The following is a 114,235-nucleotide window of genomic DNA, read 5'->3' on the forward strand; positions in this document are numbered from 1 at the left end:
CAGCGCGCCCGCCTAACAACTTCCCTAAGATGCCCCCAGTCTATCCTGAGCGTCTCAACCGTCTTTCCAGTCCGTCAGGCCGTCTCTCCGACCCGTCAGCACCGCCTCAGCAGCGCCGGTGAAGGGGTATTTACGGATTAGGTCAGGGACCTGCAACCCCCATTTTAAAAAAACTTCGCATTTCCCCGCAGAAACTTGCCCACCTTAATAAAATCAATAATTTAACTTAACAATTCGCGGAAAAACCCTGCTTACAGGTCACTGAAATTGGGGGCAGTGTTGGTCTATGGGCGGAATCGTACCCAATGCTTGGTATGCGCCGAGGGTATGAGCCAAAGAAAACGCCGCCCGAGTCTCTTCGGACGGCGCAACAATTACGTTAGTCGCGTGTTTACGACAGATCGAACCGATCCGCGTTCATTACCTTGTTCCAGGCCGAGACAAAGTCGCAGACGAATTTGCCACCGGCATCGGCTTGACCATAGACCTCGGCCAGCGCCCGCAGTTGCGAGTTCGACCCGAAGACCAGATCAACACGCGTACCGGTCCACTTGACCGCCCCACTGGCACGGTCGCGGCCTTCATAGACGCCGTTGCCCGCAGGCTTCCACTCGGTACCCATGTCCAGAAGGTTGGTAAAGAAATCGGTGCTGAGCGTGCCGACGTTGTCAGTGAACACACCATGTGTTGTGTCGCCGAACGTCGCACCCATGACCCGAAGCCCGCCAACCAGCGCGGTCATTTCCGGGGCTGACAGAGCCAGCAGCTGCGCCCGGTCGATCAACAGCTCTTCGGGCGATACGCTGTACTCGGACTTTTGATAGTTCCGGAAGCCGTCTGCAATTGGCTCCATCACCGAGAACGACTCGACATCCGTCTGATCCTGCGTCGCATCGGTGCGGCCCGGGGCGAACGGTACCTGAACCTCATGACCCGCCGCTTTGGCGGCCTGTTCAATACCAGCTGCGCCGGCCAGAACGATCACATCGGCCAAAGAGACCTTTTTATTGCCCGACTGCGCATCGTTAAACGCTTTCTGAACGCCTTCCAACGCATCCAGCGCCTTAGACAGTTTCATCGGTTCGTTCACGTCCCAGTCTTTCTGAGGCGCAAGACGGATACGGGCGCCATTGGCTCCGCCGCGCTTGTCCGACCCGCGGAATGTCGAGGCCGAAGCCCAGGCGGTCGACACCAGTTCAGAGACCGACAGGCCGGTTGCCAGGATCTTGCCCTTCAGGTCAGTCGCATCCGCGTCGTCGATCAGGTCGTGATCCACGGCCGGTACATTGTCCTGCCACAGCAATTCTTCGGTCGGGGCCTCATCACCGATATAGTTCGAACGCGGGCCCATATCGCGGTGGGTCAGCTTGAACCAGGCACGGGCAAAGGCGTCCGCAAACTCTTCCGGGTTCTCGTGGAACCGTTTCGAGATCGGGCCATAGATCGGGTCCATGCGCATCGCCATGTCCGCCGTGGTCATCATGGTCTTGACCTTTTTCGACGGATCATGCGCCGCGGGGGCCATATCTTCTTCTTTCACGCCGACCGGTTCCCAGATCCAGGCGCCCGAGGGGCTTTTGGTCAGGTTCCAGTCATAGCCGAACAGCAGGTCGAAATAGCCATTGTCCCATTTGATCGGGTTCGCGGTCCACGCCCCTTCGATCCCGCTGGTGGTAGTGTCGTCGCCCTTGCCCGAACCGAATTTGTTTATCCAGCCAAGGCCCATTTCCTCGATCGGCGCAGCCTCGGGTTCCGGACCAACCAGATCGGGATCACCTGCGCCGTGTGCCTTGCCAAAGGTGTGACCACCCGCGACCAATGCGACTGTCTCTTCGTCATTCATTGCCATCCGACCAAACGTGTCGCGGATGTCACGACCAGAGGCCAACGCATCAGGCTGCCCGTCGGGGCCCTCGGGGTTCACATAGATCAGGCCCATCTGCACGGCGGCCAGCGGGTTTTCCAGATCACGCTCGCCTGAATAGCGGCTGTGAGGATTGTCTGTCGGAGCGAGCCATTCCGTTTCCGTACCCCAATAGATGTCTTCTTCGGGTGCCCAGATGTCTTCGCGGCCACCGGCAAAGCCAAAGGTCTTGCCACCCATGGATTCGATGGAGCAGTTACCGGCCAAAATAATCAGATCTGCCCAGGAAATCTGATTGCCGTATTTCTGTTTGATTGGCCACAGCAGGCGGCGCGCCTTGTCCAGGTTGCCGTTATCCGGCCAGCTGTTCAGCGGCGCAAAGCGTTGGTTACCGGTCGACGCGCCACCACGGCCATCTGCGGTCCGGTAGGTCCCAGCGCTGTGCCAAGCCATCCGGATGAACAGCCCACCGTAATGACCGTAATCCGCCGGCCACCAATCCTGAGAATCCGTCATCAGCGCGTACAGGTCTTCCTTCAGCGCTTTCATGTCCAGCTTCTTGAACTCTTCCGCGTAATTGAAATCGCCTCCAAGCGGGTTCGACGCGGGTGCATGCTGGTGCAGGATCGACAGGTTCAGTTGGTTAGGCCACCAATCCCGGTTTGACCGGGTTCCGGCGCCATGCATCACCGGGCATCCGCCCGTTTTGGGGTTGTCACTTCCATCCATATCGATCTCCATTCCTGGCTAATTTCCGGCAGGTTTGCACGGTTCAAACTTGGTCGATCAAGAACTCATGCAGATGACACCTTTACCCGCCCTTAAAGCGCGCCCAAGGGCACGCGTTTTTCGCTCGGGGGGAACGGCGACTCTTTCGTCTTGTCATCACCAGAAGTAGCAAATTCATATCATGCATAAAAGTTTTGTTTAATGATGAATGTGATAGGAAATGGTTATAATAATTTCATAATCCACTACGTTCCGATCAGTTCGTCGACAGCACCACGACATAACCTTGGGTCACTCCCTAATCGCGCCAATTGTTTTTTTCGATCGCTCCGCCACAGTCAGTCCCCAGGAAGGTTACGGGCATACCCATGCCTGATCCGGCACAAAGGGAGCCAGAATGGAATTCGACTACGTCATCGTTGGCGGCGGGTCCGCGGGTTCGGTCTTGGCAAATCGCCTCAGCGCCGACCCAAACACCCGCGTTTGCCTACTTGAGGCTGGCGGTCGTGGCGACAGTATTCTGGTCCGTATGCCCTCGGCCGTGGTTGCAGCGCTGCCCGGGCGGCCAAAGATCAACAATTGGGCGTTCGAGACCGTGCCGCAGCCAGGCCTGAACGGACGCCGGGGATATCAGCCGCGCGGAAAGGCACTGGGTGGATCCAGTGCGATCAATGCGATGCTTTATATACGCGGGCAGCGGCAGGACTATGATGGCTGGTCCGACCTGGGTTGCGTCGGTTGGGATTGGGACAGCGTGCTGCCCTATTTCAAACGGTCCGAGAATAATGAGGACGGAGCCGATGATCTGCATGGCGACAGCGGCCCCGTTCAGGTTTCACACCAAAAAGAGCCGCGTCCGATCACCCATGATTTCATCCGCGCAGCTGAACAAATGCAGCACCGCCGCACATATGATTTTAACCGAGGCGACAATGAAGGGGTCGGCCTGTACCAAGTGACCCAGTTTCACGACCCGGCCCGAAATGGAGAGCGCTGCTCAGCAGCCGCAGCCTATGTCTTTCCGGTGATGGATCGCCCGAACCTGAAAGTTATTACCCATGCGGTGGCAAAAGAGCTGACATTCGACGGCAAACGCGCAACCGGCGTGACTTACAGGAAAAAGGGCAAAGGGCCCGACATCACGGTCACGGCCAGACGCGAAGTGCTGATCTGCGCCGGTGCGCTCAAATCTCCGCAATTGCTGCAACTGTCAGGAATTGGGGATGCCAAGGACCTTACCCGACACGGCATCACGGTGCGCCATAACTTGCCCGGCGTTGGTCAGAACCTGCAGGATCACCTGGATTTCATCCTGTCCTACAAAACAAAAGACACTGATAATTTCGGGATCGGGGCGGCCGCATCGGTGAACCTGCTGCGGCACCTGCTTCGTTGGCGCAAGACCGGCGTTTCAATGGCGGCCACACCGTTTGCCGAAGGGGCGGCCTTTCTTAAAACATCGCCTGATCTTGTCCGGCCTGACATTCAGCTGCATTTCACCATTGCTCTGGTCGACGATCACGCCCGCAAACTGCATTACGGTCACGGCTTTACCTGTCATGTTTGCAAACTGCGCCCCGAAAGCCGGGGCGCTGTAGGACTGCACAGCGCCGACCCATTCGCCACCCCCGCCATTGACCCGGCGTTCCTGTCTGACGACCGCGATCTGGAAACGCTGATCAAGGGCGCACGGATGACGCGTGACATCATTCAGGCCCCGGCGCTGGAGAAGTACCGGCATAAGGAAATGTTCGGAACCGAAACCGCGCAAACCGATGCCGATTGGGAACGCCACATCCGCGATCGCGCCGACACGATCTATCACCCGGTCGGGACCTGCAAAATGGGTGTGGATGACATGGCCGTGGTCGACCCGAAATTGCGCGTACATGGGATTGATGCGCTGCGCGTGGTTGACGCCTCGGTCATGCCAACGCTGGTGTCCGGAAACACCAATGCGCCCACCATCATGATTGCCGAAAAGGCCGCTGAACTGATCAAGGCCGCTGGCTGAGCGTCAGGTGTCTTTCATCAGGGCCTCAAGCCCGGTGCGGTAATCAGGATAAAGCAGACGTACGCCCAGTTCGTCCTTGATCCGATCATTCCTGACCCGCTTGTTTTCGTTATAGAAACTGCGGGCCATTGGGGTCAGATCAGCCTCGTCGAACGGCACCTCCGGCGGTAAGGGCAGGCCCTGCAACTCAGCGGCATAGGCGATCACGTCCTGCGGTGGCACCGGCTCATCATCGCAGACGTTGTATATGGTGCCGGGGTTGGGCGCGGCCATCGAAGCGGCCAGAACCTGTGCAATATCCGCAACGTGAATGCGCGAAAACACCTGACCGGGCTTGATAATACGCCGCATCCCCGCGCGTTTGAGCTTGGAAAACGGACCGCGACCGGGACCATAGATGCCCGCCAGCCGGAAAATATGTGTGGGCAGCTCAGGGATGCTCATCCACTGCTGTTCGGCCTTCACCCGCCATCTGCCACGCTCAGCCGTGGGCGCAGGCGGGGTGGTTTCATCCACCCATGCGCCTTGATGATCGCCATAGACTGCGGTCGTCGACAGGTATCCCACCCATTCAAACTGCGCAGCCCGCGCGGCAATCTGATCTTGCAGGGCAGCCAGCACCGGATCGCCATTCGCCTTCGGCGCGGTTGAGATCAGCAGATGCGTCACCCCATCCAGATTCGGCACCTGCCCCGGCCAGATCAGCGGGTCAGCACCAGACGCACGAATTGTAGGGGATTGGGCCGGGTCGCGTGTGGTGCCGCAGATACGCCAACCTTGTGGTTCAAGTAGCTGGGACAAGGCTTGCGCCGAATATCCATGGCCGAACGAAAAAAGAGTTCCTGTCATGGCGCCTTAGATGATCCGCAATCCCGGCGGATGCAAGCAATTGCGCCGGAATACTTGATTCGAATCCCTCAATGCGCCTTTCTTTTGAGTATGAGTGACAAAACGCCCAATCTGCACGCTGCCTATGCCCTGGACTCACCGGAAGAACACAAACGGCTCTATGCCGAGTGGGCCGGGGACTATGACGATTCCTTTGCAGCACTTGAAGACTATCAACTGCACATCCACACGGCCCGTGCCTTTGTGAGCGCGGGTGGGCAAGGCCCGGTTCTGGATGTGGGCGCAGGCACAGGATTGTGCGGTGCGGTTCTGGCCGGTCTGGGCGTCGGGCCAATTGACGCCACCGACATCAGCGCTGAAATGCTGGATCAAGCCATGCGCAAGGATATCTACCGCGACGCGATTGAGGCCGATCTGAACCAGGGTATCCCGGTCCCGCGCGACAGTTATGCGGGCATCGTATCTTCGGGCACTTTCACCCACGGCCATCTAGGCCCCGAGGCCCTGCCCGCCCTACTGCGCATTGCCCGCCCCGGTGCGCAATTCGCCCTGTCGATCAATGCAAAGCACTATGAGAAAATGGGTTTTGCCGAAACCTTGCACAAACTGGCGCAGGGCCAGATTCGAAACCTGACCCTGCCCGAGGTGCGCATCTATGGGGACCTCGCCGCAGGCCCCAACAAGGATGACACCGCGCTGATCGCCTTATTCGAGCAGAGCTGACCTTTCAGGTATACATCTGCTTTTTGAAAGCGCGCGTCCGCGTCGTCGCCTCGGCCGAGCCGTCGTGATAGGTGCCAAACCACTTGTCGAACGGGATCTCGGAGGTGCCGTAGTTGCACTCGAAATACCGGTGATGCAGTTGGTGGAAGAAGTCTCCCGCGCGGGCGGCATCGGTTTCTCGGGCACGCAGCTTTTCAAACCCGGAATGCGACAGGACAGGGCTGACCTGTTGGAAATAGGCGTGGAACAGCAGGTGCAGTGGGTGCGAGGGTACGATCAAGTGGATGAAGTATGTGGTGAAGTACAGGATGTTTTCGAACCAATGGTTTGAAATCCCCGACCACGGCCCCGTATTGACGTTGCGATGATGCACAGCATGCACGTGCTTATACAGCTTGGGGTGATGTTCTAAACGATGCACCCAGTAAAAATGCAAGCCCGACCACATCGGGATAAAAGCCAACCAAACCACGCACCAGACCGGCGCGCTGGCCCAGGTTACGGTGGGCACATAGCCGTTCGCCATGGCCCAGTAGATGATCCACTGATACACTGTCGCGACTGTCATCGCGCTGCCCAGCGTCCACCAGATATTGTCCCAAACCTGGTTGCGAAAGGTGAACGTGCCGTTGCTGCGGGTCAGGTCGCGGCGATCAAACTTCTTGTACATGCCCTGCCCTTTGCGCATGTACAGCCACCAGTGCAGACCACCCGCAATTAGGATCTGAGGTACCATGTTCAGCAGCCAAATGCGGAACATCCAGCCGGGTGCAAGGGTTTTCATAGTCTCTAAATCTGGGAAAAAGAGCACGTAGGCTGTCACCGCCAGCACCAAGCACAGCGTCAGCGACGTGAGCTGCAACCAGGCACCGCTATACCATTTCAACACGGCAGCGGGGCGTGGGGGCCAGTTGAAAAGCGGGTTCAATCCCACTGGCCCCTCGGGGTGGTAATTCCAACGGGCGGCTTCGGGGTCCTGAGTGGAATCAGTCATAGCATTACCCTTTATGTGGCGTAATCTGAGCCATCGGCATCCAGCAGAGCCTTGATCTCACGCAGATGCGCATCGGCCTGATCGGGATACTCGTCCAGTTCCTGTGCCGTCTTTTCGGCAATCTCATCCGACAACACGCGCAATGGCTGGCCGGTTTGCAGCGCACGGATATACGTTTCGGCCGCGCGTTCGAAATAATACAGCCGGTTGAACGCATCCGCCGGATCGCTTCCAATCACCAACACGCCATGGTTGCCCATGATCATGACCTTCTTCTTCGGATCCGACAGCATTGACGCGCAGCGCTCACCTTCACTTTCAAAGGCCAGACCACCAAATTCGTTGTCCACCACATAGCGATTGTAGAAGGTGGCCGTATTCTGATCGATCGGCGGCAGGCGACTATCGGCCAATGAAGCCAGAACGGTGGCAAAGATCGAATGCACATGCATCACACAACGCGCATGCGGGCAATGGCGGTGGATCGAGCCATGCAATCCCCACGCGGTTGGGTCAGGCGCACCGGGTTGGGACATGACGTCCGGGTCATTGGCATCCAGCAGCAACAGATTCGAGGCCGTGATACGGGCAAAATGCATCTGATTGGCGTTCATCAGAAACTGCGTGCCATCTTCATTCACTGCCAGACTGAAATGATTGGCAACGCCTTCGTGCATATTCAGACGTTCAGTCCAGCGGAAAGTGGCGGCAAGATCTACGCGGTCCTCCCAGTGGTCGATATTGGGGCGCAGGTTTGTGACGGTCATTGCGGGCTCCGATAGGGTGGCTAGGGCTGCTGAAAAGCCTGCCTGCGCTTTAAAAAATTGACCAACGAAAAAAACAGACCTAATTCATAAGTTGAGCTAATGGCAGGGTTATGCGAATGCAGAAACAGCTTCCTCCGCTGGGGTGGTTACGCACGTTCGAAGCCGCTGCGCGCCATCTATCTTTTACCGGTGCCGCGCGCGACCTGAACATGACCCAAAGCGCGGTCAGCCAGCAGATCAAATCGCTGGAGGGATATCTGGGCCAGCCCCTGTTCCTGCGCCGCCCGCGCGCGCTGGAACTGACCGAGGCCGGCATCACCTATCTGCCGGTTGTGCGCGAGGCGTTTCGAACGCTGGTCCGCGGCACGCAAGCCGTCACAGGCGCGCAGCAAAACGCCGTTCAGGTGCAAAGCAACATCACGTTTGCCGTCAATTGGCTGGCCCCGCGCCTGCCGCAATTCCGCGAGGCCCATCCCGAAGTCCAGCTGAACATCTTTACCGAATTATGGGAGCCGCGGGAGATGGCCGAAGGGGCCGCCGTAGAAATCCGATATTCTCTGCGCCCATCCGATACGGTTCGAACGGAATTGCTGCGGACCGATCATTATTACCCGGTCTGTGCGCCGGGCTATCAAGTGACGCTGGAAACGCTGCAGGATCAACCGTTGTTCGATTGTTCGAATCTATTGTCAAACTGGGCAAATTGGGCAGAAGAACAGGCTCTAATTTGGGGAAATCCGCCCATCACATACTCGACAACCTATTTGGTCAGCCTGTCCGTCGCGATGGCAGGCGGGGGGCTTTGCCTGACCCATGACACTATTGCACGGGGCTTGATCGAACAGGGGCGGCTGGTGGCCCCCTTTGCCCATCGCGCGCCAATGCCCGAAGCCTATTACCTGTTATTGTCACCCCAAGCCGAAGAAACCCCGGGGGCGCTGGCCTTTGCAGATTGGTTGCGCCGCGAGATGGAGGCAGACGCGCAGTTTTGATAAGGGGTACTCCCGCCCATCGTCACTGCCGCTGCGCGGCACTTCCTCTGGTTGGGCCTGGCAGCGCTGACGCGCTGCGTGACGGTTTCATTACAGCTGTACGGTGGGGGTTGAACCTTTCTCTGCATTCAGGAAAGTTGAGCCATGGAATACACACCTTTCCCAAGCTGGCCCGATGTCGCCCCTAAATTGATTGCCGTTGCCGCGGGACGGGAGGCTGCGGACATGATCATTCGCGGTGGCATTTGGGTGAATGTACACAGCCGCGAGACCCTGCCCGATCACGACATTGCCGTTGCCGCCGGACGCATCGCGTATGTTGGGCCCGACGCGTCCCATTGCGTTGGCCCCGACACGCAGATCATCGAAGCGCATGGCCGCTATATGCTGCCGGGTCTGTGCGACGCCCATATGCACATCGAATCGGGGATGTTGACCCCGGCTGAGTTTGCCAGAGCGGTAATTCCGCACGGCACCACCTCGATGTTCACGGACCCGCATGAAATCGCGAATGTGCTAGGGCTGGACGGCGTGCGCATGATGCATGACGAAGCGCTGATGCAGCCGGTGAACATCTTCACGCAGATGCCGTCATGTGCGCCGTCGGCACCGGGGCTTGAGACCACAGGTTATGAGATTACGGCCGAGGATGTAGTCGAGGCCATGAATTGGCCGGGCATCATCGGGCTTGGCGAGATGATGAATTTCCCCGGTGTTATTCACGGCGATCCAAAGATGCTCGCTGAAATCGCGGCGACTCAGCGAGCCGGGAAAACAGTCGGTGGGCATTACGCTTCGCCTGATTTAGGGTCTAATTTTGCGGCATATGTGGCCGGCGGTCCAGCCGATGATCACGAAGGCACCTGTGAGGCCGACGCTATCGCCCGCGTACGGCAGGGCATGCGGTCGATGATGCGGTTGGGGTCAGCCTGGTTCGATGTGGAAAGCCAGATCACAGCGGTCACCGAAAAGGGGTTGGATCCGCGCAATTTCATCCTGTGTACAGACGATTGCCATTCCGGCACCCTTGTCAAGGACGGACACATGAATCGGGTTGTACGCCATGCAATCGCCTGCGGCTGCGATCCACTGGTGGCCCTCCAGATGGCAACGATCAACACGGCCACTCATTTCGGGTTGGAGCGTGAGATCGGTTCGATCACTCCGGGGCGGCGAGCGGATGTTATTCTTAGCTCGGACCTGAGGGAGCTGCCCATCGAGATGGTCATCGCCCGCGGTCAGATTGCCGCCGAAGAAGGCGCAATAGCAGTGGATTGCCCGCACCTGAATTGGCCGAGTACCGCGCGCAACACCGTGCATTTGGGACACGCACTGACCGGTGCGGATTTCGAAATCAAAGCCCCCGCAGGCGCCAACCGTGTGCAGGCCAATGTGATCGGCGTTGTGGAAAACCAGGCCCCCACCAAGGCGCTGAAATGCGAGCTGCCGATCATCGGCGGGTTAGTCGAAGGTGAAGGCGAGGTCTGCCAGATCGCGCTGGTCGAGCGCCACCGCGCGACCGGAGGGGTGACGAACGCCTTTGTCTCGGGCTTTGGCTACCAGGGCAAAATGGCGATGGCGTCGACCGTAGCGCATGACAGTCACCATATGATCGTTGTCGGCACCGACCGCGACCAGATGGCATTGGCTGCGAACCGTCTTGCCGAGGTGGGCGGCGGTATCACCATTTTCCGCGATGGCGAGGAACTTTCGTTGGTGGAACTGCCCATTGCAGGCCTAATGTCGGACAGTCCGGCAACCGAAGTGGCGGCAAAGGCGGAACAGATGGTTGCGGCGATGCAGGCCTGCGGCTGCCAGTTGAACAACGCATATATGCAGCACTCGCTGCTGGCCCTCGTCGTAATCCCTGAGCTACGGATTTCAGATCTTGGGCTGGTGGACGTGCGGACCTTTGAAAAGATCGACCTTTTGGAACCCCTTGCATGACAATAATCAGAACACCCGACGTTCCTACACCCGAGAAGTTCACCGACCCCGCAGCGGCAGTTGCCCGTCTGGAACAGATTTACGATCAGGCGACCCAATTCCTCTGCGACAGCTTTGCCAAAGCAATAGAAGGGGAGGCACCAACCGAACGATTTAGAGCCTATTACCCGGAAATTCGCATCAAAACGGCAACCTATGCTCAGGTCGACAGCCGGCTTAGCTTTGGTCACGTCTCTGAACCCGGCACTCATGCAACAACGGTGACGCGACCAGATTTGTTCCGCTCCTACCTGACGCAGCAGATCGCGCTTTTGATCCGGAACCACGGCCAACCGGTGTCCATCGGTGCGTCGGACACGCCGATCCCGGTACATTTCGCCGTAGCCAACAATTCCGATCTGGTGGTCCCGCATCAGGGGGCGGCCGGGTTTACGCTGCGCGATGTGTTCGACGTGCCGGATCTGACAACAACCAATGATGACATCGTCAACGGCGTTCATGATCACGAAGGGGATCACGGCCCGCTGGCCTTGTTCACGGCACAACGGGTGGATTATTCGCTGGCACGGCTGGCCCATTACACGGCCACTGATCCAAGCCATTTTCAGAACCACGTGTTGTTCACCAACTACCAGTTCTATGTGTCCGAATTCGAAAACTACGCCCGGTCACAACTGGCCGATCCGGACAGCGGCTATACCAGCTTTGTTTCCACCGGAAATGTCGAGATCACCTCGCCAGACGGCACATTGGACCAACCCCTGAAACTGCCGCAAATGCCGACCTATCACCTCAAACGTGCGGATGGGTCCGGGATTACTCTGGTCAATATCGGGGTGGGGCCGTCGAACGCCAAAACAGCCACCGACCATATTGCCGTCCTGCGCCCGCATGCCTGGTTGATGGTTGGCCATTGCGCCGGATTGCGGAACACACAGGCGTTGGGGGATTTCGTGCTAGCCCATGCCTATCTGCGCGAAGACAAAGTGCTGGACGATGACCTGCCCGTATGGGTGCCGATCCCGCCCCTGGCCGAGGTACAGGTCGCTTTGGAGCGCGCTGTTGCCGAAGTCACCGAACTGGAAGGGTACGAGCTCAAGCGGATCATGCGGACCGGCACCGTCGCCTCGGTCGACAACCGCAACTGGGAACTGCGCGACCAATCCGGCCCAGTCCAGCGTCTCAGCCAATCCCGCGCGATTGCACTGGATATGGAAAGCGCCACCATCGCCGCCAATGGTTATCGGTTCCGGGTTCCCTACGGCACATTGTTGTGCGTGTCAGACAAACCGCTGCATGGTGAATTAAAGCTTCCCGGCATGGCGTCAGCGTTCTATACCACTCAGGTCAGCCGCCATTTGGCGATCGGAATCCGCGCGATGGAACACCTGCGCGGCATGCCGTTAGAGCGTCTGCACAGCCGGAAATTGCGTTCATTTGACGAAACAGCCTTTCTCTGAAGCAAAAAAGCAACGAAATCCCCCTATTTTTAGGGTTTTCGGCGCTACTATTCGTTGTGTTCACCCACAATATCCCGTTACAGTTACGCGGTGAGGCCCTATTTATCGGGCACGTTAAGGAGACCAAGAAATGGCAAAGCCTATGACAAAGACTCAGCTGGTTGCTGCTCTCGCTGAGGAAATGGGAACCGACAAGAAAGCTGCGAACGCAGCGCTTGAGGCCGTGACCGGCCTGATCACCCGCGAAGTGTCGGCTGGTGGTGCGGTAACCCTGCCCGGTGTTGGCAAAATCTACTGCCGCGAGCGCCCCGAGCGCATGGTGCGCAACCCCGCCACCGGCGAGCAGTTCAAAAAAGAGGCCGACAAGGTGGTCAAGATGACCATCGCGAAGGCTCTGAAGGACAGCGTGAACGGCTGATCCCAGCCTTTACGGACAAGCGATTGAGGGCCGCCGATTGGGGGCCCTTTTTCTTTGCTATCAATGCAGGCTTAGCAACACCTCAAGATCACGACGGCTGAGCCGGGTCATCAAAGCCTTGTCGTCAGCGGATAGCTTTGCACCTTTGCGGATGTAAGCCTCAAGAAAAGCGGCGATTTCAGTGGTGGACCGATAATACAGGTCCGGCGAAGATTGGCTGAGTTCATCCACAAGCCGAAACAGAAGTTTCTTCTGTTTTTCCGAGTCCAGATCTTTACGTTTCTCTTCCAGCATGAGGTTTCCTATCACACTTACAAGAGAAGTAGGGCGCCAAAGATTTTCAACAACTCTTATGCGTTGTTTCATTCCAACTTCTGGTCGATATCCAGACTCTGGGGCAATTCAATTACGGAAATGAAATTAAGAATCCGGTGCGTATCCCGGATTGTAAATCGAATACACTCTGACATAGGTGAACTTGTTGTTGGGGCTTACGTCATAAAACGCACACATCATAAGACGGAATTTTGTACCTGCCTTGTAAGGAACGCCATTCCACTCAAGGTCTTCCCGGCACAGAAAGTCGATTGGCGCTTCTGACGCTACAGTTGTCTCGTTCGCAAGGTAGTGCGTGTGCAAAAGAATAACTTCCTGCATCTTGTCGCCAACCCCGCCCCAGAATTCCAAGACCTCGGCTCGACCGACATTTTTTCTAGCTTGTGGTACGTATTCGAAGGTGGCGTCCTGTTCGTAGTACTTGTCGAAAAAGTCCGGAAGAGACATCCCACCCACAAAAGTTGAATTAAAGTCACTGATGTACTCTTTGTATCTGGCTTCGCTAAACATGTTCCAACCTCGATGCAAAAAATCTGTTTGAGAATGTTACCACGCAGCCCTCGACAGCGCGTTGGTCAACCTTAGAGCAGCACAGCGCCAATTGTGAAGCTTCCCTGCACCAAGGCAAATTTGCCCGCATATCAGCCTGATTTAGACTTCTTAAAGCTGTTTCCTCGCGAACGAAGAAAAGCCTATCCCGCAGGGTTATCGCAAAAAAACGGGCGCTCAAAGCGCCCGTTTTTGTCTCGATTTAAGGTTGATCAGTGAACCGTCTCAACCTTGTGGAAATCCAGATCGCGGTCCTCGGGCATCGAGTCGATGCTCAGTACCTCTTGGCGTTTGGTGATCAGGATATAGACCACGCAGGCCAGATAGAGGCCAACAACCACCGCACCGATCCACTGGATCTGCAGCCACTGGCTCTGAAACAGCAGGGTCAGGACGAACAGCAGCACGACGTTGCCTGCCACATAGATCGCCTTGCCGAAGCGTTCGACCGTCATGTTCAGGTTGTCGGTATAGAGCCTAATCAGCGAGTCCAGCGAGTTGATCACGAACGTCACGCCTACGATCACCATTGCGATGTTGGTGATGCCTGCGGTGCTGATGCCGTTCAGGTGATAGTAGTAGAGAACGGTGAACCAGATCGCCAACGGGATCGACGGGAAGATCAGCAGTGCTGCCAGCAATTGCCAGGTCTTCAAGCCACCCACAAAGCGCGAAGTGAACTGACCAATCATGATCGACCACGCAAACCACCAGAACAGGTAAAAAGCGTGATAGTCGGTCAGCGGCAGGACGAACTTGTGCAGGTTGGCGAAATAGGCCCCGATATTGCTGCTGGTTTCCGCGAACCCAGTAAAGCCCATGCCAGCTGCAACCCACATGCCAAGGATCAGCGCCAGGAACAGAAAGGTCGAGCCCACCGAAAGGATACGCACGTATTTCAGGTCGGTCGACGAATAAGCCGCCGCAAGAATGACCACGAACACGATGACATAGAAGGTGGTGACCACGGATTCGCCGTCTCCGACCTCGGGCAGGTAGCCGGGCAGGTAGATCAGGAACAGGCTAGCGGTAAAGGCGCAGGTGCCGATGATGACCACGTTGTTGATCAGCTTGACCAGCGGGATCTCAAAGAACTTGACCCGCGGTTCGATCACGCAGAAGTAGAACGCGGTCAGGAAATAGAAGGCCCAGATCAGAAAGCCCCAGAACCCGAACTCGATCGCCAGCGGATTGGCAAAGGCATAGGCCGGGTCATCGGCATAGCCACCGAACTCGGTCAGAGGGAACATGATCAGGCCGACATCCAGACCGGATGTGAACAGGATCGCGATGAAGGTGAACAGATGGACAGGCGTCACGCCGACGCAGCGTAGGTTCCACCATTTTACAACGAAGAAAGCGACCAGGCCCAAAGCCAATAGGACGCCAAAAGACAGAATGTATTCCAGAAGCACTGACAAACCTCCCATAATCAGTCAGATTTTTTGCATTTATCTTTAATTGGCCAGTCAATCAATAAAAACGTCGCAGTTTTCACGCTTGCCCCAAAGGTGTGGTTTTTTGGCAAGGGGCGCTTGCGACCTGATGGAAATTCGGAAACAGTCCCACCGTTCTGATAGGGGAATGCTTAATGGATTTGCGCGCCATCGCCATGGGGCTGGTTTTTGCCTTTATCTGGTCCTCGGCTTTCACCTCAGCCCGGATCATCGTTGCTGATGCGTCGCCTCTGTTCTCGCTGGCACTGCGGTTTTTGATATCGGGTTTGATAGGTGTGGCTATCGCACGAACCATGGGGCAAAGCTGGCACCTGACCCGATCCCAGTGGCGCGCTACGATTTTGTTCGGTATTTGCCAGAATGCCCTTTATTTGGGTCTGAATTTCTATGCGATGCAGACAGTCGAAGCCTCGGTAGCGGCTATTATCGCGTCCACCATGCCGCTGCTGGTGGCGTTGGCCGGATCCTTATTTCTGGGTGAAAAGCTGCGCCCGGTTGCGGTGCTGGGTCTGATCGCCGGGTTTGCCGGCGTCGCCCTGATCATGAGCACCCGTATCGGCGGTGGTCTGGACCTGTTTGGCGTGGCTTTGTGTTGTATCGGGGCCCTGGCGCTGACCTTCGCCACACTGACCATCCGCGGTGCCACGTCGGGCGGTAATTTCATGATGGTGGTCGGGTTGCAGATGCTTGTGGGGTCTACCGTTCTGTTTGTTGCCGCACCCATGTTCGAGACGATCTTCATCCACCCGACCGTGCCCCTGGCGCTGGCTTTCACCTATACCACCTTGTTCCCTGGCCTGCTGGCCACGCTGATCTGGGTGTTGCTGCTAGACCGGATCGGAGCCACCCGTGCGGCGACCTTCCATTTCCTCAACCCGGTCTTCGGCGTCACCATCGCCGCTATTCTATTGGGTGAAAAGCTAGGCCCGCTAGATGCTGTCGGGGTTGGGATCACGACACTGGGCATTTTAGCAGTGCAGCTGTCCCGCCAACCTGCTCAGGGCAATAAAGCCTCGACCTGACGCAGCAGCTTTGGTGAGTCCGGTTTCACATTTGCACCATATGTAACGACGACTTCCCCATCGGGATCGAGCAATATCTTGTTGAAATTCCAACTGGGCTCAAACCCGGTTTGCGCCTTTACTTCCTTGTAGAATGGATGGGCATCGGCACCCTTGACCGGCGTAATATCCGTCATCGGCAATGTTAGTCCATAATTCAACTCGCAGAATTGCCGGACTTCTTCAGCAGACCCTAACTCCTGATTGAACGAGTCTGACGGCACGGCCAAAACCACAAGTCCGCGGTTAGAATAATACTCATGCACCTTTTGCAGAGCTTCATATTGTCCGGTAAATCCGCAGTGTGACGCAGTGTTGACGACAAGAACCGGTTGTCCCCTCCAATCTGCGATCGAAAAAGTGCCACCATCGATTGACTCGAATTCTCCGCCCAACGGCGCGGCCTGAACGGCGCGACCAAGCATTATCAAAGCCGTTAGTAGAAGCATTCTGATCATTGCATAGCCTCCGTTTGCTCTTTTTACGTATGGAAACCGATTGCAGATCACCTGCACGACTGCGCGAGGACACTGAAATAGGGCTTTGAATTCTGCATCCCTGCCCCCAGATTATGCCACAAGTTTAATGACCGGAGGACCCATGACCCAATTCACCAAATCCCCCGAGGCTATCGCCGCCCTGTCACCCGAAGAATTCCACGTCACCCAACGCAGCGGAACCGAACGCCCGGGAACCGGCAAATACCTGAGCAACAAGGAACCGGGTATCTACGTGGACATCGTCTCGGGCGAGCCGTTGTTCGCCTCGACCCACAAATACGAATCCGGTTGCGGTTGGCCCAGTTTCACCAAACCCATCATCCATGAGCATGTGGAGGAGTTTCACGACGCCACCCATGGTATGATCCGCACCGAAGTCCGCTCGAAACACGGCGACAGCCATCTGGGGCATGTGTTCCCGGACGGCCCGCGTGAACATGGCGGGCTGCGCTATTGCATCAACTCTGCCGCCTTGCGTTTCATTCATCGCGATGAGATGGAGGCCGAAGGTTATGGCGAATACCTGATCCATGTGGAGGACATCAAATGACCGAACAACGCGCCGTTCTCGCCGGGGGCTGTTTCTGGGGCATGCAGGACCTGATCCGCAAAATGCCGGGCGTGTCGCGCACGCGTGTTGGCTATACTGGCGGTGACGTACCCAATGCCACCTATCGCAATCACGGCACCCATGCCGAAGGGATCGAGATCTTTTTCGATCCAGCCAAGATCACCTATCGCGAATTGCTGGAGTTTTTCTTTCAGATCCACGACCCGACCACGATGAACCGTCAGGGCAATGACCGCGGTATGAGCTATCGATCGGCCATCTATTATCTAGATGACGACCAGAAACAGGTGGCGCTGGACACGATTGCGGATGTAAATGCCAGCGGTCTGTGGCCCGGCAAGGTGGTGACCGAGATCGAGCCCGTCGGCGATTTCTGGGACGCCGAGCCCGAACATCAGGATTACCTGGAGCGTATACCGAACGGTTACACTTGCCACTTCCCACGCTCCGGATGGGTTCTGCCCAAACGCGACGCGGCTGAATAATGGTGATAGCCCCCTGTGGGGCTATTCCGACGCAACGCGGGGTCGGCCACTGGCCTCAACGGTAATCAGTGCCTCGACGAACACCTCTTGCGCTTCGATACGGGCTGTGCGGATGTCTCGATCAACCACGACCCGGATATCCGCAGCCCCGGCTTGGCGCACGGCGCCTTCCGCCTCACCCCGTAACACCGATTCAAGCAAGTCCAATGCTTTGCCGGATTCCGTGAAGTCCTGCGGCCCATCTTCAAGATGTACCCTGAACCGCCCCTCGGACGGGGATGTCACTGTGCCGGATCGGCGCAGGGTCAGTCGTCCGACCACAGCACCGATGGCATTGGCCACCCCCGCGTGTTCAGGCAGGATCATGCGGGCGTGCAGCCGTTCCCCAACCGCTGGGTAATAACTGGGAGCCGAGGCCCCAAGGCCCACCACATCCACATTCAACGCTGTATCCAGCGCCAAAAGTCCACGATGGCGCGCCAGCCCTTTTTGCGTCAGAACGTGTCGGGCAAGATCGGCAGACGGCACGCCAAAGTCATCGGCCTCTTCAGCAAAAGCACTCTCTAACAAGGTCAATGCGGTCTGTTTGGTCAGCTGATCCACAATCATCTGCGCCAGCTTTTCCGGTGATCCGGCCAACATATCGCCGGTTCCCACACGCTTGCGCGCGACAATCTCCAACGCCTTACGTGCCGCATCCGCATCCCACGCGTCCAACCGACCCAGCACATGGCTGGCATCAGACGGCGTCACGCCCGAGACCTGAACGATCCCGCGATCGACCAGGCGCGTCAGAGCACCGTTTTCCATCCGGGTGCGCAACAGATCGCTGAGCGGCATGACCTTGTTGCCCAACCGCTCCATCAGCGCCTCTTCCCGCACGCCCAGGCCTTCGGCGTGGATGCCGGGAACCTGGCGGGCAAACCGGGTGTCATGTTCGCCCACCGTTGTGGACCGCAGCTGTGACTCTAAGGCCGCGTGGACAACATCCGGTGCCTCGGACGCAATCAGGGAAACCGGCAAAACCCGCCGCGGCCCCAAAAATACACCACCGTCCAACCCTTCGGTCACCACATGCACCTGACTGTCACCGCCCAAACCATGGGTACGCATCGCCACCGCCTCGACCATCGTACGAAACCCGCCGACCTGCGCGCCCGCCGGGTCTATCGCAGGCTTGCTGTCGCGGATCAGGGCTACATCCGTGGTCGTTCCACCGATATCCGACACCAGCGCATTCTCGGCCCCGGTCAGCCAACTGGCCCCGACGATCGAGGCCGCTGGCCCACTGAGGATGGTCTCAATCGGTCGTTCCCGTGCCTGTTCGGCGCACATCAACGCTCCATCCCCGCGCACAACCATCATTGGCGCGGTTATGCCCAATTCCAGCAATCGATCCTGTGCGCGCCCGATCAACCGATCGATCATCCCGATTAAGCGGGCGTTCAACACCGCCGTCACCGCCCGTTTCGGGCCGTTCAATTTTGCTGACAGATGATGCGAACATGTCACCGGCGCGCCGGTCCTGTCGGTGATGATCCGTGCGGCTTCCAACTCATGCGCGGGGTTGCGGGTAGCGAATTGCGAGGCCACTGCAAAGCCCGATATCCCCTTATGAGAGTCTAAAAATGCTTCCAATGCGGTCACATCCATTGGCATGGCCTCGCCTCCGGCATGGGTATGACCCCCGGAAATTACCAGCGCCGGATCACCCTTCAGCGCATCCCGCAATCCGTGCTTGTCCAGATCGCCATCCTTGAACCCGATATAGATTAACGCAACACGTCCACCCTGCCCCTCAACCAACGCATTCGTGGCCAGTGTGGTCGACAAGGACGCCATGGAAATCTGTCCCGGTGCCACCTGCGCCGCATCCAAAACTGCTTGAATCGCCCTACCCACACCAATCGCCAGATCGGCCCGCGTGGTCAGGGACTTGGCCGAGGCGATGACCTCACGCTCATCCCGGATCAGCACCGCATCGGTGTAAGTTCCACCCGTATCTACCCCCAAAGCCAGCGCCATCGGGTTCTCCTTCCTGTTCGCTGCTGATGGGTGTAGCGGTTTGGACCGACACGTCCAGCCTGTTTGCGGCACTTACGCCAGTTGTTCGACCGCCCAGCGCGCGGCATCTGCCACCGTTGGGTCCGGGTCTTCCATCAATCCTTGCGCCACCGGTTGCAACGAAGGTATTCCCGAATTGCCGATGGCATACAGAACATTACGCACGAACCGCTCGCGCCCGATCCGTTTGATGGGCGAACCGGAAAACTTCGCCCGAAACGCGGCATCGTCCAATACCGCCAGCTCCGCCAGGGGCGGCGCTTTCAGATCATCCCGGGCAGCGTACCGGACATCACTCGCCGCGACGGCGAATTTGTTCCACGGACAGGCTGCCAGACAATCGTCGCAGCCGTAAATCCGATTGCCCAGCTTGCCACGCAGACCTTCCTCAATCGGGCCTTTATGTTCGATTGTCAGATATGAAATGCAGCGCCGCGCATCCAACTGATACGGGGCCGGAAACGCGTCCGTCGGACATGAATCCAAACAAGCCCGGCATTTTCCGCAATGATCGGTTTCGGCCACATCGACCGGCAAATCCAAAGTTGTAAAAACAGAGCCTATAAAGGCCCAATTCCCCCAATCCCGGCTGACGAGGTTGGTATGTTTTCCCTGCCAACCCAGCCCTGCGGCATGGCCTAACGCCTTCTCAGGAACAGGCGCGGTATCAACAAAAACCTTAACTTCTCCGCCGCCTTCGGTAACCAGCCAGCGCGCCAGCCGCTTCAGCCGTTTTTTGACCAGATTATGATAATCCTTGTTCTGTGCATAAACGGAAATCGCTGCCCTGTCCGGATGATCCAGTATTTCCGTTGGATCATGCTCGGGCGCATAGCTTTCGGCCAGCATGATCACCGACCGCGCCTCGGGCCACAGGGCCGCCGGATCACCCCGCCAATGGGTGCGCTCGGCCATCCAGCCCATCTGCCCATGAAATCCGGCCTGCAAGAACGCTTCTAACCGAGGAGGAACTTGCGGCACATCCCACGGCCTGCAAATGCGGCAGGACACAAAACCTTCGCTCAAGGCCTGCGCCACCAGTTTGTCTTTCAAAGATGATCCGCTCTTCATCTGGCCAAAAATACCTTCGGGGGTGAATTGGCCCAAAGGGCCAAGAGGGGGCAGACGGCCCCCAGCACCACCCTATCAGAAATCCAAATCAGCGTAATGCGCAGGGGGGCGGAATCCAGGCACCTGATCCGCAAGGATCGACCGAAACGCGGGACGCGACTTTATCTTGGCATACCAGTCTTTCACCGCTTGCGATCTATTCCAGTCCACATCCGAGATATAATCCAGCGCCGACAGATGCGCAGCAGCAGCAAAATCGGCCAATGTCATCTGATCCCCCGCCAGCCAACGGCGGTGATCCAGCAGCCAGGCCATGTAGTCCAGATGATATTTGATCGCCCGCGCGCCTTCCTTGACGTTCTTGCTGTCCGGATAGCCCTCACCGGTGACTTTCTTGTTCACGCGTTCATACAGCAGTTTCGAGGTCACCTCGTGATGGAACTTATCATCGAACCACCCCACCAAACGCCGAACTTCGTACCGGCCTTCGGGTGTTTTCGGCATCAACGCAGGCTCCGGGCGCGTTTCCTCAATATATTCGCAAATCGCCGCGCTTTCCGCCATCACCTGCCCGTCCAGTCGCAACACCGGCACCTTTCCGGCAGGATTGCGGCGCAGGAAATCCGGGTCTTTCTCCCAGTACTTCTCCTCGACCAGCTCAACCTCGATCTTCTTTTCCGCCAAAGACAGACGAACCTTGCGGCAATAAGGGGACAGGGGAACGTGAAACAAACGCGCCATGAGCTTCCAATCGAACCAGTGTATACCCCCCAGCTTTAGCCTTGAGGGATGTTGAGTTTCAATCCTCGAAACAATCCGCGCGACCATCTGCGCGGATGGTGGCCGCCCCGTCCAGGATCGACGCGGCCCGTCTGCGCGTCCGCACTGACGGATCAGTGACTGAGCGATTGCGGGGTGAGGGCAAAATTGCCGCGATCCGGGCCGCCTGAACCGGGTTCAGCCGGGCAGCGGATACGTTGAAATTGCTTTGGGCCGCGGCTTCGACCCCGAACACGCCCTGTCCGGTTTCAGCCACGTTTAAATAGACCTCAAGAATACGCTGTTTGCTCCAGAATATTTCGACAACCGGCGTGATCGAAGTTTCCAGCGCCTTGCGCACCCAGCTGCGGCCCTGCCACAGGAATACGTTCTTCACCACCTGCTGGGTAATGGTCGACGCCCCGCGTGATCCGCCATCTTCCAGCGCATCGCGAATGGCCTCGACGTCAAAGCCCCAGTGTTGGCAGAAATTCGCATCCTCAGCCGCAACAACCGCACGGGCCATGACGGGCGAAATCTCTTCTATCGGCACCCAGTCACGCTCGACCTTGCCCAGCCTGCGCCATTCCGACCAGATCGTGTGGGTCACCGGCGGGTTCACCACCGAATACAAAGCGACCAATGCAACGACGAACACAACGGCCGCCAACAAGCCACGACTGACCCATCGGCGAAGCCGTTGCATCAGTGGGGTTTTGGCTTTGGATGCCTTTTTTTTCTTACCGCTTTTTTTGCGGACTGCTGCTTTTGCCATGTCACAGCTATACGACGTTGGGCGCGCGTTTGAAACGGGTGTTGTCGGTATAAGGGTTTAAGAAAACCCGCGCAGCCAATTGGCGCGCGGGTTTGAGTCTGGTCTGTTGTAACCTGTTATTCGGCCGGAACAGCCGTTGCTTCGTTGGTCAGAGGGTGGCTGAGCTTGTTCAGCATCTCTTTTGGGCAAACCTGCAAGAAGCTGGTCTTTTCAACATCCCAATGCTGCAGAATGTCGGCGGCCTTGCGGCTAAAGGTTTCAGCCTGATGGGTTTCGATCAGCGATTTCAGCTGATCTTCCCAATGGTCGACGGTCACCGGGCAGGTCACCAGCGTTTCCATGTTCATCAGCGCCTGCGCCTTGCCTTCCGGGTCGTACAGATAGGCCATACCGCCGGTCATGCCCGCTCCAAAGTTGGCACCAATATCACCTAGGATCACCGCGATTCCGCCGGTCATGTATTCACACCCGTTCGATCCGCAGCCCTCGATGACAACGGTTGCACCCGAGTTCCGGACCGCGAAACGCTCACCCGCGCGACCTGCGGCAAACAGGTGGCCATCGGTGGCGCCGTACAGGACAGTGTTGCCGATGATGGTGTTGTCATCCGCCTTCAGCGGGCTGACCTGTGGTGGGCGCACGACGATGGTGCCGCCCGACAAACCCTTGCCGACATAGTCATTGGCGTCACCCGACACTTCCAGCTTCAGACCGGGTGCTGCAAAGGCCCCCAGCGACTGACCGGCCGAGCCCTGCAGTTTGACGTGCAAGTGGTCGGACTGGAACGTGTTCCGCATGCCAAAGTTCTGCACGATATGGCTTGAGACGCGGGTGCCCACAGTCCGGTGCGTGTTCTGCACCGCATAGGACAGCTGCATTTTCTCACCGTCTTTCAGGAACCGCGCTGCATCCCGCACGATTTCAGCGTCCAACGTATCCGGCACCGCGTTACGGTCCTTGTCGCGGTTGTAGACGATATCATGCGCGCCATCGACGGTGATCAGCAGCGGGTTGAGGTCGAGATCGTCCAGATGCGCCGATCCCCGACTGACCTGCGCCAACAGGTCGGCCCGGCCGATGATCTCATCAATCGAACGCGCGCCGAGGCTGGCCAGCAGCTCGCGCACTTCCTGCGCGTAGAAGGTGATCAGGTTCACCACCTTGTCTGCGTTGCCGGTGAATTTGGCGCGCAGGTCCTCATCCTGCGTACAGACACCGACGGGGCAGGTGTTCGACTGGCACTGACGCACCATGATACAGCCCATCGCGATCAGGGCGGCGGTGCCGATACCGTATTCCTCGGCCCCCATCATCGCGGCCATGACGATATCGCGACCGGTCCGCAGACCACCATCGGTCCGCAGGGTGACGCGGTCGCGCAGGTTGTTCATCGCCAGAACTTGATGCGCTTCGGTCAAGCCCATTTCCCACGGCAGACCGGCATATTTGATCGACGTCGCGGGCGATGCACCCGTACCACCGTTGTGGCCCGAAATCAGAATCACATCCGCCTTGGCCTTGGCCACACCGGCAGCAATTGTGCCAACGCCCGAAGACGCCACCAGTTTCACCGTCACCTTGCAGCGCGGGTTGATCTGTTTCAGATCATAGATCAGCTGCGCCAGATCCTCGATCGAGTAAATATCGTGGTGCGGCGGCGGTGAGATCAGCGTCACGCCCTTGGTCGAATGGCGCAGACGCGCGATCAAGTCGGTGACCTTCATGCCCGGTAGCTGACCACCCTCACCCGGTTTAGCACCCTGGGCGACCTTGATCTCCAGCTCTTCACACTGGTTCAGGTATTCGGCGGTCACACCGAACCGGCCCGAAGCCACCTGTTTGATTTTGGCCGAAGGATTGTCGCCATTGGGTTCCGGCACGAAATGCGCCGGATCTTCACCACCCTCGCCCGAGTCGGATTTCGCACCGATCCGGTTCATCGCCACGTTCAGCGTCTTATGCGCCTCGGGGCTGAGTGCGCCCAGCGACATGCCCGGCGTGACAAAGCGTTTGCGGATCGAGGTGATCGATTCCACCTCTTCGATCGGCACCGGTTTGCCCATGGGTTTGAAATCCATCAAGTCGCGCAGATGGATCGGCGGGTTCGACTGCATCTTGGTCGAATATTGCTTCCACAGCTCATAAGACGCGCGGTTACAGGCCATTTGCATCATATGCATCGAGGTCGCTTCCCACGCGTGGGTCTCACCCGACTTGCGTGCTTTGTAGAAACCGCCGATGGGCAGCACATCCAAACCGCTGTCCCAGCCCTTGGCGTGAATTTCTTCGGCTTTGACGCGGATGCCGTGGATCCCGATGCCCGAGATACGGCTGATCATGCCCGGGAAATATTCGGCCACCATGGCACGGCTCAGACCCACGGCCTCAAAGTTCAGACCACCGCGGTACGAGGAGACAACCGAGATGCCCATCTTGGCCATGATTTTGAGAAGACCCTGATCGATCGCCTCGCGATAGCGGGCCACATTTTCGGTCAGCGTGCCATCCAGCAGGCCACGTTCGATCCGGTCGGCCAGCGAGTCTTCGGCCAGGTAGGCGTTCACAACTGTCGCGCCACAGCCAATCAACACGGCAAAATAGTGCGGGTCGATACATTCCGCCGACCGCACGTTGAGCGAGCTGAAGGTCCGCAGACCCTGACGTGTCAGATGGCTGTGTACCGCGCTTGTGGCCAGGATCATCGGCATCGCCACTTTGTCCGGCCCGGAATACTGATCGGTCAGCACCAGATGCCCGGCACCAGAACGCACGGCCTCTTCCGCTTCGGCTCTAATACGGGTCAATGCGCGGTCCAGCGCACCCTCACCGGGTTCAAAGCTGCAATCGATCTCAGCCAGTGGTGCGTTGAAGTTTTCGGCCAGAATTTCCCACTGGGCGTTGCCGACAAAGGGGCTCTCCAGAACGATGATCTCGGTCTGGCTACTGTCCTCGTCCAGTACGTTCTTGAGGTTCCCGAACCGCGTCTTCAACGACATCACGCGGTATTCGCGCAAGCTGTCGATGGGCGGGTTGGTCACCTGGCTGAAATTCTGCCGGAAGAAATGGCTAAGCGGGCGGTACTGCTTTGACAGCACGGCTGAAGGCGTGTCATCCCCCATCGAGGCCAAGGCCTCTTTGCCGTCCTCGGCCATGGGCGCAAGGATCTGCTCAAGTTCTTCAACCGAATATCCAGCCGCGATCTGACGCTTTCGTAGTTCCTCCCCCCTAAACAAGGGTTGTTCGGTTACACCGCCCAGCGTTGCGTCCAGATCGTTGATTTTACCGACCCAATCGCCAAAAGGCAGGGCGCGCGCCAGCTTGTCCTTGATCTGCTTGTCACGGAACAGCTTGCCCTTCTTCATGTCCACGGCCAGCATCTGCCCCGGACCCAGCGCGCCTTTTTCGGTCACAGTGGCCTCGTCAATCGGCACCATGCCAGCCTCAGAGCCGGCAATCACCAGACCATCGCCTGTCACCACATAGCGCATCGGACGCAACCCGTTCCGGTCCAGACCGGCACAGACCCAGCGGCCATCAGTCATCGCCAGCGCGGCGGGGCCGTCCCACGGCTCCATCACCGAGTTGCAGTAGGAATACATGTCACGCCAGGCCTGCGGCAGTTCCACCGCCTGCTTGGACCAGCTTTCTGGCACCAGCATAGTTTTTGCCATCGGGGCCGAACGGCCAGCACGCACCAAAACCTCGAAAACCGAGTCTAATGCGGCCGAATCCGACGATCCACCTGCGATGATCGGCTTAATGTCTTCGGCATAGTCGCCAAAGGTGCTACTGGCCATGCGGATCTCATGGCTTTTCATCCAGTTGACGTTGCCCTTCAGGGTATTGATTTCACCATTATGGGCCAGCATCCGGAACGGTTGCGCCAACCACCATTGCGGGAAGGTGTTGGTCGAATAGCGCTGGTGATAGATCGCAAAGGCGGATTCAAACCGCTCATCCATCAGGTCGGGGTAGAAAACCGCGACCTGCTCAGCCAGCATCATGCCTTTATAGATGATCGAGCGGCAGCTCAGCGACGCCAGATACAGGTCCGAAATCCCGGAAGCGGCGGCAGCTTTTTCAATACGGCGACGGATGACGTACAGCTCACGCTCGAACGTCTCTTCATCTACACCTTTCGAGTTCGAGATCAGGATCTGTTCGATCTCGGGACGGGTCGCGTTCGCCTTTTCGCCTAAACAGGTCACATCAACCGGCACGTGACGCCAACCATAGATGTAGTAGCCCATACGCAGAACTTCGGTTTCAACGATGGTTCGGCACTGTTCCTGCGCGCCGAAATCGGTACGAGGTAGAAACACCTGACCAACAGCGATCAGCTGGTCCAGATTGGGTTCGTGCCCTGTGCGGCGGACCTGGTCATAGAAAAAGCGAACCGGGATCTGCACGTGAATACCGGCACCATCACCGGTCTTACCATCAGCATCCACGGCGCCGCGGTGCCAGATCGCCTTCAGCGCATCAATACCGGCGTCGACAACCTTGCGCGATGCTTTGCCGTCAACGGATACAACTAGACCCACGCCACAGGAAGAATGCTCTTCTTCTTCTGAATAGAGACCGTTTTTCGCCATCCATTCACGTTTGGCTTCTTCGGCCCGTACCCAATCGGCATCATATTTGGTCATTGGCTGTCTCCTTCTTCCGAGGGGGCAAACATCGCCTCGACCTCGGCTTTGGTCATTTGCTTGCGCTCACCTGCGAACGCATACCCTTCGGGCTTTTTGTCGATAAAAAGTTCCAGTTGCAGTCCGTGGCCCGTATCTTCGAACAGGCCCGCTGCCATTTCTGTGTGTCCGTGCATGTCGCCGGGCGCGGTGACCCGGTACCACAGGGCCGAGCCGCATTCGGCGCAAAAGGCGCGTTCGGCCCAATCGGACGAAGCGAAGGTCTTAACCGGTCCCAAGGCGGCATACCCTTCTTCAGCTTGAAAACTCACCAGCATTGAACTGGTCCAGCGGCGGCACTGGTCGCAATGACAGGCACCCAGCGCATCCTTCGCTGGGGTGGCGGTGACGGTGACCGCACCGCACATGCATTGGCCTTGCAGTTCAGGCATTCCTGACCCTCCTGTCGCTGGGCTGGGTGTTACTCGGCTGCGACGGCAGCCTTGCTGTTGAACCTGTCGATAATCGCATCGGCACAGTCGCGCCCGTCACGGATCGCCCAGACCACAAGCGAAGCACCGCGCACGATGTCACCAATTGCATAAACACCATCCATCTCGGTCTCGCCGGTCTGGAACGCGGCCTTTACGGTGCCCCAACGGGTCACGGGCAGGTCGGGCTGGCCAAACAGCTTGGGCAGGTCTTCGGGCTCAAAGCCCAGCGCCTTGATGACCAGATCGGCCTCTTCGACGTAGTCCGCGCCTTCGATTACCTCGGGGGCCTGACGGCCAGTTGCATCTGGCTGACCCAGACGCATCTTTTGCACCATCACGCCAGATACCTTGTCGTCGCCAGTGAAACCCTTGGGGGCGCTAAGCCATTCAAAGATCACGCCTTCTTCCTCGGCATTCTGCGTTTCACGCTGCGATCCCGGCATGTTCGCCCGGTCGCGGCGGTACAGGCATTTGACCGATGTCGCACCTTGACGGACCGAGGTACGTACGCAGTCCATCGCGGTATCGCCGCCACCAATCACGACAACCTTTTTGCCGTCAGCATTCAGTCGGCCATTGTCAAAATCTTCGACCGCGTCACCAAAGCTTTTGCGGTTCGAAGCGGTCAGGAAATCAATGGCAATTTCGATACCGCTCAAGCCGCTGCCCGGCATGGACAGATCACGGGACTTGTAGACCCCGGTTGCGATGATCACGGCATCATGCTTGGCGCGAATGTCGTCGAATTTGACGGCGTCCACGTCGCAGTTCAGCTCGAACTTGACCCCGCCTTCAGCCAGCAAATCGTTGCGACGCTGAACAATTTCCTTTTCCAGCTTGAAGCCTGGAATACCGTACATCAACAGGCCACCGGCACGGTCGTGACGATCATACACAGTAACTTGAATGCCAGCCCGACGCAGCATGTCAGCAGCCGCCAGGCCGCCGGGCCCACCACCGATGATACCGACACTTTCGCTGCGTTCGGCACCGGGGGCGGCAGGTTTGACCCAGCCTTTATCCCAGGCTGTATCGGTGATGTACTTTTCGATCGTGCCGATGGTGACCGTGCCGTGACCGGATTGTTCGATTACACAGTTGCCTTCGCACAGACGATCCTGCGGGCAAATGCGGCCGCAGATTTCCGGGAAGGTATTGGTGGCCTGGCTGGTCTGATACGCCTCTTCCAGACGGCCCGTGGCGGTCAGGCGCAGCCAATCAGGAATGTTGTTGTGCAGCGGGCAATGCGACTGACAATAGGGAACACCGCATTGGCTGCAGCGACTGGCCTGTTCTTCCGCCTTGGCAGCAGCGTATTCAGCATAGATTTCGTCAAAGTCTTCTTTGCGGTCATCGGCGGCACGCTTTTCAGGCATGACGCGGTCGATCTGCACAAATTTCAGCATCGGTTGCTTGGCCACGGGTCAGACTCCATGAATTGGCTTGGTCGCGCCTGTTTAAGAGATACCTTACCGGATTAAAAGTCAATTGTGCTGACCTAAATTGAAAAAATACTTGGCGTCAGGAAAAGTAATTGGAAAATGTCATCATTTTTAGTTCCGTTTCGGACCTTTTTACATGCTTTCCTTTTCGGCACCGCACTTATACCCATTTCCCCAAACAATACGCGGCGGCAGCACGGCAGGTTAGATGAGTCTTTTTCAGTTGATTCTCGTGGCGATTATTCAGGGGATAACCGAGTTTTTGCCGATCTCTTCCTCGGGTCACCTGATCCTGTTGCCCAGCCTGACCGGAATGGAAGATCAGGGCCTGGCCATCGACGTCGCCGTGCATGTCGGCACGTTGGGCGCGGTTATCCTGTATTTCTGGTCCGATGTGAAACAGACCGTTGCCGGCCTGCCACGCGCCCTGACCGGGCAGATCGACACCCCGCAAGCAAGGCTGGCGATGAGCCTAATCATCGCAACGATTCCCACGGTTATCGTCGGTGCCATTTTGTTCACAACCGGGCTCAGCCAATCCCTCCGCTCGATGGCGGTGATTGGCTGGACCATGCTGGGCTTCGGATTGTTACTGTATTGGATGGACCAAAAGGGCCCCCAATCCAAGAACACCAACGATTGGGGCCCGCGCGATGCGGTCATCATGGGTTTGTGGCAGGTTCTGGCGTTGATCCCCGGCACCTCGCGGTCCGGCATCACCATCACCGGCGCGCGGCAGCTGGGCTATAGCCGCGAAGACGGCGCGCGGATCGCGATGCTGATGTCGATCCCGACGATTCTGGCGTCAGGCGTATTGCTGTCGACACAAGTAATCCGTGAGGCGGATGCCCAACTGGCCAAGGACGGCGCCATAGCCGCCTTTTTTGCCTTTATCTCGGCCTTGCTGGCCCTGTCCTTGATGATGCGCCTGCTGCGCAGCGTCAGCTTTACGCCTTATGTGATCTATCGTGTGATTCTCGGAGCAATCCTGCTGGTGATTGCCTATAGCTGATCAGGTACGCAGGTTGTCTGCCGATTTCTGGATCTCATCATACTGGCCCGAGGGACGGAACTTCCACAGGTAGTCCGGCAAGATGGATTCCAAAGTGGCCGGTTCGATCCCCAAATCGCCAAAGCCTTTGGCATCGTCCGACACCACATTGTCCCGGCGCAGGTTCGTCAACTGATCGCGCGTCAGGATGTGGTTGGGAAACAGCTGAAAGCTGACAAATTTCACGATATCCAGCACGCCCGCCATGATCCGGGCGGCCCAGAACGGCACACCAACAATCACCCGGCGACGGTGAATCACCCCCAGCATCTGCTGCATCAACGCACGGAAGGATTTCACCTCGGGGCCGCCCAGCTCATAAGGGCCGCGCTCGGCCTGCCCCAGAACGCCCTGCACGGCGGCCTTGGCGACATCATCCACATAGACCGGCTGGAACTTGGTTTCTGCCCCGACCAAGGGCAGAAACGGCCCCATCCGGGTCATCCCGGCAAAGCGGTTAAAGAACTGGTCCTCGGTCCCGAAGATGATCGACGGGCGTAAGATCACCGCGTTCGGCATATGCGCCAGCACACCGGCCTCGCCCTGTGCTTTGGTGCGGGAATACTCGCTTTTGGCCGTGGCATCCGCGCCGATGGCTGAGATATGCACCATCCGCGCAACACCCTGTTCGGCAGCGATACGCGCGATCCGCTCAGCCCCTTCGGCCTGCACCGCGTCAAATTCGTTTTTACCCAGCTCGTTCAGCACACCCACGCAATTCACCACCGCATCGGCCCCGTGCATCACGGCCGCAACCGAGGCATCATCGCGGATGTTGCACAAAATGGGTTCAACCTGACCAACCACGCCATAGGGTTTGACGAACATCGCCTCGTTCGGTCGCCGCACTGCGACCCGCACACGCCACCCTTCATTTGCCATACGCCGGGCGATATACCGACCGACAAATCCCGATCCGCCATAAATCGTGACCAGTTTGGACATGCGAGGGCTCCTGCTGATGGGTCTTGACCCGATCTACCGCCCAAAGCCCCGGCAAACAAGGCGCAATAACGCCGCGCGTCCGCGAAAACCCCGGCAATTTCCCAAGTGTTTCGGAGGTGAGTCAAAAAACTTGTCAAAATCTTCCCGAATCTGGTTGACGCCCCCCGTCAGTAGGCTTAAACGCCGCTCCACGACACCTGCCCAGGTGGCGGAATTGGTAGACGCGCTAGCTTCAGGTGCTAGTGTCCGTATGGACGTGGAGGTTCGAGTCCTCTCCTGGGCACCATATTCCCTACAGATTATTTGGCTTGTCTCTGATGCGTATCAAATACGTGTTCGGGTGACGTATTCCCCCAATTTTTAACTATTGGACGTCTCTCCCTTCGGGCTATGCTTTGCCAGATTTCCGCGAAGACAGACTGGCTAAATGGTCCCGTTCAGGCCTTAGCGAGACCCGCATCTTTCGTGACGCCACGTCACGAAAACTGGCCTGGTGAGTGAGTATCTTTACGTAAAGGTAAGCTTTCCAATCATTTTTTGACTGGCCGGTTAATAAATGACGCAAAAACCCGGATTCTTCCCCCTTACGGTGGCAAACGACCTGCCTAAATGCGCCCTGTCGCTGCGGATCATCACTCACGGATTAATGATCCTCGAGCTCTCGACCATAGGGTTCGGGTCGGGTCCGCAGCGGCAAATTTTTAGGCTTTGAATTTGAAGGACCGCAACAATGAAGAAAAATTCGTTTCTCAGTCGCTTCAAGTTAGTGAAAGCGCACCGGATGGACGTGTCAGAAGATGACCTGCCTTCGGATTATGGGCGCAGGCTGCCCCTGGTGAAGAAATCTGAACTCAAGGTCCTTTTTCGTACCGTTCTGGAAGAAAAGCGGGCGGACCTGCCATCGCGACGCCGGTGATGGCGTACCACCCCGGATAGTTCAGGCCCGTCCGTTTGAACCGGTCAGTCTTACCCTGTCAGACCCGGGATTTTTCGAACTTTTCCCAAGCAGATTGAAACGCATTGAAATCAAACCCCGGCTGCGCGGCAGCGTCGAGCACGATGCGCTCGGTGGACAGCAATTTCTGAATCGCGTCCTCTAGCTGGTCGACAACATCTTCCGGTATCACCAGCGCGCCGTGCCGGTCGGCATGGATCAGATCACCGGGATTGACCGAAAGACCAAAGATCGAGACCGGCGTATCGACCTCACGCACGTGGACGAAACCGTGGCTGGGCCCGACCGATCCGGCAACCACCGGGAACCCCTGTGGCAGATCGCCAAGGTCGCGCATGACGCCGTTCGTCAGCGCGCCTGACATGCCAAACCCCTTGTGTACGGTTGTGTTGATCTCACCCCAATAGGCTCCGATACAGTTAGGGAAATCGACATCCTCGATCACCGCGACCGAGGGTGCGGGACCTTCGGCCATGTATTTGTAATAGGCCATCCGGCGTTCCCTGATGACCTCGGGCGCCTCGGACGGCGGCTGCACAGCGGCGATCTTAGCCGTACGGGCATACCCCACGATAGAAGGTTCCAACGGGGCCGAACACAGCATGGTGCCGCGCGTGAAGCCGTTAAATCCGCGCTTGCCCTGCGCCACCTCGATGGCGTTGCAGACGGTGGGGGTGTCAACCTTGCGCAACAGGGTCAGAAGGGACGGTGTCATGGGGCCTCCAGCCAGCGGATAAGGGCCGCTGTTGTTTCATTGGGTTGTTCCAGAGTGGGCAGGTGCCCGGCCTCTTCGATAATGCGCAGCGTGCTATTGGGTATCAGATCGTGCATCAGCCGGTGTCGCTCGACCGGGCACAGGCCATCCTCGCGCCCGCACATCACCAGTGAAGGGCCGGGATAGGCGGCCAGTATTTCGGTCTGGTCCGGGCGATCCATCAAAGCGCGGGATTGGCGCAGGAATACGTCCGGACCCAGATCAACGGCCATCGCCATGCACAGGTCCAGAATGGCCCCTTGATGCGGGCCATCAGCCAGATAGTTGGGCTTCATCTCGTCCCGCATTACCTGCCGCAACTGACCCGCCTGAACGGCCTTCATCTGCGGCCCACGCCGGGCTTTGACCTCGGGCTTTTCGGCCAGCGGATTGGTGTCCAACAGCGCCAACCGTTCAACGCGAATCGGGGCTTGCCGCACCACCTCCATCGCAACGATGCCGCCCATCGACAGCCCCGCCAATGCAAAAACCGGCGGCGCGTTCGATAAGATATCAGCCGCCATCGCCTGAACACTGTCTTGCTTCGCCAACGGGAAAGTCATTAGGGGGCGCGACCCGGACAACGTGGCAATCTGTGGCTGAAACAACCGCGCATCACACATCATACCGGGCAAAAGAACCAGCGGTGTCATGCCGAGGCCAGTTTTGCACCCTCGGACAACGCCGTCAGCTTGGCATAGGCAATATCGGGATCAACGGCCCCAAAACCTGCGAAGGTGCCAAACCCACAATCGCTGCCCGCGATCACCCGATCGGCGCCGACGATATCGGTAAACCGCGTGATCCGCTGCGCCACCAGTTCGGGGTGTTCGACGAAATTGGTGGTGGTGTCGACCACACCGGGAACCAGAACCTTGTCGTCCGGAATCTCGGAATTACGGTCGCGGAACACGGTCCATTCATGGGCGTGGCGCGGGTTCGAGGTTTCGAACAACACATAGCAGGACTTGGTCGCCATCAGAGTGCTGAACACCTTATCCATGGCGATATCACAGCAATGTGGCCCTTCGTAATTGCCCCAGCAGATATGCACCCGCACCCGGTCCTGCGGTACATTCTGCAGCGCGTGGTTCAGGGCCTCGACATGCATGTCAGCGATTTTGACGAACTCTTCATCGCTCAAGTCGGTGAACAGCATGTGACGTGACAGGGCCAGATCAGGGCAATCCAGCTGCAAATCCAACCCGGCGGCCACGATGGTTTCGTATTCGTCCTTCATCGCATCGGCCAGCGCGGCCAGATAAGTCTCACGCGTGGGGTAGAAATCGTTCTGCAGAAACAGCGAGATGACGCCTGGTGAGGCGGCATTCATAAAGCCCTGCCTGGCCCCGTGCTGCGCCATCGCAGCCTTGAGGTTGGCGATGTCCTTCTCAAGCTCGCCCTGCCCTTTCGACCGCACCTCGCCTGTACATTGAGGCCGCGCATATTGCGGCGTGCCACCATCATCAGCCAGCCGTTGCAAAAAACCGGGAAACATCTTCAGATCGGCAGGCGCATTGCGCGGACTGTCACCCGAGAACCCAGTGTAGCGGTCTTTGACATAGGTGGCGTAAGAAATCTTTGAGGTCTCGCCATCGCTGACGATATCCACACCGGCTTCGACCTGTTTGCGTACGGTTTCGGATACGGCCGCAGCCATGCTCGCGTCGAATGCGTCCTGATCGAACGGCTCTTCGCGTTCGCGCGCGAAGATGAAATCCACCACTTCCTGAGAGCGTGGCAGCGACCCGACATGCGTTGTCTTTACGGTCATGGAACCTCCGTTAATTCTTGCGTGCCATCAGCACGGTGTGGCTTTGGGTCTCCGGGTCCTTGGCCAGAAATCCGGTCATGATCATCCCGTTTTCTTCAAGGCAGGTGGCGTATCCGGCGGGTGAGAGCGAGGCGTGATATACGAGCTCTCCGCCAACGGTTCCCTGCTCCTCACCTGCGCTGGGGCCAACGGTCAGCATCAGCATACCGCCCTTGCGCAGATGGCGAGCCATCCGGGCGATGCAGTCTTTCTGCTCGACCGCAGTCAGGTGGAAAAAGCTGTTCCAGGCGACGATGCCATCAAAGCTCTGGTCCAGTTCGAATTCCCGCATATCGGCCTGCCGCCAGTCGCCATCGGGCCAACGGCTGCGGGCGATCTCAAGCATGGCCTCGGAAAAATCGACACCTGTGACGGTGAACCCTTCGGCCTTGAACCAGCGGGCGATGGGCTCACCGGTACCGCAGCCCAGATCAAGGACGTGATCGCCAGGCTTCAGACTGGCAGTGAAGCGCGCCAGCCAGCGCGCTTCGAACAGGGCGCGCGAGCGTTGCTCGTCATAGGCCCTGGCCTGCCGTTCATAAACGGCATGGGTATCGTTTGGATCGACGGTCATTCGGTCCATGTTGCCCCGGCGGGGTCATCGGTCGCGGTGATGCGGTACAGGCCTGCCTGCCCGGTCATGGACGGCGCGACAGTGTAAGCCTCACCCGGCATCACCAGCGCGGTATCGCCGTTGGACAATGTGACCTCATACCCATCTACGGTGATACGCCAGTGGCCGCTGGCGGGCATCAGAACCACAGGCTTTTCCGCTTTGACAGGATCGTTCACAGCCGAGCCGCGGGTCAGGAAATCAACCTCGAACCCCGGCTTGTCCTTGATAAGACCGGCCTCACCAATCACCAGCGCAGGTTTATCGGCGGCCAGTGCAATCAGGTCCCAATAGCGGGCGACGTATTTGCCGATCACCGCGTCGACCGGCACCTCGGGATAGGCTTTCAACTCCTCCTCGGTCAGCAAGGGCATCGGGCGGACATTGTGGGGCAGCTCCTGACCTTTTTTACTGTCATAAAGCACACCGTTGTCGCCCAACATCAAACCATGTGCCTGCGCGTCCTCGATTACCTGCGGGGCCCACGTGACACCACCACCGGCATCATCACCACCGAGGATCGACATGATCATGCCGTAGTCCTGACCGACATTCTCGAACCCGCGGAAGATACCGGTGGGGATGTTAAAGATATCTCCCTCTTCGGCAATGAACTCTCCGGCGGTGCCATAACGGCCCCAGAAGAACCGCCAGCGGCCTTTGGCCACAAAAAACACCTCGGCCGTGGTGTGGCTGTGCAATGAGTTTCGGCATTTCGGCGGCTGACCCGCCGCGCCAATGTTAAATCCGATCTTGTCAGTGATGTGGACGTGCTGATCGGGCGATTCCGACACGCCGCCACCGACGATCGTAAAATTCTCTTTCTGATCGCTACCCGGTGTGTGGGCATCGATAAAGGCGGTTTTGCAGGGTTGCAGCTCGCCATAACGGACGATGCGTTGTTGAATGGTGCTCATGACCGTGTCTCCTTGGATTTGGGGGAAAGATGGGATCAATTCCCGCCCCCCGGAGGCCGATTGTTCAGACGCCGCGCGCGCAGCGACGCACGATGCGTATGGTACCGCCGCGCCGCCTGGCTGGCGTTTAGGGATGAGACCATCGCGGTCACCTAACCTTCTCCACCCTGCAGCAAGATCTGTTTCCAGATCGAGGTCTCATCGAACAATGTATATTCCCGCCGCAGCTGTGGCTGACCGCCGATCAGCGCGCCGAATTCAGCATGGCTGATGCCCAGAACATAGACCTGTGCGCCGGTTGGGGCACCAAACGCACCCCAGCCATCATGCTTGCCCCAAAGACTCCAGCGTAGCGCAGCACGGGGCGGCATGTTCGGATCATCGCGACCAATCTGGTGTTCAACCTTGAATTCCGCATTGGGGAAGCTGGCGCGCAGACCCATCCAGAACCGATCCACCGCATCCCAGCCGTGGCCGGTGACACCGCCGACATATTCGGACTGCACGGCGCGGTCATATTCAGCCTCGACCACACCCATATCGGCATTCATGATCTTGGTTAGAATATAGGCATAGCGCTGACCCCACTCGTTGTCATTGCCACTACCTTTATAAGGGCCGGGCTGATCGATTTCTGGCGTCAGGGGTTTGACGCAATTCTCTGCTCCGCCCTCACGCGCGATCAGGTCGGCGGCGTATTCCTTGGGATCCCAGCCCATCTGCCGGACGATGGCGCCCTGATCGCGGATCAACCACTCATCGTCGATCTGATTATCTTTAGCGTGACAGTCGGCCAGAATCCGATAGCGCAGCTTTGTGCCGGTTGGCTTGCCATACACGCCTTCGGCCAGATGCGTTGCGGTCGAGATGATCCGGTGCGAGCTTAGCATCCCCTCTTCCGGCGTGCCGGACCAGATCACATCCTCACCCAGCAGTTGCCGATCCGGAAATTCGGCCAGTGTTGCCATGGTCGCACCGATGACATTCTGATTGCCTAGAACTACAGATCCTGGAGAGCGCACGACGATATCCTTACTGTAATAGTCGTGCAGCGTGGCAATACCCCGGTCTTCCCAAATTTCCTTGGTGATACCGATGATATAGTCGGGAAAATCCCGGAACTTCGGATCGAAGCCTTTCATATGTCTGTCCTTTGTGGGGTCCACCCTTTTGGCAACCGGGCCGAGGTCCGCACGATCAGCGGCCCGTCTATGGCCACCTTGCGCGGCTCGGCTGCGTCCGGGGTGTCGATATGTTCAAAAAGGGCGGCGACGGTTTCGGCGACCATCATGTTGGCCCGTTGCCGGATCGTAGTCAGATTATAGGCGGGCCACCCGGCGGGCGGCACGTCGTCATAGCCCACGACCGAGACATCCTCGGGCACCCGCAGGCCAAGTTCAAAGCGGATCACATCCATCACCGCCAGCGCCATATGGTCGTTGGCGACAAAGACGGCATCGGGGCGTTGATCCGGTGCAACGTCAAACATCCGCCGCGCAGCTGCGCGGGCGTTTTCGGTATGGAATTCGCCCACATCATGGGCATAGACCTCTTGACCGGCCTCTGCCAACGCGGCGCGAAACCCGGCCTCGCGATCCCGCTGGGTCGAAGCCCCTTGCCAGCCGGCGATATAGGCGATCCGTTTGTGGACCCCAGCGATCAAAAACTCGGCCACTTTGCGGCCGCCGGCATAGTTGTCCGAGGTGACCGTGGTTATGCCTTCGATATCCTGGCTTCGGTTGAACAGCACAACCGGCACCCCAGCCTGCTGACACCTCATGGCGATATCCGACGACATCGGAACCGAAGCCAAAATGACCCCATCCACCTGATAGTCGAGGATTTCATCCATCACATCGTCAATATTCCCGGCCGAGCGCGAGGCCATGAAGATCAACACATGATAGCCCTGCTCTTGCAAGGCGTTCGAGAGTTTCTCAAGCGCCTCCGGATAGAAGTAGTTGTCCAGATACCCTACAACCAACCCGATGATGCGGCTTTTGCCGGATACCATCGCACGGGCCAGAACATTGGGGCGGTAACCAAGCTCGGCGGCGGCTTTGCGCACTTTCTCTTCGGTCTTTTTGCTGACCGAGGCACCGGGCGTGAACACCCGGCTGACTGCGGACTGACTGACGCCCGCCAACTGCGCAACCTGAAGGGATGTGACTTTTTCTGCCATCAGTCCGCTGTCCACCCCCCGTCAATCAACATCGAGGTTCCGGTCACCAGCGCCGAGGCGTCCGAGGCCAGGTAGGTGACCGCGCCCATGATATCCTCGACCTCGCCCACACGGTCCAGCTTGATCTTTTCCATGATCCAGGCGGCCCGTTCGGGGTTGTCGAAAGTGGCTTGCGTCAGCGGCGTGCGGATGAAGGTCGGGCAAACAGTATTGATACGGATGCGCTGCTTGCCCCATTCGATCGCCATGGCTTTGACCATACCCTCAAGCCCATGCTTAGTCGCACAGTACAGCGCCCGGTCGACGCCGCCGACGTGGCCCATCTGGCTTGAGATATGGATGATCGAGCCCGGCTTGCCCGCCCCCATCAGTGCTTTGGCCGCATAGGCCGAAAGGAAATAGGCCGACCGCAGATTTACATCCGTGACCGCATCGAAATCCTCGGGTGTTGTGTCAATGGCCGCGCTGTGGCGCGCAGTGCCGGCGGAATTCACCACGATGTCAAAGACACGTCCTTCGAACACCTGCCGAAGGGCATTCAAATCGCCCTGATCCACAACCGCAGCCTCAGCCGACCAACCCTGCGCCTGCAAGGCTGCAACGGTTTCAGCCAGCCGGTCCGCCCCACGGGCTGCGCAGACCACATGCGCCCCGGCCTCGGCCAAGGCCACGGCACAACCCTGCCCGATCCCCGAGGACGCGCCGGTCACAAGCGCGGTTTTGCCGTTCAACGAAAACGAAGGGGTACGGGGCAGGTTAGTCATCAGCTCAATCCATCTGGCGTTTCAATGCGGCCCAGATTGCGGGCCTTGTTGAATTCTCGCAAACGGGCAAAGACGTCAACGCCAAGCTGGCGGTAAGCATCCAGAAGATCGACCAGCACCCAGTTTTCACGGATACGCCCGTTCTCGAGCCGCCAGAAATCCAGACTGCGCATGGTGATTTTCTTGCCCGAGGGCGCAATCCCCATCCAACCGTCATGGGTCACCGTCTGGATCATGTTTGGCCAACCGGTCACAGCTGCATACTCGCCATCACCGAAGAAATGATAGGTGATGTCATCCACATATTGCCCACGATCCGGCATGCCGTTCAGGAACGGAATCTGGTGCCAATTGCGAAAACCCGCATAACCGCGCCCAGTACCAATGCCCGAAGGCCCGTACCAGTTCATGCGTGGATGCCAGAACCGCTCCATCTCCATCACTTCGGGGCCACCTTGTGACGGGTGTTTTTTCAAGTGTTCCAGCATGTCGATAATGTGTTGGCACGTCGCCTTGCTCTTGGCCGCATCGTAAGGTCCGGGCACGAACCCGTCCTGAGTGGCTGGTCCGGGCACATGCCATTCACGGCCAAGGCTGGGGGCCATCGGCCAGGCGTTGGCCTGCATCATCACCTCAGGGATGTCCCAGAGCGCCTGAACCTCGACGACCTTGCCATCCACGAACCGATAGAATTCGTGGAACCGCATGGTGACCTGATGGCCGGTCGGCGGGATATCCAGCCATGGCCCGGTAAAGGTGCCGGTGTAATACCCCCCGCACCCGACCCAGTCCGCGCCGTCTTCGTCCGGCCCTGCCATGACGATATAGTCGCGACGCTCCAGATCGGGCCATGCGTCCAGCAGGCCCTTATAGGCGCAGTCGTAATATGCATCGCTGCCGATACTGTCACCAAAGGGATGGCATAGGTGGAACACTGCGTCCGATGTCGTGACCTCAGCCAGCGCCTTGCGGACGCCGGCATAGGAAAAATCGTACATCGCGGCCCTGAGCGGAGCGATCAGGGCCTTGTGCTGTGTGTGCTTGTCGCTCATTCAGCAGCATCCCGATACGGGGCGGGCTCGCCGTAAGGCACGTTGATGCCGCCATAGCGGCGTACCCGCACGTTGCACTGCTCGGCGTGGCCCACAAACCCCTCAAGCATGCACAGGCGTGAGCCATATTCGCCGATCAGCGTTGCCGCCTCGTCAGTCAGAACCTTTTGATAGCTATGCGTTTTCAGATACTTACCCACCCAAAGACCACCGGTATAGCGCCCGGCTTTCTTCGTCGGCAAAGTATGGTTCGTGCCGATCACCTTATCTCCGTTCGAGACATTGGTGCGCGGACCAAGGAACAGCGCGCCATAGCAGGTCATGTTCTCAAGGAACCAATCATCCCGGTCCGTCATCACCTGTACATGCTCGGACGCAATGTCATCGGCGACCTGCAGCATCTCATCATAGGTGTCGCAAACGATCACTTCGCCATATTCGTCCCACGATACTTTCGCGGTGCCTGCTGTGGGTAGGATACCCAGCAGACGGTCGACCTCGGCCATCGTGTCCTCGGCCAGTTTGCGAGAATTGGTCAGCAACACGCAGGGACTGTTATAGCCGTGTTCGGCCTGACCCAGCAGGTCGGTCGCGCAGAGTTCCGCATCGGCGGCTGTCTCATCGGCGATGACCATGGTCTCGGTCGGGCCTGCGAACAGGTCGATGCCGACACGGCCGAACAGTTGCCGCTTGGCTTCGGCCACAAAGGCGTTGCCCGGGCCGACCAGCATATGCACAGGATCAATCGTTTCAGTGCCCAGTGCCATCGCACCAATGGCCTGAATACCACCCATGACGTATATCTCATGCGCGCCGCCCAGATGCATCGCCGCAATCACCGCTGCGTTGGGCTTGCCATTGAACGGAGGGGTACAGGCGATAATCCGCGGCACGCCCGCCACCGAGGCCGTTGCCACCGACATATGGGCCGAGGCGACCATCGGGAATTTGCCACCGGGCACATAGCATCCCACCGACTGCACAGGGATGTTCTTGTGGCCCAGAATAACGCCGGGCAGGGTTTCGACCTCGATATCCACCATGGAATCGCGCTGCGCCTGCGCAAAGTTGCGCACCTGTTCTTGCGCGAATTTGATGTCGGCCAGCTCACGGTCGGTCAGTTGTCCGATGAGGTCATCAATGTCCTGCTGAGACAGGCGGAAATAAGGCGGCGAATAGTTGTCGAACTTTTCGCTCAGCTCCCGCACGGCGGCATCGCCGCGGGTTTCGATGTCTTTCAGGGTCGCTTCGACCACGGCGCGGGTTTTGGCGTCATCTTCGGCCCGGTCAGCGTCAGATTTACCGCGTTTGAGATACTCGATTGTCATGTTTCCAATCCTCAGTTTTCGGGTCGGGGAGCTACTTTTTCACCCCGGTCAAAAGCTTCCCAGCCTTCTCCCTGGAACAGATCGACACCCAGCTGCGCCGCGACATGCGCGAAATCGACATTCACCCAGTTGTCGACGATCTTGCCATCGACCACTTTCCAGAAATCCATGTAACGGATTTCGACCCGTTTGCCGGTTGGGGCGATGCCCAGGAACTCACCGGAATGGGTGGCTTCCTGACGGCCAAACGCTGCGGCCCATTCGCCCATGTACAGGCGGGCCTCATCAATGCAGGTCTTGTCCGAGAACGCGGCCTGAAACGGGCGCTGCCAATTGTCCTGAAACTCTTGCAGGCCAGTCTTGGTGCCGCAGCCCTGATTGCCCATCCAGCGAAAGCCTTGAGAAAAGAATTCGCCAATGTCATCAATGCGGTGGTCGTTCAGGCCATCGACCATGGTTTCGATCACGCGGCGCGTGTCTTCGGTTTTGTTCAGGTCCGTGTCGCGGGTCAGAACCGCTTGTTCGGGGCGGGAACCTTTCATCTTTCTATCCTTTCAGGTTGCCGAGGGAGGGATTGGGTCAAGAAACCCCAACGCTTAGAAAATCCCTGGGCATCCTGTTCAGCGCCGGGTGGCGCGACAGCGCGTTATGGCGTGCGTTCTTGCTCATCAGCCTTTCACCGCCCCGGCGGTCAGACCGCTGACGATCTGGCGCTGGAAGATCAGAACAAGAAAAATCAGCGGTGCGGTGATCGATACGGCGGCTGCCACGGCGACCACCTGATCGGTTGTCGTGGTCTCACGGTTGAACATGCCGACAATGGCCGGAACCATGGTCTGGTTCTGCGCATCCAGCAGCAGCGACGTGACGAGGATGTCGTTATACGCCAGCAGGAAGCTAAACAGCCCAGTGGTGATCACGCCCGGCCACATCACCGGCATGATCACGCGGCGGAACGCCTGGAAGTGGTTGCAGCCATCGACGCGCGCGGCCTCATCCAGTTCGGCCGGGATGTTCTGAAAGAACGACCGCAGCATCCAAATGGTGAAAGGCTGGTTAATCGCCACCAGCACGGCAATCACTGCAAAAGGCTTACCATAAAGCGTGGGCGCGTTTTCCCCTAAGATCGGCGCCAACCATTCGGATGAGCTGATGAAGACCGGCAAGTAGCTGGCCACCAGCGCCGAGGGCGGCAAGGCGCGAAAGATCAGCGCAACGATCAGCAGCCAGAACGCCAGAGTCGAACCCGACCGCGCCAGCCCGTAGCCCGCCAGTGTCCCAACCGACAGCGACAGAACAACAACCCCCGTGGTTACGATCAGCGAGTTCTTGAAGTTGTTCGAAAATCCCCGGTCGATCCAAACGGTTTTATAGTGTTCGGTCGTCAGCCCCAATATGTCGCGACCCAGAGGGCCAAAGAGCGGGTTCAGCACGCTCAAAATCGCGGGCAGGATCACGAAGAACACGACCAGAAAGGCCACGACGGCGGCCAAAATGCCAATCACCCAGCCAAACCACTCCTGACCTTCTTTGGAATAGGCTTTGATCATCGCGGGCATCTTCTTGGTCACCAGAGCAATCGTGCCCCAGATCACGGCAATCCCGAGGATGATATCCAGCAGTGAAAGACCGTTGCCATTGGCCAGCGTCGTTGGCCCGAAGATCACGTTGAGGGCGTTGCCGTCAAAGGCATCGACCGGAGATTTGAAGCTCATCACCGTGATCCAGAAGATCGGGAAGATAGCGACGATGCACCAGAAGGCCAGGAAGATGTTCGAGGTCAGCCGCAGGCTGAGCGGTTGGCGAAGCGCGCGCGAGGACATATCAGTGACCTCCTTTATGGTCGCGCCATGTCCGGCGCAGCGGGAAGATAAGCAGGATGGCGATACCGATCATGGTCAGCATAGCGCTGGCCGAAGCCCGGCTGATCGAACGGTTGCCCGCCTGATCAGGCACCAGGAAGTCATAGGTCAGCCACTGCAATGAGATGACATAGCCCTGGCTGGCGAAACCCACGATCTCTTCGAACACGCGATAGCTGTCCATCAGGTGAATCATCGCCACAAAGATGATCAGCGGCATCAGATGCGGGATGACGATGTATTTCATCCGCTGCCAACGGGTTGCGCCGTCAATCACAGCGCTCTCCAGGCTGTCCTGATTGACGGTTTGCAGACCGGCATAGAATATGATGGCGGCAAAGGGGGCGACGTGCCAGACGCGGTAGAGCATCATCAGCACCTCAATCGTCCACGCCTGTGCAAACAGTGCGATATCGCGGTTCAGCCACCATTCCAGCATCGCCGTCAGGATGCCGTCACCCCGGAACAGCCAGTTGACCGACAGCACACCAATCACCGGGGTGATAATGAAAGGCAGCAATGAGACAAAGATGACCGGTCCCCGAATCCACTGTGCGGCGTTGTTGATCATCACCGCAATCCCCAAGCCACAGACAACAACCAGAGGCAGGGTAATCAGGGTAAAGGTCAGGGTGAACCGCAGCGCTTTCCAGAAGTTGATGGTGGACAACACGTTCCAGTTGCCGTCACTGATTGCGCGCCAGGCCCGTTCGGGTTCCAGCACGTTGCGATAGCTTTCCCAACCGACAAACTGGGTTTGGGTGATAATCTTGCCTTCTTCATCCAACTGTGGTTGCGAGACCGTCTCGGTCACGCAGGTCTGCGTCAGAAACCCGGGGGTGCAGGTTTCGATTTCGACTGACTCATAAATCGGTTGGGTGACGTAAAAGCTCTGCTTGAACACGCTGATCAGCGGGAACGCAATGAAGAGAAGCATCATAAAGACAGAGGGGCCAACAAAGGCGGCAAATGTCCGGAAATTCATGGCTCTGCCTTTCTCATGGTTCTCAAGGGAGACAAGGGATGGGAGGACCTAGGCCCTCCCGCCAGAAGGATTAGTTATTAACCAAACCGGCCTCTTTGGCAGCGGTCAGATACTCGGCTTCGATGTCAGCCAGAGTGGTCTGGGCATCTTTGGCGCCGGTCAAATAGTCGGCCAGACCGTTGCCAAGCGCGCTATGCAGAACGCCCATCGGGGCAGACGCAGGGTACGCCTTTGCACCATTTTCCGCCGAAGCAGCGGCACCAGCCGCCAGATCACCCGGCGTGTAAGCCGGGCTCAGCCACACAGCAACATCGTTGTTGGCGCTTACCATGTCTCCGTCAATGCCTTCCATGACGACGCGGAAAGCAGCGTCCGCTTCTTCGTCGCTCATGTTCGCGGCCAGAACCACACCGTCCCACCAAATCGTGGTCGACGGCGCAGCAGCACCCATCGGCGCCGATGCCATGGTTACTTTTCCAACAACCTGGCTTTCGGCTTCGTCATTCATGGCAGCAGCACGGCTGGCCCACAGGTTTGCCATAGCGATCTTGCCCTGCTGGAACTGCTGCTGAACATAGGTGGAGTCCGAGACCAGATATTCCGGATCCATGAACTCGGTCATCGCCTTCATGGTCTCAAGAGCTTTGACACCCGTCTCGTTGTTGATCGAAGGCTGGTTGCCTTCGCCAAAGAACTCACCACCTTCGCCCATGTACATGTTGACGAATTCCTGAGCGAGGTTCCAACCGGTTTTGAAGGTGCCGCCAATCGGGTAGTCCATGACGCCCGCTTCCTTGATCTCGGCAGCAGCAGCCAGAACGTCGTCATAGGTCTTGGGTTCTTCGATGCCCAGATCAGCCAGAACGTCACTGCGGTACATCAGGTGTTGCGCGTTCACCATCATGGCAATCGCCATGATCTTGCCGTCCACCTTGATCAGCTGGTTGGGCAGAAGGTCCTGACCATATTTCTCAACCAGATCATCCAATGGACGTAACGAGCCCGCGTTCAGCAGCGGGATCATGGTTTCGTTGGCAACGCCGCCGATCTGATACAGCGAAGGGTTGGCAGCGAATGCTTCGGGTTGTTTCTCGCGAAATTCCTGGTCCAGCGAAGCACTGAAGTTGCCGCATTCGGCCATTGCTTCGGTGGCGGCCTTCCAGGCTTCGAACCCGGCCGAAAGTGATTTCAGCGGCACGTCATTTTCAAACGAACAGGCGGCCCATGCGCCACTTGCAGCGATGGACATGGCACCTGCCATGAGGATCGTCTTGAGTTTCATGCGTTTCTCCCTGTCAGGATCGGTCCGTCGTCGACGTCCGGACCGGTGTTAAGCCCGTATGGGCTGTTCGTGGGGTTGTTCCCCGATCCGCGCACCGCTTCCAGCTTCGAAGAGGTGACAGATTTCTTTGGGCACCGAGAACGAGACTTGCTCGCCAATCTCGGCCCGGAAGGCTTTGTCAGCCTTGACCGATACCAGCGCACCGCCGACCCGGACCGAGATCATGGTCGCGTCGCCCAGCAGCTCCAGCGTGTAGATCGGCGCGGTGATTTCACCCTGCCCCTCGGCAAGGCCGGCATCCTCAGCGCGAAAGCCCAATGTCATCGGACCGTCCGGTGCGTCGACCGGGATCGCCACGTGTTCGGTGCGGAACACTCCGCCCGAAACTTCGCCATCCATCAGATTCATCGCCGGTGAGCCGATAAAGCTAGCCACAAATGTATTGGCGGGCCGATCATAGATATCAGTCGGGCTGCCCACTTGCTGCACCACGCCTTGTTTCATCACAACAACTCGGTCGGCCAGCGTCATCGCCTCGATCTGGTCATGGGTCACGTAGATGGTGGTCACCGCCAACTCGTGGCTGAGGTTTTTGATCTGCGCCCGCGTCGAAACCCGCAGCTTGGCATCCAGGTTCGACAGCGGCTCGTCCATCAGGAACACGTTCGGTTCGCGCACGATGGCGCGGGCCAGTGCCACGCGCTGCCGCTGACCGCCCGACAATTCAGCCGGTTTACGGTGCAGGAAGTCGTCCAGTTCTACCATTGCGCTGGCGCGGCGCACCTTGTCGTCATGGGTCGACGGATCAATGCCGCGCACTTTCAAGGGAAAGCGGATGTTTTCATAGACGTTCATGTTGGGATAAAGCGCATAGCTCTGGAACACCATCGCCACATCGCGGTCCTTGGGTTCCAGATCGTTGACCACCTTGCCATCGACCAGAATTTCGCCCTCGGTCACATCCTCAAGACCCGCGATCATGCGCATCGTGGTGGTCTTGCCACAGCCCGACGGGCCCAGCAGAACCAGAAATTCGCGATCTGCGATGGTCAGGTCGAAATTGTGGACCCCTACAAAAGACCCCCAGCGCTTGCCGACGTTGCGCAATTGAATTTCCGCCATGGTGCCCCCTGAAAGGATTCGTTTGCATACGTTTGCAAAACAGTAATTCGCATATATCAAATCAGGCAAGACTTTTTTGCATACGTATGCAAAAATACGCGAAACTACCGAGTCGAATTCGCGGAATAGACCCCGCAACTTACTGATAAAGAACGGAAAGCGCCGTGAGTTTTCAAACCGAAAAAAAGCTGATCCTGTCGTTCCATGACGCGCTTAGCGGCGCCGATGGGGATGAGTTGACCACCGTCATGAAGCAATATTGCGCACCGAATCTGGTGTGGCACGGGTTTCACCCGTTCGACGAAATCGCAGGCCCTGACGCGGTGGCGCGCAGGTTCTGGCAGCCGCTGAAACACAGTCTGACCCACCTGCAGCGCCGACAGGATATCTTTTTTGCGGGCCACAATTCTCTTACCGAAGGGGGCGTCTGGGTAGTGTCGATGGGGCATCTGATGGGTCTGTTCGACGCGCCCTGGCTGGGCATCCGCCCCACCGGCAAGATGGCCCTGCTGCGGTATTGCGAATTTCACAAAGTTGCGGATGGCAAGATTACTGAAACGGCAATGTATTTCGACATTCCGCACCTGATGGTCCAGGCCGGTCAGAACCCCTTTCCGCCACAAACCGCCGCGCATCTGGTGCAGCCCGGACCGATGACCCATGACGGCATTTTAGCCGAGGATCAGTCCGCCGACGAAGGTCACAAGACGCTTGAGGTCATCAACGCCATGATCTCGGACCTTGGGCAGTGGGACAGCGGCTTGTCCCTGACGGATGAGCTGGCGCAAACCTGGCATGACGACATGATCTGGTGGGGGCCCGAAGGGATCGGTGCCACCTACACAATCGCACGTTACGCGCAGCAGCATTCCGGCCCGTTTCGCGCGGCCTTCACCGAACGCTCAAAGACTCAACATATCTGCCGCATGGCCGAGGGGCATTACGGCGGCTTTTTCGGCTGGCCCAATTTCACCGCCGTGCCCACGGGCGGTTTCATGGGGATGCCCGCCACCCGAAAGGCGGGGGAGTTTCGGGTGATCGACATCTATCGCCGTGCGGATGACAAGCTGGCCGAAAACTGGATCTTCATCGATCTTTTGCATTTCTGGAAACAGCAGGGCGTCGATATTCTGGCCCGCACAACCAGGATTGAAACACCATGAGGATTGATGCGCATCACCATCTGTGGGACCTGACCGCGGTGCACTATCCGTGGTTGATGGAAACGGGCGCGGTGCGGTTTTTTGGTGACCCCACCCCAATTCAACGCAATTACCTGCTGCCCGAGTTCCGCAATGATGCCAAAGGGTTTTCCGCCTCGGTCCATATCCAGGTGGGCGCGGCCGATCCCTGGGCCGAGGCGCATTGGATTCAGTCTGTTGCAGATCAAAATCCCGATTGGCCACTGGTTCAGGTTGCTTTTTGTGATCTGACCGCACCGGACGTGACCGCGCAGCTAGATCGTTTGCAAACCCTGGCCTCTGTGCGTGGGGTGCGTCAGATCATCGGCCGCGCACCGGGCGAGGATCAACTGTCCGGCACAAACGACCTGCTGGACAATCCAAGGTTTCTGGACGGGTTGAAACAGCTGGGCGACCGTGGCCTGTCATTTGACCTGCAATTGCTGCCTGAATTGATGGTGCAGACCGCCACCGTTCTGGCGCAGGCCCCTGCGACGCGGGTGGCGCTGTGCCATGCAGGGTCACCCCATGACCGGTCGGAACAAGGGTTGCAACGGTGGGCGCAAGCGCTGCATCACCTCTCGGCGCTGCCGCAGGTGACATGCAAACTGTCCGGTCTTGGCATGTTCGATCACAACTGGAGCGCCGACAGCGTGCGACCCATCGTGGACACATGCCTGACCCAATTCCGGCCCGATCGGTGCATGTTCGGGTCGAATTTCCCGGTCGACAGCCTGTCTTCCACCTATGCGGTTTTGGTTGAAAGGCACGGCGCGCTGGTTCCCGAACAAGACCACGATCTTGTCTTCGGAGACAGCGCGCGCCAGTTCTATCGCATATGATCCACGCGGTGCCTCGGCTCAGGATACCGACTGTTCCGACACGATCTCACCAAAGCGGGTGAAGAACTTACCCGACAGCTTTTTGGCCGTGCCCGCAATCAGGCGGCTACCAAGCTGAGCGATCTTGCCGCCAATATCGACCTTGGCTGTATAGGCCAACACGGTTTCATCCCCATCCTCGGTTAGAGTTACCTCAGCCCCGCCTTTGGCGAATCCCGCCGCCCCGCCCTTGCCTTCGCCGGTTAGGGAAAACCCACCTGGCGCGTTGGAATTGTCCAATGTAACTTCGCCTGCGAACTTCGCCTTTACCGGGCCAATCTTCAGGACCACTTTCGCCTCAAGTTCGTCGGGTGATGTCTGGGTCAGTTCTTCGCAACCCGGAATGCATTCGCGCAGGATTTCAGGGTTGTTCAAAGCCCGATGCACAACATCGCGTGGCGCCGTGATACGGATTTCGTCACTAAGTTCCATTCATGTTTCCTTTGTTCAACAGCATCTCGGAAATACCAAAAGTGCGGTCTCCGTCGCCTCTTTCGAGGTTTGTTTGGGACGCGCAGGCCACAAGGCCCGCAGCCAGTTAAGCACGTTTTTCATCATCAGACGTATCCCTTGTTTTTTCGGTGTTTCGCCACAACACGATCTCAGCCAGGATCGACACGGCAATCTCGTGCGGGTCGATCGCGTGAATATCCAACCCCGCTGGAGATTTGAGCCGCGCGGCGCGGGCCGGGTCCACTCCCTGAGAAACGAGTTTCGCCGTCAGCGTTTCGGCCTTTCGGCGGCTGGCCACCATGGAAACTCGGGCTGCATCGGTCTGCAACGCAGCCTTGAGCGCATCGGCATCGCCGCGACCTTGAGAGGCGACGACAACAAAATCCTGCACCTCTATCCCCAATTGCTCAATTGTATCTGCTGTGAATCGCTGAAACTCACCATCGATCTCAGCGCTTTCACTTATGCAAACACGGAACCCGGACAATGCACCATGGGCGGCCAGGGCCGTTGCAATCAGCGACTCGCCAAAAATCACCAGCCGCGGGGCGTGCTTATACGGCTCAACCAAAAGGTCGACCGTGCCACCCGATGGGCAACCGCTCTTGTATGTCTGCATACCGTCAGGATCGACCATGTTCACCACCTTGTCCGAGGGTTTGACACGAATCATCTGCGGTGACCCGCTGGCCACCGCCTGTTGCGCCGAAGCCCGCACAGCGCGCTGCACGCAGGCCCCGCCGAGATGCCCCAAGATGCGCCCGTCCTTGGTGATCGCTGCCTTTCCCCCAGCCTTGGCCGAGGTCGCGTCCGCCGTTCGTAGAACTGTCGCCACACAAAACGCGTCACCGGTCCGGCGTAGCTGCTCAATGGTGTCGAATATGTCGAAATTAGCCAACTTAGACTCCATTCATAACTTACGAAACTGCGGCTCCAACGCTGCCAATGCGTCGAGTGTATTGGCAGGCAAGTGGGCATCCAGATAGGGTGTGGCTGCCTGCATAGCGGCGGCAATAGGCTGATAGTCACGCCAGCCTTTCAGAGGGTTCAACCAGACGATCCGCCGTGCTTTGCGCCGAATACGCGCCAGTACATCGCTCAGCGCCTGCGGGTCGGAACTGCAATAGCCATCCGAGAGGATCAGCACAATTGTTCTACCATTCAGCGCGCGCGCGCCATATCCAGTGAGAAACCGCTCCAGACTGCCCGAGATATCGGTGCCGCCACCGAACCCCTCTGCCATCAGCGACAGTCGCCCCGCTGCACGCAACGTGTCGTGATCACGCAACGCATCCGTGACCCGCATCAGACGGGTGTGGAACAGATAGGCATCCGCTTGTGCATCGCCGCCAATCAAGCCTTTGAGAAACGAAAGAAAAACACGAGAATATATGGTCATCGAGCCACTTACATCGCACAGGGCCACGATCCGCATTGGGCGCGGTGGACGAGTGCGACGGTAAAGGTCTATCGGTTCACCTCCACGCGCAAGACTGGCGCGTTGGATTCGCCGCATGTCCAGCGCCGGGCCTCGTAAGGCTTGTTTACGGCGGCGCGAACGGCGGTCACGAATGGCGTTTGCAAGGGTTCTTGCAGCCTTTTCCGCCTGTTTTAGAGTCTCATCGTCCATAACCTCGCGCAAATCACGGCGCGACAGGTTGGCCGTACGGGTCGCAATCAGCTTCCCGTCTCTCCCCACGGCCTCCCCGTCGCCCGGATCAGGCACGGTGGCCTGATCCTTACCAGTATCTGAGTCTTGCGCCTCTTGCTGTTCACCCTGCCAAATCATCGGTTTCGCGGTTTGCACCCGGACATGCGCAGTGTGCGCCGTGCCCGTCCTCTGTTTGCCCGCGTTGAACCAAAAGGCGTCGAACAATTCATCAAACCTCCGCCATTGGTCAGCGTCGCCTGCCAGCAAGACACAGAGCGCCTGCCGAACCTGAGCGCTGTCCGTGGCCTCAACTGCAGTCAGAGCTGCCAGAGCATCTGCAGTTTCCGAAGGCCCAACCTGCAGGCCGTTCATCCGAAGATGCGCAATAAAGCCCGACATACGATCTGCAACGCCTGTGGCGCGAGTGGGAAAGCGCGTTACAGCCATCACGCCACCTTCCCGATCAAACGGTCCATCACCTCGGGCGGAGCGGCATCGTAGTCTGCCGCCGTTTTCAGCAGGCAGACCAGTGTTGCCTGCACTTCCTCACGTGATTTCGACAGATCATTGACGCCCAGCCCGGACAAGGCGGCCGCCCAATCCAACATCTCGGCAATGCCCGGCGTTTTTTCCAGGTCTTCCCTCCGCAATGCCTGCACGACGCCGATGATCTGTCGGGCCAGGGCCGCTTCGACCTCGGGCATCCGTGCCCGCAAGATCGCCATTTCCGTTGCTTGTGACGGGTAGTCGAGAAAACTGTACAGACACCTCCGGCGCAATGCATCTGACAAGTCCCGAGTCCCGTTGGCGGTTAAGATCACGATAGGTCGAACCCGCGCCTCAATAGTTCCAAGTTCGGGTATTGTGATCTGAAAGTCAGAGAGGATTTCCAACAGGTACGCCTCGAATTCCTCATCCGCCCGATCAATCTCGTCAATTAGCAAAACCGGAGGGACTTCTTCCGAAATAGCCTCTAACAAAGGCCGTTTCAGCAAATAATCATCCGTGAAAAGCTGCGATTCACTGGTGCCACCCTGCGATTCACTGGCACGGATAGCCAGCAACTGACGCTGATAGTTCCATTCGTAGATAGCATGGCTTGCATCTAGCCCCTCATAGCATTGCAGTCGGATCAGCCGTGTATCGCGCCACGCCGCCATCGCCTTAGCCACTTCGGTCTTGCCTACACCCGCTGGCCCTTCCAGCAGCAAGGGCCGACCCAATTGCTGCGCCAGATGCAGTGCCATCGCCAATCTATCATCGGCAACATAGCCTTGCGCGGCTAACCCTGTCTGCACATCACTCAAAGACAAAACCGGTATCCAATCTTCATATGGCCGTTAAACCTCGGGGGAGGTTCGGAGGGGGCTGACCCCCTCCGTTCGGTCAGACCGGCAAAGCCGGTTCGAAACCGTTTACCCGTGCATCCCCAGCCCATTTGCGATCTTCCAGATCCGCCAGTGATCATGCGGCATGTGGCTCTGAACAAGGCCAAATGGGCGGAAAGCGTCATGCACGGCGTTCGAAAACGCAGGCACGCCGCCAACATTCGGGCTTTCACCTACCCCCTTGGCGCCAATCGGGTGGTGCGGTGACGGGGTGACTGTGTGATCGGTGGTGTAGTTGGGCGTCTCCCATGCGGTCGGCAGGAAGAAGTCCATAAGCGTGCCAGTTTTCACGTTGCCCATCTCATCATAAGCAATTTCCTGGCCCATCGCGATGGCCAGTGCCTCGGTCACGCCACCGTGGACTTGCCCCTCGATAATCATAGGGTTGATCCGCGTGCCGCAATCATCCAGCGCATAGAACTGTCGAACTTCCCATTCACCAGTATCCACATCAATCTCCATGACACAGATATAGGCCCCAAACGGATAAGTCATATTCGGCGGATCATAGTAGCTGACCGCTTCAAGACCCGGCTCTAACCCCGGAATCGCCTGGTTATAGGCGGCATAGGCGATCTCTTTCATCGTCTTGAACCGCTCCGGCGCGCCCTTAACCGCAAAACGATCCACATCCCATTCGACATCGTTGTCGTGGACCTCGAGGAGATAGGCCGCAATCATCTGTGCTTTGGCGCGGATTTTGCGGGCTGCCATCGCCGTTGCAGCACCGGCCACTGGCGTCGACCGAGATCCGTATGTACCAAGCCCATAAGGCGCGGTATCGGTGTCGCCTTCTTCCAAAGTGATGTCATCGGCAGGCAGGCCAATTTCGCTGGCGATGATCTGGGCAAAGGTCGTGGCGTGGCCCTGACCCTGACTGATCGTCCCCAGCCGTGCGATAGCGGATCCGGTCGGGTGGATGCGGATCTCACAGCTGTCGAACATGCCCAATCCAAGAATATCGCAATTCTTCACGGGTCCTGCGCCGACGATTTCGGTAAAATGCGTCAGGCCGATCCCCAGCAGTTTGCGGGTTTTGCCAGCTTTGAAATCCTCAACCCGCTGGGCCTGTTCCGCCCGCAGACCTTCATAGTCGACAGCCTTCAACGCCTTGTCCCAGGCAGTGTGATAATCGCCCGAGTCATACTCCCATCCCAGCGCGGACTGGTATGGGAACTGATCGGCCTTGATGAAGTTGATCCGGCGCAGCTCCGCCGCGTCCATATTCAGCTTAATCGCCAGAACTTCGATCATCCGTTCGATGAAGTAAGCCGCTTCCGTCACCCTGAACGAGCAGCGATAGGCCACGCCGCCCGGAGCCTTGTTGGTATAGACCCCGTCCACAGCCAGATAGGCGGTCGGAATGTCGTAAGACCCGGTGCAGATGTTCATGAACCCGGCCGGGAACTTGGTCGGGTCGGCGCAGGCATCAAAGCCACCATGATCAGCAGTGGTATGACACCACAAGCCGGTGATCTTGCCGTCTTTAGTGGCAGCTATCTTGCCTTGCATCCAATAGTCGCGGGCAAACGCGGTGGACATCAGGTTTTCCATCCGGTTTTCGACCCATTTCACAGGCTGGCCGGTGACGATCGAGGCCACAACCGAACAGACATAGCCCGCATAGGCACCCACCTTATTGCCAAAGCCACCGCCGATATCGGGGCTGATCACCCGGATATTGTGCTCGGCCAGACCCGAGATCAGCGATACAACGGTGCGGATCGCGTGCGGGGCCTGGAACGTGCCATAGAGCGTCAGCTTGCCGGTCACCTTATCCATTGACGCGACACAGCCACAGGTCTCCAACGGGCAAGGATGCGTGCGGTGGTAATAGACCATCTCTTCGGCCACAACATCAGCCTCGCCCAGAACCGCTTCGGTCGCGTCCTTGTCGCCCTGTTCCCAGGTGAAGATATGGTTGTGATGCTTTCGCGGCCCATGTGCGCCTTCGGTCTGGCTAGCGAGGTCTTCGCGCAGAACAACATCTGATTTCAGCGCCTCGAACGGGTCGGTCAGAACGGGCAGCTCTTCATAGTCAACTTCGACCAGCTCGGCCGCATCCGCCGCGATGTAACGGTTTTCGGCGACGACATAGGCAACTTCCTGGCCCTGGAACAGAACCTTGCCATCGGCCAGCACCATTTGCTTGTCGCCCGCCAGCGTCGGCATCCAGTGCAGACCCAACGGTGCGAGGTCTTCGGCAGTCAACACAGCAACAACGCCAGGTATCGCCAACGCAGCCTCTTTGTTCACATTGACGACGCGAGCATGGGCATAGGGAGAGCGGACAAAGGCTCCAAACAGCATCCCGTCCATCTTGATGTCATCGACATAATTGCCCTTGCCTTGGGTAAAGCGCACGTCTTCGACACGTTTGCGGGCACAACCCATCCCTTTGAGGTTGGCGGCGCGTTCTTCGGGGGTCAGAGTCTGGTCGTTCATTCCGCGGCCTCCTTCTGAGCGTTCAGCAAGTCGGCAGATGCCGCGATCGCCTTGACGATGTTCTGATATCCGGTGCAGCGGCACAGGTTGCCGGACATGCCAAAGCGGATGTCTTCCTCGGTCGGGTTTGGATTTTCCTGCAGCAGACGATGTGCGCGGGTGATCATGCCTGGCGTGCAAAAGCCGCATTGAAGCCCATGATGTTCGCGGAACATTTCTTGCAGCACACCAAGGCTGCCATCGTCGTTGGTCAACCCTTCGACGGTGGTGATATCGGCACCGTTCACCTGTGCCACGAAGGTCGTGCAGGATTTGACAGATTTACCATCAATATCCACGGTACAAGCCCCGCAATGGCTGGTCTCGCATCCGATATGCGGGCCGGTGATTTTCAGATCTTCCCGCAGGAAGTGGATGAGTAACGTGCGCGGCTCGGCCAGACCTTCGACCTGTTTGCCGTTCACGGTGAGTTTGACATGCATCTTTGACATTGTTTTTCCTCCCCTCAACCTGCGCGGCTTTGCGCGCGGTCGATGGCACGGCGCAGCATCACGGCGGCCACGTGTTTCTTGAATTCGACGGGGCCGCGGTTGTCGGCCACAGGATCGATCGCGTCGAGCATCGCTGTCACGCAACCCTCGATATCGCCTCCAGCGAGTGCGTTACTGGCCGCTTCGGACCAAATTGGCGTGTCAGCCAGATTGGTCATCGCCACCGAGGCTTGACCGTTTCCGACCATCACCGCCGCCGCCGCCGTGGCATAATCACCGATTTTGCGCTTTTGTTTCTCGTAAGCCTGCCCGACACCCGAACCCGGTACCGGGATCGAAATCCGCGTCAGAATTTCCTCGTCTTCACGGGCGGTGAAATAGGCAGCTTCGTAAAAGTCGCGCGCGGCGACGCTGCGATTGCCGTCCGGGCCAGACAAATCGAATGTTGCGTTTAAACACTGCATCAGACCCGGCATATCATTGCCCGGATCGCCGTTGGCCACGTTGCCACCAACAGTACCGACATAGCGCACCTGAGGGTCAGCGATCTGCAACGCCGCTTCGCGGATCAAAGGAATAGCCGAGGCCAGCCCGTCATGGGTAATCAACTCGTGCTGCGTGACCATGGCACCCAGCGAAACTGTTTCGGCACCGATCTCAATGCCTTTCAACTCGTCAATGGCCTGAAGATCGACAAGATGGCCCATTTCGGCCATGCGCAGCTTCATCATCGGAATCAGACTGTGCCCGCCCGCAAGCACGCGTGCTTCGTCTCCGTATTCCTGCAGAATCCCAATGGCCGAGGCGATGTCGCCTGGCCGGTGATACTCAAAACCGGCTGGTATCATGTTTTTCCTCCCTGGGTCCGAGCGTTTTGCCTTAGGGGACCTGCGGTAAGGAAAGAACGGTAGGATCAGCCTTGCCAGCCAGTGGAAACGGGGCGCGCAGCTTGTTTCACGAGTTGCGAATAGGCTTCATGAACTGCGATCACAGGCCCAGCGCATTGCGGATGTCGTTCAGACGGGATCGGCTTACTGGAATCTTACTCAGCGCATCGACGCCTTCAAAATAGCAGGTGCCATTATCCTTGTGCCGTTCAAAGCCCGAGACGTGTTTTGGGTTCACCAGGTAGCTTCGATGCGCACGCAGGAAACCATCCGGTTTGAGGCGCGTTTCGGCTTCGGTAATCGACCAGGGACAAAAGAGTTTCTCTGATCCCATGTAAAGAACGGTATAGTGCCCTTCGGCCCGGATGGCTGCTATCCGAGCAGGTTCTGCGAAAAAAGTCTGACCTTCACGCTCGAACGGAACACCAGCCCGCAGCACAGTGGGTTCGGGGGCGGCGGGTTCGGGTGCCATGACGGCGGTCTCGGGCTCGATAAAGGTGATCCCAGTCAGAAGAAACGCACCGCAGATCAGGAAAACGGCAACCGTGACCCCCATGGCCAGGACCTGATTGTTCAGCACCGGTCCTGCCCCGCCCGCGTTTTCGCTGGCGACGAAATCAGTCAAGCCAGTGGCGACAAAATGCATGGTGAACACTGCCAGACCAAAGCACACAGTTCCCAGCAGGATGTTGCGTTGGGTTCGGTTGTCATAGGCCACCCAAATCGCCAGAACCGACAGGACTACGGAGGCCAGTGTTGCAATTGCCACGTCCAGCGCGTTGTAGACAGGGCGGCAAAGCTCCATCCCGGCCATCCCGACATAATGCATTACAACTATTCCAAGGCCGACAATGATGCCCGCACCAATGATGGTCTGCATCGTCCGAGGGCGGAAATGCAACAGCAACAGCGCCAGCCCGACCATCAGAATTGCCACCAGCGCAGACATCAGGGTGATCAGCGCGTCATAGTAGAACAGGATCGGCAATTGCAGGCCCAGCATGGCGACGAAATGCATCGACCAAATGCCGCCGCCCAATGTGATCGCCGCCAGCACAACAATAAACTTGCGACGTTGCGGATTCAGTTTGGACGCGCCATGCGTCAGATAAAGGCCGGTGAAGCCAGCCATCAGCGCAACGGCCAACGAGGCTGCCACAAGCCAGGCGTTATGCGAATAGTCCAGCATTTGGGTTTGCACGCCCTCCCCGACGCGAGGTTGACGTTAGCAAACGGATTTGATTGGGACAATTACAGACCGGGACGATATTTTAGCTTTGCGTTTTCCATTATCATCCACAGTCCCAAGTAACCTGCTCGGTTCTGATTATTGAATGACGGCGTTTTCCCAGGCAGAGACAAACTTTTTCCTTTTCAGAACGTCCAAAAACGTAAGCAAGGCCGGGTTTAACCCAATCGCCTCTTGTTCATTTGAAGCATTGCCCGAAGTCAGCAATGGAAGAAACGGCTTGCTATCGGGCGACGCAGGTTCTTCGGTGATCAAATAGCGGACAAATCGTTCTGCTGCCTCGGCTTCTCGGGTTGCTTCCGAGACCATGACAGTGCGCATCATTGTCGTCTGAAAATCAGAGGGAAGAATAACTTCCAAAGCGTCTTTTCCTTCGGTTCGGACGGCTGCGTAGCTGCCCAACACATTATAGGCGACCAAAATTGTTCCATCAGCGAGATCCGTGATCATCTCACCGGAACAGCAGTAAAGCCTGACATCCAATCCACCCATGACTTCCATCAGACGCCAGTAGGTTTCCGAGGCGCGCGCGTCCTGAGTCGCAAACAGGTAGCCCAGACCGGATTGGCGGACATCATAGGTTCCGATCTTTCCGCGAAACTCCTCGGGTCGTTCGCGCAGGGCTTCGATCAGGCCCTGGCGTGTCTGCGGGATAGGCTGCCCCTCAAATGCGGCGCGATTGATGACGATGGTCGCAGGCTCGGACGTGAAGGCAAAAAGGCTGTGGTGCCACTGGGTCCAAGGCGGCACCTGCATATCATCCAATGGCAACGCAAACCCGTCATTTGCAAGTTTCAGCTGCAAGTCCATCGCGCTGGAAACTATGACATCAAAAGCATCAGGCGTGGCACGCACGCGCTTGTCGATATCAGCTGTTCCAGACACCAGATACTCGATGCTAATTGATGGGTTTTGGGCAACGAAGTCTTCGATCAGAGGTGCAAACAAGACCGTGTCCGTGCTTGAGATAACGCGTAGATGTGCGCCTTGCGCACTATCGTTGAAAACCAGGCGGTCTTCCCAATCCTCTGCTGATCCTAAGCTGGGAAAAAGAAACAGGGTTACAAAGATAAGGTAACGCATGCGCCGCCCTCTGTTTGGTTCGTCAGAACAAGTGTGCCGCCATGCGCGGTCGCCACGTCCTGAGCGATGGTCAACCCCAGACCAGACCCAATCGTCCCGGTGGCGTTCTGACCACGTTCAAATCGCCGAGTTAAACTATCAATCTCGTCTGGCGGAAAACCGGGCCCTGAGTCCCTGACCGTGATCCGGGCGTTGGGCACAGCAGTGACTTCGATCTGGACCGTGCTGTCTGAGGGCGCATATTTCAGCGCGTTGTCGACCAAATTACGCACAGCGTTCTGAAGCAGAATGGGATCGCCGGAATAGGGAACTGAGGGATCACCGGTCAATGACAGCGAAAGCTCTTTCATTTCGGCAATCGGGGTCAGACGCTGCACCAGCTCTTGGACCAGACCAACAAGATCGATATCCTCGCGTTCCAGATGATCCGCACGAAACGTGATCATAGCGTGATCCAGCAACTGGCCAGCTGCGCGCGAGCTTTCGTCGATCGCACGCACCATTGCTCGCAAAGCTTCGCGGTTATCTTTGCGCTCAACCCGGTGCAACGTCGCCTCGGCATAGGATCTGACCGTCGCCAACGGCGTGCGCACCCGGTGCGCAGCTTCGGCTATGAAATCTTCGGATTGGCTAAGCGACTGATCCAATCGGCCCATCAGTGAATTCAGCGACGACACCAAGGGTGCCATTTCCCGTGGTACGGGTTTCTTGAAGGGGCTGAGATCCTGCGGACCCCGGCGTGTGACCGAGGTTGTCAGTCTGTTAAGTTGTCCGATTGTCGTCGATGTTACCCAGAACGACAGTACCGTTGTCAGCAGAAAGAAACCCAGACCCAAATAGGCGGCATTGCGCGAAATCTGGTCCATAGTTTCCGCAAGTGCGTCCTGGGTCTGGCCAAGCGCAACCTCAATCTCGGTCTGCCGTCCCAGCCCGACCAGCGTTCGGCTGGCGCTGACCTGACGAACACGCTCACCACGCACCTCTCCAGATCTGAACACCCAGTTATTCTGGGCCGGGCCGCCCGTCAGATGCAGATCCTCGTAACCGGACAGGAATTCTCCATCCTGATAAATGGCATAGAACACCCGATCATCTGACGGCGTGCTGAGCATCGAGAACGCGGCATATGGAATGTCGACTTCCAACACCCCGTCACGAAGAGCCGCTGCATCAAGGATGGATGTGACCGAGGCCTCAAGCAAATTGTCCTGACCTTGCTGGGCCACTTTTGCAGCATAGCTACGGACGGCAAAAAACAGCAGGATTGCAAGAATCGCCGCACCACCGATCAGCGTCAGCATAAGCCGATTTCTTAAAGATCCGGAAACGGTCGGATTAGGCGTCATGATCCAACCTGTATCCCAAACCGCGCAATGTTGTAATTTTCAGGTCCGACTTTTCCAGATGCCTGCGCAACCGGCCGACATAGACTTCGATCGCGTTGTCAGACACGTTGTCGTCGTAGGAAAACAAGCGGTCCGCCAGCTTCTGTTTTGAAAACACATGACCCGGCGCGTTTATGAACAGCTCCATCATACGCAATTCCCGGTTCCGCAATGACACGGCCTCTCCACCAACTGTCAAATGACCTGCCACCGGATCAAACACCACTCCGCCGATCTCGATAGTCGATTTCGCAATTCCTGATTTTCGACGCAGCACTGCGCGGCAGCGAGCCTCAAGCTCGGCATGGTCGAAGGGCTTGGTCACGTAATCGTCGGCCCCAAGATCAAGCGAACCGATTCGATCCGACACCTGGCTACGTGCGGTCAGGACGATCACGGGTGTGTCCAAACGACCCGCCCGATGCCGTTTCAAAAAGTCACGACCATCCCCGTCTGGCAGCATGATGTCCAATAAAATCAGATCATACTCGTCAGTTTCGACGAAAGCGGTTGCATCCTCTAAATTCGCTGCATGATCAATAACATGACCATCCAGACGCATACGAGAACTGATCGCATTCGCGAGGTCTAGATTGTCTTCCACAAGCAGAAATTTCATCAGGCTCGAACAGTATTTTGGCGCGTGACAGGTTGATGTCAGGTTGATGTGTTTTTGTTCCCTCCAATCTGAGCCGCCATGCGGCCGGTTGTCAAACGGGAGGAAAACATGACGACATTGAAACTGGGCCGACGCGCCCTGATCGCAGCCGTGGCTGCAATTGGTCTGACGGGACCAGCTTTGGCCCAAGACCAGGTGGTAGACAGCATTCACTTTCTGATCCCCGGTGGCGCTGGCGGCGGCTGGGACGGAACCGCTCGTGGAACGGGCGAAGCCCTGACCAATGCAGGCCTTGTCGGGACTGCGTCCTACGAAAACATGTCGGGCGGTGGCGGCGGCAAAGCCATTGGCTATCTGATCGAAAACGCCGACAGCAACCACGGCACACTGATGGTGAACTCTACCCCTATCGTGATCCGCTCACTGACCGGCGTGTTCCCGCATAACTTCCGCGACCTGACGCTGGTTTCGGGTACGATCGGTGATTATGCCGCGATCGTCGTGGGCAAGGACAGCCCCATCAACTCGATGGAAGACCTGCTGGCTGCATTTGACGCCGATCCTGCGGGAACGGCGATTGGTGGTGGATCGGTGCCAGGCGGTATGGACCATCTGGTTGCGGCCATGGTGATGGAAGCGGCCGGCAAAGACGCGTTGGCCGTAAAATACATCCCCTATGATGCGGGTGGTAAAGCCATGGCAGCCCTGCTGTCGGGTGAAATCGCAGCGCTGTCGACCGGCTTCTCGGAAGCCGTAGACCTGGCAAATGCGGGCGAGGTTAAGATTATCGGCGTAACGGCGGAAGAACGCGTAGACGCCGCGCCTGATGCCATGACCATGAAGGAACAGGGCATCGACACAACCTTTGTAAACTGGCGTGGTTTCTTTGCGGCCCCTGGCCTGCCCGAAGACAAGCTGGCCGTTTATCAGGACGCCATCGCCAAGATGTACGACACACCGGAATGGGAAGAAGTTCGCGCCCGCAACGGTTGGGTGAACATCCATAACTCGGGCGATGACTTCCAGTCGTTCCTGGAACAGCAGGAACAGCAGATCGGCGATCTGATGAAAAAGCTGGGCTTCCTCTAATAGTAGATATGTCAGGGCGGTTCGCCGCCCTGACATCCCCAACCACAACAAAAAAAGGAGGGGGTATAATGGCGTTGGATCGCTGGATCGCGCTCGTTCTTCTGGGTGTATGTTTAACGTATGGCTACGCCGCCTGGTTCACGATGGACGGAAGCCTTCCCCCTTTTATGCAACGTAACCCTATCTGGCCAAGCACCTTCCCAAAAGTGCTGTCCATTCTGGGTATCGTAACAACGACAATCATTTTGCTGGGCTTTGAAAAGTCTGAGCCGAAAGAAGCAGATATCGATTACCGGCGGTTGGGCGAGTACCACCTGGATCAGGCGCTGATGCTGCTGGCCTTGATGGTCATCTACGCCCTGTGCCTGCGTCCCGTGGGCTTTCTGATTTCAACCTCGGCTTTCCTGATCCTCGGGTCCTTTATTCTGGGTGAGCGCAAGTGGCACATCATGTTGCCCGTCGCGTTCATTGCCACGGGTTCCGTCTGGTATCTGGTTCAGGAAGTTCTTGGCATCTACATGCGCCCCCTGCCGGGCATTTTCGGAGGCTGACATGCTTGAAGGACTTCTGATCGGCCTGCAAACGGCATTCTCAATCCAAAACCTTCTGATGGTCGTCGCGGGCTGCTTGATCGGCACGTTCATCGGAATGCTGCCCGGCCTCGGACCGATGTCGATCATTGCCATCATGATCCCGGTCGCCATCTCGATGGGGGATCCTTCGGCTGCTTTGATCCTGCTGGCCGGGGTGTATTACGGCGCGATCTTTGGCGGCTCGACCTCATCCATCCTGCTGAATGCGCCGGGGGTCGCCGGAACGGTTGCCTCCAGCTTTGATGGCTATCCCATGGCGCGCCAGGGCAAGGCCGGAAAAGCCCTGACAGTCGCCGCGATCGCCAGTTTCGCCGGCGGCACGATGGGCGCTATCCTTCTTATGGTGTTTGCCCCTGCGCTGTCCTCGGTCGCGCTGTTATTCCATTCGGCTGAGTATTTCGCGCTGATGGTCGTGGGCCTTTCAGCCATTGCGGCGTTTGCGGGCAGTGGCCAAGTTGCCAAAGCGGTCATCATGACGGTGCTTGGGCTTATCATGGCGACTGTAGGCGAAGGCGCGTTGTTCAATCTGCCGCGCTTCACCATGGGGATTATGGATCTGCAATCCGGATTCGGCTTCATCACCCTCGCCATGGCTATGTTTGCTTTGCCCGAAGCCCTGTTTCTGGTCCTCAAGCCAAAAGACCTGAAGGGTGATGACGGTGAAATCAAGGATCTGCGCATCACCAAGGACGAAGCCAAGGCCATAGCACCTGTGGTAGGACGGCAATCCGTGCAAGGATTCTTTATCGGTGTCCTACCCGGCGCAGGAGCGACAATCGCCAGCTTCCTTGGCTACGCGGTCGAACGCAACATCGCGCCGAAAGAAGAGCAAGAGGAATTTGGTAAAGGCTCGATCAAAGGTTTGGCTGCGCCCGAAACGGCAAACAACGCGGCCTGTACCGGATCTTTTGTTCCATTGCTGACATTGGGTATTCCGGGATCGGGCACCACGGCGATCCTGCTGGGGGCTTTGATTGCCCTGAACGTGACACCCGGCCCGCGCCTTATGATTGATGAGCCGCAGATCTTCTGGGCCGTCATCATGTCGATGTTCATCGGCAACCTGGTTCTGCTGATCCTGAACCTGCCGCTGATCCCCTATATCGCCAAGGTGCTGTCCGTTCCGCGCAACTATCTGATCCCGTTCATTTTGTTCTTCACGCTGATGGGGGCCTATATCGGGCAGAACAATGCCACTGAACTGCTAATACTGGTCGGCTTTGGTATCTGCGCCACAGCACTGAAATTTGCCGACTACCCACTGGCACCGTTGCTGATCGGGTTCATCCTTGGCGGCATGATGGAAGACAACTTCGCCCGCTCGATGCAGCTTTATGATGGGATCGCTTTCATCTGGGAACGTCCTATGACGCTGGGCCTGCTCGTTATCGCAGCACTGCTGGTGCTGCTCCCCAGCTATCGTGCGCGTCGTTCGCGGGCACGGGCAGCCGGGGTTGCTGATGGCGACTGAGCCCCTTGCAGGTATTCGGGTTCTTGACCTGACAAATGTTCTGGCGGGTCCGTATTGCTGCTATCAGCTGGCACTGATGGGGGCCGATGTGATCAAGGTTGAACGCCCCAACGGCGGTGATCTGGCCCGCGTGCTGGGCGCTGACCCCGACAGGAACAAGGCGGGTATGGGCATCAGCTTCCTTGCCCAAAATGCCGACAAAAAATCCGTGACCTTGGACATGAAATCCACCAAGGGCAAAGCGCTGCTGAAACGCTTGGCGCGTACAGCGGACGTTCTGGTGGAAAACTTCCGGCCCGGGGTCATGGATCGCCTGGGGCTGGGGTATGAGGTTCTGCGCGCCGAGAACACAAATCTGATCTACTGCGCGATTAGCGGGTTTGGCCAGGACGGTCCCCGCCGAAAAGACCCGGCCTATGATCAGATCGTTCAGGGCCTCAGCGGTGTCATGTCAATAACTGGTGCCGCTGATACGGCACCGTACCGTGTAGGATACCCTCTTGCTGATACCGTCGGAGGTTTGACAGCTGCCTTCGCCATTAGCGCGGCATTGAACGCGAACTCTCGCGGTGCGTTTCTGGATATCGCGATGTCCGAGGCAGTCATATCGACCATGGGCTGGGTGGTGTCGAATTTTCTGGTCGGCGGCGTCACACCCGGCGCGCATGGCAACGAAAACACCACATCCGCGCCATCTGGTACGTTTGCCACTGCAGACAACCCAATCAATATCGCCGCGAACAGGGATGAACAATGGCAGGCCCTTGCCCGTCACCTCGGGCGAGAGGATTTGCTGGACAATTCCGACTATACATCCCGCGAAGACCGTAAAAGAAACCGCCATGCCCTTCGGAACGAGCTGGAAAAAACGCTGCGGAAACGGTCAGCCAATGAATGGGTCGGCGAGCTGAACGCATTGGGCGTTCCGGCTGGGCAAGTGCTGACAGTGCCACAGGCCCTGTCCGATGACCAACTTGCGGGACGAGGATTGATTGGATCCCTATCCGTTCAGGGTGAGGAGTTGAAACTGACTGGCAGCCCCGTCGTGATGGATGGACAGCGCAAGATGCCTCAAGCCTCTCCGCCAGAGCTTGGTGCGGACAATACTCTAGTTTGGTCAGAGCTTGGCCTGTCCACCACCGAAATCGATACGTTGATGAAAGAGGGTGTCATATGAGTGATGTGGCAGATTGGTGGAGCACCGCCATCATCGACATGGAACCCGGACGTATTGATCTGCGCGGAGAGCCAATTCAGGACCTCATTGGCAATCTCAGCTTCGCGGAAATGATCTGGTTCATGGTGCGTGGAGACAAGCCGTCACCGGCGCAGCTGAAGCTGTTCGAAGCCGCGTTGGTCGCCGCTGTGGATCACGGACCGCAGGCCCCGTCTATTGCCACGGCACGAATGGCAGTGACCTGCGGCTTGCCTTTGAACAACGCCATGGCCAGTGCGGTGAATATGCTGGGCGACATCCATGGCGGTGCAGGAGAGCAGGCCGTAACCCTTTACCATTTCGCTGCCTCGCACACATCCAATCTCGAGGTTGCGATGGACGAATGGATCGCTTTGAACGGGAAAATTTTGCCTGGGTTTGGCCACCGGTTTCACACGCCAACGGATCCACGTGCGCCTCGTTTGATGGCATTGGTGGACGAGGCGATTGCTAATGAGGCTTGTGACGGGCGCTTCAAGGCCGTCGCGCGAGAAATTGAGGCAGAACTGGCCCGCCGCAAAGGTAAACCGGTCCCAATGAACATCGACGGTGCCACCGCAGTGATTTATGCGGAGCTCGGCTTCGCTGCGCCTCTTGCTCGGGGCTTATTCTGTCTGTCCCGTTCAGTTGGCATTCTTGCGCACGCGTGGGAGCAAACACAACAGGGCGGGCGAAACAAAGGCCCAACGCCACCTAAGTACCGTTGGACGTACTTGGATGCCGAAACACAAGGCAGCGTTGACCAGTAAACACTTACGGCTGAGTTAACTCATACACAGGTTTGCAGAACCCGCTTGTCAAACCTGCTTTTCCACCACGGGTTCGACATCGGGCCGCACGGGTTCAACGTCAGGGCGGACAGGTTCGGCCTCCATCTCGATGATCTCGGGGGCCTCGGCCTCTTGGACCTCTTCCTGTTCCGGCTCGGCTTCGGGCTCAGGTTCCGGCTCGACTTTGTCCTCAAGCGCGCCGACGATCAGCGGCAGCATATGCACACCGGTGGCCGTGGCGATTTCGGGCGTTTGCGGGGTCTGCCAGCTGAGGGTGTCAAAGCTGCCGCAGTTCTGGCACACCGGTCCCCATTCGGGCTGAATGTCGTGGCAATTGTCACAGACCCATTGCGGCCCGCGCGGCGCGTTCAGCGCCTTGGCCAGCCAACCCTGCACCACCGCGTCCGAGGACCCTTCACCCCGTTCTATCGCTGCCATCAGGGTGTAGGCCCGCGCATCGGCCTGTTTTTCCACCACATCGCCCAGCGCGCGGCGGGCTTCGGGGAAGTCCTCGGCCACGATGTTCAACTCGGCCAGGATCAGGCGGGTCTCCAGATCCTCGGGGTGGATACGGGTCAGGGCGGCAAAACGGGTAATCCGCGCCGTCGGTGTTTCATCCGGTGCAATCTCGGCAAAGGCATGGGCCAGATCGGGATGCGGCTGTACCTCCCACGCTTTTTTCAGGATCTTGGTCGCAGCACGTGGTTTGCCCTTTTCGATATAGGCACGCGCGGCCATCGCGGCGGCAGGCACCAGATCGGGCGACAGGCGGTTGGCCTCGATCGCGTGTTCCTGTTGTTCGACCGTGGCGCTGTCATCCAGAATGTCCTTGGCCTCAGACAGGGCCAGCACCGCATCGCGGCGCTTGAACACGTCGCGCGGCAAGTGGCCAGCCTTCAGCTTGGCGGTCAGGGTTGATCGCGCACCGACCCAGTCCTGAGATTTGGTCTGCAGACCCAACAGAATATCTTGGGTTTCAGCGTGGCGCGGTTTGATCGCCAACGCCTTTTCAGCCAGCTTGCGGGCGGTGTCATCATCCCCCTCGGCCAGTTTCTGTTTCATGATGCCGCGCACACCAACAAAGCGGGTGGCGTTGTTAGTGACCAGTTTCTTGTAGGTCTCTGACGCCTTTTTCGTGTCGCCATTCATTTCGGCGGCCTGTGCCACCAGCAGATTGGTCAGTTCCGGTTTGTTCAGCAGTTTTTCGGCCTTGGCAGCCTTGTTCATCGCCACGCGCCCCTCACCCGAGGCCAAGGCCATCAACCCATCGGCCAGCGCCTGATAACCGCGCTTTTCGCGGCTGCGGTCGAAATAGCGCGACAGGGCAGTTTCGTCGCCATTGAGGAAATGCAGCGTGGCGATCAGCAGGGTCAGCAGCTTGAATAACACCCAGATCGCCACCACCAGCACGCCCAGCGCGATCACCGATTGCAGCGGCCCCAACGTGAATTCGGTGCCCGCAACGGTGATCTGCACGCCACCACTGGTTTCCATCAGGAACATGGCGCCCATGGCCAGCAGGCCGATAATCGCTACAAAAACAAGGATCTTTAACAATGACCACAGCATGGCAGGTCCTTCAGTTCGAGTTTACGCTGGATTGCAGCGCATTTACGGCGTCCACGGCAGCCACACGTGTCTGGGCCGCCTGTTCCCAATCGGACAACGCGGCCTGCGCCGTGTCGGGCAGAGATTTCAGTTCGCTTAGCGCGGTGGCGATATCTCCTTGGGACAGGGCCGCCTGCGCCCGAGACAGGATCGCGTCCGGACTGTCGCCCTCTTGCGGCGTTACCGACCGCGCGCCGGTTTGACGTTGCAGAAAGGCGACCAGCCCGGTGGTCTTGTCAGCGTCACGGGCATCGGCCAGTGCATTGCGGGCTGCGGGCTCAAAGGACTCGCGCAATGCGGCAAGGGTTGCAACGCCTTCTGTGGACGGTTTTGACAGTGCCTCTGGCACGCTCACGCCACCTGCCGTCAATTGTTCTACCAGGTCGTTATAAGGCTGGCCTGCCTCTAACTGCCCATGCACCTGAGATAGAACCGCAGCATTGGTCGCAGCTTGCGCCTTAACCGCAGCCTGCGCTTCAAGCGCTTGTGCATCCGAGACCATTTTCTCGACCTCAGCCCGCTGCGCGGTCAGCGAGTCCTGCAGTTTCTTCAGTTCGGCCTCAAAGGCGGCCGAAACCTCGGGCGAGGCGCCTTGCGTCAGGGCGCCGCTTTCAAGATCGTTCAGACGGCTGGCCAAGGGGTCAACCTTGCCTGCCAGCCCATCCAGGCTGGATTTCAACGCCGCCAGATCCGTACTGAGCGGCGTGACCTGATCAGTCAGAGCCACGATTTTGCTGTCTACGTCCGAACTGCCCGACTGGGATTCGGATAGGGATTTCGTCAGCGCCTCAATCTGGCTGGCCTGGTCGCTCAACTTCGATTCAAGGGCTGTCAGCGCGTCAGACTGGCCCGAATTGAACATGCCCGCACTGCCGGCGGCAAAGCCAATCGCTGCGGCGATCGCACCACCGATCAGGGCCGGGACAAAGCCGCCTCGCTTTTCTTCTTTGTGCGCCGCGGGCTCAGCGTGGGTCGGTTCCACGGCCATTTCGGCTTCGGCTTCGGCTTCGGCTTCGGCTTCGGAAAAGCCCTCTTCTACCGGCCCGGCCGCGTCAACAGGAGCTTGTTCCTCGGCAATTGTGGATTCGACCGCTTCGTCCGACTTGGGGTCTTCCACTGGCTTTTGATCGGTTTTCTTCTTACGAGCCACCGCAACATTCCCCTTATCGAATCCAAAATCATATGAATAACAGGCCACTCTAAGTTAATCGGTGGTCTCGCTACCCTCAACCCGCATCGCATGTTTCACAAGTTTTTTAACCGCTTTCCGCATTTTCTTCGGGGTTGGCGCTTTGGCGACCCTTAGATGTGCATAGTCCAAAGAATAAAGGGGTTCCGCAGTCGCTTCGCTGATCGAGGCCAGCCACAGGGGCGCTGAACCCGCCCAGATATCGGCAAATTGTCGCGCCGTCCGGGGCGAAAATAACGGCGCGATGACCGGCTCTTTGCCATCGGTGGCGGCTGCGGCCTCGGGTGTCAGCGGTAACAGGCGCTGCTCATAGACGGCCTGTTCGCGTACGGTCAGTCCCGACTCGGTCAGGCGGGTGGCGACATTGCCCCGGCTATGTTCACCGCGCAAATGCAAAAGCGGGCTGTCGGGCCGGTGTTTCAGCAGATAGGCCACCAGTTCTTCGGCAGTTGCGCCAACCATCTGCGCGTTCCACCCAGCACTTTGGGCCGTTCCGGTGGTGGCAGGGCCGACGCAAAAGGCGGGCATGTCCCGCGATAGACCTAGGGATACGGCAGCATTCACCCCATTGGCCGAGGTGAAAATTAGCCCCCGCACACCACTGGTGTCGACATTGATCGGCAAGGGGTTGATTTCGAGTAGCGGGGAATAGATGACCTTGACCCGGGATCTGGTGCGGGCCGGCAGCTGCGCGACAAACCGTTCTGAGGCGGCGCGCGGGCGGGTCATCAACAAATACAACGGTCGGCGCCTTCCGCCTTGGGATTGTTTGCATCCGCGCAGGGTGATACCCCGCTTGGCAGTCATGGTGTAACGGATCAGGCCAATGGTGCAAACACTTACCATCCTCGGGTTGGAAAGCAGCTGTGATGACACGGCCGCCGCCGTCGTGCGCCAAATCGATGGTGCAGAGGCCGAGGTTCTGTCGTCGATCGTGCATGGCCAGACCGAATTGCACAGCGCCTTTGGCGGTGTCGTTCCCGAAATTGCCGCCCGTGCGCATGCCGAAAAACTGGATGTCTGCGTGGTACAGGCATTGCAGGCCGCAGGGCTGACCCTGGCCGATATGGACGCCATCGCCGTCACCGCCGGGCCCGGTCTGATTGGCGGCGTCATGTCCGGCGTCATGTGTGCCAAGGGGCTAAGCGCGGCGACCGGCCTGCCACTGGTCGGGGTAAACCATCTGGCCGGGCATGCCCTGACACCGCGTCTGACGGATGGGATCGCTTTTCCCTATCTGATGCTGCTGGTTTCGGGGGGGCATTGTCAGTACCTGATCGCCCACGGACCGGAACAATTCACCCGCTTAGGCGGCACCATCGACGATGCCCCCGGCGAAGCGTTCGACAAAACCGCCCGCCTTCTGGGCTTGCCGCAACCCGGCGGCCCCTCGGTCGAGGTCGAAGCCCGGTCGGGCGATCCCAAGCGATTCCGCTTTCCGCGCCCACTGCTGGACCGGCCAGGATGTGATCTGTCGTTCTCTGGGCTCAAGACCGCACTGATGCGGATGCGAGACCAGATCGTTGCCGAAAAGGGCGGGCTGACCCGTCAGGACCGCGCCGATCTGTGCGCCGGGTTTCAGCAGGCCGTTGTCGACACCTTGGCCGAAAAAACCCGCCGGGCAATAGACCGGTATTTGGAAGAAAACCCCACAGACCCCGTGATCGCAGTCGCGGGTGGCGTAGCAGCAAACTCGGCCATTCGGGCCGCGTTAGAGACTGTTTGCGCAGAAAAAGGCGCGCGTTTCACGGCCCCTCCGCTGAATCTATGCACCGATAACGCCGCCATGATTGCCTATGCCGGGTTAGAGCTGTATCGCACCGGCGCCAAGGACGGGCTAGACCTGACAGCCCGGCCACGCTGGCCGTTGGATCAGACCAGTCCCGCCATGCTGGGCAGCGGCAAGAAAGGGGCAAAGGCATGAGCGTGGCGGTCCTTGGATCAGGGGCATTTGGCACCGCGTTAGCGATCTCGCTGGCCGGGAACGGGCCGGTGACGCTGTGGTCGCGCAACACCGAGCAAGCACGCGACATGCAAGACGGCCGCGAGAACGCTGCGCGCCTGCCGAATGTGACCCTGCCAGACGAAGTATTGGTGACAGCCGATATAGAGGACGCCGTGACCGCTGATGTCTTGCTGTTGGCGGTGCCCATGCAGAAATTGCGTGCAGCTCTGACGGAACATGCTCCAGTTTTAGCCGGTAAGACGCTCGTTGCCTGCTGCAAGGGGATCGAGCTGTCCTCGGGCCTTGGTCCAATCTCGGTGATCCGCCAAACCATCCCGGATGCGCGCCCGGCCCTGCTGACCGGGCCCAGCTTTGCCGATGACATCGCGCGCGGGTTACCCACGGCGCTGACGCTGGCCTGCGCGGACGGTGATCTGAGCGAAACGCTGCAGACCGAACTGACCACTGCGAACCTGCGCCTTTATCGCACCACCGACGTGATCGGCGCGGAACTGGGCGGGGCATTGAAAAACGTCATGGCCATCGGCTGCGGCGCTGCCATTGGGGCCGGGCTGGGCGACAGTGCCCGCGCAGCTCTGATGACCCGTGGTTTTGCCGAGATGCAGCGGTTCGCTTTGATGCGCGGTGCGCGTCCCGATACCTTGATGGGCCTGTCCGGATTGGGCGATCTGGTGCTGACCTGCTCGTCCGAATTGTCCCGAAATTATCGTTTTGGCCTGTGTTTGGGTCAAAATCGTCCCTTCGACAGCCAAACAACGGTCGAAGGCGTCGCAACCGCGCGCGCCATGGCCGACATTGCCACGGCTGAGGGGCTGGACATGCCCATCAGCGCCACGGTGGCCGACCTGAGCCACGGCACCTATAGTGTGCCCCAAGCCATTCAAACCCTGCTCAACCGACCCCTCAAGGAGGAATAGTATGCTCATCGCCCTGATCGCCAAGGACAAGGACGGCGCCCTGCAAACCCGGCTGGACAATCGCGCCAACCACCTGACCTATATCGAGGAAACTGGCGTTGTTGCACAGGCAGGTCCCCTGCTGAACGGCGACGCGATGGTCGGCTCGCTGATTATTCTTGAGGTCGAGGACATGGCTGCTGCACAAGCATGGGCAGACAACGACCCCTACGCCAAGGCAGGGCTGTTTCAATCCGTTGATCTGATCGTGTGGAAGAAGGTCGTCGGCTGATGGCATATTGGCTGTTCAAATCCGAACCCTCGACCTGGAGCTGGGACCAGCAGGTTGCCAAAGGCGATGCGGGCGAAGAATGGGACGGCGTGCGCAATTATCAGGCGCGCAATTTCATGCGTCAGATGGCAATCGGTGATCGCGGGTTCTTTTACCATTCGCAAAAGGACAAGGCGATTGTCGGTATTGTCGAGGTCTGCGCCGAGGCCCACCCCGACAGCACCACAGATGATGAACGCTGGGAATGTGTGGATATCAAGGCTGTACGCCCGTTCACCACAGCTGTCACTTTAGAGCAGATCAAGGCAGATGAACGTCTGGACGAGATGGTGCTGGTGAAAAACTCGCGCCTGTCCGTTCAACCTGTGACTGATAAGGAATGGGTAACCATCTGTGCGCTGGGGGCCACCCAACCGGATTGACGGAATCAACGTCTAAGGGTGCAAACCTTCTCAAACCACCAATAAAATGGTATATTTTTAGGGCTGCACCATGTGGGGGCAATGGCGGCCGCAGTTTCAGTGGTCGTCTGTCTTTTGGTGTTGCTCGATCTTTGGTTGATCAATTCGAAAGCAAGAACCCATGTCTGACGTTGAAGGCAGCGGTGGGAAGAACGAAGACATTGCTGCTGAGCTGAGTTCAAAATGCTGGGAAGCGCGCCTTGAGATTGCGCGAAAACAGCGCGCCGCTGCGCTGGCCGATGTGCAGCAATCAGGTCACCCGGAAACGTCACTGGAAATTGCGATTGAAACGCCGCAGGAAGACAGCCCCGCAGAACCCGGTGAATTCAAACTTGAGCAGGTTGTGTTCAAAAGTTCTCAGTCGAAACACCCAATACAACCGCCCCGAAAACAGCGCGTCAATCGCATGTATCCGATCGTTTTTGGTGCAATGTTCTGTGGCGCTACCCTGCATTGGGCCGCAACAAGCGTTTTCGCAGGATGGCGAAGCCCCGACGCAGTGGTTCAAACCAGCTTATCTATTGATACAACAGCAGAAATCGACGCAAACGCAAATCCGGCGGCGGGTGATCCAAATGACGGTGATACGACCCTGTCCAGCTTGGAATCGGACGCCGCAGAACCGGTTTCACGGTTTGCCAAAGTGACGCACAAGACCTCCACTGCAAATACGGGGCCAGGGTCAGTAGGGGGCAACTCACATTTTCCAATGGACTATGCGCCTGCCTGGGGTGAGACTCTATTGCCACCAGTGATACAAGGCTCTTACGAACCGGTGGCTCCGCTAACAACCGTACCTGACCTCGTGATCGCCCGAGCCACAGCACCGAGATCGGTTCTCGTGATCCCCGAAAAACATGACAGCCTGCCTAATCATGACCAGCCGGTTGAAACAGGGGTATCTCTTTTTGTACCCGTTGGCGTGTCGAACGAAACCAGCATCGCCGTGCTTGAGATTTTGACCTCGGACCAGACTGACGTGATTGCAACGGCGCGGGTAAATTATGCCGTGAAGGCGACTCAGGTCCGATTCTATCACCCCAAGGACGCGCAAATTGCGGAACTGACGGCACATTTGCTTGGCGGTATCTCTCGGGATTTTACGAAGTCCGGTCCTAAAACGCGGCCGGGTCATATCGAGGTTTATCTGGCCGGTAAGGGGGGTGGAAGAAAACGTCAACCAAATCGAGGGCCAGATTCAGTGGAACGGTTTGTTGCCCGAATTATTGAAGAGTTCCAATGAAAAATCGGGAAGGTTCCGACGATTCAGAACCTTCCCTACCCCCGCGTGCTCCCTACTCACCACACGCGTCTGGAAATCTTTGGCTCTGACCGTCCTGGTCACACTGTGATACTAGTCGAATTTCGGCGGTCAGCACAAACAGCAAGTGCTTAAAATTGAAAACGCCCGCCAGCGGCCTGACGGGCATCGTCGGATCAAGGGATCAGCCGTAGACCGACTCTTTGCCGAAATGCTTGGTCAGCATGTAATAAACAACGGCACGGTATTTGTTACGCTCAGACATGCCATAGGTTTCAAGCGCAGTGTTGATAGCGCCCGTCAACTCTGGCCCGTCTGACAGGCCCAGTTTCTTGATCAGAAAGTTGTTCTTGACCGTCTCGATCTCACCGTCCTGCGTTGCAGCCACGGTCGACGCGTCGGCGTCATAGATCGCCGGACCACATCCGATTGTGACCTTGGTCAGCAGGTCCATATCAGGGTCCATTCCGCATTTGTTTTTCAGATCATCTGCGTATTTTGCGATCAGCTCGTCGCGTTTTCCCATGTCCCAATCTCCCTAAGTTACAATGAAACGGCACCCTTACCGTCTTCATTAAGGTTAGCCGCGACGGATATTTTTCCGAAAGGAAAAAATTTAGGGATTTCTCCCCCTATTGCCGATTAAAGCGCAAATCGGCCCGGCTGACCTAGCGACAAAAGCCCCAACCGGGACCCTGCAGGTGGAAATGGTCGGCGTGCAAGCGATTGTAATCTGGCCCTAAAACAACCCGGAACCAGTCACAAGCACCACGTCCAATCCGATGCAAAAACACGGCCTCGGGTCCGGGTGTGTCCCAATCTGTCAGTAGGGTCAGTGATCGGCCGTCCCCCAGTTGCAGACCGATTATATCAATCGCGTCAGCGGTGGCGTGGCTGCTCCAGCCGCTGTCTTGCCCCTGTGCTGTGCGCATCCGGCGGCAATTGTAGCTGCCCACGTGGCGTAAGGCGCGCACGTCGGTGCCCAGGATTTCGCGCGCGGCGGGCTGCACGACGTGATGTTCCCACAAGGCCAGACGCAAAGTAGTGGTGCAGCTGGTTTCGATCGCCTCGATCCGTGCGGTCGTCAGACCAGACAAAAGTCCCCGACCGGCAATGCCACAGTTCTGATCAACCACCAGCTCGTCCATCGGCTCAAAAACCACTCCGGCTGCGGACAGGGCAGCCCGACACTGTGCCTCATCCCCCAATGCGCGGCGCAGCTGATACGCGGTGACCGGTGTGACCGGCGCTGTGACAGTCAAGTCCCCCAGGGGGTTCCAATGTGGCGGCACCGGAGTTTGCGGATGCGACAACACCCACCACCCGCCTCCGCCTATGACGATCAGCAAAGTAACGACCGTAAAAAGCAAAGACGCCGCCAGATACAAAATCCGGCGGCGTCCTGTGCGTTTGGTCATACCCGTTCCGAGATTAATAGCGGTAATGCTCGGGCTTATAAGGGCCTTCGGGTTTCACGCCGATATAGGCCGCCTGTTCGTTGTCCATCTTGGTCAGCTTCACACCGATCCGGTCCAGATGCAGGCGGGCGACTTTCTCATCCAGATGTTTGGGCAGGATGTAGACATCGTTGTTGTACTGATCACCTTTGGTGAACAGTTCAATCTGCGCCAGAACCTGGTTGGTGAAGGAGGCCGACATCACGAACGACGGGTGACCCGTGGCGTTGCCGAGGTTCAGCAGACGACCTTCGGACAGCAGGATGATGCGGTTGCCCGAGGGCAGCTCGATCATGTCCACCTGTTCCTTGATGTTGGTCCATTTGTGGTTCTTCAGGCTGGCCACCTGAATTTCGTTGTCGAAGTGACCGATGTTGCCGACGATGGCCATGTCCTTCATCTCGCGCATATGCTCGATGCGGATCACGTCCTTGTTGCCGGTGGTGGTGATGAAGATGTCCGCGCTGGCGACTTCGTCTTCCAGCAGAGTGACTTCAAAACCGTCCATTGCCGCTTGCAGCGCGCAGATCGGGTCCACTTCGGTCACTTTTACACGGGCACCGGCACCACGCAGCGACGCGGCCGAGCCTTTGCCCACGTCGCCATAACCACAAACAACGGCAACTTTACCGGCCATCATCGTGTCGGTGGCACGGCGGATGCCGTCGACCAGCGATTCCTTACAACCGTATTTGTTGTCGAACTTCGACTTGGTGACACTGTCGTTCACGTTGATCGCCGGGAACGGCAGGTGGCCGTCTTTCACCAGCTGATACAGACGGTTCACACCGGTGGTGGTTTCCTCGGACACGCCCTGGATCTGGTCGCGCATCTTGGTGAACCAGCCAGGGCTTGCCGCCATACGCTTGGCGATCTGGGCCTTGATGACTTCTTCCTCTTCCGAGCCCGGAACAGGGATGATGTCTTCGCCGGCTTCGGCGCGGGCACCCAGCAGGATATACAGCGTTGCGTCGCCGCCATCATCCAGGATCATGTTCGGGCCATCTTCGAACAGGAAGGATTTGTCCAGATAATCCCAATGCTCTTCCAGCGTCTGGCCTTTGATCGCAAAGACCGGAATACCAGCCTCGGCAATCGCCGCCGCCGCGTGATCCTGGGTTGAGAAGATGTTGCACGACGCCCAGCGCACATCCGCGCCCAACGCCACCAATGTTTCGATCAGAACAGCCGTCTGGATGGTCATGTGCAGCGAACCGACGATCCGCGCACCTTTCAGGGGCTTTGCGTCACCGTATTCCGCGCGCAGGGCCATCAGGCCCGGCATCTCGGTTTCGGCGATGTCCAGCTCTTTGCGGCCAAACCCGGCCAGCGCAATGTCTTTGACGATATAGTCCCCGGCCATCATATACTCCATTCCGGTAAGCAGGTCCGGGCTGCCCCCTAGCATCCCTTGGGGCAGGTAGCAACGCAGATGGCCGAAAACAGATTATTTGGCAGCAAAAATTAGCTGGGCTCACCCTTTAGTGTAATCTTCGGGATCGCTTCAAAAAAATCGGTGCCAACGGCGACAATACAACTAATGCCGTTCGCTTGGGTCACCAGAACCGTATAGCTTCCGGTTTCCTTCGAGGTCCAAACCTCCATAACCGCCTGCGCACCACGCGTTTTCTGCAATCCACCAAAGACCAGCTCTTCTGAATAGCTGTCTTGCAGCTTGGCGATCACATGCTCGCGTTGCGCACAACCTTGGGCAAATGCAGGGGGGGCAGTGGCGGCCATTCCAAAGGCCAGGGTAATTCCAAACAGTCGCTTAAACATAGTAGCTCCTTCCGATACGAGTTACGTTCCGAGAGGGGCACACCAGGAGGAGCATGCACCCCCCTCAGCACAGATGTCGGTATCACCACGCGCCAATTCAAAGCACGTCTGGTCAAGAAAAAGTTGGCAGCTGGTGATCTCGACAGGTACATCATAACACAAAAACGCAAAACTTACGTGAGCGACTTCACAGGGCATGGCATAATGGCAACACAAGCACGAGCATGGCAAAGAATGCTGTCGGGGCGCAGACTGGATTTGCTGGATCCGACCCCCGTAGACATCGAAATCGAAGATATCGCCCACGGACTGGCCTTTGTGGCGCGTTGGAACGGCCAAACGGCGGGTGATTTCGCCTATTCCGTGGCCGAGCATTCCCTGCTGGTTGAGGAGCTTTTTGGCCGGATTGCGCCCAAAGCACCGGTGAAATGGCGCCTCGCGGCTTTGTTACATGATGCGCCGGAATATGTGATCGGAGATATGATCTCGCCGGTCAAATCCGCCGTTGGCCCCGATTACGGCGCGCTGGATGACAGGTTGGCGGCGGCGATACACATCCGCTTTGGCCTGCCTGCTGCGGTGCCGAAAACGGTGAAACGTCAGATCAAAAAGGCCGACAAAATCAGCGCCTGGATGGAGGCCACCCAGATCGCAGGGTTTTCCGAGGCTGAGGCGACGAAGTTCTTTGGTCGTCCGGACAAAGCGGTGATGGAGGGGTTGGAGATTACCCTGCGCCCACCGGTTGAGGTGCGTGAAGCGTACATGACTAGGCATAGAGTACTGTTGAAGAGCTTCTAGCCTTCAGTAGTGCTATAATTTGGTTTTGCAAACCTATTGTTTTTTACAACATTCAGGCCTCTGAATGTACCTTTTCGTATTTCCCAATCACAGTACTTTTTAGACTGGAAGTGTTTTCTGACGCCGCTGAATGAGTCAAAACCAAAAACGTGTATCCGGACTTCACCGTCATCGCCTAACTCCAAAACATCTCGCAGCGAATGGCAGCTTTCAATTGCTTCTCTAATGGTCTTTGAAGGTTTGTCTATGAACTCTATCGGATCACGAGTATCGAAGATTTTCACTCGCCTTTGTTTGCCCGGCGACAATAGTGGCACTTTCGACGCGTTTGATTTTACTAAATGGTGTGCCCAACCTGTCGCACCGCGATAGCCTTTGATGCCGATCCTGACCTGAATCTCCAGATCAATTATGTCACGTGATCCGGTGTTCTCGAACGCACATTGAAAAAAGCTCTCGTCTCCATCGAGCACATATTCAACCAACTCTTCAGAGAAAGTCACTTCTGGTTTCCAGCACCGAGGAATCAACCACCAAACAAACAGAGAAGAGACAGCGCCAAGCAAAAAAGACGAAAAAGGCGAAAACAAGTACGCAGCCAAATCTTCCAATTCCGATCCTTCCGATCATAGTCTGTATTAACAACAGCGCATTCTTTCTGAGCCAAAGAAATTGGCCAAAAAAACAGCTTCTCAAGAAAATTTAGCCTGAATCACCGCGGGCTGCGCTTCGCCAAAATCCGCTGCAACGTCCGACGGTGCATGTTAAGGCGGCGGGCGGTCTCGGAGACGTTCCGGTCGCACAACTCATAAACCCGTTGGATATGTTCCCAACGTACACGATCCGCACTCATAGGGTTTTCCGGCGGCGGGGGCAGTTCGTCGCCCTTGGCCAGCAATGCGTTGGTGATGTCGGTGGCATCGGCGGGTTTTGACAGATAGTCGGTCGCGCCGATCTTGACGGCGGCCACGGCGGTGGCAATGGCGCCATATCCGGTCAGAACTACAACCCGGCTGTCGGGGCGTTTTTCGCGCAAAACTTCGACCACATCCAGACCATTGCCATCCTCAAGCCGCAGGTCGACAACGGCATAGGCGGGGGGTCGGGCGGTTGAAATGGCGCGGCCTGCTGCGACGGAACCTGCGGTCTCAACCTCGAATCCGCGCTTCTCCATGGCTTTGGCCAGACGTCTCAGAAACGGCTCGTCATCATCCACCAAAAGCAGGGATTTATCGGGGCCGATATCCAGGTCAGAGCTGTCCGCCATATTCTGTTCTTTCCGTAATTTTACGTCTTTGGCTTAAACATGAGTAATAGCAGCGCCATTTCAAAGGTCAAATCGACTGTGCGCCCTATATCTGATCCAGGAAGCACCCGACCTTGTCGGCCATCTGCTCCGCAGTGTCGTCGCGGTTGAAGAATTCCAGGAATCCATGCTCGGGCGTCATCAGGTAAGTAAAGGTAGAATGATCGACCAGATAATACTCGTCACTTTTGTCATGAGCCTTGTAATAGGTCTTGTAGGTTTGGCTGGCGGCCTTGACCTGCTCGGGCGTGCCGGTCAGCGCGATAGTCTTGCCGCCCAGGTTGAACGCATAGTCAGCCATCACTTCGGGCGTGTCGCGATCCGGATCGATCGAGATGAACAGCGGCGTCACCGACTGGCCACGCTCGGCCAGAATATCCACGGCCTCGGCATTGCGTGACATATCGAAGGGGCAGACATCGGGGCAGAAGCTATAGCCGAAATAAACCAGCGTCGGCTCGGTGATCACATCTTTGTCGGTAACAGTTTCACCCTTGCCGTTGATCAGCTCGAACGGGCCGCCAATCGCGGCTGAACCGCCCGCGATCTGGCCAGAACGGCATTGCGCGAACTGATCGTCCGACCGGCCCCCCAGCGTCAGCAGCCACATGGCGCCCAGGCCAACGGCCAGAACTACGGTTGCTAGGATGGCATACAGACGGGTCATGACATCAATCCTGAAATGAGAGGGGTTGTTGATCGTTTTCGCCGGGACACCTATCAAGATGAACAGCCGATGCAACAGGACATAATAGACCGATGGCAAATTCCAACATCACTTCGTGGACCGGTCAGGAAGGGAGCAACTGGATTAGGCTGCGCACGCTGATCCTGTTGCGCTGGGTGGCCATCATTGGCCAGTTCACGGCCATTACCGTGGCACAGCGTTATTATCACGTGCAGCTGGAACTGGCCCTGTGTTATCTGGCCATTGGTGTTTCGGTCATGGGCAACATGACGGCCATTCTTCTATTCCCGCAAAACAAGCGCCTGACCGAGTTTGAGAACTTCCTGATGGTTCTGTTTGATCTGCTGCAACTGGCCATTCTGCTGTATCTGACCGGTGGTCTGAACAACCCGTTTGCGTTGCTGCTGCTGGGGCCAGTGACCATTTCGGCCAACGTGATGAGTACCCGTTCAACTCTGATTGTGGGGGGGGTTGCGATTGTTGTGGCATCCCTGCTGGCCGAGTTTCATCTGCCGCTGCGGACGGAGCAGGGCGAGGCATTGCTGATCCCCGACATGTTATTGTTCGGAAACTGGGCCGCGATCGTTATCGCAATTGTGTTTATCGGGGCCTACTCACACCGTGTCAGCTCTGAGGTCCGATCCATGTCCGAAGCACTTGCCGCCACCCACATGGCGCTGGCGCGCGAACAGAAGCTGACCGATCTGGGCGGTGTGGTCGCCGCCGCCGCGCATGAGCTGGGAACGCCATTGGCCACGATAAAGCTGACCAGTTCCGAGCTGATCGAGGAACTGGATGACCGCCCTGACCTAAAGGACGATGCCGCGCTGATCCGCGAACAGGCCAACCGCTGCCGCGATATCCTGCGCGATATGGGCCGCGCCGGCAAAGACGACCTACATCTGCGGCAGGCCCCCCTGTCCACCGTGGTGCATGAGGCCGCCGAGCCGCATATTCATCGCGGCAAGGCGGTTCATTTTGACGAAGGGCCTGCTGGGGACGGTGATGTGCAGCAGCCCTCGATCCTGCGCAAGCCCGAGATCATTCACGGACTGCGCAACCTGATCCAGAACGCGGTGGATTTCGCCCGCGCCAATGTCTGGGTCGAGGCCGAATGGACCACAGACCAGATCACTATCAACATCATGGATGACGGGCGCGGGTACCCATCGCAGATGATTGGCCGTATCGGTGACCCCTTCATGCGCCGCCGCCGGGCCGAATCCGATCAGCGGACCCGCCCGGGGTATGAAGGCATGGGACTGGGGTTGTTCATTGCCAAAACCCTGCTGGAACGCAGCGGGGCAGAACTGCAATTCGCCAACGGGTCAGACCCCTATCAGAACCTGAGCGACAAAAAAGACCGGCGGGGCGCGATCGTACAAGTTTCCTGGCCGCGAAAACTGGTCGACGCGCAAACCGGGGACACGCCTGTCCCGTCGGGTGCGAACCAGCGTATCCAGGTTTGAGTTAAGACCCCGTTAACCATTAACGCGCATAGTTCCTTCTCGTGATGTCAGTACCGAGGAGAGCATGGTCGACTGGATCATTCTGGCCGCTATCAGCCTGGTATCCGCCAGTCTGGCGGTGCAATGGCTTTTGCCCCGTCGTCGGCAGCGGGGCGATAATTTCGGTCTGTCCTCACCCGCATCGCTGTTTGATGCGGTGTTTCTGTTCGATGGGGACCGGCTGATCAGCCATTCCGACATTGCTCTGGAAGGGTTTCAGGCAGTCCGCGACTGGCCTGATCTGCGCCGCCTGCTGCAACGGGACTTTCCGACCTTTCCGGAAACACCAGACCGTATTCGACGCGAAGGTACCCTGGTCATTCCTGCCATCGACTGCACCATCGAACGCGATGTTCTTTGTGAATGGATCGACGGGATCGTGCGGGTGCAACTGCGCGACAGTACCGACCGCCCCGCCCCGGTGCAGCGCGACCCCCAAGACCCGATCCGGCTGGCGATGGAACAAGCCCCCTATCCGGTCTGGCTGCTGGATCATCAAGGCAATGTGCGCTGGTGTAATGCAGCTTATGTGTCACTTGTGCGCAAGGTCCGCGGTCAGGATACCGATTTGACCGCACCGATGTTCCCCGGCGCTGATGACGACGCGCGGCTGGGGGCAAAAAGCCGCATCTCAATTTCCTCCGAAGGCAGCGGCAACAAGCTGTGGTTCGACCTGACTCTGGTGGATCACCCCGAGGGGCATCTGTGCTATGCCGTCGATATCAATGCCATCGTCGCCGCAGAGACCACCCAGCGCAAGTTCGTCCAGACCATGACGAAAACCTTTGCTCAATTGTCCATCGGGCTGGCCATATTTGACCGCAACCGACAACTGGCCTTGTTCAACCCAGCGCTAATCGATTTAACCACCCTGCCCCCGGATTTCCTCAGTTGCCGCCCCAGCCTGTCCAGCTTTTTTGACCGGCTGCGGGATCAACACATGATGCCGGAACCCAAGAATTATCGCGGGTGGCGCAACCAGATGAACGACCTGCTCGAAGCGGCCGAGGACGGGAATTACCAAGAAACCTGGTCGCTCCCTTCAGGGTCGGTCTATTCGGTTAGCGGGAGACCGCATCCCGACGGCGCCGTGGCTTTTCTGTTCGAGGATATCACGGCCGAGATTACCCTGACCCGGCGATTCCGCTCGGAAATGGATCTGATGCAATCGGTTCTGGATAAGCTGGCCGATGCGATCGCGGTATTTGGTGATGACGGAACGCTGGCCTTCACCAACCGCGCCTATCAACAATTGTGGGGGGGTTCTGGTGAGGCCGGGTTCGAACCGGATTCCGTGCTGGATGTGACGCGTGGCTGGCAGGAACAATGTGCCGCCTCACCGATCCTCGGTGAGATCCGCGACTTCGTGGAAATGCGCGACAACCGCGCCGAATGGTCCAACGATCTTAGGCTGCGGAACGGCACCCAACTGTCCTGTACTGTCAGTCCCATGCAGAGCGGCGCAACAATAGTGCGGTTCTCGGTCGAGGATGCGCCGTCAACCCTGCCGATCCGTCAAATCAGCGCCTGAACCGGGTTGCAGCCGCCCGGGCGTAGGGCCATTGTGGCGCCATGACGTTGCACGCCCGTTCGATCACCTTAAATTCGCCCGAAGAAACCGCCGATCTGGCCGCAAGGCTGGGCGTAAAATTGCGCCCCGGCGACATCTTGTTGCTTGAGGGTGAGATCGGCAGCGGCAAGACCCATTTTGCCCGCAGCCTGATCCAATCGCTGATGTCTGTGCCCGAGGATGTGCCTTCGCCCACCTTCACGCTGATACAGGCCTATGATACCCCGTCTGGCGAGATCTGGCATTGCGATCTGTACCGGTTAAGCGCCTTGGAAGAGATCGAAGAACTGGGTCTGTCGGACGCTTTTGAAACTGCCATTTGCCTGATTGAATGGCCGGACAAGCTGGGTCCGCTGACCCCCGCTACCGCCCTGACCTTGCATCTGAAAACAGACCCTAACACGACGGGTTTGCGTTATCTGACCCTTTCGTGGTCCGATCCGAAATGGCCCCAAATACTGGAGAGTGCCGCATGACGAACCGGGCTGTGCTGGCCGAGGCGCTGATTGCACAAACACAATGGTCCAACGCCACGCGCGCACCGCTGGCCGGGGATGCCTCGAACCGCCGGTACGAACGTTTGACCGATCCCGACACCGGCCGCACGGCGGTTTTCATGGACTCACCCCCGGGCAAGGCAGAACCGGTCGAGGCCTTTGTCCGCATGGCAAACTATCTGCGGGAAGTCGGGCTCAGCGCACCCGAAATCTATGCCGAGGACACAGAATTCGGCTTTCTGTTGCTGGAGGATCTGGGTGATGACCTGTTCGCCCGCGTACTCAAGCAAAACCCTCAGATGGAGCGCGAGCTGTATGAGGCCGCTACCGACGTTCTGATCGAACTGCACCAGGCACCTACCCTGTCGCTTCCGTCTTATGATCCGACCATGATGACCGAACTGGCTGCGTTGTCCTTCACCAAATACGCCCAAGCGGTATTGGGGGAACATGATGCAGACGCTCGGATACGGTTTGAGAATCGCTTTGCGGATGTTCTGCACCGCGAAACTTCGGGCCGCAAAGTCGTCATCCAACGTGACTATCACGCGGAAAACATGATCTGGCTGCCGGACCGTGACGGGGTAAAACGGGTGGGTCTGCTGGATTTTCAGACCGCAATGCTGGGCCACCCGGCCTATGACCTCGTGTCGATGTTGCAAGATGTGCGCCGTGATGTGGCACCAGGGACCGAGATGCGGATGGTAAACCGATACATCGCCGCAACTGGCGAAAAGGATCATGACTTTCGCACTGCCTACGCCGTGTTGGGCGCGCAACGAAACCTGCGCATTCTGGGCGTGTTCGCCCGATTGGCGGTGGACTATGGAAAACCGCAATACATCGATCTAATCCCGGCCACATGGGCGCATCTGATGCGCGATCTGGACCATCCTGCGCTGGTCTCTGTTGCTGATCTTCTGCGCAGCGCCCTGCCCGCCCCAACCCCGGAAAACCTGGACAGGCTCAGACAAACATGACCCGACACCCCGACGCCGTGATGTTGTTTGCCGCCGGGTTTGGCACTCGTATGGGCGCTTTGACCAAAGACCGGCCCAAACCCCTGATTGAGGTCGCAGGCCGCCCGCTGATCGACCACGCCCTGGATCTGACCGACGATCTGCCCGCTGGTCGAGTGGTTGCCAACCTACATTATCTGCCCGACCAGCTTGCAGCGCATCTGGCCCCCAAGGGCGTGCTGACCTCTTTGGAAGAGCCGGAAATTCTGGAAACAGGCGGTGGGCTGCGTGCTGCTCTGCCCCTGCTGGGACCAGGGCCTGTCTTTACCTTGAATTCGGATGCGATCTGGTCCGGGCCGAACCCTCTGACCCTGTTGCGCAAAGCGTGGGACCCAGAACGGATGGATGCGCTGCTTATGTGTGTCCCCTCCGCCCAGGCCATCGGGCATGCCGGATCGGGCGATTTCACGGCGGATGCCGAGGGCCGGATCACGCGTGGCCCCGGATTGGTTTATGGCGGGGCGCAGATCATTAAGACCGAAGGGCTGGAGGCCATATCGGAACAGGCATTTTCGCTTAACTTAATGTGGGATCAGATGCACAAACAGGGCCGCCTGTTCGCGGCCACTTATCCCGGTCGCTGGTGCGACGTGGGCCGCCCCGAGGGGATCGCCCTTGCCGAAGGGCTAGTTGCCGATGTTTGAACCCAGCGCCGCGCCCCGCGTCTTTGCCGTTCCTCCGGGTGCGGATTTTCCAAAGGCTCTGGTGGATGGTCTGCGCCAACGCGCCGGTAACCAGCCGCCCGAGGCGTTGGCCCGGGTTCAACTGGTCGTCAACACGCGCCGTATGGCCAGGCGCGTACGCGATCTGTTCGATCTGGGCTCAGCCTGCCTATTGCCACGCCTGTCGCTGGTGACCGATCTGGGCGAAAGCGTCGATCTGGCGCAAATCCCGCCAGCCATCCCCGCATTGCGACGCAGGTTGGAGCTGACCCAACTGATTGCCAAACTCTTGGAACAACAGCCAGATCTTGCTGCGCGATCCTCATTGTTCGATCTGTCCGACAGTCTGGCGGCGCTGATTGACGAAATGCAGGGCGAAGGCGTTTCACCTGACACAATTCGGCAACTGGACGTCAGCGACATGTCTGGCCACTGGGCGCGTGCGCAGGCCTTTATCGGGATTGCTGACCATTTCGTCGACTCGGGTCCTGATGCGCTGGACGCGCAGGCGCGGCAACGGCGTGTGGTGGAAAATCTGATTGATCGCTGGCAGGTTTCGCCCCCGCAGCATCCGGTAATCCTTGCGGGCTCTACCGGCTCGCGTGGCACCACATTGATGCTGATGGAGGCCGTCGCCCGCCTGCCGCAAGGGGCGCTGATCCTGCCTGGTTACGATTTCGATCAGCCTGACCATGTCTGGCAGGGGCTGGATGATGCGCTGACCTCCGAAGATCACCCGCAATACCGGTTCCGCAAACTGATGACCCGGCTTGAGATACAGCCAAGGCAGATCGAACGCTGGACGAACAACCTTGCCCCGTCCCCTGCCCGTAACAAACTGATTTCACTTGCATTACGCCCGGCGCCGATTACCGATGCCTGGATGTCCGAAGGCCCCCAGCTAACCGATCTGGATGGCGCCACCAAGGACCTCACCCTGGTTGAGGCGCAATCCCCCCGCGCCGAGGCTTTGGCCATCGCCCTGCGGTTGCGCGAAGCGGCGGAAACCGGCCAGACCGCCGCGTTGATCACGCCTGACCGGATGCTGACCCGTCAAGTCAGCGCCGCGTTGGATCGGTGGAACATCCTTCCCGATGACAGTGCGGGGTTGCCGTTGCAGCTATCGCCTCCGGGCCGGTTTCTGCGCCACGTGGCTGGACTGTTCGCCCGACGGTTAGAGGGCGAGGCGCTGCTGACACTGCTGAAACATCCGCTTTGCCACGATGGCGGCGAACGTGGCGCGCATCTACTGCATACCCGTGATCTGGAATTGGATTTGCGGCGTCATGGCCCTCCGTTCCCCGACAGCGCCAGCCTGACCACCTTTGCCATCCGCAAAGAGGTGCCAGAGCAGTGGATGCAATGGCTGGTGGCGCAGTTCTGCGACCAGCACGTGACGGGTGAGTTACCTCTGTCCGAATGGGTGGCCCGCCTGCGCAATCTGGCCGAGGCGATATCGGCTGGCAGTGAGGGCGACGCCGGAACGCTGTGGGACAAGAATGCCGGTCAAAAGGCGTTGTCGGTTCTGACCGCGCTTGAGGACGAGGCCGAACATGGCGGCCCGATGACAGCCCATGATTTCGCCGACCTGCTGGGCGCGCTGCTGGCAGGGGAAGAGGTCCGCGACCGAGACGCGCCGCATCCGCATATCATGATCTGGGGAACGCTTGAGGCCCGGGTTCAGGGCGCTGATCTGTTGATCCTGGGCGGCCTGAACGAAGGCAGCTGGCCCGAGGCCGCAGCACCAGACCCATGGCTGAACCGACAGATGCGCGACAAAGCAGGGCTGTTGCTGCCCGAACGCCGCATTGGCCTGTCAGCGCATGATTTCCAACAAGCCGTCGGAGCACCCGAGGTTTGGCTGACCCGCGCAACCCGATCCGATGACGCCGAAACCGTGCCGTCGCGCTGGTTGAACCGCATGACGAACCTGTTGCAGGGCTTGCCGGGGCAGGGTGGTCGTGACGCGCTGGCTGCAATGCGCGCTCGCGGCCAGCAATGGCTGCGTTGGTCGGAGCAGCTTGAGGTCGCGCCGAAGATCGAACCGGCCGCGCGCCCATCCCCACGCCCGCCGGTCGCCGCACGCCCACGCCGTCTGAGCGTGACCGAGATCAAGCGCCTGATCCGCGATCCCTATGCGATCTACGCCAAACATGTACTGCGCCTGCGGCCACTGGACCCTTTGGTCCAGGCACCAGACGCCTTGCTGCGCGGGATCGTTATCCACGAAATTCTGGAGCATTTCGTCAAGGACAGTGTTTTAGACAGCGCCTTGCTGACCCGCGAGAATTTCCTGAAACGCGCCGAAACCCTGTTGGACCAACATGTCGCGTGGCCGATCGCCCGAAAACTGTGGCTGGCACGGCTTGAGCGGATTGCTGATGACTTCCTCACCGCTGAAACCGCCCGGCGCGGCGATGGCGGGCCAGTCGCGTTTGAGGCAGCGATGAAGCTGGTGCTGTCGCCGCTGGATTTCACCATCTCGGGACGGGCCGACCGGATCGACCACAACAGCCGTGGCGCGTTGCGGATCGTGGATTACAAGACCGGCACGCCCCCGACCGAAAGCCAGCAAGCCAAGTTCGACAAACAGCTGCTGATCGAGGCCGCCATGGCCGAGCAGGGTGCCATCGAAGGCATCGATCCGTTACCGGTTGCCGAGGCTGTATTCATCGGCATGGGCGGCACCTACAAAGAGGTCGCAGCCCCACTGACCAAGGAGCCGCCTGACAAGGTTCTGGCTGAGCTGAAAGAGCTGGTTGCTGCCTATTTAGAGCCTGATCAGGGTTTCACCGCCCGTCGGATGCTGCACAAGGACACGGATGTTGGCGACTATGATCACCTGGCCCGGTTCGGCGAATGGGACCGCACCGACGAAACCGCTCCCGAGGTTTTGAAATGAACGCCCGTAACGATGCAACCGAACGGCAGGTGCAGGCCGCGCGTCCAGATGCCTCGACCTGGTTGGCGGCCAATGCCGGGTCGGGCAAGACGCGGGTTCTGACCGACCGGGTGGCGCGATTGCTACTGGGTGGCGTACAGCCGCAACATATCCTCTGCCTGACATACACCAAAGCCGCCGCCAGCGAGATGCAGAACCGGTTGTTCAAACGGTTAGGTGAATGGGCGATGCTGGGGGATGACAGCTTGCTGGCGCAACTGACCGATCTGGGCGTGCCGGGCGTGATCGATCCTGACAGGCTGGCGCAGGCCCGCACCCTGTTTGCCCGCGCCATCGAAACGCCAGGTGGTCTGAAAATCCAAACGATCCACTCATTCTGCGCTTCGCTATTGCGACGTTTTCCGCTCGAGGCCGGGGTTAGCCCTCAGTTTTCCGAGATGGAGGACCGGGCCGCCGCCCTGTTGCGTGAAGAGATCGTCGAGGACTTTGCCGAAGGTCCGCAGGCCACACTGATCGAAGATGTTGCCCGTTTCGTCACCGACACCGGCTTTGACAACCTGACAGCCGCCGTGACGCATAAACGCAATCTGTTCACACAGCCGATGACATGGGCCGATCTGCTGCATCGTTTCGATCTGCCCGACGGGTTCGACGAAAACGCCCTGCTGGCCCGCGTGTTTCTGGGCGGTGAGATCGATCTGATCCGCGCGATCCTGCCAGCGCTGACTGAAAGCGGCGGCAACAACGCCAAGGCCGCGGCTAAACTGGCGGCGTTTACCGAGGCGCGCATTAACAGCTTGCCGCTGTTGGAAAGCGTGTTTCTGACGGGCAAGTCCGCCAAAGAGCCCTTTACCGCCAAGATCAACAGTTTCCCCACCAAAGCCCTGCGCGAAGGCGTGCTGGCTGGGCACATGCCACAGCTGGAAGCATTCATGCTGCGGATCGAGGCCGCACGCGAACACCGGCTGGCGCTGGTCGCGACACGCAAAACGCATGTTCTGCACCGTTTTGCCGCTGCTTTCCTACCGGAATATGAACGCCGGAAGCAGTTGCGCGGCTGGCTGGATTTCGACGACCTGATCCTGCGCGCACGACAGGTTCTGAACGACCCGGCGGTGGCCGAATGGGTGCTGTACCGTCTGGATGGCGGTATCGACCACATTCTGGTGGATGAGGCGCAAGATACCAGCCCAGATCAATGGGATGTGGTTGAAAAGCTGGCTCAGGAATTCACTAGCGGGGAAGGGGCCAGATCCGGGGTCGAGCGGACTATTTTCGTGGTCGGCGACAAGAAACAGTCGATCTATTCCTTTCAGGGTGCCGACCCGCAGGCCTTTGACTGGATGCAGCAAGAATTTGGGCGAAGATTGGAAGAATCAGGCTCTAAACTGTGGGATTCGACGCTGGAATACTCATTCCGATCCTCCAGTGCGATCCTCTCGCTGGTCGATATCCTGTTCGAAAACCGTGCCGAGGCCGGGTTTCACAAAGACAGCCTGCACCGCGCATTTAAGGCCGATTTGCCGGGGCGCGTTGATTTGTGGCCGGTGGTTGAAAAGGTTGACGAAGACGATGATGGCGATTGGACCGATCCGGTGGACCGTCCCGGCGCGCGGCATCACACTGTCATTCTGGCCGAGAAGGTGGCCCGCTCGATCAAAGCCATGATCGAAACCGGCGAAACGATCCCCGAGGATGGCGACACGCCCGGCACTTTTGTGCGGCGCAAGGTACAGCCGGGAGATTTTCTAATCCTCGTTCAGCGCCGCTCGGACCTGTTTGCCGAGATCATCCGCGCCTGCAAAGCCGAAGGCTTGCCCATTGCCGGGGCCGACCGTTTGAAAGTGGGCGCGGAACTGGCGGTCAAGGATCTGGCCGCTTTGCTGAGTTTTCTGGCCACGCCCGAGGACAGCCTGTCGTTGGCCACCGTGCTGAAATCACCCCTGTTCGGGTGGAGCGAGCAGCAACTGTTCGATCTGGCACACAAGCGGCAGGAACAATTCCTGTGGGCCGCCCTGCGCCAACGGGCCGAGGAATTTCCCGAAACGCTGGGCATCCTCAACGATCTGCGCGGTCAGATCGACTTTCTCCGCCCTTATGACCTGATCGAACGCATTCTGACCCGACATGATGGGCGGCGTAAACTATTGGGTCGACTGGGGGCCGAGGCTGAGGATGGAATCAACGCACTGCTCTCACAGGCACTGGCTTATGAGCGCACCGATATTCCCAGCTTGACCGGGTTTCTGGTCTGGATGCAAACCGACGATCTGGAAATCAAACGGCAGATGAGCGGTGTCGGCAACATGATCCGCGTGATGACGGTGCATGGCTCCAAAGGGCTTGAGGCCCCAATCGTGATCCTGCCGGATACCGGCAAGCGACAAGCCCCCCGCGATGCCGAGATCATGGTGGGTGAGGGCACACCGCTGTGGAAAGTGCCCTCGGATGCCTCGCCAGCCTTGATCGCCCAGGCACGGGTCGAGGCACGGACACGGGAAGAAAATGAACGGCTTCGACTGCTATATGTGGCTCTAACGCGGGCCGAAAAGTGGTTAATCGTCAGTGCCGCAGGGGATGTCGGCAAAGACGGAACCAGCTGGTACCAGATGGTCGAGGCTGCGATGGCACGGGCAGGGGCCACACAGGTCCCTGGCTCGGAAGCCCTGCGTCTTTCGCATGCAGATTGGGACGCGTTGCCTCATGTCGAACATGTGGAGCCTGAGATTACAGCGACGCAGCTGCCAAACCAGTTCCTGTCCCCAGCGTCCGTTCCGGAACAGGCGTCTGAGACGCTCAGCCCGTCTGATCTAGGTGGGGCCAAAGCGTTGCCCGGAGATACCGGCCAGGATGAAGAGGCCGCCAAACTGCGTGGCACGCGCCTGCACCTGTTATTGGAACACTTACCATCCGTTGCGCCAGAGAATTGTCCGCAGCTTTGCGCCCGGGTTCTACCTGATATGCAACAACCTGACCGGCAGGAACTGCTGGATGAGGCGCAGGCCGTTCTGGCGGCTGACCATCTGAAATTCGTGTTCGCCAAAAACACACTGGCCGAGGTCCCGGTGACCGCCGATCTGAACGGGCGGCGCATGCACGGGGTGATCGACCGTCTGATCGTTACCGAGACGGATGTGCAGGTGATTGATTTCAAATCAAATACTACAGTTCCCAGCAACCCGGCGGCCTGCCCCGAAGGTCTGTTGCGGCAGATGGGGGCCTATGCGCAGGCGCTGGCGCAGATCTATCCCGGTCGTGAAATCCGCTCGGCAATCCTGTGGACCCGCACTGCCGATCTGATGTGGCTGCCACACGATCTTGTGACGGATGCATTGGCCCGCACCCAGATATCTTGACCTTGGGCGGTGCCGACCCTAGGTTCTTTTCCCGAGTTTACCCCATTCAGGAGACAGAATATGTCGACCGTAGCCGTGACCGACGATACCTTTGACGCCGAGGTTAAGAATTCCGACATCCCCGTTGTTGTCGATTTCTGGGCCGAATGGTGTGGCCCCTGTAAGCAGATCGGACCCGCCCTGGAAGAGCTGGCCGCTGAATACGGCGACAAGGTGAAAATCGCCAAGGTTGACGTAGACAGCAACCCGAACGCCGCCGCCGCCATGGGCGTGCGCGGTATTCCGGCCCTGTTCATCTTCAAGGACGGTCAGGTCGTCTCGAACCGCGCAGGCGCGGCACCGAAGGCGGCTCTGCAAAGCTGGATCGACGAATCCATCTGATCCTTTGCCAAATACCGATGCTGTGGGTGCCCAAACGGGCACCCATTTTTTTTGGCGTCTGTGCTTTGATTGATTAGCCACACGCGCAGAACAAGATCACTCGATCGTCCAGCTTACCGATATCCCGCTGCCGTCTTTATGTGCAAACGTGACACTGTCGCCTTTGATTGAAACGGCCTGACAGTCATGGGGCAGGGGCACGTCGTCGATCACGATATCGCGGCAGTAAAACTTGCCTTTCCATTCCCAGGTACCCCTGATTTTGCCAGCTTCGGGGCCTTTGCCCTCAACCACGCCGTCCTTGAGTATTTTCACCCAGGTCTGTCCCTGGGTTAGTTTCTTATCGGCCACCAGCTCCAGAAACTTGGTTTTACTTTCAATTTCTTCGGCTGAGGCCTGTGTGACTGTCAGACCAAACAACGCCATCCATGACACGAGATGAAAGACCTTCATCGCAACAATCCCTTTTTGTGACCACCCAGATTAATTAAGTCGATGGTACTTGATACTGCGCGAATTCGAAAATCGCCCCGTCCACTAACCGGATTTCGATTTCTGGAAATTGGCCGGATACAGCATGCAAATTTGGTTCTTCCAATTCGCCGCCGGTCATGCAGGGTGACGTTGAAGTGAAAAACAGGAGGTGACATGCCCAAAACACGGGTTCTTGTCGAATTCGGCATGGGGACATCTTTGCGCCGCGAGGATTATACCGAGGCCGCGCTGCGGGCGATCAAAGATGCGCTTTGGCACAATTCGGTCAACATGGCCGAGCTGTTCGATTTTCCAAAAGAGGCGATGATCATCGACGCCGAAATTGGGGTTCAGCAACCCGAAAAGGTGGATCGGGACGCGCTGACCGCCATTTTCCCTTATGGTCAGCCCAATATCACTGTCACGAAAGGTGGGCTGGATATTGAAAAGCCGCATACCGAAGGTCGGACCGTCATTGCCAATGCGGCCATAATCGTTTCTTTCGATATGGAGCCCACAACATGACCGAAAAACGTATCATTCTGGAAATGGGTACGGGCAACGACCTGTATGGGCAGGATTACACCAAGGCGGCACGCCGGGCGGTGCAGGATGCGCTGCATCATTCGTCGATCACATTGTTCTCAAAGCTGGGTGTGGATCATACCGACATGCGCGTTTGTGTCACCATTGGTGTGCAAGACCCGGACCGTGTGGATTGTGATCTGGTCGCCGCCGATCTTCCCCGCGGGCGAGCCGAAGTGCGGGCCGTCAAAGGCGGTTTGGATATCGACGATACTGAGGCCGGCACGAGACATGTGGTGGCAACCGCCGCGATCGAGGCTTTCCTGCCCGACTTGTCCGGCCAATACAAACTGTCCTGACAAAGAAAAAGCCGCTCGGACGAGCGGCTTGCATTCTTTTTGTACTGGGCGTGGATCAGACGTTTTTGATGTCCGCGCGGCACAGGCCGATATCTTCCAGCTGTGCGTCGCTCAGCTCCGACAGGGCCTTGCGTGTCTTGCGGGATTCATTCCACGCGATTGCTTTGTCATAGGTTCCGTAGAACGCGTCCACTACGTGCAGGATGGTAGCTGCTCCGAGCGGCGCATGAGTTTTAGCGATGGTTGCCATTTGCGCAGTCCTTACATGTGAAACAGCCGACCCGTTGTCGGTTGTGAGGCTCATGTAGGACGTCAGGCTGAGACTCACAATTGCTAGTCCGGTAACCCCGCATTGCGATTCCTGCATATCTTTTAGGCAGTTCGTGAACTGTTGCGCTGCGGGCGGGTCCGGCCCATATAGGACGACAGTTGAAAACGGAGGCTTTTATGGCGGATAGCGATTTTCCTGGATGGCACGGCACAACCATCATTGGCGTCAAAAAGGGCGGTCAGGTGGTGATTGCCGGTGACGGACAGGTCAGCCTGGGCCAAACCGTGATCAAGGGTACTGCCCGCAAAGTGCGCCGCCTGTCGCCTGGCGGGTTCGAGGTTGTCGCCGGATTCGCAGGATCGACCGCCGATGCCTTCACCCTGCTGGAGCGTCTGGAAGCCAAGCTTGAGGCCACGCCCGGCCAACTGGCGCGCGCCTCGGTCGAGCTGGCCAAGGATTGGCGCACGGATAAGTACCTGCAAAAGCTTGAGGCGATGCTGATCGTCACCGACGGCAAGGACCTACTGGTCATCACCGGAGCAGGGGATGTGCTGGAGCCCGAACACAACGTGGCTGCCATCGGCTCGGGTGGCAACTTTGCCCTCGCCGCAGCCCGCGCCATGATGGACGGCGACAAACCTGCCGAGGATGTAGCCCGCGAGGCAATGGCGATTGCCGCCGATATCTGCGTCTATACCAACGGCAACCTGACGGTCGAGACAATCTAAGACGATTTACGTTATCCCAAAACACCTCATCGAAATGCGCGTTCGACCGAAGGGAGAGGCAGCGTATATCGATTCAAATCAAACGTAAAACTGTCTCAGGCTAACAACGCCTTGATCTCTTTTCCTTTCCAACGCAAGTGCATGCCGACCAGCCCCATCAAGGCCGTCGCGATGACGATGTAATAGGGCAGACGGATATCAAAGCTCATCAATCCGCCGCCGATCAGCGACATGACCCCGCCCGCCAGACAGAAGACAGCGGTGGTCACACCCATGACCCAGCCCTGATCGGTCTCGGCCACGGCCGAGGAGAACAGACCAAGCAGGGTCGGGTATGAGACGCCGAAGAAGAAATAGAAGAAGAAGACCGGCACGTAACTCAGCACGCCGCTGGGGCTGAAGGCAAAGCCGAACCCGCAGATCACCATCACCACCAGCGTGGTGTAGATGATCTGGTGCTTGCTGAATCTCTCTTGTGCGGGCTTCACAAGGAAGGTGCTTGAGAACGCCAGTGCAAAGCCAATCACCACCATCGCCATGCTGCCACCAATGACGCCATATCCCCAGGCGCTGGTCAGGAAATTGTCTACGAAGACATAGAATGTGACGTTGGCGATCATGAACAGCGCATAGACCGGCAGGATTTTCAGAACCATCGGGTGTTCTCGCACAGCAATCAGGCTATCGGTCACGTCGCGTGGGCGGAACACAAAAGCCGTACGCTCGGTGCGGGTGTCCTTAAAGAAGGTCAGCACAAGGAAAATGGCAATCAATACTAGAATAAATGCGCCATAGAACGGGGTTTTCAGCGTGGCAAAGCTGCCCAGCAGGGCCGTGTCGGATAACACCGCGCCGATGATCGGACCGCCCACAAGGCCAAAGCTGACACCGGTGATGATATAGCCCATATTGCGATCACGATCCGCCGCATCTGTGCTGCCATCAATCATCGCCGCCTGCGCGATGGGCTGGTTCCCGGCGGTGAACCCGGTGATCGACCGCCCCACGATCAGCAACAGCAGGCTGTTCATATACAACGCCGCAATGGTCAGCGCATAGCCTGCCAATGCGCCGCTCAGGCAGACCAGCAGCGCGTTCTTGCGCCCGATCGAATCCGAAACTTTGGACACATAGACCACACCCAGAAACCAAGACAGAAAGAAACAGCCGATCACCAGCCCGTAATACAGATGGCGGCGTCCCGTTGGTGTACTTTCAGGCAGGAACCCGGATTTCGTCTCCATGATCAGCGAGTTGATGATGGGAAAAACCAGACCTTGCCCGATCAGGTCGACAAACACCACAAACAGCAAGGTGATCTTGGCAATCTTGGTCATAAAATTAGCCCCCGGTTCCAATACCTTGGGGCAAGTGTAACAGACCAGCGCCGTGTTACCTAACAGCGTGTCAGAGGCCGGGACGTCCGGCCTCTGGCCAACGAGTTTACTTCAGCGATGCCACGCCCAGCGGCACACCGGCGACTTCGCACCAGATGTAAACCTCGTTATAGCCCGACACGTCCATGGTCGGCGGCACGGCATAAGATTGTTTGCCTGTCAGGTGTAGCAGCGCACCCAGTTTGCTATCGGGGGCATAGGTGCCATCCTTGCCGAAAGCAACACGCGGATCGGGGCCACCGTCCAGCGAAAAGTCGTCGCCCAACTCAACGACATATCGATCGCCATCCTTGACCAGTTTCACCGAACCACTGGTAACATGGTTCGAGCGGCCCTCAAACGTGCCTTTCTTTTTGGCGCCACCGGCCAGAGCAGCGCCAGAGCTGGCCAGGGTCAAAGCCGCGCCGGTGGCAGCAGCTTTCACGAAAAGCGAACGACGAGTCATCATGATGAGGTATCTCCAATAAGATTGACGCGGGCCGGGGTGCCCGTCGCCAAAGGTTATGCCGCAGGTCACGCTTTCAAGGCGATTCACATCACCACGAAAACCCGTGTGCATTCCGTGAGTTGGCGTGATCTTTCCGTGATCGGCTTGTGTTTTCCCACGGTATGATTAGGTTCCGCTGCGAAACAGACGGATAGAATTGACATGACCGACCTGACCCCGCGCGAGATCGTCTCGGAACTGGACCGCTTTATAATCGGGCAGAAAGACGCCAAGCGCGCTGTGGCCGTGGCACTGCGCAACCGCTGGCGGCGCAAGCAACTGACCGATGACATTCGGGACGAAGTCTATCCCAAGAACATCCTGATGATCGGCCCCACCGGTGTCGGCAAAACCGAGATCAGCCGCCGTCTGGCCAAACTGGCCCGCGCGCCCTTTATCAAGGTCGAGGCCACCAAGTTTACTGAGGTTGGCTATGTCGGCCGCGACGTCGAACAGATCGTGCGCGATCTGGCGGATGCCGCCATCATCCAGACCCGCGAATACATGCGCGAAGACGTCAAGGCCAAGGCCCATCAGGCCGCCGAAGACCGCGTCATCGAAGCCATTGCCGGCACCGATGCGCGCGAAGGCACGCGCGAGATGTTTCGCAAGAAACTGAAAGCCGGGGAGCTGGACGATACGGTGATCGAGCTGGAACTGTCCGACACGTCGAATCCGATGCCGATGTTCGATATTCCCGGCCAGCCTGGCGGCCAGATGGGGATGATGAATCTGGGTGATATCTTCGGCAAAGCGTTTGGCGGGCGGACCGTCAAGAAACGCCTGACCGTCGCCGAAAGCTATGATGCGCTGATCGGGGAAGAGGCCGACAAGCTGCTGGATGATGAAACCGTCAACCGGGTGGCGCTGGAATCGGTGGAACAGAACGGCATCGTGTTCCTGGATGAGATCGACAAGGTCTGCGCCCGTTCCGACGCCCGCGGTGGCGACGTCAGCCGCGAAGGGGTGCAGCGCGACCTGCTGCCTTTGATCGAGGGCACTACTGTGTCGACCAAATATGGCGCAGTGAAAACCGACCATATCCTGTTCATCGCCTCGGGTGCGTTCCACATCGCCAAACCGTCCGACTTGCTGCCCGAACTTCAGGGCCGACTGCCGATCCGCGTAGAATTGCGCGCCCTGACGGAAGAGGATTTCGTCCGCATCCTGACCGAAACCGACAACGCGTTGACCCGCCAATACACCGCATTGATGGGCACCGAAGAGGTCACTGTCAGCTTTACCGAGGACGGCATCGCCGCCCTGGCCAAGATCGCAGCGGATGTGAACCAAAGCGTCGAAAATATCGGCGCGCGGCGTCTGTACACGGTGATGGAGCGGGTGTTCGAGGAGCTTTCGTTCACCGCACCTGACAAGGCGGGATCCGAGATCACCGTCAACGCCGATTTTGTCAGCGAAAACTTGGGCGAATTGACCAAGTCGACGGATCTGAGCCGTTACGTTCTGTAACGTCTTCAGCCGGAATTCGCCGCCGATAATTCCTCATGTCGCTGGACGTGGGGCCAGAATTCGATAGCGTAGCGCAAAAGGCCCCAAGGACCCTTGTTGATGCGCTATCTGATCATTTTGTTCGTGTCTCTTTCACTGAGCGCCTGTGTTGACAGGACGGTCTCTGAAATTGTGCCCTCGGCTGCGTCCATAGGAACGACGAAAACTGTGTTTGCAAGCACAACCCGGGCCCGCGAATCAGACGGATCATTTGGTTTCAGGCGCAGTGAAAAACTGCAGTTTCTGGAAACCACCGTGTCCATACCGCCAACACACACGCCGGGGACGCTGAAATTCTCGTATGCAAATCCCAACCCGCAAAAAGAGTTCGTTCTGGCAGATGTGACCGAATTGAACGGGCCTCAGGGGCTGCGGCACCATCTGCGCGGGCAGGATGAAGTGACGATCTTTGTGCACGGCTATAATTCGACCCAAACGGAAACCATCTTTCGCGCGGCACAGCTGTCGCATGACATAGGTCTGCCCGGATCGATCCTGGTGTATTCCTGGCCCAGCCGCGCGACAGGATATGGGTACGCTTACGATCTGGACAGCATGCTGTTTGCCCGTGACGGTTTGGAACAAACCATTCGCGAATTAAAGGCGATGGGCGTAAACCGGGTCCTGCTGGTGGCGCATTCCATGGGTAGTGCCCTGACCATGGAGATGATGCGGCAAACGGAATTGCAGGAACCGGGCTGGGCCAAAAGAAATATCGAAGGTGTGGTTCTGATCTCTCCTGATCTGGACGTGGATTTGTTCCGTTCACAGATGGATAGGATCGACAATCCACCCGACCCGTTCATTGTCATGGTCTCGCAAAAGGACAAAATCCTGAACATTTCAGCCCGCCTGCGTGGCACGGATGAGGGCGAACGGCTGGGCAATATCAGTTCGATCAAAACGCTTGAGGATTTTCCAATCAACGTGATCGACACGACCGCATTCAACAGCGATGCCGAATCTTCGCATTTCGTTGCTGCTACATCTCCGGCTTTGCTGGCGATCCTCAACTCGATCCGGCGGGTCAACAATACATTTGGCCCTGACGAGCGTCCGGCTATCGACATTCTGGTCCCCCCCAGCGAACGCAACCCCACAGGCGCGACCGGGATCGTCCTGACAGAAACCGGACAGGCGCAGGTGTCCAATCCGTGACGCGGGGTCGACTGCGTCGCTTTCTTTTTCAGAATGCCTCTTGGTTGAGCGCCGGGGTTCTGCTGACCTTTTTGTCCAGCTTTGGTCAGACCTTTTTTATCTCGGTCTTTGCGGGTGAAATCCGTGCAGCCTATGGGCTGAGTCACGGGGCCTGGGGTGGGATCTATTCTCTGGGCACCACGGTTGCGGCAGTGGTGATGATCTGGGCCGGCGGGTTGACCGATATCTTTCGTGTCCGGGTTCTGGGGCCGGTGGTGCTAGCTGGTTTGACGCTTGCGGCGCTTTCGATGGCGTTGAACACCGCTTTGCTCCTGCTGCCCGTCGTGATCTTTCTGCTGCGCCTTTTCGGGCAGGGGATGAGCACCCATCTGGCGCAAGTAGCCATGGCGCGCTGGTTCACCGCGACACGTGGCAAGGCGCTGTCGATCGCCTCGCTGGGATACGCGGCCGGAGAGGCGCTGTTGCCCGTGGTTTTTGTCGCCGCGATGGTGTTTCTCGACTGGCGATTGCTGTGGGTGGTGGCCGCAGGTGTGACAGTGCTGGGCATTCCAGTGCTGATGCGGCTACTGCGTCAGGAACGCACGCCGCAAAGCCTTTCGGGGGATCACATAGCCACCGGCATGCAAGATCATCACTGGACTCGGAGCGAGGCGCTGCGCAATTCGCTGTTCTGGTTCATGGTGCCCGCGATCCTTGCGCCATCTGCCTTTATCACCGCATTTTTCTTTCATCAGGTCCATTTGGCGCAGGTCAGGGATTGGCCGCATATTCAACTGGTGGCGCTGTTTCCGGTGTTCACCGGCGTTTCGATCCTGTCGATGTTTGCGGCGGGCTGGGCGCTGGATAAATGGGGCACCGCGCGGATCATGCCGTATTACCAGCTGCCGATGGGGGTTGGCTTTGCCATCCTTTCGGTCACTGACACCATTTCCGGGGCCCTGATCGGCTTGATCTTTCTGGCGTTGACCGTCGGTGCGCATAACACCTTGCCCAGCGCCTTTTGGGCCGAGTTTTACGGCACCCGCCATATTGGTGCGATCAAGGCGATGGCAACGGCGGTCATGGTGCTGGGATCGGCCATTGGCCCGGCCCTGACCGGAGCACTGGTCGATCACCAGGTCACGCTTGGCACCCAATTCATGTGGATCGCGGGGTTCTTCGGTCTGGTCTGCGTGCTGGTCTGGACCGGTATTCACCGGGCGAAAGCCGCGTTTTAACGACCCCGGCGAAGATACACGTAATAGGCCCCGTCGCCGCCGTGGCTGATGTGGGCTGGTGTCACTTGCAACACAGCCTGCGCCAGCGGTGGGATGGATAGCCAGTGCGGCACCTGATTGCGCAGGACGCCGCGCGGGGTCGGGATGGGGCCGGGTTCGTCGCGGTCCTTGCCTTTGCCCGTAATCACCAGCACCAGCCGCTTGCCCTGTGCCTGCGCCGTCAGCACAAACCGCACCAGAGCCGGATGCGCCGTGTCGATCCGCATACCGTGCAGGTCAAGGCGGCCTTCGGGTTTCAGCTTGCCGCGCTTCATCCGGCCAAAAGCCTTGATGTCCATCTGCACCGGGCTGGCGTGCAGGCTGTCAGTGACCGAGGGCTTCAACGCATGGTGCGCAGGTTTGGCAGGCGCAGTCTGGCCAATCTCGAACCCATCCAGCCGCATCTTTGGTGCTTTGGTTGGTTTCGGCTTGGGCAGGGTGGTGGGATGCACCGATTGCGGCAGCTCAGGATGCAGACGTTCGGCCTGTTTGGTGACCTTGCGCCACAGCTCGATCTCTTCTTCCGTCAGTTTGCGCCGGGTCATCAGAACTCATCCGGGATCAGGGCATAGGCGCGTTGGATCGGCAACAGGATCACCATGCGGCCCGGGTCTTTAAGACGCCCGGCTGCCTGCCCGGCGGCATCACCGGTGCCAAAGAAAATATCCGCCCGCTGAGCGCCCTTGATGGCAGCACCCGTATCCTGCGCGATCATCAATCGGCGTATCGGGTCCTTGCCGTCTTTTTCTACCCAAACCGGAGACCCCAGCGGCGTAAATTCAGGATCGGCGGCAATGCTGCGCATGGTGGTGACAGATCGGTTCATCGCGCCCAGCGGGCCAAGTTCGGGCGCGACTCGGGTGACTTCACGAAAGAACACGTATGAGGGGTTGTGAAACAACAGCTCAGCCCCGGCCTCGGGGTTTTTGCGCACCCAGGCGCGGATCATCTGGGCGCTCACCTCATGCGCACCCAACGCTCCGCGGCGGATCAATTCGGCCCCGATCGACCGATACGGATGCCCGTTCGCCCCGCCATAGCCCACGCGCAAGCCACCACCATCGGGCAGACGAATACGGCCCGAGCCCTGAATCTGCAGAAAGAACAGCTCGACCGGATCATCGACCCAGGCGATCTCAAGCCCCCGGCCGGTCATAGAATCCCCGGTAAGGATGTCCCGGCGGCTCAGCCAAGGTCCTTCGGCCCGTGCTTCGGGTGGCATTTTGTAGATTGGGTATTTGAAACGGTCGGTCCGGCTGCGCGATCCATCCAGTTCGGGCTCAAAATAGCCGGTGAACAGCGCATCTTTGCCGTCTTCAACCAATACAGGTCGAAAAAACAGTTCAAAAAACGCCCGCGCTGCGTCCCCTTCATAGGTTCGGGCCACAGCGCAAAGGGCACGCCAATCCGGATCATTCAGATCGCCACACGTGTTCAGAAAAACCGAAAGGGCCGCCCCGTGATCATCGGCGGCCCAGCCCTTAAGGTCATCAAACGACAGGATCGAGCGCGTCGCCTCAGCTCCGGCGGCGCTAGCGGTGGTCATCGCAGCCACCAGAAAGAGCGACCGGAGTGCGGCAATCATGCGTCCGTGGCGACAAGCAGCCAGTTCGGATCGTCCGCGCCCATAACACGGGCAAAGGTCCAGCTGTCCTTTTGGCGTTTGACAGTGTTCGGGTTGCCTTCGATGATATCGCCGCCGCGATCACGCACAACCGACGTCAGCTCACCCACGAATTTCATGGTGATCTCGGCTTGATTGGTATCTTTGTCGAATTTCACGTCGGCCAATGTGGTTTCACGCACGCCGATAAACTCGGCCTCGATGGTCAGGCCCTGATCTTCACGGGCGGCCACAACGGACACGAACGTGTCGAACACCTCTTCGGACAGGAAGGGTTGGATTTCGTCCAGATTGCCCTTTTCGAACCCCATGACGATCATCTCATAGGCACCGCGCGCGCCTTGCACGAATTCGGTGACGGAAAAGCTGGGCTCTATCCGCTTCATCGCAGCAAGCGTCTGTGCCTGTTCGCTGTCTTCGGCGACATGGTCGGTGATGTCGTGATCAGGACCACCTTCAATCACCTCGAACCCGCGGCGGGCACTATGCCCTTCAGGTTGTTCCTGAACAGGAGGTTTCTCAAAACCTTCACGCGTGCCCAGCACGCTTTTCAGGCGCAGGATCAGGAAAACGGCTATTCCGGCCAGGACCAGCAACTGGATCATCGGTTCGTTCATTTCATCCTCTTTTCAGACCGCGACTTTGTATACGCGGCCTCATGCCACTATGTAGGTGACAGTTCGTGGCAAGTCCACTGCCCGACCACTGGTAAAGGATAACGCATATGTACCTGTTCTTGGCATTTTTATTGGTTCCGATCATCGAGATTGCCCTGTTCATTCAGGTGGGTGGTCTGATCGGCCTGTGGCCAACCCTTGCAATAGTGGTGCTGACGGCTGTTCTGGGCACTGCGTTAGTCAGGACACAAGGTCGCATGGCGTTGGCAAACCTGCAGCGATCCTTTGCCGAGTTGGACGACCCGACAGAACCTCTGGCCCATGGGGCGATGATCCTGTTGTCCGGCGTTCTGCTGCTGACACCGGGATTTTTCACCGATGCGGTTGGCTTTGCCCTGCTTGTTCCGGGCATTCGCGTGGCCGTGTTCCGATATCTGAAATCGAAGGTGACGATCACCCAGTTCCAGATGGGCACCGGGGCACAGTTCCGGCCTGGTCCTGCACCATTTGAGCAAGATGACGTGATTGACGGCGAATTCACCGAAGTTCGACCCCGTCAGGACCCTTCGAAACCATCGAAATGGGTTGAAGGACCGTGACCTGCATTGAGGTGCCGCGCCCAACTTGCTAAGCAGTGTCGAATTTCATTTTTGGAGTAGATCCATGGCCGAAGAAAACGCTGCAGAAAACACAGCAGCCCAAGCCGCCCCTCAGGTACAAATGCGTGTGCTGGGGCAATTCATCCGCGATTTGTCCTTTGAAAACGTGATGGCACAAAAAGGTGTGTCCGGTGACGTTCAGCCCGAAATCGCCGTTCAGGTGAATTTGGATGCAAAAAAGCGCGCGACGGAACATCAGTACGAAGTTGCAGTCAAACTGAACCTCAAGTCGAAAGCCAAAGGTCTGGAAGACGTTCTGTTCCTGTGCGAAATCGACTATTGCGGCCTGTTCCACATCGAAGGCGTGTCCGAGGACCAGTTGCATCCGTTCCTGATGATCGAATGCCCGCGCATGCTGTTCCCGTTCCTGCGCCGCATCGTCAGCGATATCACCCGTGATGGTGGCTATCCGCCGGTCAATCTGGACAATATCGACTTTGTCGCGCTGTACCGCAACGAACTATTGCGTCGTCAAGCCGAAGCGCAAAAGGCAAACGCCTGATCGATTTGACCCGCGCCGGGTTTCACCTCAGGCGCGGGTCCACAAGGCGTTTTCGCCCAGTTTCTCTACAAATGCTTCATGCGCCGCGCGTTCTTCGTCGGTGATTTTCGACCCCAAGGGTGTCGGACGCGCCGTTGGGCGCCAGTCGTCCTGACCGCCCGCGGCCGAGGAGGCAGTCGCGGACAAGCCGAAATCAGGCTGCCGCCCACCAATTAGTTCCAGATAGACCTCGGCCAGAATTTCCGAGTCGAGCAAGGCCCCGTGCAGCACCCGGTTCGTGTTGTCGATATTGAACCGACGGCACAGCGCATCCAGTGACGCAGGTGAGCCCGGAAACCGTTTTCGTGCAATCGCCAGCGTATCCAGCGCCTGATCCATCGGGATCTGCGGCAATCCCATCCATCTGAGTTCCGCGTTCAGGAATTTCATATCGAAGGATGCGTTGTGGATCACCAGTTTTGAATCCTGGATGAAATCAAGAAACCCCTGACCCACCTTTGCAAAGACCGGCTTGTCCTTCAGCGTGACCTCACCCTTTTCCGGCGGGCGCGGGTTTTCCAGCAGGTCGGGGCCGATCCCATGCACGCCAAACGCCTCTTCGGGCATCGACCGTTCTGGGTTGATATAGACGTGATAGGTCTCGCCGGTTGCCACGTGATTCCACAGCTCAACCGCGCCGATCTCGACTATCCGGTCGCCGCTTTCGGGATCAAACCCCGTGGTTTCAGTATCGAGTACAATCTCACGCATCTGCCATCCCCGCCCGTATTTGCCTGACCACATCCTGCACCTGCGCGCGGGCGTGGTCCAGAGTGTCGGTGACGATCACATAATCCGACCGCGCGCATTTTTCGTCATTCGGCATTTGCTTGGCGCGGATCTGCTCGAACTGTGCCTCAGTCATCGTACCGCGCGCCATCACGCGGCGCTTTTGTTCGTCCGCTGGGATCGAGACGCAAGCCACCGCATCCATCGCTGCATCACCACCGGTTTCAAACAACAGGGGAATGTCGAACACCAGAATATCCGCGGTCGCTTTTTCCCTAAAATCAGCGCGGTCTGCGGCAACAAGCGGGTGTACGATGGCCTCAATCTGTTTCAATGCGGCTGGATTCTGCGCGATGACCTGTTTCAGGGCGTTACGGCTGACAGACCCATCAATGATGGCATCTGGAAAAGCAGCGCGCATCGGCGTAACGGCTGCTCCTTCCCTTGAATAGAGTCTGTGTACGGCTACATCCGCATCCCACAGCGCGCAGCCTTCATCGACAAACATTTGCGCCGTGGTGCTTTTGCCCATCCCGATCGAACCTGTCAGACCCAGCGCGAAGCTCATCCTAAAACCGCCGCGCGCAGGTCATCGGTTACCTCGGGGCGGGTGCCGAACCAGCGTTCAAAACCGGGCACCGCTTGATGCAACAACATGCCCAGACCATCGACCGTGGTACAGCCTGCCTCCTCTGCCGACTTCAGAAGGTTCGTTTGCAAAGGTGCGTAAACCAAATCAGTCACAACCGCACCTGCTTGCAACCCATCCAAGGGCACCCGTAGTTCCGGTTGTCCCAGCATTCCCAGTGAGGTCGTGTTGACCACCAGCTCGGCCTCTTCGATGACATTGCCGGCCTGTACCCATTCCAAAACAGTGATGCGGTCGCCAAATTCATCCTTCAACTGATCCGCACGGGCGCGCGTACGGTTGGTCAGCATGATCTGGGGCACGCCCGCGTCCAACAAGCCCTGCAACACCGCCCGTGCCGCGCCGCCTGCACCAAATACTACCGCCGGGCCATCCGACGGAATCCAATCCGGCGCACCGCTGCGCAGGTTCTGCAAAAACCCATAACCATCGGTGTTGTCCGCGTGGATCGTACCGTCATCCTGAAACACCAATGTATTTGCCGCCCCGATGACTGATGCGCGTTCCGATACGTGATCCGCAATACGCAACGCTGCTTCTTTGTGGGGCACCGTCACATTCGCCCCGACAAACCCCGCCTTCGGCAGGGTGTGCAGAACCGTCTCAAGATCCTCGGGCGTCACGTCCATGGGAATGTAATGCCCGGCCAGCCCATACTTCTTTAACCAATGGCCATGCAGCTGCGGTGATTTCGAATGCGCAATCGGGTGTCCGATTACTCCGGCCAGCGGAATATGGTCATGCGTCATTGATCGATCACCCCTTTGACAGCCAGATAATTGAGCAGCTCTAACAGGGGCATACCCAAGACATTAAAATAGTCGCCGTCAATGGTAGCGAACAGGCGAACGCCTTCTTCTTCCAGCTTATAAGCACCCACCGCGTGCCGGATACTGTCCCAGTTTCGGCCGATATAATCGCGTAAGTACGCGTCCGAACTCATCCGCATGCGCAAACGCACCTGCCCGACATGGCGCCACATCGGCTCGCCATCCTGATAGATCACCGCCGCCGACAACAGCATGTGCCGCTTGCCCCGCATCGCCTTGAGCTGCGCCAGCGCGTCCTGGGGCGTTTCCGGTTTCGACAACAGCTTCCCGTCGAAATCCAACACCTGATCGCACCCCAGAACCATCGCACCGGGGTTTTTGTCGCTGACCTTGCGCGCCTTCATCTCGGCCAGTGCATCGGCGATGTCCCGAGGCGGGGCATCCTCGGCCAACAACGCGCCCTTCATGGTATCCTCGTCCACGCGCGCGACCTGAACGGAAAACGGCACACCTGCGTTTTCCAGCAGCTGCGCGCGTATGGATGAGCCTGAGGCCAGGATGATGGGGACAGACATGTGGACAACCCCGTGTGCAAATCGTTGAGCGTTCTTGGATGGTTTGTATGGTTTTCCGATTGACACGCAACCCCGGGATTTTCGCGCAGATCTTCCCTGAGTCGCTCGAACGCTGTCCATCCGGGACAAGGATAAGTTGGAATGACGGGATAAGCGGGAACTCCACATATACTCAGAAACTTATCCCCAGGGCACCTTTCGAAGAAATAAATTAACACGCTGATTTAATTACATTATTTTAACTACTAACAGAATCAGTGTTTTGACGCGTAAAAATGTTCACCTGGGGAAAACACATGTGTAAAAAAGTAATCCACGGATTTTGTTCACCCTACAAAACCATCTTCCTTTTTCTTTTCTTATTTTTTTATTAGGGAGAGTTCCGAGCAACACCCGGAGCCAGGATGACCGATCTTCTTTTCACGATTTACCCGTGGGTGAAGTCTTTACATATCATGGCCGTGATCTCGTGGATGGCCGGTTTGTTCTATTTACCCAGACTGTTCGTCTATCACGTAGAAAAGGCGCAGGCTGTCGATGGTGCTGAAACCATTTTCTTTGAAATGGAAGAAAAGCTGCTGCGCGTGATTATGCGCCCGGCAATGATCGTGGCGTGGGTGTGTGGCCTGATCATGGTGTTCACACCAGGCATTGTCGGTTGGGATTTTGCATGGCCCTGGGTTAAAGGTGCTGCCGTGATCGGCATGACCTGGTTTCACCACTGGCTGATGGCGCGGCGCAAAGACTTCTTAGAGGGCCGAAATTCGCTCACTGGGCGCCAGTACCGCATGGTGAATGAGGTTCCCACCATTTTGATGGTTGCCATCGTTCTGGCGGTCGTTCTGAAGTTCTGAGGGCCTGTTTGACTCCGCAGCCAGCCGCGCTTATGTAGGGATCAACACGCCCGTCCGGGCGGCGTATCTTCCGTACTGAAATTCCACTTCGTGCCGCGATACCTGCGGCGAAGGTATATATCATGACAACTGACACCCTGAATCTGGCTGACCTGAAGGCCAAAAGCCCCAAAGACCTTCTGGCGATGGCCGAAGAGCTGGAAATCGAAAACGCCTCGACCATGCGCAAGGGCGAGATGATGTTCCAGATCCTGCGTGAACGCGCGGATGAAGGCTGGACCGTTGGCGGTGATGGCGTGCTTGAGGTGTTGCAAGACGGCTTTGGCTTTCTACGCTCGCCCGAAGCGAACTATCTGCCGGGCCCCGATGACATCTATGTCTCGCCCGATATGATCCGTCAGCATTCGCTGCGAACCGGCGATACGGTCGAAGGTGATATCAAGGCACCGGATGAGAACGAACGGTACTTCGCGCTGATCAAAGTCACCAAGATCAACTTTGAAGAGCCTGAAAAAGCCAAGCACAAGATTCTGTTCGACAACTTGACGCCTTTGTATCCTGACGAGCGTCTGAAGATGGAGATCGAAGATCCCACCATCAAAGACAAGTCGGCCCGGGTGATCGATCTGGTCTCACCTATCGGTAAAGGACAGCGGTCTTTGATCGTGGCGCCGCCGCGGACTGGTAAGACGGTGATCCTGCAAAACATCGCGCATTCGATCGAACAGAACCACCCTGAATGCTATCTGATCGTCCTGCTGATCGATGAACGCCCCGAAGAAGTGACCGACATGCAGCGCTCGGTAAAGGGTGAGGTTGTGTCCTCGACCTTTGACGAACCGGCAACGCGTCACGTGGCCGTATCGGAGATGGTAATCGAAAAAGCCAAACGTTTGGTCGAGCATAAACGAGATGTTGTTATTCTTCTCGATTCAATCACAAGACTTGGTAGGGCGTTTAACACTGTGGTCCCATCATCCGGTAAAGTTCTGACCGGTGGTGTGGATGCGAATGCTCTGCAACGGCCCAAGCGGTTCTTTGGAGCGGCGCGGAATATCGAAGAGGGCGGATCGCTGACTATCATCGCCACCGCGCTGATCGATACCGGCAGCCGGATGGACGAAGTGATCTTTGAAGAATTCAAAGGCACGGGTAACTCGGAAATCGTTCTGGATCGTAAAATTGCCGATAAGCGCGTGTTCCCGGCGATCGACATCCTCAAGTCCGGTACCCGGAAAGAGGACCTGCTGGTCGACAAGGGCGATCTAGCCAAGACCTTTGTTCTGCGCCGCATCCTCAACCCGATGGGCACCACCGATGCGATCGAGTTCCTGCTGTCCAAGTTGAAGCAGACCAAGACCAACGGTGAGTTCTTCGATTCGATGAATACCTGATACAGGTCTTAACCGACGCGAGGCCTTCGAATGGATACGATATTCGCCTTGGCCAGCGCCCAGGGCAAAGCAGGGGTGGCGGTCATCCGTCTCTCGGGCTCTTTGGCGCATTCAGCCGCAGCCGACCTGACCGGCAGCCCGCTACCGCCCCGCGGTATGCGGGTTCGGTCTTTGTGTGCAGCTGATGGTTCGCGCTTGGATGATGGGCTGGTTCTGACCTTCCAAGCCCCGGCCAGCTTTACCGGTGAAGATGTAGCAGAGTTGCAGATACACGGCAGCACGGCTTCGGTTAATGCTGTAATGCGCAATTTGTCGGATACGGTTGGGTTACGGCTTGCTGAACCCGGTGAATTCACACGCCGTGCGTTGGAAAACGGCAAGATGGACCTTACGCAGGTTGAAGGTCTGGCCGATCTGATCGATGCCGAAACCGAGGCGCAGAGAAAACAAGCCCAGACCATTCTCGCCGGAGAGCTGGGTGGCTTGGCCGAACGCTGGCGCCGTGACCTGATCCGGGCGGCGTCCTTACTGGAAGCTGTGATCGATTTCGCCGATGAAGAGGTGCCAACCGACGTAACACCCGAAGTCCGCACATTGGTGACCGGCGTCATGCAGGACCTGCAGCGCGAAGCGGACGGTGTGAAAATCGCCGAGCGTATTCGGACGGGGTTCGAAGTTGCCATTGTCGGTCTTCCAAATGCAGGCAAGTCGACCTTGCTGAATGCGTTGGCGGGCCGTGAGGCCGCGATCACGTCAGAATATGCTGGCACAACTCGTGACGTTATTGAAGTTCGCATGGATCTCGGTGGTTTGCCTGTGACTTTGCTGGACACGGCTGGCCTGCGTGAAACCGAAGACCACGTCGAAAACCTTGGGATTGAGTTGGCACGTAAACGTGCGGACGCGGCTGATTTGCGGGTATTTCTGACCGAAGACCCGTCAGAGCTTGGTGTTCAGATGGTCGAAGGTGACATTCAGCTTTTGCCTAAATCTGACCTGCGCGAGGATAATAAAGATGGGATTTCCGGGAAAACCGGACATGGAATTGATCAGCTTATTTCCCATATATCGTATGTATTGAGTAGCCGATCTACTAGCCATGGTATTGCAACCCGTGAACGCCACCGAGTTGCACTGAGTGAATCCAAGGCGGCTTTGGTCGCGGCGATGACAGTTCTGGAATCAGGCCCGGACCTGTATGATATCGCTGCAGAAGAGTTGCGGACGGCGATCCGCGCCCTTGAAACTTTGGTTGGCAGAATAGGGGTCGAAGACCTTTTGGATGAGATATTCTCCAGTTTCTGCCTGGGTAAGTAGGGAGTGTTTCACGTGAAACATTCAAAGTTCGATGTTGTTGTGGTTGGTGCCGGGCATGCCGGAACCGAGGCCGCTCATGCCGCTGCACGCATGGGGGTTGAAACGGCATTGGTCACGCTGTCTGCGTCCGATATTGGAGTGATGTCCTGCAATCCTGCCATTGGGGGTTTGGGGAAAGGCCACCTTGTTCGCGAGATCGACGCGATGGATGGTGTCATGGGCCGCGTTGCTGACCAAGCTGGTATTCAATTTAGATTGCTGAATCGCCGCAAGGGGCCTGCCGTGCAGGGCCCAAGGACTCAGGCAGATCGGGCACTGTATCGTGATGCCATGCAGAAAGTGACACAGGCGCAAGAGCATTTATCCGTAGTGGTCGGGGAAGTCACAGATTTTCTGACAGATGGACCTCGTGTCGTCGGAATAAAATTGGCAGATGGGTCCGAGGTTCATGCCACGGCCGTGATACTTACATCCGGGACCTTTCTGCGTGGTGTGATTCATATCGGAGACGTTTCCCGACCCGGCGGGCGAATGGGGGATCGACCTTCTGTCAAACTGGCAGAGCGATTGGATAGCTTAAACCTTCCAATGGGGCGATTGAAAACAGGTACACCGCCCAGGTTGGACGGTCGAACTATTGATTGGTCAGATCTAGAGCGCCAAGATGGAGACGAAGATCCGACGTTATTCTCGTTTTTGTCTGAGTCAGCCGTCGCCCCCCAAATCTCGTGCGGAATTACGCATACGAATGCGCGTACGCATGAGATAATCGAAAAAAACCTGTCACGATCCGCAATGTATGGCGGTCATATTGATGGGGTGGGCCCCAGATATTGCCCTTCGATTGAGGATAAGATTGTTCGGTTTGCCGAGAAAGAATCCCATCAGATTTTCCTTGAGCCTGAGGGGATCCATGATCACACAATTTATCCGAACGGAATCTCAACCTCGCTTCCGCAGGACGTCCAGCATGACTATGTGCGGTCGATCAAGGGCCTGGGAAAAGCGGAAATCCTGCAGCCGGGTTATGCAATTGAATATGACTATATTGATCCCCGTGTTCTGACGTCGTCCTTGTCCTTGCCTGATGCCCCAGGGCTATATCTTGCGGGACAAATCAATGGGACCACAGGATATGAAGAAGCAGCCGCACAAGGGCTTGTCGCTGGTCTGAATGCAGCACTCACTGTCCTGGATCGGGAACCAGTACATTTCACGCGTGCTGACAGCTATATTGGCGTAATGATCGACGATTTGACCACGCGAGGGGTTGCAGAGCCTTATCGGATGTTCACCTCTAGGGCAGAGTTCAGGTTGTCTCTTCGAGCCGATAATGCCGATCAGCGATTGACACCTCTTGGAATTGACCTTGGATGTGTTGGTGATACGCGGGCTGAAAAATTTCATGAAAAAATAGAGAAACTTACAGCTGCCAAATCAAAGCTGACGGACCGGACCTATACACCAAAAGAGGTCCGCGCGGTCGGAATCAATGTCAATCAAGACGGAAATCGCCGGGATGGCATGGCTTTATTAGCTTTTCCTGATGTTACGTTCAGTGATCTGATCCCGCTTGAGGCGGGTTTGCAGGATGTTGAGGAGGACATCCGAAGCCAGGTCGAACGGGATGCGCTTTATGCGAACTATATTGCGCGCCAGAAAAAAGACGTTGAAGCCATGAAACGCGATGAATCCTATGAAATACCGCGCGACTTCGATTATTCGGCGTTGGAAGGGCTGTCCTCTGAGATGAAACAAAAGCTGTCTCAGGCAAAACCAATCAATATTGCTCAGGCCGGGCGAGTAGAGGGCGTGACGCCCGCTGCGTTGACCTTACTGCTGGCCAAGTTGAGGCGCGAGCAAAAGGTCCGAAAGGCATGAGCTATGAGGTATTTGAAGGTTTGGATGTTTCACGTGAAACATTTAGCCGCCTTGAAACCTACGTAGAACTGGTTCGGCGCTGGAATCCCAAGATAAATCTGGTGTCCCGCAACAGCCTGAATGACATCTGGTCACGGCATTTTCTGGATTCAGTGCAGGTATACCGGTGTTCGGATGTGTTCCATAATTGGGTAGATTTGGGCAGCGGCGGTGGTTTCCCTGGCATGGTTTGCGCGATCATGGCTATAGAGGAAGCACCAGAGGCGCGATTTACATTTGTAGAAAGCGACCAGCGTAAATCTGCCTTTTTGCGTAGCGTTGCACGGGAATGCGGGGCAAACTGTTCTATTGTTTCAAAAAGGATAGAATCCGTGGATCCGTTGAACGCCGATATTTTGTCTGCCCGCGCCCTTGCGGATCTGACCACGTTATTGTCCTTTTGTGACAGGCATTTAAAAGAGTCCGGTACGGCGCTGTTGCCGAAAGGCGCAAGCTGGAAAAAAGAGCTGAATGACGCGCGCAAGGAATGGAATTTCGACTGCGAGCCGATTACAAGTTTAACTGAGCCCCAAGCTGTTATTCTAAGGATCAAAGGAGTGTCGCGTGGTTGATCTGTCTCGTCCCTCAGGGCCCCGGATAATTGCGGTCGCCAATCAAAAGGGTGGGGTGGGAAAAACAACTACTGCAATCAACCTTGCGGCCGGTTTGGCAGAAGCGGGAAGCAGGGTTCTGGTGGTGGATCTAGATCCACAGGGGAACGCGTCAACCGGTTTGGGTGTTGAGGATAGGGATTGGACCACATACGATTTGATCCTGGACGATGCGCCGCTTGAAGCTGTGGTACAAGAGACAGAAATCGGCGGGTTGCTGGTAATACCGGCAACCGTTGATCTAAGCTCGGCGGATATCGAACTGATTTCCAACGAAAAACGCAGCTATTTGTTGCATGACGCCCTGCGTCAGACCTCGATCGACCAGTTTGAGCTTGATTTTGTGCTGATCGACTGCCCGCCATCTCTGAACTTGCTGACCGTGAATGCGATGGTGGCTGCCCATTCCGTTCTGGTTCCCCTGCAAAGTGAATTCTTTGCGCTGGAGGGGCTTTCGCAGTTGATGTTGACGATCCGAGAGGTTCGGCAAACTGCGAATCCGGACCTGAGAATCGAAGGTGTTGTGTTGACCATGTATGACAATCGCAACAACTTGTCCCGTCAGGTTGAAAAGGATGCACGTGACAATCTGGGTGAGATGGTATTTAAAACCAAGATACCCAGAAATGTGCGGGTCAGTGAGGCGCCGTCATACGCCTTGCCGGTCTTGCAGTATGACTCGGGATCGTTGGGTGCGATGGCATATCGACATTTGGCGCGTGAAGTCATTCACAAGAACAAAAATGCCGCTGCCTGAGCGGCAGTGAGGAGGGCGCAGTGGCTGTCAAAAAATCAAAACCCAGAGGTTTGGGCCGGGGATTATCTGCCCTGATGGCGGATGTAACGCAAGAAGCCGAAGGTCTGGTGACCACAGAACCGCGCCGCCCGGACATGAAAGTTCCGATTGAAAAGCTGCAGGCCAACCCAAATCAGCCGCGCCGTACATTCTCAGCGGATCAATTGGATGAACTGGCGGCCTCGGTCAAAGAAAAAGGCATTATTCAACCGTTGATTGTGCGGGAAATCAGCAATGGCGGATATGAAATCGTCGCCGGGGAACGGCGTTGGCGTGCTGCTCAGATGGCGCAGTTGCATGATATACCGGTTATTGTGCGTGAGTTTGACGACACAGAGGTGTTAGAAGTCGCCATTATCGAGAACATACAGCGGGCTGATCTGAATGCGGTCGAAGAGGCTGCTGGTTATAAGCAGTTGATGGATCGGTTCGGGCATACTCAAGAGAAGTTGGCTGAAGCCTTGGGGAAAAGCCGCAGCCATATTGCGAACCTGTTGCGCTTGCTGTCGCTGCCCTTGGACGTTCAGACGCTGGTCATCGAAGGTAAGCTGTCTGCTGGGCACGCACGAGCGTTGATAACGGCCGAAAACCCATCAGAACTGGCGAAAATTGTGGTCCGGGATGGGCTTTCGGTTCGCGCAACTGAAGCGCTGGTGAAAAGACAACAGGCAGACCCGGCGAAAGCGGCACCGCGTTCTCGCAACTTGGATGCGGGCAAAGACGCGGATACGCGAGCCTTGGAAAAAGACCTGTCGGCAATTCTGGCTATGAAAGTTGCGATCAATCACAAGGCTGGAACAGAAACCGGGCAAGTGGTGCTGACCTATGAAAACCTGGATCAGTTGGATGATCTGTGCGCCAAACTTAGCCGTTAGGCCGGGTCCAGATAAACAGCATCACCGCAACCAAAACCACCGCCTGAATGATCAGGACATGAGACGGCAGGGACAACAGAAACGATAGCCCAAACACGGCGGCAACCGAAACGGTGGCCGCCTTTTTTGCCCCCGGTCGGATGGCGCCCGATGTTTGCCAGTCAACGATCAATGGGCCGAAAGTGCGATGTGTAATCAACCAGTTGTGCAGGCGAGAGGACGATCGCGCAAAGAAAAACGCGGCCAGCAGCAAAAAAGGTACTGTCGGTAATAAGGGCAGAACGATGCCGACCACCGCGAAGCCAACGCAAATCAAACCCAGGGTGGCCCAAACATATTGCATCATTTATCCCAGAAGTTCCCGGATCACCGCATTCAAAACGGCGCGCCCATCTTTGGTGGCAATCAATCGGCCATTTGTTTGTTCGATCATCCCAAATTCCGTCAGATTGGCCAGTGTGTCCTGGGGTAGTGGTTGGTTTGCCAGGGCATTATACCTGTCAATATCTAGACCCTCTACAACTCTTAACCCCATCATAAGGTACTCTTTGGCCTGATCTTGCGTCGATAAGAGCGACCGTTCCTTTTCTCCGCTGCCTTTGCCGACGGCAGTTAGCCAGGTGTTTGGGGACAGGTAGGTTTCTGTTGCCAGTTTTTGACCGTTCAAGGTGACGCGCCCATGAGCGCCAGGCCCGATGCCGACATAGTCGCCATAGCGCCAATAGATCAGGTTGTGTTGTGATTCAGCGCCGGGGCGTGCGTGGTTGGAAATCTCATAGGTCAGCAGGCCATGTGCTTCGCAGATGTCCTGTGTCTCCAAATACATATCAGCGGCGCTGTCATCCTCGGGCAGGCCGCGCAGTTTACCAACGGCATAGCGATCCCCAAAGGCGGTTCCGTTCTCGATGGTCAGTTGATACAGCGACAGGTGGTCGACAGCCATCGACAGGGCTTCGGTCAGCTCGGCGCGCCAGTTTTCTGGGGTTTGGTGTTGGCGGGCGTAGATCAGGTCAAAACTGACCCTATCAAAGCAATTTCGGGCGATATCAAAGGCGGAACGAGCCTCAGCCACAGTATGAATGCGACCCAATCGACGCAGATCTTCGTCGTTGAGGGCC

111 protein-coding genes and 1 tRNA gene (1 of these 112 cut by a window edge) are annotated in these 114,235 nt (G+C 57.8%); 47 read left to right on the plus strand and 65 right to left on the minus strand.

Annotation, left to right across the window (positions count from 1 at the left end):
• Window positions 1-391: 391 nt before the first annotated feature.
• Window positions 392-2,593: a catalase/peroxidase HPI gene (gene katG / locus AB1A64_RS15900; protein ID WP_366552309.1), complete on the minus strand. Its 2,202-nt coding sequence runs from the start codon at window positions 2,591-2,593 to the stop codon at window positions 392-394.
• Window positions 2,594-2,990: 397 nt separating this feature from the next.
• Here katG and AB1A64_RS15905 point away from each other — a divergent pair, with 397 nt between their 5' ends.
• A complete protein-coding gene (locus AB1A64_RS15905) occupies window positions 2,991-4,607 on the plus strand; it encodes a choline dehydrogenase (RefSeq protein WP_366552310.1) in 1,617 nt (538 codons plus the stop codon).
• A 3-nt stretch (window positions 4,608-4,610) separates the two neighbouring features.
• Here AB1A64_RS15905 and AB1A64_RS15910 read toward each other — a convergent pair whose 3' ends face one another.
• Window positions 4,611-5,456 (minus strand): SDR family oxidoreductase, encoded by an 846-nt coding sequence (locus AB1A64_RS15910; protein ID WP_366552311.1) that lies wholly within the window; start codon window positions 5,454-5,456, stop codon window positions 4,611-4,613.
• A gap of 90 nt (window positions 5,457-5,546) precedes the next feature.
• On the opposite strand from AB1A64_RS15910, the gene AB1A64_RS15915 reads away from it, so the two are divergent.
• Window positions 5,547-6,179, plus strand: a complete 633-nt coding sequence (locus tag AB1A64_RS15915; RefSeq protein ID WP_366552312.1) for a class I SAM-dependent methyltransferase — start codon at window positions 5,547-5,549, stop codon at window positions 6,177-6,179.
• Window positions 6,180-6,183: 4 nt separating this feature from the next.
• On the opposite strand, the gene AB1A64_RS15920 is transcribed toward AB1A64_RS15915, so the two are convergent.
• Together AB1A64_RS15920 and AB1A64_RS15925 are read right to left on the minus strand one after the other, a co-directional pair.
• On the minus strand, window positions 6,184-7,173 hold the full coding sequence (locus tag AB1A64_RS15920) for a sterol desaturase family protein (protein WP_366552313.1): 990 nt from the start codon (window positions 7,171-7,173) through the stop codon (window positions 6,184-6,186).
• Between the two features lie 11 nt (window positions 7,174-7,184).
• Window positions 7,185-7,940 carry a class II aldolase and adducin N-terminal domain-containing protein gene (locus tag AB1A64_RS15925; RefSeq protein WP_366552314.1) on the minus strand — a complete coding sequence of 252 codons (756 nt, stop codon included), beginning with the start codon at window positions 7,938-7,940 and terminating at the stop codon, window positions 7,185-7,187.
• A 116-nt stretch (window positions 7,941-8,056) separates the two neighbouring features.
• On the opposite strand from AB1A64_RS15925, the gene AB1A64_RS15930 reads away from it, so the two are divergent.
• The 4 genes from AB1A64_RS15930 to AB1A64_RS15945 all read left to right on the plus strand — a co-directional run bounded on the left by AB1A64_RS15930 (window position 8,057) and on the right by AB1A64_RS15945 (window position 12,757).
• Complete coding sequence (locus tag AB1A64_RS15930; protein WP_366552315.1) at window positions 8,057-8,932, plus strand: LysR family transcriptional regulator; 876 nt, start codon at window positions 8,057-8,059, stop codon at window positions 8,930-8,932.
• Window positions 8,933-9,076: 144 nt separating this feature from the next.
• Complete coding sequence (gene ade / locus AB1A64_RS15935) at window positions 9,077-10,879, plus strand: adenine deaminase (RefSeq protein ID WP_366552316.1); 1,803 nt, start codon at window positions 9,077-9,079, stop codon at window positions 10,877-10,879.
• Entirely contained in the window at window positions 10,876-12,339 is a 1,464-nt protein-coding gene (locus AB1A64_RS15940) for an AMP nucleosidase (RefSeq protein WP_366552317.1), read from the plus strand. The genes ade and AB1A64_RS15940 overlap by 4 nt, the downstream gene beginning before the upstream one ends.
• A gap of 130 nt (window positions 12,340-12,469) precedes the next feature.
• The gene (locus AB1A64_RS15945; RefSeq protein ID WP_170349467.1) at window positions 12,470-12,757 is read left to right on the plus strand and encodes an HU family DNA-binding protein; all 288 of its coding nucleotides are present in this window, start codon (window positions 12,470-12,472) and stop codon (window positions 12,755-12,757) included.
• Between the two features lie 60 nt (window positions 12,758-12,817).
• On the opposite strand, the gene AB1A64_RS15950 is transcribed toward AB1A64_RS15945, so the two are convergent.
• From AB1A64_RS15950 to AB1A64_RS15960, 3 genes are all read right to left on the minus strand, one after another.
• On the minus strand, window positions 12,818-13,051 hold the full coding sequence (locus AB1A64_RS15950) for a hypothetical protein (RefSeq protein ID WP_366552318.1): 234 nt from the start codon (window positions 13,049-13,051) through the stop codon (window positions 12,818-12,820).
• Window positions 13,052-13,177: 126 nt separating this feature from the next.
• A complete protein-coding gene (locus tag AB1A64_RS15955) occupies window positions 13,178-13,603 on the minus strand; it encodes a hypothetical protein (RefSeq protein ID WP_366552319.1) in 426 nt (141 codons plus the stop codon).
• Between the two features lie 251 nt (window positions 13,604-13,854).
• Window positions 13,855-15,051: a BCCT family transporter gene (locus AB1A64_RS15960; protein ID WP_366552482.1), complete on the minus strand. Its 1,197-nt coding sequence runs from the start codon at window positions 15,049-15,051 to the stop codon at window positions 13,855-13,857.
• A gap of 182 nt (window positions 15,052-15,233) precedes the next feature.
• On the opposite strand from AB1A64_RS15960, the gene AB1A64_RS15965 reads away from it, so the two are divergent.
• On the plus strand, window positions 15,234-16,121 hold the full coding sequence (locus tag AB1A64_RS15965; protein WP_366552320.1) for a DMT family transporter: 888 nt from the start codon (window positions 15,234-15,236) through the stop codon (window positions 16,119-16,121).
• Here AB1A64_RS15965 and AB1A64_RS15970 read toward each other — a convergent pair.
• Window positions 16,097-16,618 carry a glutathione peroxidase gene (locus AB1A64_RS15970; protein WP_366552321.1) on the minus strand — a complete coding sequence of 174 codons (522 nt, stop codon included), beginning with the start codon at window positions 16,616-16,618 and terminating at the stop codon, window positions 16,097-16,099. The genes AB1A64_RS15965 and AB1A64_RS15970 overlap by 25 nt on opposite strands.
• Window positions 16,619-16,760: 142 nt before the next feature.
• Between AB1A64_RS15970 and msrB the strand changes: the two genes are divergently transcribed.
• Window positions 16,761-17,210, plus strand: coding sequence for a peptide-methionine (R)-S-oxide reductase MsrB (msrB, locus tag AB1A64_RS15975; RefSeq protein WP_170349474.1), 450 nt, complete (start codon window positions 16,761-16,763; stop codon window positions 17,208-17,210).
• Window positions 17,207-17,716, plus strand: coding sequence for a peptide-methionine (S)-S-oxide reductase MsrA (msrA, locus tag AB1A64_RS15980; RefSeq protein WP_366552322.1), 510 nt, complete (start codon window positions 17,207-17,209; stop codon window positions 17,714-17,716). The genes msrB and msrA overlap by 4 nt, the downstream gene beginning before the upstream one ends.
• Window positions 17,717-17,737: 21 nt before the next feature.
• On the opposite strand, the gene AB1A64_RS15985 is transcribed toward msrA, so the two are convergent.
• The 7 genes from AB1A64_RS15985 to AB1A64_RS16015 form a co-directional block, all read right to left on the minus strand.
• Entirely contained in the window at window positions 17,738-19,741 is a 2,004-nt protein-coding gene (locus AB1A64_RS15985) for a hydantoinase/oxoprolinase family protein (protein ID WP_366552323.1), read from the minus strand.
• A 72-nt stretch (window positions 19,742-19,813) separates the two neighbouring features.
• Window positions 19,814-20,851, minus strand: coding sequence for a tRNA epoxyqueuosine(34) reductase QueG (gene queG, locus AB1A64_RS15990; protein ID WP_366552324.1), 1,038 nt, complete (start codon window positions 20,849-20,851; stop codon window positions 19,814-19,816).
• 75 nt (window positions 20,852-20,926) lie between these two features.
• A complete protein-coding gene (locus AB1A64_RS15995; protein WP_366552325.1) occupies window positions 20,927-21,592 on the minus strand; it encodes a glutathione S-transferase family protein in 666 nt (221 codons plus the stop codon).
• Window positions 21,593-21,650: 58 nt separating this feature from the next.
• Entirely contained in the window at window positions 21,651-22,385 is a 735-nt protein-coding gene (gene mtgA / locus AB1A64_RS16000) for a monofunctional biosynthetic peptidoglycan transglycosylase (protein ID WP_366552326.1), read from the minus strand.
• A gap of 116 nt (window positions 22,386-22,501) precedes the next feature.
• Window positions 22,502-27,034, minus strand: a complete 4,533-nt coding sequence (gltB, locus tag AB1A64_RS16005; RefSeq protein WP_366552327.1) for a glutamate synthase large subunit — start codon at window positions 27,032-27,034, stop codon at window positions 22,502-22,504.
• Window positions 27,031-27,465, minus strand: coding sequence for a GFA family protein (locus AB1A64_RS16010; protein ID WP_366552328.1), 435 nt, complete (start codon window positions 27,463-27,465; stop codon window positions 27,031-27,033). Before AB1A64_RS16010 ends, gltB begins: the two co-directional genes overlap by 4 nt.
• A gap of 29 nt (window positions 27,466-27,494) precedes the next feature.
• Entirely contained in the window at window positions 27,495-28,928 is a 1,434-nt protein-coding gene (locus AB1A64_RS16015; protein ID WP_366552329.1) for an NAD(P)-dependent oxidoreductase, read from the minus strand.
• A 229-nt stretch (window positions 28,929-29,157) separates the two neighbouring features.
• Between AB1A64_RS16015 and AB1A64_RS16020 the strand changes: the two genes are divergently transcribed.
• The gene (locus AB1A64_RS16020) at window positions 29,158-29,961 is read left to right on the plus strand and encodes an undecaprenyl-diphosphate phosphatase (protein WP_366552330.1); all 804 of its coding nucleotides are present in this window, start codon (window positions 29,158-29,160) and stop codon (window positions 29,959-29,961) included.
• Here AB1A64_RS16020 and AB1A64_RS16025 read toward each other — a convergent pair whose 3' ends face one another.
• The gene (locus tag AB1A64_RS16025; protein ID WP_366552331.1) at window positions 29,962-30,945 is read right to left on the minus strand and encodes a complex I NDUFA9 subunit family protein; all 984 of its coding nucleotides are present in this window, start codon (window positions 30,943-30,945) and stop codon (window positions 29,962-29,964) included.
• Window positions 30,946-31,144: 199 nt separating this feature from the next.
• Here AB1A64_RS16025 and AB1A64_RS16030 point away from each other — a divergent pair.
• Window positions 31,145-31,231: transfer RNA gene (locus AB1A64_RS16030), tRNA-Leu, on the plus strand.
• Between the two features lie 688 nt (window positions 31,232-31,919).
• Here AB1A64_RS16030 and AB1A64_RS16035 read toward each other — a convergent pair.
• The 15 genes from AB1A64_RS16035 to AB1A64_RS16105 all read right to left on the minus strand — a co-directional run bounded on the left by AB1A64_RS16035 (window position 31,920) and on the right by AB1A64_RS16105 (window position 46,574).
• Window positions 31,920-32,615: an RraA family protein gene (locus AB1A64_RS16035; protein ID WP_366552332.1), complete on the minus strand. Its 696-nt coding sequence runs from the start codon at window positions 32,613-32,615 to the stop codon at window positions 31,920-31,922.
• Entirely contained in the window at window positions 32,612-33,307 is a 696-nt protein-coding gene (locus AB1A64_RS16040; RefSeq protein WP_366552333.1) for an alpha/beta hydrolase, read from the minus strand. The genes AB1A64_RS16035 and AB1A64_RS16040 overlap by 4 nt, the downstream gene beginning before the upstream one ends.
• Window positions 33,304-34,428: a cobalamin-independent methionine synthase II family protein gene (locus AB1A64_RS16045; protein ID WP_366552334.1), complete on the minus strand. Its 1,125-nt coding sequence runs from the start codon at window positions 34,426-34,428 to the stop codon at window positions 33,304-33,306. The genes AB1A64_RS16040 and AB1A64_RS16045 overlap by 4 nt, the downstream gene beginning before the upstream one ends.
• Window positions 34,429-34,438: 10 nt before the next feature.
• A complete protein-coding gene (locus AB1A64_RS16050) occupies window positions 34,439-35,050 on the minus strand; it encodes a class I SAM-dependent methyltransferase (RefSeq protein ID WP_366552335.1) in 612 nt (203 codons plus the stop codon).
• Complete coding sequence (locus AB1A64_RS16055) at window positions 35,038-35,997, minus strand: cupin (RefSeq protein WP_366552336.1); 960 nt, start codon at window positions 35,995-35,997, stop codon at window positions 35,038-35,040. Before AB1A64_RS16055 ends, AB1A64_RS16050 begins: the two co-directional genes overlap by 13 nt.
• 152 nt (window positions 35,998-36,149) lie before the next feature.
• Entirely contained in the window at window positions 36,150-37,139 is a 990-nt protein-coding gene (locus AB1A64_RS16060; protein ID WP_366552337.1) for an ester cyclase, read from the minus strand.
• Window positions 37,136-38,179: a LacI family DNA-binding transcriptional regulator gene (locus AB1A64_RS16065; RefSeq protein WP_366552338.1), complete on the minus strand. Its 1,044-nt coding sequence runs from the start codon at window positions 38,177-38,179 to the stop codon at window positions 37,136-37,138. The genes AB1A64_RS16060 and AB1A64_RS16065 overlap by 4 nt, the downstream gene beginning before the upstream one ends.
• Window positions 38,179-38,943 carry an SDR family oxidoreductase gene (locus AB1A64_RS16070; protein ID WP_366552339.1) on the minus strand — a complete coding sequence of 255 codons (765 nt, stop codon included), beginning with the start codon at window positions 38,941-38,943 and terminating at the stop codon, window positions 38,179-38,181. Before AB1A64_RS16070 ends, AB1A64_RS16065 begins: the two co-directional genes overlap by 1 nt.
• Entirely contained in the window at window positions 38,943-39,995 is a 1,053-nt protein-coding gene (locus AB1A64_RS16075) for an ester cyclase (RefSeq protein ID WP_366552340.1), read from the minus strand. The genes AB1A64_RS16070 and AB1A64_RS16075 overlap by 1 nt, the downstream gene beginning before the upstream one ends.
• A complete protein-coding gene (hisD, locus tag AB1A64_RS16080; RefSeq protein WP_366552341.1) occupies window positions 39,992-41,323 on the minus strand; it encodes a histidinol dehydrogenase in 1,332 nt (443 codons plus the stop codon). The genes AB1A64_RS16075 and hisD overlap by 4 nt, the downstream gene beginning before the upstream one ends.
• 11 nt (window positions 41,324-41,334) lie before the next feature.
• On the minus strand, window positions 41,335-41,865 hold the full coding sequence (locus AB1A64_RS16085; RefSeq protein WP_366552342.1) for an ester cyclase: 531 nt from the start codon (window positions 41,863-41,865) through the stop codon (window positions 41,335-41,337).
• Window positions 41,866-41,991: 126 nt separating this feature from the next.
• Window positions 41,992-43,146 (minus strand): carbohydrate ABC transporter permease, encoded by a 1,155-nt coding sequence (locus AB1A64_RS16090; RefSeq protein WP_366552343.1) that lies wholly within the window; start codon window positions 43,144-43,146, stop codon window positions 41,992-41,994.
• Window position 43,147: 1 nt separating this feature from the next.
• Window positions 43,148-44,170, minus strand: coding sequence for a sugar ABC transporter permease (locus tag AB1A64_RS16095; protein WP_366552344.1), 1,023 nt, complete (start codon window positions 44,168-44,170; stop codon window positions 43,148-43,150).
• Window positions 44,171-44,240: 70 nt separating this feature from the next.
• The gene (locus AB1A64_RS16100; RefSeq protein ID WP_366552345.1) at window positions 44,241-45,452 is read right to left on the minus strand and encodes an extracellular solute-binding protein; all 1,212 of its coding nucleotides are present in this window, start codon (window positions 45,450-45,452) and stop codon (window positions 44,241-44,243) included.
• A gap of 48 nt (window positions 45,453-45,500) precedes the next feature.
• On the minus strand, window positions 45,501-46,574 hold the full coding sequence (locus AB1A64_RS16105; protein ID WP_366552346.1) for an ABC transporter ATP-binding protein: 1,074 nt from the start codon (window positions 46,572-46,574) through the stop codon (window positions 45,501-45,503).
• A 164-nt stretch (window positions 46,575-46,738) separates the two neighbouring features.
• Between AB1A64_RS16105 and AB1A64_RS16110 the strand changes: the two genes are divergently transcribed.
• Window positions 46,739-47,737 carry a nuclear transport factor 2 family protein gene (locus AB1A64_RS16110; RefSeq protein ID WP_366552347.1) on the plus strand — a complete coding sequence of 333 codons (999 nt, stop codon included), beginning with the start codon at window positions 46,739-46,741 and terminating at the stop codon, window positions 47,735-47,737.
• The gene (locus AB1A64_RS16115; RefSeq protein ID WP_366552348.1) at window positions 47,734-48,597 is read left to right on the plus strand and encodes an amidohydrolase family protein; all 864 of its coding nucleotides are present in this window, start codon (window positions 47,734-47,736) and stop codon (window positions 48,595-48,597) included. Before AB1A64_RS16110 ends, AB1A64_RS16115 begins: the two co-directional genes overlap by 4 nt.
• A gap of 18 nt (window positions 48,598-48,615) precedes the next feature.
• Here the strand turns inward: AB1A64_RS16115 and AB1A64_RS16120 are convergent, their stop codons facing one another.
• The 11 genes from AB1A64_RS16120 to AB1A64_RS16170 form a co-directional block, all read right to left on the minus strand.
• Window positions 48,616-49,068, minus strand: a complete 453-nt coding sequence (locus AB1A64_RS16120) for a carbon monoxide dehydrogenase subunit G (RefSeq protein ID WP_170396939.1) — start codon at window positions 49,066-49,068, stop codon at window positions 48,616-48,618.
• 106 nt (window positions 49,069-49,174) lie between these two features.
• Complete coding sequence (locus AB1A64_RS16125) at window positions 49,175-49,987, minus strand: XdhC family protein (protein ID WP_366552349.1); 813 nt, start codon at window positions 49,985-49,987, stop codon at window positions 49,175-49,177.
• 12 nt (window positions 49,988-49,999) lie between these two features.
• The gene (locus tag AB1A64_RS16130) at window positions 50,000-51,187 is read right to left on the minus strand and encodes a VWA domain-containing protein (RefSeq protein WP_366552350.1); all 1,188 of its coding nucleotides are present in this window, start codon (window positions 51,185-51,187) and stop codon (window positions 50,000-50,002) included.
• Entirely contained in the window at window positions 51,187-52,053 is an 867-nt protein-coding gene (locus AB1A64_RS16135) for a MoxR family ATPase (RefSeq protein ID WP_366552351.1), read from the minus strand. The genes AB1A64_RS16130 and AB1A64_RS16135 overlap by 1 nt, the downstream gene beginning before the upstream one ends.
• Window positions 52,054-52,155: 102 nt before the next feature.
• Window positions 52,156-54,573: an aerobic carbon-monoxide dehydrogenase large subunit gene (locus AB1A64_RS16140; protein ID WP_366552352.1), complete on the minus strand. Its 2,418-nt coding sequence runs from the start codon at window positions 54,571-54,573 to the stop codon at window positions 52,156-52,158.
• Window positions 54,570-55,064: a (2Fe-2S)-binding protein gene (locus tag AB1A64_RS16145; protein ID WP_366552353.1), complete on the minus strand. Its 495-nt coding sequence runs from the start codon at window positions 55,062-55,064 to the stop codon at window positions 54,570-54,572. The genes AB1A64_RS16140 and AB1A64_RS16145 overlap by 4 nt, the downstream gene beginning before the upstream one ends.
• A gap of 14 nt (window positions 55,065-55,078) precedes the next feature.
• Window positions 55,079-55,912 carry a xanthine dehydrogenase family protein subunit M gene (locus AB1A64_RS16150; protein WP_366552354.1) on the minus strand — a complete coding sequence of 278 codons (834 nt, stop codon included), beginning with the start codon at window positions 55,910-55,912 and terminating at the stop codon, window positions 55,079-55,081.
• 139 nt (window positions 55,913-56,051) lie between these two features.
• Window positions 56,052-57,140, minus strand: a complete 1,089-nt coding sequence (locus tag AB1A64_RS16155) for an MHYT domain-containing protein (RefSeq protein WP_366552355.1) — start codon at window positions 57,138-57,140, stop codon at window positions 56,052-56,054.
• Window positions 57,141-57,278: 138 nt separating this feature from the next.
• On the minus strand, window positions 57,279-58,283 hold the full coding sequence (locus AB1A64_RS16160) for an extracellular solute-binding protein (protein ID WP_366552356.1): 1,005 nt from the start codon (window positions 58,281-58,283) through the stop codon (window positions 57,279-57,281).
• Window positions 58,262-59,629: a sensor histidine kinase gene (locus AB1A64_RS16165; protein WP_366552357.1), complete on the minus strand. Its 1,368-nt coding sequence runs from the start codon at window positions 59,627-59,629 to the stop codon at window positions 58,262-58,264. The genes AB1A64_RS16160 and AB1A64_RS16165 overlap by 22 nt, the downstream gene beginning before the upstream one ends.
• Window positions 59,619-60,287, minus strand: a complete 669-nt coding sequence (locus AB1A64_RS16170) for a response regulator transcription factor (RefSeq protein WP_366552358.1) — start codon at window positions 60,285-60,287, stop codon at window positions 59,619-59,621. Before AB1A64_RS16170 ends, AB1A64_RS16165 begins: the two co-directional genes overlap by 11 nt.
• 108 nt (window positions 60,288-60,395) lie before the next feature.
• Here AB1A64_RS16170 and AB1A64_RS16175 point away from each other — a divergent pair, with 108 nt between their 5' ends.
• From AB1A64_RS16175 to AB1A64_RS16195, 5 genes are all read left to right on the plus strand, one after another.
• Window positions 60,396-61,376, plus strand: a complete 981-nt coding sequence (locus AB1A64_RS16175) for a tripartite tricarboxylate transporter substrate-binding protein (RefSeq protein ID WP_366552359.1) — start codon at window positions 60,396-60,398, stop codon at window positions 61,374-61,376.
• Between the two features lie 68 nt (window positions 61,377-61,444).
• Window positions 61,445-61,927, plus strand: coding sequence for a tripartite tricarboxylate transporter TctB family protein (locus tag AB1A64_RS16180; protein WP_170515300.1), 483 nt, complete (start codon window positions 61,445-61,447; stop codon window positions 61,925-61,927).
• A gap of 1 nt (window position 61,928) precedes the next feature.
• On the plus strand, window positions 61,929-63,440 hold the full coding sequence (locus AB1A64_RS16185) for a tripartite tricarboxylate transporter permease (RefSeq protein WP_170396920.1): 1,512 nt from the start codon (window positions 61,929-61,931) through the stop codon (window positions 63,438-63,440).
• Window positions 63,430-64,617, plus strand: a complete 1,188-nt coding sequence (locus tag AB1A64_RS16190; protein WP_366552360.1) for a CoA transferase — start codon at window positions 63,430-63,432, stop codon at window positions 64,615-64,617. The genes AB1A64_RS16185 and AB1A64_RS16190 overlap by 11 nt, the downstream gene beginning before the upstream one ends.
• Window positions 64,614-65,405 (plus strand): citryl-CoA lyase, encoded by a 792-nt coding sequence (locus tag AB1A64_RS16195; protein WP_366552361.1) that lies wholly within the window; start codon window positions 64,614-64,616, stop codon window positions 65,403-65,405. The genes AB1A64_RS16190 and AB1A64_RS16195 overlap by 4 nt, the downstream gene beginning before the upstream one ends.
• 48 nt (window positions 65,406-65,453) lie before the next feature.
• On the opposite strand, the gene AB1A64_RS16200 is transcribed toward AB1A64_RS16195, so the two are convergent.
• Genes AB1A64_RS16200 through AB1A64_RS16210 form a run of 3 tightly spaced genes read right to left on the minus strand, consistent with a single transcriptional unit; the run spans window position 65,454 to window position 68,952 of the window.
• Window positions 65,454-66,995, minus strand: coding sequence for a heme biosynthesis HemY N-terminal domain-containing protein (locus AB1A64_RS16200; RefSeq protein ID WP_366552362.1), 1,542 nt, complete (start codon window positions 66,993-66,995; stop codon window positions 65,454-65,456).
• Between the two features lie 10 nt (window positions 66,996-67,005).
• Window positions 67,006-68,184, minus strand: a complete 1,179-nt coding sequence (locus tag AB1A64_RS16205) for a hypothetical protein (protein ID WP_366552363.1) — start codon at window positions 68,182-68,184, stop codon at window positions 67,006-67,008.
• A 54-nt stretch (window positions 68,185-68,238) separates the two neighbouring features.
• A complete protein-coding gene (locus tag AB1A64_RS16210; protein ID WP_366552364.1) occupies window positions 68,239-68,952 on the minus strand; it encodes a uroporphyrinogen-III synthase in 714 nt (237 codons plus the stop codon).
• A 97-nt stretch (window positions 68,953-69,049) separates the two neighbouring features.
• Between AB1A64_RS16210 and tsaD the strand changes: the two genes are divergently transcribed.
• From tsaD to AB1A64_RS16235, 5 genes are all read left to right on the plus strand, one after another.
• The gene (gene tsaD / locus AB1A64_RS16215; RefSeq protein ID WP_366552365.1) at window positions 69,050-70,147 is read left to right on the plus strand and encodes a tRNA (adenosine(37)-N6)-threonylcarbamoyltransferase complex transferase subunit TsaD; all 1,098 of its coding nucleotides are present in this window, start codon (window positions 69,050-69,052) and stop codon (window positions 70,145-70,147) included.
• Window positions 70,144-71,106, plus strand: coding sequence for an NAD(P)H-dependent glycerol-3-phosphate dehydrogenase (locus tag AB1A64_RS16220; protein WP_366552366.1), 963 nt, complete (start codon window positions 70,144-70,146; stop codon window positions 71,104-71,106). Before tsaD ends, AB1A64_RS16220 begins: the two co-directional genes overlap by 4 nt.
• Before the next feature lies 1 nt (window position 71,107).
• Entirely contained in the window at window positions 71,108-71,377 is a 270-nt protein-coding gene (locus AB1A64_RS16225) for a YciI family protein (RefSeq protein WP_366552367.1), read from the plus strand.
• Window positions 71,377-71,799 carry an EVE domain-containing protein gene (locus tag AB1A64_RS16230; RefSeq protein ID WP_366552368.1) on the plus strand — a complete coding sequence of 141 codons (423 nt, stop codon included), beginning with the start codon at window positions 71,377-71,379 and terminating at the stop codon, window positions 71,797-71,799. Before AB1A64_RS16225 ends, AB1A64_RS16230 begins: the two co-directional genes overlap by 1 nt.
• 160 nt (window positions 71,800-71,959) lie before the next feature.
• On the plus strand, window positions 71,960-73,081 hold the full coding sequence (locus AB1A64_RS16235; RefSeq protein WP_366552369.1) for a hypothetical protein: 1,122 nt from the start codon (window positions 71,960-71,962) through the stop codon (window positions 73,079-73,081).
• A 202-nt stretch (window positions 73,082-73,283) separates the two neighbouring features.
• On the opposite strand, the gene AB1A64_RS16240 is transcribed toward AB1A64_RS16235, so the two are convergent.
• From AB1A64_RS16240 to AB1A64_RS16255, 4 genes are all read right to left on the minus strand, one after another.
• Window positions 73,284-73,625 carry a DUF2853 family protein gene (locus tag AB1A64_RS16240; protein ID WP_366552370.1) on the minus strand — a complete coding sequence of 114 codons (342 nt, stop codon included), beginning with the start codon at window positions 73,623-73,625 and terminating at the stop codon, window positions 73,284-73,286.
• Window positions 73,626-73,767: 142 nt separating this feature from the next.
• Window positions 73,768-74,517, minus strand: coding sequence for an extensin family protein (locus AB1A64_RS16245; RefSeq protein ID WP_366552371.1), 750 nt, complete (start codon window positions 74,515-74,517; stop codon window positions 73,768-73,770).
• A gap of 13 nt (window positions 74,518-74,530) precedes the next feature.
• Window positions 74,531-75,919, minus strand: a complete 1,389-nt coding sequence (gene ahcY, locus AB1A64_RS16250) for an adenosylhomocysteinase (protein WP_366552372.1) — start codon at window positions 75,917-75,919, stop codon at window positions 74,531-74,533.
• 101 nt (window positions 75,920-76,020) lie between these two features.
• On the minus strand, window positions 76,021-76,335 hold the full coding sequence (locus AB1A64_RS16255; RefSeq protein ID WP_170349524.1) for a hypothetical protein: 315 nt from the start codon (window positions 76,333-76,335) through the stop codon (window positions 76,021-76,023).
• Window positions 76,336-76,539: 204 nt separating this feature from the next.
• Here AB1A64_RS16255 and AB1A64_RS16260 point away from each other — a divergent pair, with 204 nt between their 5' ends.
• Window positions 76,540-77,133, plus strand: coding sequence for an HD family hydrolase (locus AB1A64_RS16260; RefSeq protein WP_366552373.1), 594 nt, complete (start codon window positions 76,540-76,542; stop codon window positions 77,131-77,133).
• Here the strand turns inward: AB1A64_RS16260 and AB1A64_RS16265 are convergent.
• From AB1A64_RS16265 to AB1A64_RS16275, 3 genes are all read right to left on the minus strand, one after another.
• Complete coding sequence (locus AB1A64_RS16265; protein WP_366552374.1) at window positions 77,130-77,744, minus strand: hypothetical protein; 615 nt, start codon at window positions 77,742-77,744, stop codon at window positions 77,130-77,132. The genes AB1A64_RS16260 and AB1A64_RS16265 overlap by 4 nt on opposite strands.
• A 101-nt stretch (window positions 77,745-77,845) precedes the next feature.
• A complete protein-coding gene (locus AB1A64_RS16270; protein ID WP_142637470.1) occupies window positions 77,846-78,400 on the minus strand; it encodes an ActR/PrrA/RegA family redox response regulator transcription factor in 555 nt (184 codons plus the stop codon).
• Window positions 78,401-78,485: 85 nt separating this feature from the next.
• A complete protein-coding gene (locus tag AB1A64_RS16275; protein WP_366552375.1) occupies window positions 78,486-79,106 on the minus strand; it encodes an SCO family protein in 621 nt (206 codons plus the stop codon).
• Window positions 79,107-79,198: 92 nt separating this feature from the next.
• Between AB1A64_RS16275 and regB the strand changes: the two genes are divergently transcribed.
• The 8 genes from regB to trxA all read left to right on the plus strand — a co-directional run bounded on the left by regB (window position 79,199) and on the right by trxA (window position 91,022).
• Window positions 79,199-80,596 (plus strand): sensor histidine kinase RegB, encoded by a 1,398-nt coding sequence (gene regB / locus AB1A64_RS16280; protein WP_366552376.1) that lies wholly within the window; start codon window positions 79,199-79,201, stop codon window positions 80,594-80,596.
• Between the two features lie 64 nt (window positions 80,597-80,660).
• The gene (locus tag AB1A64_RS16285) at window positions 80,661-82,166 is read left to right on the plus strand and encodes a PAS-domain containing protein (protein WP_366552377.1); all 1,506 of its coding nucleotides are present in this window, start codon (window positions 80,661-80,663) and stop codon (window positions 82,164-82,166) included.
• 41 nt (window positions 82,167-82,207) lie between these two features.
• A complete protein-coding gene (gene tsaE / locus AB1A64_RS16290; protein WP_366552378.1) occupies window positions 82,208-82,681 on the plus strand; it encodes a tRNA (adenosine(37)-N6)-threonylcarbamoyltransferase complex ATPase subunit type 1 TsaE in 474 nt (157 codons plus the stop codon).
• Window positions 82,678-83,682 (plus strand): phosphotransferase, encoded by a 1,005-nt coding sequence (locus tag AB1A64_RS16295; RefSeq protein ID WP_366552379.1) that lies wholly within the window; start codon window positions 82,678-82,680, stop codon window positions 83,680-83,682. Before tsaE ends, AB1A64_RS16295 begins: the two co-directional genes overlap by 4 nt.
• A complete protein-coding gene (locus AB1A64_RS16300; protein WP_366552380.1) occupies window positions 83,679-84,365 on the plus strand; it encodes a nucleotidyltransferase family protein in 687 nt (228 codons plus the stop codon). Before AB1A64_RS16295 ends, AB1A64_RS16300 begins: the two co-directional genes overlap by 4 nt.
• Window positions 84,358-87,285: a double-strand break repair protein AddB gene (gene addB, locus AB1A64_RS16305; RefSeq protein ID WP_366552381.1), complete on the plus strand. Its 2,928-nt coding sequence runs from the start codon at window positions 84,358-84,360 to the stop codon at window positions 87,283-87,285. Before AB1A64_RS16300 ends, addB begins: the two co-directional genes overlap by 8 nt.
• The gene (gene addA, locus AB1A64_RS16310) at window positions 87,282-90,641 is read left to right on the plus strand and encodes a double-strand break repair helicase AddA (protein WP_366552382.1); all 3,360 of its coding nucleotides are present in this window, start codon (window positions 87,282-87,284) and stop codon (window positions 90,639-90,641) included. Before addB ends, addA begins: the two co-directional genes overlap by 4 nt.
• 9 nt (window positions 90,642-90,650) lie before the next feature.
• The gene (gene trxA, locus AB1A64_RS16315; RefSeq protein WP_366552383.1) at window positions 90,651-91,022 is read left to right on the plus strand and encodes a thioredoxin; all 372 of its coding nucleotides are present in this window, start codon (window positions 90,651-90,653) and stop codon (window positions 91,020-91,022) included.
• Between the two features lie 96 nt (window positions 91,023-91,118).
• Here the strand turns inward: trxA and AB1A64_RS16320 are convergent, their stop codons facing one another.
• On the minus strand, window positions 91,119-91,475 hold the full coding sequence (locus AB1A64_RS16320; protein WP_366552384.1) for a hypothetical protein: 357 nt from the start codon (window positions 91,473-91,475) through the stop codon (window positions 91,119-91,121).
• Between the two features lie 195 nt (window positions 91,476-91,670).
• Between AB1A64_RS16320 and AB1A64_RS16325 the strand changes: the two genes are divergently transcribed.
• Both AB1A64_RS16325 and AB1A64_RS16330 read left to right on the plus strand, forming a co-directional pair.
• Window positions 91,671-92,021 (plus strand): Lin0512 family protein, encoded by a 351-nt coding sequence (locus tag AB1A64_RS16325; protein ID WP_366552385.1) that lies wholly within the window; start codon window positions 91,671-91,673, stop codon window positions 92,019-92,021.
• Window positions 92,018-92,380, plus strand: coding sequence for a Lin0512 family protein (locus AB1A64_RS16330; RefSeq protein WP_170550339.1), 363 nt, complete (start codon window positions 92,018-92,020; stop codon window positions 92,378-92,380). The genes AB1A64_RS16325 and AB1A64_RS16330 overlap by 4 nt, the downstream gene beginning before the upstream one ends.
• Before the next feature lie 55 nt (window positions 92,381-92,435).
• Here AB1A64_RS16330 and AB1A64_RS16335 read toward each other — a convergent pair whose 3' ends face one another.
• Window positions 92,436-92,630, minus strand: a complete 195-nt coding sequence (locus AB1A64_RS16335; protein WP_366552386.1) for a DUF1127 domain-containing protein — start codon at window positions 92,628-92,630, stop codon at window positions 92,436-92,438.
• Between the two features lie 197 nt (window positions 92,631-92,827).
• Between AB1A64_RS16335 and hslV the strand changes: the two genes are divergently transcribed.
• Window positions 92,828-93,379 (plus strand): ATP-dependent protease subunit HslV, encoded by a 552-nt coding sequence (hslV, locus tag AB1A64_RS16340; RefSeq protein ID WP_366552387.1) that lies wholly within the window; start codon window positions 92,828-92,830, stop codon window positions 93,377-93,379.
• A 95-nt stretch (window positions 93,380-93,474) separates the two neighbouring features.
• Here the strand turns inward: hslV and AB1A64_RS16345 are convergent, their stop codons facing one another.
• Both AB1A64_RS16345 and AB1A64_RS16350 read right to left on the minus strand, forming a co-directional pair.
• On the minus strand, window positions 93,475-94,716 hold the full coding sequence (locus AB1A64_RS16345; protein ID WP_366552388.1) for an MFS transporter: 1,242 nt from the start codon (window positions 94,714-94,716) through the stop codon (window positions 93,475-93,477).
• A gap of 106 nt (window positions 94,717-94,822) precedes the next feature.
• Window positions 94,823-95,224 (minus strand): DM13 domain-containing protein, encoded by a 402-nt coding sequence (locus AB1A64_RS16350; RefSeq protein ID WP_366552389.1) that lies wholly within the window; start codon window positions 95,222-95,224, stop codon window positions 94,823-94,825.
• 201 nt (window positions 95,225-95,425) lie between these two features.
• Between AB1A64_RS16350 and hslU the strand changes: the two genes are divergently transcribed.
• The 3 genes from hslU (at window position 95,426) to AB1A64_RS16365 (ending at window position 99,147) form a co-directional block, all read left to right on the plus strand.
• Window positions 95,426-96,733 (plus strand): ATP-dependent protease ATPase subunit HslU, encoded by a 1,308-nt coding sequence (hslU, locus tag AB1A64_RS16355; RefSeq protein WP_366552390.1) that lies wholly within the window; start codon window positions 95,426-95,428, stop codon window positions 96,731-96,733.
• A 294-nt stretch (window positions 96,734-97,027) separates the two neighbouring features.
• Complete coding sequence (locus tag AB1A64_RS16360) at window positions 97,028-97,930, plus strand: alpha/beta fold hydrolase (RefSeq protein ID WP_366552391.1); 903 nt, start codon at window positions 97,028-97,030, stop codon at window positions 97,928-97,930.
• Window positions 97,927-99,147: an MFS transporter gene (locus tag AB1A64_RS16365; RefSeq protein WP_366552392.1), complete on the plus strand. Its 1,221-nt coding sequence runs from the start codon at window positions 97,927-97,929 to the stop codon at window positions 99,145-99,147. Before AB1A64_RS16360 ends, AB1A64_RS16365 begins: the two co-directional genes overlap by 4 nt.
• Here AB1A64_RS16365 and AB1A64_RS16370 read toward each other — a convergent pair.
• From AB1A64_RS16370 to AB1A64_RS16380, 3 genes are read right to left on the minus strand one after another with little or no spacing between them, the layout of a single operon-like run.
• Window positions 99,144-99,731 carry a Smr/MutS family protein gene (locus AB1A64_RS16370; RefSeq protein ID WP_366552393.1) on the minus strand — a complete coding sequence of 196 codons (588 nt, stop codon included), beginning with the start codon at window positions 99,729-99,731 and terminating at the stop codon, window positions 99,144-99,146. The genes AB1A64_RS16365 and AB1A64_RS16370 overlap by 4 nt on opposite strands.
• Entirely contained in the window at window positions 99,731-100,771 is a 1,041-nt protein-coding gene (locus AB1A64_RS16375; RefSeq protein WP_366552394.1) for an MltA domain-containing protein, read from the minus strand. Before AB1A64_RS16375 ends, AB1A64_RS16370 begins: the two co-directional genes overlap by 1 nt.
• A complete protein-coding gene (locus AB1A64_RS16380; protein ID WP_366552395.1) occupies window positions 100,768-101,427 on the minus strand; it encodes a Tim44/TimA family putative adaptor protein in 660 nt (219 codons plus the stop codon). The genes AB1A64_RS16375 and AB1A64_RS16380 overlap by 4 nt, the downstream gene beginning before the upstream one ends.
• A gap of 107 nt (window positions 101,428-101,534) precedes the next feature.
• Between AB1A64_RS16380 and AB1A64_RS16385 the strand changes: the two genes are divergently transcribed.
• The gene (locus AB1A64_RS16385; RefSeq protein WP_366552396.1) at window positions 101,535-102,026 is read left to right on the plus strand and encodes an FxsA family protein; all 492 of its coding nucleotides are present in this window, start codon (window positions 101,535-101,537) and stop codon (window positions 102,024-102,026) included.
• Window positions 102,027-102,090: 64 nt separating this feature from the next.
• Window positions 102,091-102,588: a protein-export chaperone SecB gene (gene secB / locus AB1A64_RS16390; RefSeq protein ID WP_366552397.1), complete on the plus strand. Its 498-nt coding sequence runs from the start codon at window positions 102,091-102,093 to the stop codon at window positions 102,586-102,588.
• 27 nt (window positions 102,589-102,615) lie between these two features.
• Here secB and dnaQ read toward each other — a convergent pair whose 3' ends face one another.
• The 4 genes from dnaQ to AB1A64_RS16410 are packed head-to-tail and all read right to left on the minus strand — an operon-like array spanning window position 102,616 to window position 105,350.
• Entirely contained in the window at window positions 102,616-103,338 is a 723-nt protein-coding gene (dnaQ, locus tag AB1A64_RS16395) for a DNA polymerase III subunit epsilon (RefSeq protein WP_366552398.1), read from the minus strand.
• Complete coding sequence (coaE, locus tag AB1A64_RS16400) at window positions 103,331-103,924, minus strand: dephospho-CoA kinase (RefSeq protein ID WP_366552399.1); 594 nt, start codon at window positions 103,922-103,924, stop codon at window positions 103,331-103,333. The genes dnaQ and coaE overlap by 8 nt, the downstream gene beginning before the upstream one ends.
• Window positions 103,921-104,754, minus strand: a complete 834-nt coding sequence (locus AB1A64_RS16405; RefSeq protein WP_366552400.1) for a shikimate dehydrogenase — start codon at window positions 104,752-104,754, stop codon at window positions 103,921-103,923. The genes coaE and AB1A64_RS16405 overlap by 4 nt, the downstream gene beginning before the upstream one ends.
• A complete protein-coding gene (locus AB1A64_RS16410; RefSeq protein ID WP_366552401.1) occupies window positions 104,751-105,350 on the minus strand; it encodes a nucleoside triphosphate pyrophosphatase in 600 nt (199 codons plus the stop codon). Before AB1A64_RS16410 ends, AB1A64_RS16405 begins: the two co-directional genes overlap by 4 nt.
• A gap of 404 nt (window positions 105,351-105,754) precedes the next feature.
• Here AB1A64_RS16410 and AB1A64_RS16415 point away from each other — a divergent pair, with 404 nt between their 5' ends.
• From AB1A64_RS16415 to AB1A64_RS16445, 7 genes are all read left to right on the plus strand, one after another.
• Window positions 105,755-106,204, plus strand: a complete 450-nt coding sequence (locus AB1A64_RS16415; RefSeq protein ID WP_366552402.1) for a CopD family protein — start codon at window positions 105,755-105,757, stop codon at window positions 106,202-106,204.
• A gap of 122 nt (window positions 106,205-106,326) precedes the next feature.
• Window positions 106,327-107,598: a transcription termination factor Rho gene (gene rho / locus AB1A64_RS16420; protein WP_170349552.1), complete on the plus strand. Its 1,272-nt coding sequence runs from the start codon at window positions 106,327-106,329 to the stop codon at window positions 107,596-107,598.
• Between the two features lie 30 nt (window positions 107,599-107,628).
• Window positions 107,629-108,915: a tRNA uridine-5-carboxymethylaminomethyl(34) synthesis GTPase MnmE gene (gene mnmE, locus AB1A64_RS16425; protein ID WP_366552403.1), complete on the plus strand. Its 1,287-nt coding sequence runs from the start codon at window positions 107,629-107,631 to the stop codon at window positions 108,913-108,915.
• A gap of 12 nt (window positions 108,916-108,927) precedes the next feature.
• Window positions 108,928-110,796: a tRNA uridine-5-carboxymethylaminomethyl(34) synthesis enzyme MnmG gene (mnmG, locus tag AB1A64_RS16430; protein ID WP_366552404.1), complete on the plus strand. Its 1,869-nt coding sequence runs from the start codon at window positions 108,928-108,930 to the stop codon at window positions 110,794-110,796.
• Window positions 110,793-111,407, plus strand: coding sequence for a 16S rRNA (guanine(527)-N(7))-methyltransferase RsmG (gene rsmG / locus AB1A64_RS16435; RefSeq protein ID WP_366552405.1), 615 nt, complete (start codon window positions 110,793-110,795; stop codon window positions 111,405-111,407). Before mnmG ends, rsmG begins: the two co-directional genes overlap by 4 nt.
• Window positions 111,400-112,203: an AAA family ATPase gene (locus AB1A64_RS16440; RefSeq protein WP_170349556.1), complete on the plus strand. Its 804-nt coding sequence runs from the start codon at window positions 111,400-111,402 to the stop codon at window positions 112,201-112,203. Before rsmG ends, AB1A64_RS16440 begins: the two co-directional genes overlap by 8 nt.
• Before the next feature lie 20 nt (window positions 112,204-112,223).
• Window positions 112,224-113,117: a ParB/RepB/Spo0J family partition protein gene (locus AB1A64_RS16445; RefSeq protein WP_366552406.1), complete on the plus strand. Its 894-nt coding sequence runs from the start codon at window positions 112,224-112,226 to the stop codon at window positions 113,115-113,117.
• Here the strand turns inward: AB1A64_RS16445 and AB1A64_RS16450 are convergent.
• Together AB1A64_RS16450 and hemW are read right to left on the minus strand one after the other, a co-directional pair.
• Window positions 113,107-113,460, minus strand: a complete 354-nt coding sequence (locus AB1A64_RS16450; RefSeq protein ID WP_366552407.1) for a YbaN family protein — start codon at window positions 113,458-113,460, stop codon at window positions 113,107-113,109. The genes AB1A64_RS16445 and AB1A64_RS16450 overlap by 11 nt on opposite strands.
• Window positions 113,461-113,463: 3 nt before the next feature.
• Window positions 113,464-114,235 carry the 3' portion of a radical SAM family heme chaperone HemW gene (gene hemW / locus AB1A64_RS16455; protein WP_366552408.1) on the minus strand. The gene runs 383 nt beyond the window's last position, so 772 of the gene's 1,155 nt are visible here — the last part of the coding sequence; its start codon lies off the right edge, out of view — the gene reads right to left on this strand; it ends in the stop codon at window positions 113,464-113,466.

This window comes from Ruegeria sp. ANG10, from assembly GCF_040705255.1.
In the GTDB taxonomy this organism is placed as follows: Bacteria; Pseudomonadota; Alphaproteobacteria; order Rhodobacterales; family Rhodobacteraceae; genus Ruegeria.

Bases quoted from the DNA above. Each gene is read 5' to 3' on its own strand.
- katG (WP_366552309.1), bottom strand. From the start codon at position 2,593: ATGGATGGAAGTGACAACCCCAAAACGGGCGGATGCCCGGTGATGCAT.
- AB1A64_RS15905 (WP_366552310.1), top strand. From the start codon at position 2,991: ATGGAATTCGACTACGTCATCGTTGGCGGCGGGTCCGCGGGTTCGGTC.
- AB1A64_RS15910 (WP_366552311.1), bottom strand. From the start codon at position 5,456: ATGACAGGAACTCTTTTTTCGTTCGGCCATGGATATTCGGCGCAAGCC.
- AB1A64_RS15915 (WP_366552312.1), top strand. From the start codon at position 5,547: ATGAGTGACAAAACGCCCAATCTGCACGCTGCCTATGCCCTGGACTCA.
- AB1A64_RS15920 (WP_366552313.1), bottom strand. From the start codon at position 7,173: ATGACTGATTCCACTCAGGACCCCGAAGCCGCCCGTTGGAATTACCAC.
- AB1A64_RS15925 (WP_366552314.1), bottom strand. From the start codon at position 7,940: ATGACCGTCACAAACCTGCGCCCCAATATCGACCACTGGGAGGACCGC.
- AB1A64_RS15930 (WP_366552315.1), top strand. From the start codon at position 8,057: ATGCAGAAACAGCTTCCTCCGCTGGGGTGGTTACGCACGTTCGAAGCC.
- ade (WP_366552316.1), top strand. From the start codon at position 9,077: ATGGAATACACACCTTTCCCAAGCTGGCCCGATGTCGCCCCTAAATTG.
- AB1A64_RS15940 (WP_366552317.1), top strand. From the start codon at position 10,876: ATGACAATAATCAGAACACCCGACGTTCCTACACCCGAGAAGTTCACC.
- AB1A64_RS15945 (WP_170349467.1), top strand. From the start codon at position 12,470: ATGGCAAAGCCTATGACAAAGACTCAGCTGGTTGCTGCTCTCGCTGAG.
- AB1A64_RS15950 (WP_366552318.1), bottom strand. From the start codon at position 13,051: ATGCTGGAAGAGAAACGTAAAGATCTGGACTCGGAAAAACAGAAGAAA.
- AB1A64_RS15955 (WP_366552319.1), bottom strand. From the start codon at position 13,603: ATGTTTAGCGAAGCCAGATACAAAGAGTACATCAGTGACTTTAATTCA.
- AB1A64_RS15965 (WP_366552320.1), top strand. From the start codon at position 15,234: ATGGATTTGCGCGCCATCGCCATGGGGCTGGTTTTTGCCTTTATCTGG.
- AB1A64_RS15970 (WP_366552321.1), bottom strand. From the start codon at position 16,618: ATGATCAGAATGCTTCTACTAACGGCTTTGATAATGCTTGGTCGCGCC.
- msrB (WP_170349474.1), top strand. From the start codon at position 16,761: ATGACCCAATTCACCAAATCCCCCGAGGCTATCGCCGCCCTGTCACCC.
- msrA (WP_366552322.1), top strand. From the start codon at position 17,207: ATGACCGAACAACGCGCCGTTCTCGCCGGGGGCTGTTTCTGGGGCATG.
- AB1A64_RS15985 (WP_366552323.1), bottom strand. From the start codon at position 19,741: ATGGCGCTGGCTTTGGGGGTAGATACGGGTGGAACTTACACCGATGCG.
- queG (WP_366552324.1), bottom strand. From the start codon at position 20,851: ATGAAGAGCGGATCATCTTTGAAAGACAAACTGGTGGCGCAGGCCTTG.
- AB1A64_RS15995 (WP_366552325.1), bottom strand. From the start codon at position 21,592: ATGGCGCGTTTGTTTCACGTTCCCCTGTCCCCTTATTGCCGCAAGGTT.
- mtgA (WP_366552326.1), bottom strand. From the start codon at position 22,385: ATGGCAAAAGCAGCAGTCCGCAAAAAAAGCGGTAAGAAAAAAAAGGCA.
- gltB (WP_366552327.1), bottom strand. From the start codon at position 27,034: ATGACCAAATATGATGCCGATTGGGTACGGGCCGAAGAAGCCAAACGT.
- AB1A64_RS16010 (WP_366552328.1), bottom strand. From the start codon at position 27,465: ATGCCTGAACTGCAAGGCCAATGCATGTGCGGTGCGGTCACCGTCACC.
- AB1A64_RS16020 (WP_366552330.1), top strand. From the start codon at position 29,158: ATGAGTCTTTTTCAGTTGATTCTCGTGGCGATTATTCAGGGGATAACC.
- AB1A64_RS16025 (WP_366552331.1), bottom strand. From the start codon at position 30,945: ATGTCCAAACTGGTCACGATTTATGGCGGATCGGGATTTGTCGGTCGG.
- AB1A64_RS16035 (WP_366552332.1), bottom strand. From the start codon at position 32,615: ATGACACCGTCCCTTCTGACCCTGTTGCGCAAGGTTGACACCCCCACC.
- AB1A64_RS16040 (WP_366552333.1), bottom strand. From the start codon at position 33,307: ATGACACCGCTGGTTCTTTTGCCCGGTATGATGTGTGATGCGCGGTTG.
- AB1A64_RS16045 (WP_366552334.1), bottom strand. From the start codon at position 34,428: ATGACCGTAAAGACAACGCATGTCGGGTCGCTGCCACGCTCTCAGGAA.
- AB1A64_RS16050 (WP_366552335.1), bottom strand. From the start codon at position 35,050: ATGGACCGAATGACCGTCGATCCAAACGATACCCATGCCGTTTATGAA.
- AB1A64_RS16055 (WP_366552336.1), bottom strand. From the start codon at position 35,997: ATGAGCACCATTCAACAACGCATCGTCCGTTATGGCGAGCTGCAACCC.
- AB1A64_RS16060 (WP_366552337.1), bottom strand. From the start codon at position 37,139: ATGAAAGGCTTCGATCCGAAGTTCCGGGATTTTCCCGACTATATCATC.
- AB1A64_RS16065 (WP_366552338.1), bottom strand. From the start codon at position 38,179: ATGGCAGAAAAAGTCACATCCCTTCAGGTTGCGCAGTTGGCGGGCGTC.
- AB1A64_RS16070 (WP_366552339.1), bottom strand. From the start codon at position 38,943: ATGACTAACCTGCCCCGTACCCCTTCGTTTTCGTTGAACGGCAAAACC.
- AB1A64_RS16075 (WP_366552340.1), bottom strand. From the start codon at position 39,995: ATGAGCGACAAGCACACACAGCACAAGGCCCTGATCGCTCCGCTCAGG.
- hisD (WP_366552341.1), bottom strand. From the start codon at position 41,323: ATGACAATCGAGTATCTCAAACGCGGTAAATCTGACGCTGACCGGGCC.
- AB1A64_RS16085 (WP_366552342.1), bottom strand. From the start codon at position 41,865: ATGAAAGGTTCCCGCCCCGAACAAGCGGTTCTGACCCGCGACACGGAC.
- AB1A64_RS16090 (WP_366552343.1), bottom strand. From the start codon at position 43,146: ATGTCCTCGCGCGCGCTTCGCCAACCGCTCAGCCTGCGGCTGACCTCG.
- AB1A64_RS16095 (WP_366552344.1), bottom strand. From the start codon at position 44,170: ATGAATTTCCGGACATTTGCCGCCTTTGTTGGCCCCTCTGTCTTTATG.
- AB1A64_RS16100 (WP_366552345.1), bottom strand. From the start codon at position 45,452: ATGAAACTCAAGACGATCCTCATGGCAGGTGCCATGTCCATCGCTGCA.
- AB1A64_RS16105 (WP_366552346.1), bottom strand. From the start codon at position 46,574: ATGGCGGAAATTCAATTGCGCAACGTCGGCAAGCGCTGGGGGTCTTTT.
- AB1A64_RS16115 (WP_366552348.1), top strand. From the start codon at position 47,734: ATGAGGATTGATGCGCATCACCATCTGTGGGACCTGACCGCGGTGCAC.
- AB1A64_RS16120 (WP_170396939.1), bottom strand. From the start codon at position 49,068: ATGGAACTTAGTGACGAAATCCGTATCACGGCGCCACGCGATGTTGTG.
- AB1A64_RS16130 (WP_366552350.1), bottom strand. From the start codon at position 51,187: ATGGCTGTAACGCGCTTTCCCACTCGCGCCACAGGCGTTGCAGATCGT.
- AB1A64_RS16140 (WP_366552352.1), bottom strand. From the start codon at position 54,573: ATGAACGACCAGACTCTGACCCCCGAAGAACGCGCCGCCAACCTCAAA.
- AB1A64_RS16145 (WP_366552353.1), bottom strand. From the start codon at position 55,064: ATGTCAAAGATGCATGTCAAACTCACCGTGAACGGCAAACAGGTCGAA.
- AB1A64_RS16150 (WP_366552354.1), bottom strand. From the start codon at position 55,912: ATGATACCAGCCGGTTTTGAGTATCACCGGCCAGGCGACATCGCCTCG.
- AB1A64_RS16155 (WP_366552355.1), bottom strand. From the start codon at position 57,140: ATGCTGGACTATTCGCATAACGCCTGGCTTGTGGCAGCCTCGTTGGCC.
- AB1A64_RS16160 (WP_366552356.1), bottom strand. From the start codon at position 58,283: ATGCGTTACCTTATCTTTGTAACCCTGTTTCTTTTTCCCAGCTTAGGA.
- AB1A64_RS16165 (WP_366552357.1), bottom strand. From the start codon at position 59,629: ATGACGCCTAATCCGACCGTTTCCGGATCTTTAAGAAATCGGCTTATG.
- AB1A64_RS16170 (WP_366552358.1), bottom strand. From the start codon at position 60,287: ATGAAATTTCTGCTTGTGGAAGACAATCTAGACCTCGCGAATGCGATC.
- AB1A64_RS16175 (WP_366552359.1), top strand. From the start codon at position 60,396: ATGACGACATTGAAACTGGGCCGACGCGCCCTGATCGCAGCCGTGGCT.
- AB1A64_RS16180 (WP_170515300.1), top strand. From the start codon at position 61,445: ATGGCGTTGGATCGCTGGATCGCGCTCGTTCTTCTGGGTGTATGTTTA.
- AB1A64_RS16185 (WP_170396920.1), top strand. From the start codon at position 61,929: ATGCTTGAAGGACTTCTGATCGGCCTGCAAACGGCATTCTCAATCCAA.
- AB1A64_RS16190 (WP_366552360.1), top strand. From the start codon at position 63,430: ATGGCGACTGAGCCCCTTGCAGGTATTCGGGTTCTTGACCTGACAAAT.
- AB1A64_RS16195 (WP_366552361.1), top strand. From the start codon at position 64,614: ATGAGTGATGTGGCAGATTGGTGGAGCACCGCCATCATCGACATGGAA.
- AB1A64_RS16200 (WP_366552362.1), bottom strand. From the start codon at position 66,995: ATGCTGTGGTCATTGTTAAAGATCCTTGTTTTTGTAGCGATTATCGGC.
- AB1A64_RS16210 (WP_366552364.1), bottom strand. From the start codon at position 68,952: ATGACCCGCCCGCGCGCCGCCTCAGAACGGTTTGTCGCGCAGCTGCCG.
- tsaD (WP_366552365.1), top strand. From the start codon at position 69,050: ATGGTGCAAACACTTACCATCCTCGGGTTGGAAAGCAGCTGTGATGAC.
- AB1A64_RS16220 (WP_366552366.1), top strand. From the start codon at position 70,144: ATGAGCGTGGCGGTCCTTGGATCAGGGGCATTTGGCACCGCGTTAGCG.
- AB1A64_RS16225 (WP_366552367.1), top strand. From the start codon at position 71,108: ATGCTCATCGCCCTGATCGCCAAGGACAAGGACGGCGCCCTGCAAACC.
- AB1A64_RS16230 (WP_366552368.1), top strand. From the start codon at position 71,377: ATGGCATATTGGCTGTTCAAATCCGAACCCTCGACCTGGAGCTGGGAC.
- AB1A64_RS16235 (WP_366552369.1), top strand. From the start codon at position 71,960: ATGTCTGACGTTGAAGGCAGCGGTGGGAAGAACGAAGACATTGCTGCT.
- AB1A64_RS16240 (WP_366552370.1), bottom strand. From the start codon at position 73,625: ATGGGAAAACGCGACGAGCTGATCGCAAAATACGCAGATGATCTGAAA.
- AB1A64_RS16245 (WP_366552371.1), bottom strand. From the start codon at position 74,517: ATGACCAAACGCACAGGACGCCGCCGGATTTTGTATCTGGCGGCGTCT.
- ahcY (WP_366552372.1), bottom strand. From the start codon at position 75,919: ATGGCCGGGGACTATATCGTCAAAGACATTGCGCTGGCCGGGTTTGGC.
- AB1A64_RS16255 (WP_170349524.1), bottom strand. From the start codon at position 76,335: ATGTTTAAGCGACTGTTTGGAATTACCCTGGCCTTTGGAATGGCCGCC.
- AB1A64_RS16260 (WP_366552373.1), top strand. From the start codon at position 76,540: ATGGCAACACAAGCACGAGCATGGCAAAGAATGCTGTCGGGGCGCAGA.
- AB1A64_RS16270 (WP_142637470.1), bottom strand. From the start codon at position 78,400: ATGGCGGACAGCTCTGACCTGGATATCGGCCCCGATAAATCCCTGCTT.
- AB1A64_RS16275 (WP_366552375.1), bottom strand. From the start codon at position 79,106: ATGACCCGTCTGTATGCCATCCTAGCAACCGTAGTTCTGGCCGTTGGC.
- regB (WP_366552376.1), top strand. From the start codon at position 79,199: ATGGCAAATTCCAACATCACTTCGTGGACCGGTCAGGAAGGGAGCAAC.
- AB1A64_RS16285 (WP_366552377.1), top strand. From the start codon at position 80,661: ATGGTCGACTGGATCATTCTGGCCGCTATCAGCCTGGTATCCGCCAGT.
- tsaE (WP_366552378.1), top strand. From the start codon at position 82,208: ATGACGTTGCACGCCCGTTCGATCACCTTAAATTCGCCCGAAGAAACC.
- AB1A64_RS16295 (WP_366552379.1), top strand. From the start codon at position 82,678: ATGACGAACCGGGCTGTGCTGGCCGAGGCGCTGATTGCACAAACACAA.
- AB1A64_RS16300 (WP_366552380.1), top strand. From the start codon at position 83,679: ATGACCCGACACCCCGACGCCGTGATGTTGTTTGCCGCCGGGTTTGGC.
- addB (WP_366552381.1), top strand. From the start codon at position 84,358: ATGTTTGAACCCAGCGCCGCGCCCCGCGTCTTTGCCGTTCCTCCGGGT.
- addA (WP_366552382.1), top strand. From the start codon at position 87,282: ATGAACGCCCGTAACGATGCAACCGAACGGCAGGTGCAGGCCGCGCGT.
- AB1A64_RS16320 (WP_366552384.1), bottom strand. From the start codon at position 91,475: ATGAAGGTCTTTCATCTCGTGTCATGGATGGCGTTGTTTGGTCTGACA.
- AB1A64_RS16325 (WP_366552385.1), top strand. From the start codon at position 91,671: ATGCCCAAAACACGGGTTCTTGTCGAATTCGGCATGGGGACATCTTTG.
- AB1A64_RS16330 (WP_170550339.1), top strand. From the start codon at position 92,018: ATGACCGAAAAACGTATCATTCTGGAAATGGGTACGGGCAACGACCTG.
- AB1A64_RS16335 (WP_366552386.1), bottom strand. From the start codon at position 92,630: ATGGCAACCATCGCTAAAACTCATGCGCCGCTCGGAGCAGCTACCATC.
- hslV (WP_366552387.1), top strand. From the start codon at position 92,828: ATGGCGGATAGCGATTTTCCTGGATGGCACGGCACAACCATCATTGGC.
- AB1A64_RS16345 (WP_366552388.1), bottom strand. From the start codon at position 94,716: ATGACCAAGATTGCCAAGATCACCTTGCTGTTTGTGGTGTTTGTCGAC.
- AB1A64_RS16350 (WP_366552389.1), bottom strand. From the start codon at position 95,224: ATGATGACTCGTCGTTCGCTTTTCGTGAAAGCTGCTGCCACCGGCGCG.
- hslU (WP_366552390.1), top strand. From the start codon at position 95,426: ATGACCGACCTGACCCCGCGCGAGATCGTCTCGGAACTGGACCGCTTT.
- AB1A64_RS16370 (WP_366552393.1), bottom strand. From the start codon at position 99,731: ATGACCCGGCGCAAACTGACGGAAGAAGAGATCGAGCTGTGGCGCAAG.
- AB1A64_RS16375 (WP_366552394.1), bottom strand. From the start codon at position 100,771: ATGATTGCCGCACTCCGGTCGCTCTTTCTGGTGGCTGCGATGACCACC.
- AB1A64_RS16380 (WP_366552395.1), bottom strand. From the start codon at position 101,427: ATGAACGAACCGATGATCCAGTTGCTGGTCCTGGCCGGAATAGCCGTT.
- AB1A64_RS16385 (WP_366552396.1), top strand. From the start codon at position 101,535: ATGTACCTGTTCTTGGCATTTTTATTGGTTCCGATCATCGAGATTGCC.
- secB (WP_366552397.1), top strand. From the start codon at position 102,091: ATGGCCGAAGAAAACGCTGCAGAAAACACAGCAGCCCAAGCCGCCCCT.
- dnaQ (WP_366552398.1), bottom strand. From the start codon at position 103,338: ATGCGTGAGATTGTACTCGATACTGAAACCACGGGGTTTGATCCCGAA.
- coaE (WP_366552399.1), bottom strand. From the start codon at position 103,924: ATGAGCTTCGCGCTGGGTCTGACAGGTTCGATCGGGATGGGCAAAAGC.
- AB1A64_RS16405 (WP_366552400.1), bottom strand. From the start codon at position 104,754: ATGACGCATGACCATATTCCGCTGGCCGGAGTAATCGGACACCCGATT.
- AB1A64_RS16410 (WP_366552401.1), bottom strand. From the start codon at position 105,350: ATGTCTGTCCCCATCATCCTGGCCTCAGGCTCATCCATACGCGCGCAG.
- AB1A64_RS16415 (WP_366552402.1), top strand. From the start codon at position 105,755: ATGACCGATCTTCTTTTCACGATTTACCCGTGGGTGAAGTCTTTACAT.
- rho (WP_170349552.1), top strand. From the start codon at position 106,327: ATGACAACTGACACCCTGAATCTGGCTGACCTGAAGGCCAAAAGCCCC.
- mnmE (WP_366552403.1), top strand. From the start codon at position 107,629: ATGGATACGATATTCGCCTTGGCCAGCGCCCAGGGCAAAGCAGGGGTG.
- rsmG (WP_366552405.1), top strand. From the start codon at position 110,793: ATGAGCTATGAGGTATTTGAAGGTTTGGATGTTTCACGTGAAACATTT.
- AB1A64_RS16450 (WP_366552407.1), bottom strand. From the start codon at position 113,460: ATGCAATATGTTTGGGCCACCCTGGGTTTGATTTGCGTTGGCTTCGCG.